Origin of the sequence: Cypionkella sp., from assembly GCF_028290025.1 — a bacterium.
Taxonomy (GTDB): domain Bacteria; phylum Pseudomonadota; class Alphaproteobacteria; order Rhodobacterales; family Rhodobacteraceae; genus Cypionkella.
In genome coordinates this window covers 57,672-153,899 of sequence record NZ_JAQGKQ010000112.1, presented here as the reverse complement: position 1 = coordinate 153,899, position 96,228 = coordinate 57,672, and the positions used below count along the sequence as shown (strand labels likewise).

Here is a 96,228-nt window from a genome sequence, read left to right as displayed (position 1 = left end):
CCCACATCGTGCCAAATGCCATGGTATCGCCATGCGCAAAGTTGGAAAACCGCAGGATACCGAACACCAGGGTCAGTCCCAGCGCGCCCAAGGCGATCTGGCTGCCATAGGCAAAGCCCGGCACCACGACAAAATTCAAAAAAGCCACAAGGGCGTTGAGCATATCCATGGCCTCAGCCCCCCAAGAACGAACGACGGACTTCGGGGTCGGCAAGCAGCGCTTGGCCCGTGTCGGTAAAGCGATTGGCACCCTGCACCAGAACATAGCCTTTGTCTGCGATATCAAGGGCTTGGCGGGCGTTTTGTTCTACCATCAGGATGGAAATTCCAGTGCGAGCGACCTCGATGATGCGGTCAAACAGCTCATCCATCACGATGGGGGACACCCCGGCAGTCGGCTCATCCAGCATCAAAACCTTCGGCTGCGTCATAAGCGCCCGCCCCACCGCAACCTGCTGGCGCTGCCCGCCCGAAAGCTCACCCGCCGCCTGAAGCCGCTTTTGCTTCAAAATCGGGAACAGATCATAGATCTGCGCCATGGTGTCCTTGATGTCATCGGTGCGAATAAACGCACCCATCTCAAGGTTTTCTTCCACCGTCATCGAGGTGAAAATGTTGCTGGTCTGCGGCACAAAACCCATGCCTTTGTGCACCCGGGCCTGAGGGCTAAGCTTGGTGATATCCTCACCATCCAGCAACACGCGACCCCCACGCAGGTTCAGCATCCCAAACACCGCCTTCATCGCGGTCGATTTGCCAGCACCATTCGGCCCGACGATCACCGCGATCTGGCCCCGCTCAACAGCAATCGTGCAGTTGTGCAGAATATCAACCGGGCCATAGCCGCCCGTCATATTCTCACCGATCAGGAAGGGTTCAGCCATGCGCGGCCTCCTTCACTTTATTCTTCAATCCGGTGCCCAAATAAGCCTCAATGACCTTTTCGTTGTTCTTCACTTCTTCAACCGTCCCCTGCGCCAGCACTTTGCCCTCGGCCATGCAGATCACCGGGTCGCACAGGCGGCCAATGAAATCCATGTCATGCTCGATGACGCAGAACGTATAGCCGCGCTCTTTGTTCAAACGGATGATCGCATCGCCGATGGTGTTCAGCAGGGTGCGGTTCACGCCTGCGCCAACCTCATCCAGAAACACGATCTTGGCGTCCACCATCATGGTGCGCCCCAATTCCAGCAACTTCTTCTGCCCGCCCGAGATATTGGCGGCGCGTTGATCGGCGAGATGGGTGATGGTCAGAAACTCCAACACCTCATCGGCCTTCTCGCGAATGCGGCGTTCTTCGGCAGCCACAGCGCCACGCCGGAAACAGGCGTTCCACAACGACTCGCCCGATTGCGCGCCCGGCACCATCATCAGATTTTCGCGCACCGTCATGCTGCCAAACTCATGCGCAATCTGGAACGTGCGCAGCAGGCCCTTGGCGAACAATTCATGCGGTGGCAGGCCGGTGATATCTTCGCCCGCCATCAAAACCCGGCCACTCGTCGGCGGCAACCGCCCGGCGATCACGTTAAACAGCGTGGTCTTTCCCGCGCCATTCGGACCGATAAGCCCAGTGATCGAGCCAGATTTGATTTCCAACGAAGCGCCATCAACGGCCCTAAAGCCGCCGAAATGCCTGTGAAGGTCTTCGACAACGATCATACGTCCCCCTGTCCGCCGCCTCTTGTCATGGAACCCCATGCGAGCGTGCTTTACTTGCATGGAAATCCATGCGGGCTTGCTTCCTACAGCAACGGCCCGAGGCGTAACCCCGGGCCGTGCAAGATTATCTCAGACCGAAATCAACGGAATTTGACGGTTTCGTATTTGCCGTCCTTGATGACGAACTCTTTGTAACGACCAGCAGACTCGCCCGGTCCGATCAGCTCCACGCCCGACGCGCCATCATAGTCGATGTCTTTGCCAGCAGCGAGAAGCTCCAAAGCTTTGCCGATTTCGCCGGGAAGGATTTTCTCACCCGGAGCGTTGGCAATTTCCATCATCTTGTCTTTGTAGACTTTGGAATCGGTGGAATTTGCTGCCTGCATCGCTAAAATGATCATGGCAGCCGCGTCGTAGGATTCCATCGAATAGGGCGATGTTGCGTCGAACGGCGCGGAGTTGGTTTTGCCCATTTCGGTCAGAATAGCCGCACCGGGACTGTCCGACTGTGCCACTTGGCCGTAGGAACCATCCAACGCAGGACCGATTTGTTTTGGCAGGTTGTCACCCACCATACCGCCCGGAAGACCGAATTTGGTGAAAGCGCCTGCATCGAGCGAACCTTGGACAATGCCCTTGCCACCTTGATCGAGGTAACCTGCAACGACCAGCAGATCGCCACCAGCAGCCGCCAACGAAGCCACCTCAGCCGAGTAATCAGCCTTGCCGTCTTCATGCGGGATGTTGATGGTGACGGTGCCGCCCTTAGCGATAAAGGCTGCCGAGATAGCCTCTGCCAGACCCTTGCCGTAGTCGGTGTTGGAATAGGTCAGTGCGATCGACTTCACGCCATGCTCAACCAAAATATCGCCCATGACTTCGCCTTCGCGTGCATCCGAAGGTGCGGTGCGAAAGAACAAGCCATCGTCTTCAGCGGTCGAAAGCGCAGGCGAGGTCGCCGAAGGCGAAACCATTACGATGCCGTTCGGACGCGCCACGTTTTGCAAGATTGCGCCGGTCACACCCGAGCAATCGCCGCCCATGATGCCCTTGACGCCATCAGCGGTAACGATCCGCTCTGCCGCCGCAGTACCCGCTGCCGAGTCGCCGCAGGTGTCATCTGCGCGCACTGAAACAAAGTTCCAGCCGTTCAGCGCTTTGCCCGAAGCGTTGGCTTCCGACATTGCGAGTTCCGCCGCATTGGCCATATGGCCGGTCAGCGATTCGATAGGCCCGGTAAAGCCGATCAGCACGCCAATTTTCACATCTTCCGCCGAAGCAGCGCCAGCCATAAGGGCGGTTGCCGCCGAGGCCAAAAGCAGTTTTTTCATTGTTAGCTCCCATGTTGGATCGTAATCCTGCCGTCGAGCCTAGAGCGACGTCTTGCAAAAGAAAAGCATCTTGAAGGACAGGTTTCTCATGCATGAAGTCATCGTGGAACGCGACAGGTTGCAAGCTGGGTAATGCTGGATCAATTTCATTTCAAGTTTGAAGTAGTGGTCAAGGCGGAAACTATGGCGAAATCTAGGGCAACTGCTCGAAAATACGGCGGCACAGCGATCTGCGCTGCATTTTCTGGACATTGATGCGGGCAGGGTGCAGCGTCGCCGCATTCATCAGCCGATTAATCAGCCAATAGGTCTCAAATGAATTTTGTCGAAGCCGTGAAGTCTGCTTATGCCAATTACGTCAATTTTTCCGGTCGCTCGCAACGCTCCGCCTATTGGTGGTTTACCCTGTTCAACGTGGCCGTGGGCCTCGTCATAGCACTGCTTGAGGGCGGCGGTTCCTACAGTGCGGGCGGCGGCTCGATGCACTTTGCGGTGGTCGGCGGTTTGTACTCGACGATTTGGATGCTGGTCAATCTGCTGCCCGGCCTGGCACTCGCGGTGCGCAGGCTGCATGACGTGGATAAATCCGGCTGGTGGCTGTTCATCGCTTTGATCCCGCTCGTTGGCGCGATCATCTTGCTGGTCTGGTTCTGCACGCGTGGCACCGTCGGCAGCAACCGTTTCAGCGCTGATCCGCAGGGCGGCGCCAACGCCAGCGTGTTCTAGCTTAAATCGACAACCGCACACCAATACCCGGGCTGGGCATCCCTTGGGTGCCCCGCTCGCGGTAAGGCGTGGTATTGTAATGGCTGCGATAGCATTTTGAGAAATGCGACGGGCTGGCAAAGCCGCAAGCCAAAGCCACGTTGATCACGCTCATATCGGTCTGCATCAACAGGTTACGCGCCTTTTGCAACCTGAGTTCCATGTAATAACGCTTGGGTGAGCGGTTCAGATAGCGCCGGAACAACCGCTCCAACTGCCGCGTAGACATCCCCACATCTTCCGCCAGATCCGCCGGGCTCAACGGGTCTTCGATGGCGTTTTCCATCATCTGAATAACCTGAGACAGCTTCGGATGCCGCACCCCGATCCGCGTCGGAATGGACAGCCGCTGGGTGTCCTGATCGGTGCGGATCGTGGAATAGATCATCAGATCGGCTACATTGTTCGCCAAATCCTCACCATGATCCGAAGCGATGATCCGCAGCATCAGGTCAATCGACGAAATCCCCCCCGCCGTTGACCAACGATTGCCATCCATCACGAACACCGATTTGGTCAGCTTGACGTCCTCAAACTCCTCGGCAAATCCGTCTTGGTTCTCCCAATGGATCGTCGCTTTCTTGCCATCCAGCAACCCGGCCTTCGCCAAAGCATAAGCCCCGGTGCAAAGCCCGCCAATCGCCACGCCGCGCCGCGCTTCACGCCGCAGCCAACCGATCACCGGCTTGGTGGTGGTCTTCTGAATCTCAATGCCGCCGCAAACCAAAATGGTGTCTTCGCGGTCCACCTCATCCAGACCGAAATCCAGCTTGAAGGTCGCACCGCTGGAGCAGGTCTTCTCCACCCCGCCTTCGCCACACAATGCCCAAGTGTAAACCGGGTAGCCCGTGACATGATTTGCCAGCCGCAAAGGCTCTATCGCGCCTGCGAAATTGATCATGGTGAACTTGTCCAAAAGCAAGAAGACGAAGCGACGCGGCGCCTCGGCTTTTTCAACTTGCGTGGCTTTGCGGGCAGGGGAGGACATGTTGCGACCCATTTATGTCGGTTTCGTGCAAGGAAACAGGAAAAACCGCCCGCCGCAAGGGCGAACCATACACAATAACGGCCTTTCGCTCTTTGCTTTCGCGCATAATTTTCCTATACCGCCCCGGTATCGCTAACGGAGGGGGAACTTCCATGACCAAAGGTTGGACAAAGTCGGATTGGCGCGCAAAGCCGCGTGTGCAAATGCCCGATTATCCAGACACCGCTGCGCTCAATTCGGTAGAGGCGCAGCTGGCAAAATATCCCCCGCTGGTGTTTGCAGGCGAGGCGCGCAAGCTGAAAAAGCAACTCGCTCTGGCGGGCGAGGGTAAGGCGTTCCTGCTGCAAGGTGGCGATTGCGCTGAAAGTTTCGCTGAATTCTCGGCGGACAACATCCGCGACACCTTCCGCGTCATGCTGCAAATGGCGGTCGTGCTGACCTATGGTGCGAAAGTTCCGGTGATCAAAGTTGGTCGCATGGCGGGCCAATTCGCCAAGCCGCGCTCGGCTGGCACCGAAATCATCGGCGGCGTCGAATACCCATCCTACCGTGGCGATATCATCAACGGCTTTGAGGCGACGGTGGACAGCCGCCGCCCCGATCCTCAACGGATGTTGCAAGCCTATACCCAAGCCGCTGCCAGCCTGAACCTGCTGCGCGCCTTCTCGACTGGCGGTTTCGCCGATATCCACCGCGTCCACTCATGGACCCTTGGCTTCGCGGAACATGACAAAGCCGAACGCTACCGCGAAATCTCCAACCGAATTTCCGACGCGCTCGACTTCATGTCAGCTGCTGGCATCAATTCCGATTCAGCCCCGTCGCTTGCCACCGTCGATTTCTACACCAGCCACGAATCGCTGTTGTTGGAATACGAAGAGGCGCTCTGCCGCGTTGACAGCATCACTGGCCAGAATGTGGCAGGCTCGGGTCATATGATCTGGATCGGCGACCGCACCCGTCAGCCCGATGGCGCGCATGTTGAGTTTGCGCGCGGCGTGCTGAACCCGATCGGCCTGAAATGCGGACCGACGACCACGGCGGACGATCTGAAAGTGCTGATGGCGAAACTGAACCCGGCCAATGAAGCGGGCCGCTTGACCCTGATCGCGCGCTTTGGTGCAGGCAAAGTCGGTGAAAACCTGCCGCGCCTGATCAAAGCTGTGCAGGAAGAGGGTGCCAACGTGGTCTGGTCTTGCGATCCGATGCACGGCAACACCATCAAGGCGGCGTCGGGCTACAAAACCCGCCCCTTTGAATCGGTGCTGCGCGAGGTTCGCGAGTTCTTTCAGATCCATAAAGCCGAAGGCACCATTCCCGCTGGCGTGCATTTTGAGATGACCGGCCAGGACGTCACCGAATGCACTGGCGGTTTGCGCGCCGTGACCGATGAAAATCTGTCCGACCGCTACCACACCGCCTGCGATCCGCGCCTGAACGCTTCGCAATCACTGGAACTGGCGTTTTTGGTTTCGGAAGAACTCTCGGCTCAACGCGACTCCGACCGTCGCATCGCGCTGTAAGCTATTCAGTCTCCTGACTAAAGGGCGGGGAATAAACTCCCCGCCCTTATCCATTTCACATTGGTCCAAATATCCTCGGGGGAGAGGCGAAGCCGAGGGGGCAGACAGCCCCCTTCTTGCTTCCCCGCCTGCTGCTACAGACGCGAACTCACCAACCGCAACTCCGCCCGCCCGGAACTCCGCGGCAGCGCAGGCTCGACAAACGCTGCATCCGGCACCACTCGTAATCCCGATCCCGCGACCAATTCCCGCACCAGACCCGAGATCGCAAACCGGCGCGGCTGCCGACCCAAGACGCCTTCGGTCACCAAACACCCCAAAGCCAGCTTCGGCGCGCCCGCAACAACGGCCAGCGGCAACAGCAACATCCGCCCCGACAAGGCTGGCCGCCCCACTGAACGCTCCGCCTCCAGCCCAACCTCCATGATCGCGGCAGAGGCAAACATCCGCTCCAAATCCTGCCCAATCCGCGCCCGCGCCACTGGCTCAAACAACGATGACAGCGGCATCCCGCGCGCATCCATCCCCAATAGGTCGTTCAGCGCCATCCCCGCCAACCGAAACCGCGCCAGACCGGGTGCTATCTGTTCGATCAAAAACACCTTGTCCAAACAATCAGCCATCCCGCGCGGATCAATCTGCGCTCGCGAAGGTAAGCCACCCGCCACCCGCAAAGCCTCCCAGTAGCCGCGCACCTGCTGCAAAACCGCCAAAGTCTCGGCCGACGACCCGACATGCTGACCGCCCTTGCCATTCGGCCCCTTACCAAAGAAAGTTAACATCGCACGCCCTCCAGCAGGCTTTGAGTTTTTGCAATCTGACCGTGCAGATTCTGCAACCGAAGATTGATTACTGATAAGTTAAGATACACACTTTGACGCTTGTTTTGTTGACGATCTGGACAACTGGTAAACACCGCGCCACGCAGAATGCGGCGCAAAAGGAACGCAGAATGACAGTTTCCATGACAGGTTTCGCCGCGCGCAAGGGGCAGGGGGCGGGGCATAACTGGTCTTGGGACATCCGTTCGGTTAACGGTAAGGGCCTCGATTTGCGCCTGCGTCTGCCCGATTGGATCGACGGTTTGGAAATCGCTCTGCGCGCGGAACTCAGCCGCGCCCTGCAACGCGGCAATGTCAGCCTGTCGCTGAAAGTCGCCCGTGATGGCGCGGCTGAGGGTGCCGAGACGCTCCGCCTCAACCCCGCCACGCTGTCCGCCGTGCTGTCGGCACTGGCGCAAATCGAAGATGCCGCGATGGCCGCAGGCGTCACCCTCGGCCAGCCCACCAGCGCCGACGTGCTCGCCGCGCGCGGTGTCATCGACGCCAACAGCGCCGACACCGACCCCGCCCCAATCCGCACCGCCATCCTCGCCGATCTGCCCGCATTGCTAAGCGATTTCCAAGCGATGCGTGCCGCCGAGGGTGCCGCCCTGAACAGCGTGATCGCAGCCCAACTCGACAAAATCGCCGACCTCACCGCAGCAGCCGACACCGAAGCCACCGCGCGCCGAGATGCTGCCCCCACCACCCTGCGCGACGCGCTTGCCAAAGTGCTGGCCAATGCCGAAGGCGTCGATGAGACCCGTCTTGCCCAAGAACTCGCCCTGATCGCAGTGAAAAACGATGTCACCGAAGAACTCGACCGCCTGCGCGCCCACATCGACGCCGCCCGTGCCTTGCTAATTGATCCGGCCCAAGTCGGTCGCAAATTCGATTTTCTGACGCAGGAATTCATGCGCGAGGCCAACACGCTCTGTTCCAAATCGCAAAGCCTCGCGCTGACCCGCATCGGGCTTGACCTGAAGACCGTGATAGATCAGATGCGCGAACAGGTTCAAAACGTGGAATAATCATGGCCCAAACCCTTACCCGTCGCGGCCTTCTGCTGATCCTGTCCTCGCCTTCCGGGGCCGGAAAATCCACGCTCGCCCGCAAACTGATGCAATGGGATCCGACCTTACGCTTCTCAATCTCAGCCACCACCCGCCAACCTCGCCCCGGTGAACAAGATGGCCGCGAATACTATTTCCACCCGCGCGCAGCCTTTGAAGCCCTCGTGCAATCGGGTGAAACGCTGGAACACGCCGAAGTGTTCGGCAATTTCTACGGCTCACCGAAAGCCCCGGTCGAAGCGGCGATGCGCGAGGGCCGTGACACGCTTTTTGACATCGACTGGCAGGGCGGCCAGCAAATCCGCAACTCATCTTTAGGCCGCGATGTGGTGTCGATCTTCATCCTGCCACCCTCGATTGCCGAGTTGGAATCCCGCCTGCGCGCCCGCGCCCAAGACTCGGATGAGACGATCGCTGCCCGAATGGAGAAATCCCGCGATGAAATCAGCCATTGGGCCGAATATGATTACGTCATCATCAATCGCGATATCGACGTTTCTTTCAATGAGTTGACGGCCATTCTTCAAGCAGAACGTTTGAAGCGCGACCGCCAACCCGGCCTCTCCGATTTCGTCCGCAACCTCAACCGAGAGTTTGAATCCCGATGATCTACGCGCTTGACGGCATTGCCCCGCAGATCGACCCTACGGCTTGGGTCGCAGATACCGCCGTATTGATCGGCAAGATAACCTTAGAAGCCGATGCGAACATATGGTTCGGCGCGGTGCTGCGCGGCGACAATGAAGAAATCCGTGTCGGACGCGGCTCGAATATTCAGGAAAACTCGGTCCTGCACACCGACATGGGCCATCCCTTGACCATCGGTGCGAACTGCACAATCGGCCATAAAGCCATGCTACACGGTTGCACGATTGGCGAGGGCACACTGATCGGCATGGGCGCGACCATTCTCAACGGTGCCAAAATTGGCGAAGGCTGCCTGATCGGGGCAGGGGCGCTGATCACCGAAGGCAAAGAAATCCCGGATGGCAGTCTGGTGATGGGCGCGCCCGGGAAAGTTGTGCGTCAGTTGGATGCCGAGGCACAGGCGCGGCTGCTGAAGTCGGCGACCGGCTATCAAGCCAACGCACGCCGCTTCGCCAAAGGGCTGGAATTACTTAAATAAAAAGGGGGCCGACTGGCCCCCGAACGTCGTAGATGACTGATTTAGCAGCAAAGCCGAGGGCTTAGCCCCAGACAGCCTTGCGTGCGATGATCTCCGCATCCTCAGGGAAGATACCCAGATCAAGCGCAACCCGGCGTGGCATGCCCGCAATTTCGTCACGAGTGCGACGGTACATTGCACGTTTTGCGGCGGCGTTGCGCAGTTGAGCGATAAGCGATTTCATAGTGTTTCCTTTTCCTCTGCGATGACTTGCCCGGATGGCTTCGTCCTTTCGCATGTCCTGAATATAAGAAAACTGTTAGCGCCAACAACCGACAACGCTGCGGTGCCGCATTGCGTTCAGCGCATAGCTGGTGCAGAAATGCCGTGGCTGAGATCGAGTGCTAACAATGCAAAAGGGGCGCCCAAAGGCACCCCTCAATAAATCTTGGAAGAATTAGCTCCGGAACTCGCGCGAACTCCGCCCTACCGAAGCCTCAGATCAGCTTACCCATCGCCACAGCGGTATCCGCCATCCGGTTTGAAAAGCCCCATTCGTTATCATACCACGACAAGATCGAGCAGAACGTACCGTCCATCACCTTGGTCTGATCCATATGGAACACGCTGGAATGCGGGTCATGGTTGAAGTCCGACGAGACGTTCTTGAACTCGGTATAGCCCAAAATCCCCTTCAGCGGCCCAGAAGTCGCAGCATCTTTGATTGCCGAATTGATCTCCTCAACGCTCGTCGCCCGCTTGGCGATGAACTTCAGATCAACCACCGAGACGTTCGGCGTCGGCACCCGAATGGCAAAACCATCCAGTCGACCCTTCAACTCTGGCAGCACCAGCCCAACAGCCTTGGCAGCCCCGGTCGAGGTCGGGATCATGCTCAAAGCCGCAGCACGGCCGCGATACAGATCCTTGTGCATCGTATCCAGCGTTGGCTGATCGCCAGTATAACTGTGGATCGTCGTCATCATGCCTTTTTCGATGCCGATCAATTTGTTCAGCACATAAGCCACAGGCGACAGGCAGTTCGTGGTGCAAGACGCGTTCGATACAACCAGATCGCTGGAGGTCAGCGTGTCATGGTTCACCCCGAAAACAATCGTCTTATCAGCATCTTCGCCGGGCGCAGAGATCAGCACGCGCTTGGCACCATTCTCCAGATGCGCTTGGCACTTCTCTTTGCTGGTGAAAATCCCGGTGCATTCCATGACGATATCAACGTCGCTCCACGGCAATTCTGCCGGGTTGCGCAACGCCGTCACCCGCATCGGCCCACGGCCCACGTCAATCGTATCAGCAGTCGTCGTCACAACATGCGGAAAGCGGCCATGCACCGAATCAAACCGCAGCAAATGTGCGTTAGTCTCCACTGGGCCAAGGTCGTTGATCGCAATCACTTCGATATCGGTGCGACCCGATTCGATGATCGCGCGCAGCACGTTGCGGCCAATCCGACCGAAACCATTAATGGCGACTTTTACGGCCATGAGATAACCTCCTGAAAAAGCGCGACTCACGCGCGCAATGCTTGCGCTAACATCACGAAACTGCCGCGACAATCAACGGCAAGTTCAAAGCTTAGCGCCAGACCATCACATATTGAACCAGATCACCCAGTTTTCGTAGCAAAAACACCGAAGCGTGACCATGGTTGAACGCGACATCTGCGCCAATCGCGGCGGCAATCAGCAGGGCGAGCCCTAAAGCAATACGGTCGGTCACAGCGTCTCCGGTCTATTGCAACAGACGTCCCATAACCCCAGCCACATCGGCCATCCGGCAGGAAAACCCCCATTCGTTATCATACCAAGCCAGCACCCGCACCGAACGGCCCACCACCTTGGTCTGGTCTGGCGCGAAGATAGACGAATGCGGCGTGTGATTGAAGTCGATTGATACCTTGGGTTCAGGATCATACGCCAGCACCATGCCCATATAGCCCGCCGTTGCCTCGCGCACGATCGCGTTGACCTCATCCACCGTCACCGATTTCTGCGCGATAAACGTCAGATCTACAGCCGAGACGTTCGGCGTCGGCACCCGGATCGACGAGCCATCGAGCCGCCCCGCCAATTCCGGCAACACCTCTCCCAACGCCCGCGCCGCCCCGGTAGAGGTCGGTATCATCGCCATCGACGCCGCCCGCGCCCGATATAAATCCTTGTGGCGGCGGTCCAACGTCGGCTGATCGCCGGTATAGCTGTGGATCGTCGTCATAATCCCGCTCTCAATGCCAATCGCGTCATTCAAGACCTTCGCGAGCGGAGCCAGACAGTTCGTCGTGCAAGACGCGTTCGACACCACATGATGATCCGCCGTCAGTGCCCGATGGTTCACCCCATACACCACCGTCATGTCCGCCCGCTTCGCCGGAGCCGAGATCAAAACCCGCTTCGCCCCGCGCCCCAGATGCACCGCTGCCTTTTCCCGCGCGTTAAATTGCCCGGTGCATTCCAGCACGACATCCACCCCGTCCCAGTCCAGTTCTTCAGGATTATAGGTGCTCATCACTCGCATCGGTCCGCGCCCAAGGTCCAGCTCATTGCCGGAAACCTTCACCACACCCGGAAACCGTCCATGCACCGAATCATATTTCAACAGATGCGCATTGGTCTCAATCGGCCCGGTCGCATTGATCGCGACCACCTGCACATCGTTGCGCGCGGACTCCGCAATATGCGCCAAAGTGCAGCGGCCAATCCGGCCAAATCCGTTGATACCAATGGTGATCATCTGTGCGCGCCTTCTTTCCAAACCAATACCTATTTTCGCTATAGGCAAGGCGTGCACAGCATAAAAGCCGAAAAGAGTCGTTAATTCAAAGTGTTAGCGCAAACTTCTCATGTTCGCGCTAACAAGTCACAGGCTTTGCCTTTTGCTGAGGCAGACCCTAAATACCACTGCGAAGCAAACGGTGAGGCGGGTATGAGCAGGTTATTGGTATGAGCGGATTACTGGCACTCTTAGACGACGTCGCGGCGATTGCCAAAGTTGCAGCGGCCTCGGTCGATGACATTGTGGGTGCCGCCGCCAAAGCCGGTGCCAAGGCTGCAGGCGTGGTGATTGACGATACCGCTGTGACGCCAAAATATGTCCACGGTTTTGAAGCCAAGCGCGAGTTGCCAATCATCTGGCGCATTGCCAAAGGCTCGCTGAAAAATAAGCTGATCATCCTGTTGCCGGTGGCCTTGGCGCTCACCAGTTTTCTGCCGCAAGCGATCACACCCTTGCTGATGCTTGGCGGCGCCTATCTGTGCTTTGAGGGTGCCGAGAAGGTGTTCCACACTTTGTTTCCACATGGCGATGCCGAGGTTGATCAGGATTTCGACACCAAAGACCCGGCCCGTCTTGAGGAAGAAAAAGTCGCAGGCGCGATCAAAACAGATTTCATCCTGTCAGCCGAGATTATGACCATCGCCCTCGCTGCCATCCCCGAAGCCGCAATCTGGATAGAGGCGATCACATTGGCCCTTGTCGGCACCTTGATCACCGTTGGCGTCTACGGTTCGGTGGCGCTGATCGTGAAAATGGATGACATTGGCCTTTTCATGGCGCGGCGCGGCAATTTGTCGATTACCCGCGCCTTAGGTCGCGGTCTGGTTTTAGCGATGCCCAAGCTGATGAGCGTTCTGTCCACCGTTGGCACCCTCGCGATGCTGTGGGTGGGCGGGCAAATCCTGACGCACGGCCTCGATACGCTTGGCCAGCACGAACCCTATGCCACCATCCACCACTGGGCCGTCGCCGCCAGCGAAGCAGTTCCGCAAGCCGCTGGACTGGTGGAATGGAGCGTCACCGCCGCCTGCGATGGTATTATTGGTCTGGTTTTGGGTATGATTCTAATCCCGCTCGCCACCAAAATCATCATCCCGGCATGGTCCGCGATCACCGGAAAGAAAAAGGCCGCGCACTAAGCACCGCCCAATCAAACCTTAAAAGCTCAGTAAAAGCGACAGGGCAGGGTGAGGGCTAACCCCACCCCGCCCGCCGAACTCAAAGCATTGCCTTGACCTTCGCCACCGCATTCTCCGCCGTGATGCCGAACTCTTGGTACAACCGCTCCATCGGAGCAGATGCCCCAAACGACGACATACCGACGAAATCAGCCTTGCCATCGCGGCCACGCTCACCGAGCAGCCAGCGATCCCAGCCCTGACGCACCCCAGCTTCAATCGCCACCCGCACCGGACCCGGAGGCAGCACGCGACGACGATAAGCCTCATCCTGCGCCGCAAACAACTCCATCGACGGCATCGACACAACCCGCGTGCCAATCCCGTCAGCTTGCAACAAATCGCGCGCCTTGAGCGCAATCTCGACTTCCGAGCCTGTCGCCATCAGAATGACCTGACGCTTGCCGACAGCCTCCTCGAGCACATAAGCGCCCTTGGCAGTCATGTTGGTGTTGGTATGCACCTTGCGCACCGTTGGCAGGTTCTGACGGCTCAATGCCATCACCGAAGGGGTTTTCTTCGAGGTAAACGCGATCTCCCAAGCCTCAGCCGTCTCAACCAAATCCGCCGGACGGAACACGTAAGTGTTCGGCGTCGCCCGCGAAATCGCCAGATGCTCAACCGGCTGGTGCGTCGGGCCATCTTCGCCCAAGCCAATGCTGTCATGCGTCATCACATAGACCACTGGCACGCCCATCAGCGCCGACAACCGCATCGCAGGCCGCGCATAGTCCGTAAAGCACATGAAGGTGCCTGAATACGGACGCACCCCGCCATGCAGCACCAAGCCGTTCATCGCCGAAGCCATGCCATGCTCGCGGATGCCGTAGTAGATATAACGACCCTTGCGATCTTCCGCGCTAAACACGCCAAGATCAGCGGTCTTGGTGTTGTTCGACCCGGTCAAATCCGCCGAGCCGCCAATGGTTTCCGGCAACACAGGGTTCACCGCTTGCAGCACCTTTTCCGAAGCCGAACGCGTCGCAATCTTTGCACCCGCCTCGGTAGCCGCCTTCTTCACGCCCCGAATGATCGCAGGCAATTTCGCGGGCACTTCAAGCGAGAATATCCGCTTAAACTCCGCCTGCTTGGCTGGCGACAAAGCCGCAAACCGAGCCTCCCATGCTGCATGAGCCTCACCGCCACGCACCCCAAAGGCTTCCCACTGGGCTTTGATCGCCGCCGGGATAACGAAAGGCTCCGACGTCCAGCCGTAAAGCTCTTTCACTGCCTTCAGCTGCGCCGGATCAGTCAAAGCGCCGTGACCCTTTGAGGTGTCCTGCGCCGCATGACCCAAAGCGATATGCGTCTTGCAGGCGATCATCGCCGGGCGGGGCGAAGCCTTAGCCGCTACCAACGCCTGATCAATCGCCACTGGATCGTGGCCGTCGCATTCAAACACATCCCAACCGCTCGCCGCAAACCGCGCCTTCTGATCGGTCACATCCGACATCGACACTTTGCCATCAATGGTGATGCCGTTGTTGTCCCACATCACGATCAGGCGGCTTAGCTGCAATTTGCCCGCCAAACCAATGGCTTCCTGAGAAACCCCTTCCATCAAGCAACCGTCACCAACGATCACATACGTATGGTGATCCTGCACCTTGGAACCCCAACGCGCGCGCAGGTTTTCCTCGGCAATCGCAAAGCCCACCGAATTGGCAATGCCCTGACCCAGCGGTCCAGTGGTGGTCTCAACCCCCGAGACATGGCCGTATTCCGGATGGCCCGCCGTAATCGCGCCCCATTGGCGGAAATTCTTGATCTGCTCAATCGTCACGTCGGCGTAGCCTGTCAGATACAGCAGGCTGTAAATCAGCATCGAGCCATGCCCCGCCGACAGGATAAATCGATCGCGGTCGGCCCAGCGTGGCGCTTTGGGATCAAACTTCAGGTGCTTTTCAAACAACACGGTTGCCACATCCGCCATGCCCATCGGCATTCCGGAATGGCCAGAATTGGCGGCGGCAACAGCGTCTAACGTGAGCGTGCGAATGGCGGCAGCGCGCATCCAATGGTCGGGATGGCTGGTACGAAGCGTCTGGATATCCAAGGTTGATGTCCTGTTCCTGAAACTGGGGTGGGCTAAAAGCTGCATAACACCCATTGCAGCAAGATCAAGCAGGCCGCGCAAGGCATTGGGCGCAAAAGACAAGACGGCCCCCCGCGCAACGGCTAAGATCAGCCTACGCAGCCGCTGCCGATTCGCTCCACACCGGGCGGGCATGTTATGTGTTAAGAAAATGGAAAGGGTGCCAAGACCCATGCAGGACATAACCGAACTAGAGCGCCGCATTACAGCAGCCCTCGAACGTATTGGCCGCGGGGTTGAAAGCCTAAGCGCCGCTGTGACGATGCCAACCGATAATCCCACCGCAATGTTGCCAGAAAGCGATTTCGCGGTCCTGAACGAAAAGCTTGACGAAGAGCGGATGCTGAACGCCCAGTTGCAGGAACGCCTGCGCGTGGTGCGTCAGAAGGATGATGCGGAAAAGACCGCGCTGACCGATCAAGTCTCGGCCCTGAACGCCCAGCTTGCCGCCCAGTCGGATGAACTCGCCCGCTTGCGTGCCACCTCGAATGCGCTCAGCCAAGAACTCGCCGCCTTGCGTGACGTGGCTGAATTGGGCGTGACCGAACCCGAACATATCAACAAAGCGATGCTGGCCGAGCTTGACGCCCTGCGCGCCGCCCGTGCCTCCGAAGCAGAAGAACTCTCGGAAATTATCGCCGCCCTGAACCCGCTGATTGAAGAGGCCGCAGCCCATGCCTGATCTGGAAATCACCATCGGTGGCCGCAGTTTCACCGTCTCGTGCCAACCCGGCGAGGAACATTTCTTGCGCGGTGCAGCCACCATGCTGGACACCGAGGCCGCACCCTTGGTCGCCCAAATGGGGCGCTTGCCCGAAGCCCGTATGTTGCTGATGGCAGGTTTGATGCTGGCCGACAAAACTGCGGCCGTAGAAGATGAGAACCGCCAGTTGAAGCTGAAATTGGCCGCGATTGAATCCCGCCCGCAGCCCGAACGCGAGAAACTCGAGGTGCCAGTCGTGCCGCCGGGCCTGCGCGAGGCACTTGCCGAAATAGCCGCCCGCGCCGAAGCGATGGCCGCTTCAGTCGAGGAACGTCTGCAATGATCCGTAAACTCGCTTTGCTCGGCCTGCTCGCCGCCTGCACCTCCGAGAATGCACCGCCGCCTACCGTATCCGACCCCAACACCACGCAATACCTCTGCGCCGACGGCACCAAAATCGCCACAGTGTTGGGCACCGACGGCAACCTCAAACTCACCGTCAAGGGCGAAACCTTCAACCTGCTGGCCGAGGAAGCAGCCTCCGGCGCACGCTACGGCTGGCCATCCGACGGCTCCAACTACGTCTGGCTGATCAAAGCCGACACCGGCACTCTGCTCTGGAAGGACGGCACCAAAGGCGGCGCAGAATCCATACTCCACGACGCGTGCAAACCTCAGTAACCAAACGCCAAACTTCACGGCATTTGATTAACTTTTCTTTCAGACTGGGGAAAATATCCCACGGGGGCGCGGGGGTGTGAAACCCCCGCTCGCCAATTCAACCCGCGTTAGCTTCGCGGATTTTATCCGCCGCCGTCTTGTCAAACGCCACGCCATTGGCCTCCAACAACGCATCCAACTCGCCCGACAAAGCCATCTCAATGGCGATATCGCAGCCGCCAACAAACTCGCCCTTAACGTAAAGCTGCGGAATCGTTGGCCAATCCGAGAATTCCTTGATGCCCTGCCGGATTTCTGCGTCCGCCAGCACGTTGACGTCAGCATATTCGACGCCCAAGTAATTCAAAATCCCCGCCACCTTCGACGAGAACCCACATTGCGGCATCAACTTGTTGCCCTTCATAAACAACACCACGTCATTCTTCGTCACGGTGTCTTTGATTTGGTCAAGAGCGGTCATTCTGCGCTTCCTTTTCTGTCTTTCGTCGGAACGAAAATCTTTGCATATTCTTCGGGATCTTTCGGCACGGTGTAAGTTCGCTTCACCAAATACCGCAAAAATGCTCCGTCTCTCTGAGGATACTCACTGCCCAAAACATGCACGTCAGCAGGTAACTCTAAATCAGGCTGCCAATCAAACTTGCTGCGTTTAGGTTTAATGGGGAGGTGGCCCAGTATCGACCAAAAAACCAAGCCGACGAAAAGCAGTCCCGTGCCGACCCCGACATATACCCAATCAAGCCATGTCAGCGGTTGTTCCATCTCACTCCGGCGCTTTCGTCGTCAGGGCCAGCGCATGCAGCGCGCCGCTTGGCCCGTCCATCTTGCCCTTCAAACTCGCATAAACCGCGCGCTGTTGTTGCACCCGGTTCATACCTTTGAAGCTGGCATCAATCACCTCAGCCGAGAAATGCGCGCCGTCGTCGCCCTGCACGGTGATAACGGCATTCGGGAACGCCGCGCGGATCAACGCTTCGATATCATGGGCTTCAATCGCCATTGCGCACTCCTGGACAGTTCTCGCCAAATGTAAGCCCGGGGCAGGGACGCCGCAAGGGGTCAGCGTAAGCTAGCCGACCGCCTTCTCAAACGCCCCACGATAAAGGTTCGACAATTCCGCCAAGCTGGCCTGATCGCCGCCGAAATCCACTACGTCACCGCCAAAGCGACCAACACGGATCACCTCAACACTGCCTAGCAATGCCGCAGCCTCCAACTTAGCCGCTCCAGCCTCATCGACTGCCACCAGATACCGCGCCTGATCCTCGCCAAACAGCGTCGCAATATCGCCATGGGTCAAAGCAATCCCAAGCCCCGCGCCCTCTGCCATCTCAAACGCCGCCAACCCAAGCCCACCATCCGCCAGATCGGTGCAAGCCCGGATGGCCTTCCGGTTCGCCAGAATGAAATCGCCATGCGCCTTCTCGGCAGCCAGATCAACCGACGGAGCATCCCCGGCTTCAATCCCAAACGCCTCAGCCAGCAGCGCCGACTGCCCGAGATGCCCAAACGTCTCACCAACCACCAGTGCCACATCACCCGCCACAGGCCGCCCCGAGATCAGATCGTCGAGCGAGGCCAAAATCCCCACCGCGCCAATCGTCGGCGTCGGCAGAATCCCCGAGCCATCCGTCTCATTATAAAGACTGACGTTGCCCGACACGATCGGCATGTCCAGCGCCAGCACAGCCGCGCCAATGCCCTTGATCGCCCCCACCAACTGCCCCATAATCTCGGGCTTTTCCGGGTTGCCGAAGTTCAGATTGTCTGTCGTCGCCAACGGCTTAGCACCCACCGCGATCAGGTTGCGATAGGCTTCCGCCACCGCCTGCTTACCCCCCTCAAATGGGTTCGCCTTGACATAGCGCGGCGTCACATCAGAGGTAAACGCCAGCGCCTTGCCCGTGCCATGCACCCGAACCACCCCCGCACCAGCCCCCGGAGCCACCACCGTATCCGCCCCCACCATGCTGTCATACTGCTCGTAAACCCAAGCCTTCTGCGCATAGTTAGGTGAGCCGATCAAAGCCCGCAGCCCCGCAATGGCTCCTATCACAGGCACCTCACCCAACGGCAAAGCTGCCGGAGTCTCCACCCAAGGCCGATCATATTCCGGCGCACTTGACGACAACTTAGACAGCGGCAGATCCGCCTTCACCTCATTGCCGTGCAGGATCAGGAAGCGATCCTCAGGAATAGTCTCGCCAACAATCGCGAAATCCAGATCCCATTTCACGAAAATCGCCCGCGCCACGTCTTCCAGTTCCGGCTTCAGAACCATCAGCATCCGCTCTTGGCTCTCCGACAGCATCATCTCATACGCCGTCATATTGGTCTCACGCTGAGGCACCGCATCCAGCTGCAACTTGATCCCCAAGCCGCCCTTATCGCCCATCTCGACCGCTGAACAGGTCAGCCCCGCAGCCCCCATATCTTGTATCGAAATCACCGCGCCCGAAGCCATTAACTCCAGACAAGCCTCGAGCAGGCGCTTTTCGGTGAAGGGGTCGCCAACCTGCACGGTAGGGCGCTTATCCTCAATCGTATCGTCAAACTCGGCGCTGGCCATCGTCGCCCCGCCAACCCCGTCGCGCCCGGTTTTAGCGCCCAGATACACCACCGGCATCCCCACACCAGACGCCACCGAGTAGAAAATCTTGTCCGCATCCGCCAAGCCCGCCGCGAACGCGTTCACCAGACAGTTGCCGTTATAGCTTTTGTGAAACCGCACCTCGCCCGCAACCGTCGGAACCCCAAACGCATTGCCATAAGACCCGACGCCCTCAACCACGCCCTTCACCAGATAGCTGGTTTTCGGATGCGACGGCACGCCAAACGACAGCGAGTTCATCGCCGCAATCGGCCGCGCTCCCATGGTGAACACATCGCGCAAAATCCCGCCAACGCCCGTGGCAGCGCCCTGATGCGGCTCGATATATGATGGGTGGTTATGCGACTCCATCTTGAAGATCACCGCCTGCCCATCGCCAATGTCGACAACGCCGGCGTTCTCGCCCGGCCCGCAAATCACCTGTGGCCCGGTGGTCGGCAACGTCCGCAGCCACTTCTTCGACGACTTATAGCTGCAATGCTCATTCCACATCGCCGAGAAAATCCCCAACTCGGTGAACGAAGGCTCTCGCCCGATGATCTCCAGCAGCCGCTGATATTCGTCGGGCTTCATCCCGTGCTTGGCAATCAGGTCCGGGGTGATTTCGGGCTCGGTCACGGGCGTTCTCCTAAAGCGGGGTTGGCCGGGTATTAGGACAAGCGAGCGGTCAGTGAAAGGGGCGGCTTGTCATAGCCGCGATGCAAAGCCAAAAATTATGCCAACGTCGCGAATAATCATCCAGCAAACGCGTTTTGGTGCGTGTCCAGCGTCTTTTGAGAGCGATAAATCGGAGCCGGATGACCTTCGCCACCCGCATAGTTCTTTCTCGGATGGGCCGGGGGCACTACCAAGTGCCCCCGGCTTCCTGCAGCCTTAGACCAGCATAATGTCCGCGAAGCCCATCACTGCATTCGCTTGCAAATCGGCCACCATCGTAAGCCCACCGGCAGCCTTACCATTGGCGTCAAACCACAGCGTCGTATCGGCGGTGTCAAAAATGAACCGGATGCTGTTATTCGCTGCGACGTGACCGTTGCTTACCTGAAACTCCAAATGGTCCAGAGCGCCCACCGTAAGACCGCCGCCAAAGGCCGAAGCCTTGATCTGAAAAAAGTCGTTGTTGCCGGTGGCTGCCGAAAAGTCGGTTATCTTGTCGCCGGACTCCGCCGTGGAATTGAATACAAAAGAATCGTCGCCCATTCCACCGGTCAGCGCATCGGTGCCCACGCCGCCAACCAGCCTGTCCTTGCCAGCACCACCGCTCAAGACATCATTGCCGCCTTGACCATAAAGCGCGTTCGCTCCAGCGTCGCCGTAAATCTTGTCATCGCCGTACAGCGAGCCTTTGACATTTTCGATGCCCGTATAGGTGTCGCCATCAGCCGCGCCGGTGTTTTGTATGCCGTTGGCAAGACTTACCGTAAGCTTGCCGGACTTAGAGAAGTCCAGAACGTCAGTGCCAGCGCCGCCGTCGAAGGTTTCCTCGGAGAGCCCCGCGATGAAAGTGTCGCTGCCGCCGCCGCCATAAACCGTGCCATCAATGGTGCCGCCACGTCCGTCATAGGTATCATCGCCCAGTGCGAACATAATGTCGCCGGTCATAGAACCACGGTTCAGAATGATGTCTTGGGATGTGCTGTTGTCAGATGACGCGAAAGAGTGCCCACTACCAGCAAAGATCGAACCGGTGTTTGTTATCACCACCTTCGATGAAAAGCTGTTATAAATCGCATTCGCTCCACCGAACATGGTGCCGTCGTTCAATATTGTGACTGCGTTGCCTGCGTTTGCAGCGACATAGATCGCGGCATAATCACCAGTAATTTCACCCAGATTGGTGACATGTGTCCCGGCGTTGAAAATTGTGACGCCGCCCGTGCCGCCAGCAGTAATCGAACCGCTGCGACCGATGAAAACTTCGTCTCCACTGGATTTCTGATCGCCGACCGTAATGCCGGAGTTGGCAGCAAATACCGAACCGTTAACAGTAACCCTCATCGCGTTGCCATTGAGCTCGATCGCGTCGCCTGATGTAGCGCCAATCGTGACGCCGTTCAAAACGATCAGAGATTCGCCTGATTGTGACAGTGTGGCACGAGTGTCAGCACCGATATCGTTTGCGTATAAAATTTTAGTCAAAATGACCTCCAAGGTCGTTTAGTGAAAATGGGTAGAAGTACATGGCCGTAATGCCATGACAGCACCCCTAGGCAGTTGCTGCCCGAAATGCCAACAAAATCTTGCGGTAATCGTTTAATTTTTGTTGTGAAATTTCCGCGTCCGTGAATTAATGCGCGCCCGCCAAAAAAAATGGCCGAGCTTTCGCTCGGCCGAGTCCAACAGGGAGGTATGAAGCAACCAGAGCGAACTCAACGGCTGCTTCAAGGCGGTGTGTATACTGATGCGCGATGTGCCTCAATATTGATCACACTGAAAACGGGCAATGCCGTTATGCGTCCCGCGCATAGCTTTGATCATCTGGTCAATTTATAACCAAGCGAAACCAAGCCACTACCGAAAAAGCCCCACCCAACCGGGGAGGGGCTTAGTCCGCTCAGAGCCGAACAGCAATGTTGCAACCGCTTACTGTTACAGTTGCTGACGCTTGCGAAATGCGAAAATCTCCTCGGTTACGAAATCCCGAAATGCCGACACGCGCTTGGAATGCCGCAACTCCTCAGGATAGGCCAGAAACACCGGCACTTCCGTCGATTCCGTCTCGGGCAACACCCGCACCAAATGCGGGAAATCTTCGGTCAAATAATCCGGCAGCACGCCGATGCCGAGATGGTTCAACACCCCCTGCAACACGCCAAAATAGTTATTCACCGTCAGCGTTGACGGGATGTCGTGCGCCATCAACTCCGCCACCAAATTTGCCCCCGCCGCGACCTGCGCCGTCCCCGCGTGCTGACAGATCAGCCGATGCTGGGTGAAATCATCCATCGTCAACGGCGTGCTGTGTTCCGCCAGATATTCCGGCGTCGCATAAAGCCGCATCCGAATGTTCATCAACCGCTTGCGGATCAGATCGGCTTGGCTTGGCTCTTTCATCCGAATAGCCACATCCGCCTCACGCATAGGCAGATCGAGCACCCGCTCCTCCAGCATCAGATCAATCTTCAGGCTGGGATACTTCTTATACAAAGCAGGCAATCTCGGAGCCAACCACAACGTGCCAAACCCCGTCGTCGTCGTCACCCTAAGTTCGCCAAACACCTCATCCTCGGAATCCCGTATCCGCGCTGCAGTAGCGTCCAGCCGCTTAACCATGGCTTGCGTCGCATCATACAGCAACTCGCCCTGTTCAGTCAGGATCAACCCGCGCGCATGGCGGTGGAACAGCGTCACCGAAAGGCTTTCCTCCAGCGCCCGAATTTGCCGACTGACCGCCGATTGCGACAGATGCAGCACATCACCCGCATGTGTAAGGCTGCCCTTTTCGGCAACCGCATGAAATATGCGCAGCTTATCCCAGTCCATCAGTCCCCTCAGACATTTCCGCCAATTAACATAAGCCTGCTTATCTATGCACAATTTTGGCTCTGTAAACTGGGTAATTCCGCTAAACTTCCCCCTAATTCTTAGCCTCGTGCCGCGATGCGTGTCATTTCAGCGTCACGCACAGCCATTACGCTGCGGCAATCCGGCTATGTCGCGGGCGCAAACCCCGAGGTTTACATGCTGCAAACCAACATCAGCCGCGACATCTCTTACGCAACCTCTGCCCGCACCCGCTCCGGCCGCGCCCTGATCCGCGTGCTGGAAAATGTCTCAGGCCGCCGCCACCTGATCGACCGCGCCTCCGGCTATGAAAATGAAGTAGCCCAAGGCCGCTCGTTCTGGCAGGTCATCCCCGAGCGCTACGGCCTTTCGCTCGACCTGATTGCAGGCGCGCTTGACAATATCCCGACCACAGGCCCGCTAGTGCTGATCGCCAACCACCCCTACGGCATCCTCGACGGCCTGATGATGGGCCACCTGCTAGATGCCGTCCGGGGCGATTTCCGCATTCTGTCCAACGCCGTGTTCCGCCGCGCCGAAGCGCTGAACAAAGTCCTGCTGCCGATCTCGTTTGACGAAACCAAAGAGGCCGTCAAACTCAACCTGGAAACCCGCGCCACCGCCCTAAGCTACCTCTCCCAAGGTGGTGCCATCGGCATCTTCCCCGGCGGCACCGTCTCGACCTCTCTGAAACCGTTCTCCCGCCCGATGGACCCATCTTGGCGCAACTTCACCGCCAAAATGATCGCCAAATCAGGCGCTACCGTGGTGCCGATTTACTTTGAGGGCCACAATTCCCGCCTGTTCCAACTCGCCTCGCGCATTCACAGCAACCTGCGCCTCGCGATGTTGTTGAAAGAGTTCAAATCCCGCACCGACACCCCCGTCCGCCTTGTGATTGGCCAACCGATCCCCTCCACCACCATCCAATCGCTAAAATCCGACCCCACTGCGATGATGGAAACCCTGCGCCAAGCCACCTACGCCCTTTCGCCGCACCCCATTCCCTCATATGCTCACGGCTACGAATTCGAGGCAAAATACAAATCCCGCTAAACCGCAGCCCAAAGACTGCGAAAGTGGGCAGGGGGCAAAGATGGCAGTAGGCGTATTCGACAGCGGCATTGGCGGGCTGACAGTGCTGGACGCGCTGCAAAAACGCCTCCCCGACACTTCCTTCATCTATTTCGGCGACAACGCCCACGCGCCTTATGGCGTGCGCACCCATGACGACATTTTCAACCTGACCTGCGCCGCAGTCGAACGCCTGTGGGCCGAAGGCTGCGATCTGGTGATCCTCGCCTGCAACACCGCCTCGGCAGCCGCCCTGAAACGGATGCAGGAAACTTGGCTGCCGCCCGAAAAACGCGTCCTCGGAGTCTTCGTCCCCCTCATCGAAGCCCTCACCGAACGCCAATGGGGTGACAACTCCCCGCCGCGCGAAGTCTCCGTCAAACACGTCGCCCTGTTCGCCACCCCCGCCACCGTAGCAAGCCGCGCCTTCCAACGCGAACTCGCCTTCCGCGCCATCGGCGTCGATGTCGAAGCCCAACCCTGCGGCGGAGTGGTGGACGCCATCGAGCAAGGCGACGAAATCCTCGCCGAAGCCCTCGTGCGCAGCCATGTCGAAGCCCTGAAACGTCGCATGCCTCACCCCCAAGCCGCCGTCCTAGGCTGCACCCACTACCCCCTGATGGAAAAAGCCTTCGCGGAAGCCCTGGGTCCAGATGTCAAAGTCTACAGCCAAGCCAACCTAGTAGCCGAAAGCCTCGCCGACTACCTGACCCGCCGCCCCGAAATGCTAGGGCAGGGCACGCAGAGCAAGTTCATCACCACCGGAGACGCCGCCTCCGTCTCCAACAAAGCCACGCAATTCCTGCGCAAAAAAGTGGTGTTCGAGGCCGCGTAAGCTCGACCGTGTGGGCTGAGTTTACGCGCCACCACTCACATCACCCACCAACTCGCTTTTTTTGCTTTCATAGATAATAGGTGGCGCAGGACTGTTCGCATTCGTCTGAAAGCACCATTGCGCGATCTTTATCATCACCCCCCGGCCTTCACCGTTGACATGGCGCGCAATCCTAGCGCCCCATGCAGCCAAGTCATTTTCGATTAAGACCCTCTTTTTGATCCTGCCCGCTTATTGCAGATGCTTTGAAAGGCCCGCCATGCCACGACAACCCCGTGATCACCCAGAGCGTGACAACAGCGCGGACGGCCTTTCGAACCGGATCGAGGCGCATATGCTCAGCCACTATCCGGCGTTCTGGAACTTCGTCATGACCGTGCCGTTCCTGCGTAAGATCGCCAACAAGGCCATCATAAATCGGGCGGTGATGCGCGCCCGCACCCGGCCCTCGCCCTATGGGTCTATGGCCGTGCAGGGTGACAGCGCGAAGGAAATGGCGGGCTATACCTCGTGGGAGATGATGACGGACACGGCTTGGTTCGGTCGTCACCTGCCTGCAACCACGCCCGATGCTTTGCCAGCGTTGGAGGACGTTCGCGCTCTGTTTGTCGTGCCGAAAGGCCAGCAGACCGAGTCCGAGAATTCCAGTGTGCTGTTCCTGTCGTTTGCCCAGTGGTTCACCGACGGCTTCTTGATGACGGACGCCCGCGACACCCGCAAAACCAACACCTCGCATCACATCGACTTCAACCCGCTTTACGGCCTGAACCGTGCTGAAAGTGACGCCATCCGGGAGAAATCGGAAGCGCGGGGTCAGAAGGGGCGGCTGAAGTTTGAGACTGACCCGATCAGCGGCGAAGTCTTCGCACCCAAGCTTTACGATGCGAGCGGCGCGATCAAACCCGAGTTTGCGGCTCTACGCCCGCCCTTGAAGTTCGAGCGATACCTAAGCCGGGTGCCCCCCGCACGGGGCGAGGCGGTCAAGCAGACCTTGTTTGCCTTTGCGGGCGACCGGGCCAATACCACGCCCTATACGGCGATGCTCAACACCCTGTTTTTACGGGAACATAACCGGCTGTGCGGGCTGTTGGAGGCTGATAACCCGGCCTGGGACGACGAGCGAGTGTTCCAGACCGCGCGCAACGTCAACATCGCCCTTCTCATCAAGATCGTGGTTGAGGAATATATCAACCACATCTCACCCTATTATTTCCAGATTTCCGCCGATCCTTCCGTCTGCTGGCACGCCCAGTGGAACAAGCCCAACTGGATACCGATTGAGTTCAACCTGCTGTATCGCTGGCATTCCTTGACGCCAGATCATTTCGAGATTGCCGACACTGCGGTTCCACCCGATGCGTTCATCTTCGATCAGTGGCTGCTGACCGCCGTGGGCTTAGGTCCAGCGATGGCCCGCGCCTGCGGTCAGCGCGCGTGGAACATGGGGCTGATGAACACGCCCGACTTCCTGATTGAAGTAGAGATGGCTTCGGTGGTGCAGGGGAGGCTGAACCAGCTCGCCTCCTATAATGACTACCGCGCAGCGATGGGCTTCGGGCGGGTCCGCGCCTTCAACCAGATCACTGGCGACCCCGCCCGGCAGGACATCCTCAAGCGGCTGTACGGCGATGTAGACAAGGTGGAGTTCTTCGTCGGCCTGTTCGCCGAGGATGTAGCCCCCCGCGCCGCCGTCCCCCCTCTGATCGGCCGCATGGTGGCGCTGGATGCGTTCAGTCAGGCGCTGACCAATCCGCTGCTGTCAGAGCATATCTTCAACGCGCAGACCTTCGGGCAGGCCGGGTGGCAGGCCATCCAATCAACAAGCAAGCTTCAGGATGTGCTGAACCGCAATCTGGGCAGCGACACCAAAAGCTATGTCGCTACCATGACAATTTGAAAGGCGCCGAGGCACGGCAGATTGGCATCTCGGTCTTTGATCCAATCGTCAGGGACGCCATCGTTCCAAGTCCAAGCAATCACCTTAATCTCGCTTCGAAAACGTTGGAGACTTTCTGGGACGCCTCGTCATCATCGCTGAAGAAGGAATAGGGTCTGCATGTCCCCATTCTTGGCCACGTAGCGTTCGATCATGGCGGGGCCTTTGTTCTGCGCTTGTTATGAGAAAGACTCTCTTGCCTGAAACGGTCTAGTTTGCGGGGATTGAGGCAAAACGTCCTTAACATAATGTTAACATCATTTCTAACCTATTGATATTTAGAGCATCATATTGCGTCCACACGTGGACAGCGCCCTTGCCGCTATACTCAGCCCGGTTCATTGTTTGGCCATTCCAAACCAAAGGCCCGCAAATGCTCCCCCTAACCGAACACCGCGCCGCCCGCCTAGAAGCCCTGCAAGCCGAGGACGGCTGGCTCAACCTCACCGACCGGGTCGAGCTAAATCCCGGCCCACAATCCGTAGGCCAAGCCCCCGATAATCAAATCCAACTCTCCACCGGCCCCGCCCATCTCGGCCTGATCGACCCCACCACCGAAACCGTGACCCCTCCCGACGCCGCCCCAATCCCGTTCCTCCCCACCACCTCCGGCTTCCCCCAACTCCGCATCGAAACCCTCCTCCTAGAACTCCACACCGCAGACGGCACCCCCGCCCTCCGCGTCCGCGACCTGACCCTGCCACGCGAGGCAATCCTCCACTACTTTCCCACCAACCCATCCCTGATCATCCGCGCCCGCTGGCAAACCCTGCCCACCCCGATCCAACAATCCATCAACCAAAAAGGCGGCGCGCCCACCACCGTCAGCCTCACTCACACCGCTCATTTCACCTACCAAAACCACGCCATCACCCTGCTTGCCACCCACTGGAAAGACGGCAAGCCGATGTTCGTGATCCGCGACCAAACCAGCGGCGTCGAGACCTACCCCGCCTCACGTTTCCTGATCGGCGAGGACGCCTCTGACACCGAAATCACCCTCGATTTCAACCGCGCCTTCACCCCTCCCTGCGGCTTCACCGATTTCGCAATCTGCCCGCTTCCGCCGCGCGAAAATATCCTCCCCTTCCGGGTTGAGGCTGGCGAGCGCCTGACACCATAATTTCGCTTGCATCCGCACCCCCCAGACGCCACATCTGCCCCAACAAACGGAGGCTGACATGACACATCGCATCGCCATTCTGGGGGCCTCGGGCTACACAGGCGCTGAACTCGTCCGCCTGATCGCCACGCATCCGTCGATGCAGATCGTGGCGCTTTCGGCGGATCGTAAAGCCGGGATGGAAATGGCCGAGGTCTTCCCGTTCCTGCGTCATCTATCGCTGCCACGCTTGCAGAAGATTGATGAGATTGACTTTTCCAAAGTTGATCTGTGCTTCTGTGCGCTGCCACATGCCACCACTCAGGTCGTGGTTTCAAGCCTGCCGCGCGATTTGAAGATCGTTGATTTGTCGGCGGATTTCCGGCTGAGCGACCCTGCGGAATATGAGAAATGGTATGGCCAAGCCCACACCGCCACCGATCTGCAAAAAGAAGCCGTCTACGGGCTGACCGAGTTTTACCGCGACGAAATCCGCCAAGCGCGCCTTGTGGCTGGCACTGGCTGCAATGCCGCGACTGGGCAATATGCCTTGCGGCCGCTGATTTCGGCGGGGGTAATTGACCTTGATAACATCTTGATTGACCTCAAGGCGGGTGTGTCCGGGGCAGGGCGCAGCCTCAAGGAAAACCTGCTGCATGCCGAGCTTTCCGGCGGCACCCATACCTATTCGATGGGCGGCAAACACCGGCATTTGGGCGAGTTTGATCAGGAGTTTTCTAAACTGGCTGGCCGGCCCGTTCACATCCAATTTTCGCCCCACCTCTTGCCGATGAATCGCGGAATTTTGGCGACGACCTATGTCGAGGGCGATGCCAAGACTATTCACCAAACGCTGACCGACGCCTATGCGTCCGAGCCATTCATTCATGTGCTACCGTTTGGCGCACTCCCCTCGACGCGCGACATTGCGGGTTCTAACTATTGCCATATCGGCGTGGTGGGTGATCGGATTGCAGGCCGCGCCGTGGTGGTGGCGTGTTTGGATAACCTGACCAAGGGTTCGTCGGGGCAAGCTATTCAAAACGCCAATCTGATGCTGGGAAGTGAGGAAACGGCGGGGCTGACCTTAGCGCCAATGTTCCCGTAAGAGGCTGATATGGCTGGGTTAAAGGGGCTAAAAAAACGTGGGCGCGTGCAGTTGATCCTGTTCGCGTTTGTGCTGCTTGCGGCCTCAACCGCGCTGGTCGGCTATGCCATGCGCGACGGCATTAACTTCTTTCGCTCTCCCAGCCAAGTTCTGACCGATCCGCCGCGCGCGGGTGAGGTGTTTCGCATTGGCGGGCTGGTGCAAAAGGGCACATTGATGCGGGGGCAGGGTGAGACAATCACCTTCAGCGTCACCGACACCAACAAGACGGTTCCGGTGAAATTTACCGGAGTGCTGCCCGATCTTTTCGCCGAAGGTGCAGGCATGGTCGGCACCGGAGAGATGCAGGACGGCACCTTCATAGCCTCCGAAATTCTTGCCAAGCATGATGAAAATTACATGCCGAAAGAAGTTGTTGACGCTTTGAAAGCGCAAGGCGTTTACGTAGCACCGCAAAAGTAATGCGCTAGCTGGTTTTGCGCGCGTAAGCATTGCCAATTTCAGTTTTTTGGCGGCTAGTGCCGTGCGGTTGCATAGCGGCAGATTAACCCTTTGGCCCCAGCATCTCCCCCGACAATTCAAGGGGAGATGCGATGAAATCTGTGCAAGATTTGGCGGTTGAGATTGTCGCTCGCGAGGGCGGCTTTGTGAACGACCCGGATGATCCGGGAGGCGCTACCAATCACGGCGTCACCCTCAATACGCTGCGCCGACTGGGGATTGATATCACCCGCGACACCCGCATCGACGTGGCCGACGTGCGGGCGCTCACACCCACCCAAGCCGTTGATATATATGTAGAACATTACTACCGCCGCACTGGCATTGGCGCTCTGCCCGAAAGCTTGCAGGCTTCGGTCTTCGATATGTATGTCAATGCCGGGACGAATGCGGTGAAGGTGTTGCAACGATTGTTGACCAGCATGGGTTTTCCCTGCGACGCCGATGGTCAGATCGGCCCGCTGACCATTCGCGCAGCACAAATGGCCGCCGAAGCCGCCCCGAGCCATATAGCCGATGCCTACGCAATTTCGCGGCGCAATTACTATTATGCGCTCGCCGATATGCGTCCGGCCAGCCGGAAATATGCCCGCAAACGCGATGGCGGCAAGGGTGGCTGGATCACTCGGGCGGAGGAATTTATGGCACCGAAGTATCGGCTCACCGATGCGCAACATCATGCGAGGGTGGCGACATGGGGTTGATTGGCACAGTTTTGAACGCTCCGGGTGCGGTCGCGGCGTTGGGCGATGCAGCAAAGGGGCTGGCGGAGGTCTTCACTCCGTCTGCCACCAAGCGGATGGAATTGTCAGCACAAGCTCAGGCGGCAGCTTTAGAGCAATTTGGCGATGAGTTCAGCAATGCCTCGGGCAGTTGGTTTGATCGCTTGGTCAACGGGTTAAACCGCCTGCCGCGCCCATTGCTGGCCTTTGGCACCATTGGCCTGTTTGTCTATGCGATGGTTGATCCCCCAGATTTCGCGCTGCGCATGGTGGGGCTGAATGCGGTGCCGGAGCCGTTGTGGTGGCTTCTTGGCGCCGTGGTCGCGTTCTATTTCGGCGCGCGCGAGACACATTACTTTCGCAATCGACCTGTAGGCGTGCCAGCAGGGTTGAACCCCCCGACCGCAGCCTCTGACTCCAATCCCGCCTTGGACGATTGGCGTTCCGAGCAAAACTAGCCTGCTAAACCGGTCCAATTCCGGGGCTGTCCTTGACCTGTCTTGCTTGCTCTGGCATGCCCGCACCAACGAGACAGGAATTGATCAAATGAACCTCTTTGCCGAAATCCGCACCTTGGTGACCGATAGCCTGACGGCGTTGGCCGCTGAGGGCGTGTTGCCCGCTGGCCTTGAACTTGCCCAAGTAGCAGTCGAGCCGCCGCGCGATCCGGCGCATGGCGATATGGCAACCAATGCGGCTATGGTGCTGGCGAAACCCGCCGGAATGCAGCCGCGCGCGATTGCAACCGCGCTGGCCGAGAAGCTGAGCCTCGACCCCCGCGTAACGGCTGTCGAAGTGGCAGGGCCGGGGTTCTTGAACCTGCGGTTGGCGGCGAATGTCTGGCAGGGCGTGGTGAAAGCTGCCCTCACCGAAGGCTTGGATTTTGGCAAATCCAGCGCCGGGGCGGGGCGTAAAGTCAACGTCGAGTTTGTCTCGGCCAACCCCACCGGACCGATGCATGTCGGCCATGTGAGGGGTGCCGTGGTAGGTGATGCTCTGGCGCGCCTGCTCGCCTATACTGGCTGGAATGTGACGCGCGAGTATTACATCAACGACGGTGGCGCGCAGGTCGATGTCCTGGCGCGCTCGGCCTATGAACGCTACCGCGAGGCGAATGGGCTGGAGCCTGAAATCCGCGAGGGGCTTTATCCCGGCGATTACTTGATCCCGGTCGGTGAGGCTTTGAAGGCGAAATTCGGCACGACCTTGCTGGATAAAGGCGAGGAAGTCTGGCTCGCCGATATCCGCGAGATCGCCTCTGAGATGATGATGGAAGAAATTCGCGGCGATCTGGCGGCCTTGGGCGTCAAGATGGACGTGTATTCATCCGAGAAGGCGCTTTACGGCACTGGCCAGATTGAGGCTGCCATTCAAGCCCTGCGCGATATGGACCTGATCTATGAAGGCACGCTAGAGCCGCCAAAAGGCAAGACCCTCGACGATTGGGAACCCCGCATCCAAACCCTGTTCCGCTCGACCGCGCATGGCGATGATGTAGACCGCCCGGTGATGAAATCGGATGGTTCATGGACCTATTTCGCCCCCGATATCGCCTACCACTACAACAAAGTGCAGCGCGGCTTTGATGAGCTGATCGACATTTTCGGCGCCGACCACGGTGGCTATGTCAAGCGGATGAAGGCTGCGGTTTCGGCGTTGTCGAATGGCAAAGTTCCGTTGGATATCAAACTGGTGCAGCTGGTGAAGCTGTATAAAAACGGCGAGCCGTTCAAGATGTCAAAGCGGGCGGGGACGTTTGTGACCTTGCGCGATGTGGTCGAACAAGCGGGCGCGGATGTGACCCGCTTTATGATGCTGACCCGCAAGAACGACGTGACCTTGGATTTCGACTTTGCCAAGGTGTTGGAGCAATCCAAAGACAACCCGGTGTTCTACGTGCAATACGCCAATGCCCGCATCAACTCGGTGCTTCGCAAATCGCGTGAGGCTGGGATTGATTGCAGCGATGCGGCTTTGGCAAACGCTGATCTCGCGATCCTTGGCCATCCTGCCGAGATCGAAATGGCGAAAAAACTCGCCGAATGGCCGCGCTTGGTTGAGATCGCTGCAAAGGCCAACGAGCCACATCGTATCGCGTTTTACCTCTATGAACTCGCCTCGGAGTTCCACAGTTTGTGGAACAAAGGCAACGATGACACCAGCCTGCGCTTCATCCAGGACGGCAATGCGGCAACATCTTCGGCGAAAATCGCCCTAGCGCGTGCCACGGGCGTTGTGATTTCGGCTGGGCTTGGTATCCTTGGCGTCACTCCGGTTGAGGAAATGCGCTGACGTGCCTATGTCAAACCAGCCTGACCGGAATGGGCAAAATAACAAGCAGGGGTGGCATGTATCGCCCTTGCACGCGAGGCAAGACATGGCGGATGTGGATTTCGATGAGTTCGACGGTGGTTATGCCGAACGTAGCACAGGGCCGCTTACGGGTCGGACGCTGGCGTTTGTCAACATTGGCGGCGCGGTATGCTCGCTGGCTTTGGTGATCGGGCTTGGCGTTTGGGGTTACAAACTGGCGGTGCGCGATGTGTCAGGCATACCGGTGGTGCGCGCGCTGGAAGGCCCGCTGCGGATCGCGCCCGACAATCCCGGTGGCGATGTGGCGATGCACCAAGGTCTGTCGGTGAACGCCGTTGCCGCCGCTGGCACCGCTTTGCCGTTGCCCGATAAGCTGACCCTTGCACCCAAAGAAGTCACGTTGACGGATGAAGATCAGGCCGGAATGGCAGAGCTATCTGCTTTGCCGAAAGACGCTCCGGCGGCCAGCGATACCGCCGCCGCGCCTGCTCCCGTGGGTGAAGTTGATCTTACGCCGATTGAGATCGCTCCGGTTGCGACAGCAGAGGCTATGCCTGCGAAAACTTCGATTGATAACAATAGTCTAGCGGTCACCGCTCCTTTGCCGAAAACGCAGGAAGATGCTGTTGCGGCAGCATTAGCAGCAGCTTTGGCCGAAGGCGATGAGGCCGATCCTGCCGCGACTGAACTTGCCGCACTGCCTGCAGCGATGTCGATGCGCCCCAAGACGCGTCCTGCCGCCGCCAGTGCCGCTCCGGTGGGCGCTGTTGAACCCGTCGCTGCCAATGCGGAAGCTCCGGTCGAAGTGCCGGCCGAAGCAGCCGCCGATGCTGCGGTAACTGCCGCTACGGCCGTCGCCGAAATCGACCCTGCGACCATTCCAGCTGGTACCCGTCTCGTCCAACTCGGTGCTTTCGACGATGAGGCAAGCGCCCGCGCCGAATGGACCCGGTTGCAAACCGATTTCCCCGATCTGATCCCTTCGAAAGCCATGGTCGTGCAATCGGCGCAAAGCGGTGGTCGCACCTTCTACCGCCTGCGCGCGCATGGTTTTGCCGATGAAGACGTCGCGCGCCAATTCTGCGCCGCGATGCTGGCGCAAAACGCCTCCTGCATCCCGGTTGCGCAAAAATGATCGGCTCTGGAGCGGCAATTTTCGGCTGCGAAGGGCTAAGCCTGACCGCCGCCGAACGAGATTTCTTTCGCGATTATGACCCACTAGGCTTCATCATCTTCGCCAGAAACGTTGCTAATCCTCAACAGCTCAGCCGTTTGACCGCTGAATTGCGCGACTCGGTGGGCCGCTATGCGCCGATCTTAGTCGATCAAGAGGGCGGTCGTGTGCAACGTCTGCGCGCTCCCTATTGGAGCGAATGGGCTGCCCCGCTCGATACCGTCGAGCAGGCAGGCGCGAACGCCGCACATGCGATGGCGCTGCGTTCAATGGTCATAGCCGCTGAACTGCGCGCGGTCGGCATTGATGCCAACTGCGCCCCCGTCGCCGATATCGGCGGGCCACGCACGCATCCGTTTCTACGCAATCGCTGCTACGGCCAAGACGCCGCGACCGTGACCAAAATCGCCCGCGCCGTTGCCGATGCACATCTTGAAATGGGCGTGCTGCCCGTCGTCAAACACATGCCCGGCCACGGCCGATCTATCAACGACACCCACCTAGATTTGCCCACCGTTACGACCGACCGCGCCACGCTGAACGCCACCGATTTCGCGCCATTCCGCGCGCTTGCCGACCTGCCAATGGCGATGACCGCGCATATCATTTTCTCGGCCTATGACAGCCTGCCCGCCACACAATCGCCCGCGATGATCCAAGCCATCCGCGACGAGATCGGCTTCAAAGGGCTGCTGATGACCGACGATCTGAACATGCAGGCGCTGGAAGGCACCTTGGGCCAACGCACAGCGCGTTCCATCGCCGCTGGCTGCGATATTGCGCTGCATTGCAAGGGCGATATGGCGGAAATGCTAGAGGTCGCGACCGCCGCAGGCACGATGACCGAAGCCGCCCGCGCCCGTGCCACAGCGGCGCTCGCCCAACGCCGCCCGGCAAAATCCGTTGACATCGTCGCCCTGAAAGCCGAATTTTCAAGCTTGCTGGGCGAAGGCGCACATGGCTGAACAAGATCGCGACGATTGGAATGCACCCGAGCGTATTCCGGCTGCTGAAAGGCTGGCCTCGGAAGCCTTGATCATTGATGTCGATGGTTTTGAAGGCCCGCTCGACCTGCTTTTGATGCTGTCGCGCACCCAAAAGGTCGATCTGCGCAAGATTTCCGTGCTGCAACTGGCCGAGCAATACCTGATTTTCGTGCAGCGTGCGGTCACTCTGCGCATCGAACTCGCCGCTGATTATCTGGTAATGGCCGCTTGGCTCGCCTTTCTGAAATCGCGCCTGCTGCTGCCGCCCGAACCCGGCGAGGCTGGGCCGTCTGCCGAAGATCTCGCCATGCATTTGGCCTTCCAGCTTGAACGCCTGTCAGCGATGCGAGAGGCCGCCGCCCGCCTGATGGGCCGCGATCAGTTGGGTCGCGATTTCTTCGCGCGCGGTGTGCCTGAAGACGTCACGCGTAAGGTCACCGTCAGCTACACCGCCACTCTGCTCGATCTGATGCGCGCCTACGCCCGCACCCGCACCCGGGACGAGTTTCGTCCCTACGCCTTTGATCGCAAAGACGTCTATACCATGGAGGACGCGCTGGAACGGATGCGCAGCCTGCTCGGATATGCCGGTGAATGGTCAGACCTGACCAGCTTTATGCCTGACGGCTGGGAAGTCTCACCAGCGCGGCGGCGTTCGGCCACAGCCGCCCATTTCGCCGCGATTTTAGAGATGGCAAAGCGCGGCCAAGTGCAGATCAAACAAGGCGAGGTCTTTGCCCCCCTGATGATCCGGCGCGTCGAACAATGACCCATCCCATCGAGAAAAGTCTGTTCGAAGCGCCACCGATGGGCGAACAGGAACGCATGGTTGAGGCCATTCTGTTCGCCTCAATCGAGCCCGTGACCTTGGCCGAACTGGTCAAGCGAATGCCACATGGCTGCGATCCCGCCGAAGCCCTACTGACCCTGCGCCGCCGCTACGAGGGGCGGGGGGTGAATATGGTCAAGGTTGGCGATGCCTATGCCTTCCGCACCGCCGCCGACCTTGGGCATCTGATGCAAAAGGAAACCGCCGAGCAGCGCAAGCTGTCGCGCGCCGCGATTGAGACGCTGGCGATTGTCGCCTACCACCAACCAGTTACTCGGGCCGAGATTGAAGAAATTCGCGGTGTCGCGGTCAGCCGTGGCACAGTCGATCAACTGCTGGAACTCGATTGGATCAGGCTGGGCCGCCGTCGTATGACCCCCGGCAGGCCGGTGACCTTCGTGGTGACCGACCATTTCCTCGACCACTTTGGTCTTGAATCCGCCCGCGATCTGCCGGGCCTTAAAGAGTTGCGCGCGGCTGGGTTGCTTGACAGCCGCCCCTTGCCGGGTGGACTATCGACCCCATCTGAGGATGAAGAACAGCCCACCACCGGGCAGAGCGAGTTGTTTGAGGATTGAGTTGATGGACCGGATTATTCAGATGATCTTGAACAAACTGTTGGGACGGTTGGTCAATACCGCCGTCAACAAGGGTGTCGATTATGCCGCTCGCCGAGGGAAATCGCCGCAAGATATGAGTCCCGAAGAACTCCAGCAGGCCCGCGCTGGCAAAGATATGGCGAATCGCGCGCGGCAAGCTGCGAAATTAACCCGCCGCATCCGCTAAAAAAACGGCCCGCAGATTGCGGGCCCTTTCCTTTAATTCCAACGGTTTAACGCGCGCGACGCCCACCGCGACGGCCCGAAGTCGCCGCCGTTGCCGCAGCAGAAGCCTCGGCAAACGTCGCGCCAGCCTCAACAGCCTCCAGCACCTTGGCAAACCTGATCCACTCGCCACCATTGGCATCGTGGTTCATCAGGAAATTGGCGGCGCGAATGGCCTCCATCTCAACCTGCCGCACCGGGTTCATAATGGCGCTCGTCATCCCCGCGCCAATCGCCATCGGCAGGAACGCCGCGTTGATGCCGTGGCGGTGCGGCAGCCCGAACGAGATGTTCGACGCGCCGCAAGTGGTGTTGACGCCAAGTTCTTCGCGCAGACGCCGCACCAAGGCGAACACCTGTTGACCAGCCGTGCCCATAGCACCCACGGGCATCACCAGCGGATCAACCACGATATCATGCGCCGGGATGCCGAAATCCGCCGCGCGCTGCACAATTTTGCGCGCCACTTCAAACCGCACGTCCGGGTCTTGCGAAATGCCGGTATCGTCGTTGGAAATAGCGACAACTGGAACGTTGTATTTCTTCACCAGCGGCAGAACCAACTCCATCCGGTCTTCTTCGCCCGTCACCGAGTTCAAAAGCGGACGGCCCTCGCAGGCCATTAAACCAGCCTCCAACGCGCCCGGGACCGAGCTGTCGATGCATAAGGGCACATCCACAATCGCCTGAATGCGCAAGATTAATTCGCGCATCAACGGCGGCTCGACGAAATTGTTGTCAGCGTAGCGCGGATCTTCGGCCATTTTGTTGGTAAATACCGCGCCCGAATTCACGTCGAGAACGTTGGCACCGCAGGCGACCTGCTCTAGCGCGTCGCGCAGAACGGTTTCAAAATTGCCAGCTTCCATCTCGGCTGCGAGCTTTTTGCGACCCGTTGGGTTGATACGTTCACCGATCACGCAGAAGGGTTCGTCAAAACCGATGATCACGGTTTTTGTCTTAGATTCTATGACGGTCCGGGTCATTCTTAAACCTTCTCTTTAGCGTTTGCGGGAACGCCAGCGGCGCCGCCATTTTCAGTAACCCAAGCCGCATTGGTCTTAATGCCGCCCAGCGGGAAGAAGTGAACTTGCTCAATCCCAAACGCCGGGTTCGCCGCTTTATGCGCGGCAAGGCCAGAGACAAATTCAGTCGGCTCGTAGGGCAAAAGCAGTTTCGTCACGTCCATAGCACGTTTCTGCAACACGCGCAGAGATGCCCCAACGCCGCAGGAGATCGCGAATTTGATCAGCGTTTGCAGCTTGGCAGGGCCAGCCACGCCGATATGGATCGGCAGATGCACACCCGCTGCGGCCAAACGGTTGGCCCAAGCGATCACGGGCTCAGCCTCGAAGCAAAACTGCGTCGCAATCGCCATCTTAGCATCGGAACGCTCGGCAAACCCCTGCTTCCACTTCAGCGCCTGCATGACGATGGCATCGCCGCCGTCCTTGTCGATGTCCTTGTTGCCCTCAGGATGGCCAGCCACGTGCAGACGCTCAAAGCCATCGAACAACCCAGTTTCGATCAACTGCATAGAGCTGTCAAAATCCCCCGCAGGAGTATTCACGCCGCCCCCAAGCAGCAAAGCTTGCTTGACTCCAGCCTCGGCTTGATAGCGCGCGATCCAATCGGCCAAGGTTGCTTTGTCATGGATGATGCGGGCCGGGAAATGTGGCATCACGTCAAAGCCTTCGCCCGCGATACGCTTGGCGGTGGCGACCATATCCTCAATCGGCGTGCCCTCAATATGGGCGATGTAAACGCGGGTGCCTTTTGGCAGTAACGCGCGGAAGTCTTCCACCTTTTCGGCGGTGCGCGGCATCACCTCAATGGAATAGCCTTTCAAAAAAGCTTCATTCGCGTCGGTGTTGGTAACAGGTTTGGTTTCTTTGCGGAAAAAACTAAGTGCCATTCGGGCCTCCCTTGAATACGGTCAGGCTTGCGCCCAGCCCTCGGCATTGATCAGCGCCTTCAGACGCTCGGTGTCATAGGTGGCATCCAACCGGGCAGCCTCGGCAGCGGCCACCTCAGCGGCTTCGCCCTCAACCGGATAGGGATCAGCTTTGCGCCATTCGGCCAGATACGCATCGGCATCCTTGGCACCGATTTTCATCGCGCAACGGTCAATCGCTTGCTCAAACCGCTCAGGCAACTGCACTTTTGACGCAGACCGCCCTTTGCCGACAATCACCTGAGCCGGAATGTCGCGCCAAAATACCACTGTCACGTCCGGCATAGTTGATTCCTCCCACCTATTTTGACACCTGTTCTATGCGCTCATACGCGACACATAGGGTCGGTTTTCGACATGGCACACGCTCGCAGCGACCACGCCTGTTGCTATCCGCAAAGCAGCCGTGCGGCTATAGCCCGCAACTGGAGAATTTTTCATCATCTCTATGAACGCCCCGATCACGTTAATGTAGATCACGTTTGCGCAGGTCGGGGTGAGGCGCTTGCCACTTGCCTGCAACGGGGCTACGTTTGAGGTAACAACCAATGGAGGGCGATTATGGCGCCCGAGCGTCCCCTGGGGGCGGACGCAATTATCTCAGCGGTCGAGGCACCCAGTGCTTTCCGCGAAACTGACCCGTCGGCCCCCCCCGGCCTGTGGTCCAAGGGGCTTTATGCTGCCGTGGATCTGGGCACCAATGCGTGCCGCATGTTGATTGCCCAACCAAAGGGCAGTCAGTTTGTGGTTGTGGACAGCTTTTCTAAGACTGTCCAACTGGGCGCGGGGCTGGAAGCCTCGGGCCGTTTAGGTCGTGCCTCAATGGGGCGTACCATGCAGGCTTTGCGGATTTGTCAGAAGAAGATCGAACAGCACGGCGTCACCCGGATGCGGTTTGTGGCGACAGAAGCCTGTCGTCGCGCCCGCAATTCCAAGGAGTTCATGCGGCAAGTTCGGCGTGAAACCGGGCTGATTGTCGAGATAATTCCCGCCGAGGAAGAAGCCCGTCTCGCGGTGATTTCCTGCGCACCATTGGTCAATCGCTCAACCGAGCAGTTGCTGGTGGTCGATATCGGCGGCGGCTCTACTGAGTTGGTCTGGATTGATCTGTCAGGCGTTGCCCCCGAAGATCGCCCACATTCGATCATGCGGCTGCATCGCGGCTTTCAACCCGAACCCGCCGGCGCGCGGGTCGTGGATTGGATTTCGGTGCCTTTAGGTGTGGCAACGTTGAAAGATCAGTTTCAGGATGTCGAAGACGACAGCGCCCGCTTCGCCCTGATGAGCTGGTTTTTTGAAGAAAACCTCGCTTCGTTCAGCCCCTATGCCTCGGCGCAAAAGCGTGAGGGATTTCAGATCATCGGCACCTCTGGCACGGTCACGACGGTGGCGGCGAGCTACCTTGGCCTGCGCCGCTACGATCGGACCAAAGTTGATGGCTTGCAGATGACCAGCGACCAGATCGACCTGGTGATCCGCGAATATCTGATGCTTGGTCCAGAAGGCCGCCGCAATGACCCGAGGATAGGCCGCGACAGACATACGCTGATCATGTCCGGCGCGGCTATCCTTCAGGCGCTGATGCGGATATGGCCAACGGATCGCCTTTCGGTGGCCGACCGCGGCCTGCGAGAAGGACTGTTATATGCACAGATGAGCGCCGATGGCGTTCTAGAGGACGGACCGTTCGAATGACTGAGAAAACCACATCAGGCCGGGGCCAGCGCGAGCTGCGCGTGCGGGTCAAGACTGCCAAGGGCCGCAAGCTGTCGTCAACGCTGTGGCTCGAGCGGCAGTTGAACGACCCCTACGTCATTCGCGCCAAGAAGGAAGGTTTCCGGGGCAGGGCGGCGTATAAGATTTCCGAACTCGACGACAAATATGGCTTCCTCGTGCCGGGTGCGCGGGTGGTTGACCTTGGCTGTGCGCCGGGGGGCTGGTGTCAGGTCGCGGTCAAGCGGGTGAATGCCTTGGGCGACAATCCGAAAAAGCCGATTGGCACCGTGCTTGGGATTGATTTGCAAGAGATCGAAAGCATCGCAGGCGCGCAAATCCATCAGCTGGATTTCCTGTCGGATGAAGCCGATGGGCTGGTCAAAGGCTGGCTCGGTGGGAAGGCCGACGTTGTGATGTCCGATATGGCCGCCTCGGCGTCGGGGCATAAAGGCACCGATCACTTGCGCATCATCGCGCTGATTGAAGCCGCCTTGGCCTTCGCGTTTGACGTGCTGGAAGACGGTGGCACTTTTATCGCCAAAGTTCTGGCGGGTGGTGCCGAAAATGAGATGCAGGTGCAATTGAAGAAGTCGTTCAACAAGGTAGCAAACGTAAAACCGCCGGCGAGTCGCTCTGACAGTTCCGAGAAATTCGTCGTGGCGCAGGGCTTCCGCGGCAAAGCCACCCTGACCGGATCGTTCGCGCCGCGCTCAGAAGACAATCAATAGTTGAGCTGAGTTAAGTCAACTCAAGAAACAATCATGAAACCCATTCAAAACAAAAGGCGCCCGATCAGGCGCCTTTTTGCTTAAACTTCGATCAATTCTAGGCTGGCCGGCGTTAGCCGCCCCAAGAGCGGACCGGGCCGCAGTCCATGTGCACAAAGTTGGAGCCGTAGTAGTGGCCCACCCCACCGCCCGAACACGCCTCAGCCGCTTTGGCCATCTGGCGGACCGAACGCGACTTCAAACGTAGATCAGCCGCCATGCCCTTCATGTGCAAAGAGTGCTTTGCAACGCCGCCTGAACGCGATCGCAGCATCGCGTTGGTGGCTGGGCTGCGATAGCCCGACAACAGCATGTAAGGCTCGCGCACGTCCAGCAAACGGTGCGCTGCAGCTATGATGTCATAGTTGCGCGGGTCCATCTTGACGATATCGTCAGACCGCCAGTCACGCATGAAGTGGTTGATTTCTTTGGTAACTTCCGGGATGTATTCACCTTCGACCCAATAAATCGTGTCGATGCTTTCCCCGGTGCGACCCGAATACATTCGGATCCGTCGGATATCGCCTGCGCCCCTGAGAAGGCCGAAAGCATTGGAATAAGTGGGGGCTGCAACCACGGCTGTTGCCGCAAAAACACCCAGCAGCCCACGCCGCGTGATCACGTTCGAGTTCATATTCGCCATTCTTTGCGCCTGTCCCGTCACTGGTCTCTGACCGCCTGAAGTTGCGGTTCTGTTCGTCACTTCATCCCCAAGTGCTGAGCACGTTATGGCACAGCTTGTGATGAAGCCAAAGAGCAGATTGGCCGCCTCAACTCAGTCTGACAGCAATAGGCAAAAAATTGCTGAATATCTCGGAACCAGGTGGGGATTTCCGCATCTGCCTTATTCGTGGCGAATATGCGACAATCAACGGGTAACTAGCGAGTTCTGTACAAGCCGATACCGTATCACGAGTTTACAGTGCCAGCGATTTCACCCAAGCTTTTTTGAAGATAAATCAACTTTCAGACGCGACTGGGCAGTTGCCAGTTTATAGGAATCATCGTGCGCCTCAATCGTTCAGTCCCTAGTCTTACCTCTGCTGTCCCCGGGCTTATCCGCAGCTTAACCGCAACAACCGCACTCACGATGTTGTTCGCTTGGGCCTCGCCGGTTTTTGCACAAACCGACGCGTTCACTCGGTCCTTGGCGGAAGCATCCGCGCAAGACGAACCGACGGCCGCTTTCTACCGCGCCCATCAGTATCAGCCGCTCTGGACTGGCCCCAACGATCAACAGCGCCGACATGCATTGATCATGGCGCTTTCTACCGCGCAAGCGCAGGGTCTTCCAGCAAACCGCTACGATCCGGCTGATTTGATCGCGCAAGCGAAAGCCGCAGTGACCGAAGGCGACCGGGGCCGTCTGGAAATGGCGATGACTGCCGCGTTTCTGTCCTATGCGCGCGATGTAAGTTCCGGCGCACTCACGCCGAAAAAGATTGATCCGACGATCCTGCGCGAGATTATTCGGCCCGACCCCGCGGTATTGTTGGCGGCTATGGCCACCACCCCCGTACCCGAGGCTTATTTGGCGGCTTTGCTGCCAGTGGCCCCCGAATATGCGCGGCTGGTGAAAGAGAAGTTGCGATTGCAGGCTGAAGCGCCATCGCTGATCGGCGTTTCGGCCGCCAAGCTGTCGCCGGGTGATACGGATGATGCGGTGATTGCCCTGCGTGATCGGCTGATCGAACTCGGCTATATGAGCCGTTCAGCGACGGCTGTATATGACGCGCAGATGCAACGCGCCGTTCAACGCTATCAACTCGATCAGGGCTTGGCGGCGGATGGTGTGGCAGGGGCCTCAACCATTGAGGCATTGAACACCCCCCCGGCAGAGCGATTGAAATCGGTGGTCGTGGCGTTGGAGCGGATGCGTTGGATGGCGCATACCGATCTCGGCAAACGTCATATCTGGGTCAATCAGGCGGATTTTTCCGCCCAAATTGTCGATGATGGCCGCGTGACGTTTGAAACGCGCGCCGTGGTGGGCAAAAGCTCGCCCGAGATGCGCACGCCCGAGTTTTCCGACGAGATGGAATATATGGTGATCAACCCCAGCTGGGGGGTGCCGCGCTCGATCACCGTCAAGGAATACCTGCCGATGTTGCAGCGCAACCCCAACGCGGTTGGGCATTTGCAGGTGATTGATGGCCGGGGCAGGGTAGTGCCGCGTGGAGCCGTGAATTTCGCAGCCTATTCGGCGTCCAGCTTCCCGTTTGGCCTGCGCCAACCGCCCTCGGATGGTAACGCCTTGGGCAAGGTGAAGTTCATGTTCCCGAACAAATACAACATCTACCTGCATGACACCCCCGCCAAAGCCCTGTTTGCCAATGAGGTGCGGGCCTTCAGTCACGGTTGCATCCGTCTTGGCGACCCCTTTGACTTTGCCTATACGCTGCTCGCAAAGCAAACCAGCGATCCGAAGGGGCTGTTCCAAGGGCATCTGGATACCGACAACGAAAGCTCGGTTTCACTGGATATCCCGGTGCCAGTGCATTTGGTGTATTACACCGCTTGGCCGACCAAAGATGGCATGGCCTACCGTCGTGACGTCTACGGTCGCGACGGTTTGCTGTTTGACGCCTTGACCAAGGCTGGGGTGACTTTGCCTGACGTGCAAGGCTAACGCGGGCGAGATATAGTGGTTCAAATCGGGGCGAAACCGCGCTAAATCATCCGCAAACCGCCGGAGGATACCATGGCCCATTCGATCCGCGATATTGCACTGGCGTTGGGGGCAGAGGCCGACGGCGATCTTGACCTGACAGTGCTGCGGGCTTCCGAACCCGCAAGCGCAGGCCCGCAGGACTTGGCGCTGGCGATGGACCCGCGTTATGCTGATGGAATTCCAAAGGGTCAGGCGCAGGCAGCGATGCTGTGGCCCGGTGCCGATTGGCGGGCCTTGGGGCTGAAAGCCGTGATCTTTGCACCGCGTGGCCGTCTGGCGATGGCGGGGCTGTCGGTGCTGCTTGATCCCGGCCCTACCATTGCCCGCGGTGTGCATCCGATGGCGCTTATTGATGCCTCAGCGCAGATCGGTGAAAACGCTGCGATTGGCCCCTTCGTAGTCATCGGCCCAGACGTTAAAATCGGCGCACGCGCGCGGATTGCGAGCCACGTCTCGGTGGCCGAGGGCGCTGTGATCGGTGATGATGCCCTGATCCTGCAAGGTGCGCGGATTGGTGCGCGGGTGAAGATCGGGCATCGCTTTATCTGTCAGCCGGGTGCTGTGGTCGGTGCGGATGGATTTTCCTTCGTCACGCCCGAGAAATCGGGGGTTGAAGAAATCCGCGCAAGCCTCGGAAAACGCGATGAAATTCGCGCGCAGCGTTGGGTGAGGATACATTCCCTGGGGTCCGTCACCCTGGGCGATGATGTTGAGATTGGCGCGAATGTTACGATTGATCGTGGCACCGTTCGCGATACGGTAATCGGCTCGGGCAGCAAACTCGATAACCTCGTCCACATCGGCCACAACGTGCAGGTCGGTCGCGATTGCCTGCTCTGCGGGCAGGTCGGCATTGCGGGCTCGGCAAAGATTGGCGACCGGGTGGTGCTGGGCGGCCAAGTGGGCGTCAGCGATAATATCTTTGTCGGTGATGACGTGATTGCCGGCGGTGCGACGAAAATCCTGACCAATGCGCCTGCGGGCCGCGTGCTTTTGGGCTATCCTGCGGTGAAGATGGAAACCCATGTCGAGATGCAAAAGGCGCTGCGGCGGCTGCCTCGGCTGGCGGTTAAAGTGGCTCAACTGGAGAAGGCCATATCCCTGTTACCTGACGTTGATTAAACAGTGTGAACGGATAGCTAAGGAAAACCGATGAACATGCAAAGCCAAGTGATCAGCGTGCAAACGCAAGTCATCGCGATCATTGCCGAGCAAGCGGTGCTGGACATGGCCGATGTAACCCCGGGGCAGTCGCTGCAAAGTCTGGGCATTGACAGCTTGGGGCTGGTCGAAACCATCTTTGCGATTGAAGAAGCCTTTGATATCTCGGTGCCTTTCAATGCAAATGAGCCGTCGAAAAGCGGTTTTGATCTCAGTTCAGTGGCCTCGATTGTCGCCGCTGTCGAAAACCTGATCGCTCAGAAAGCCACATGACGCGGGTTGTTATCACCGGCGCGGGCACGGTTAACGCACTCGCCCGCGATGTCGCGGGAACATACGCCGCCTTTGCCGAGGGGCGCTGCGGCATTGCCGAATTAGACATCCGCGACAAGGATCGCCTCAGCATCAAGATCGGCGGTCAAATCCGCGATTGGGATGGCGACGCGCTGTTCACCCGGCAACAAATCACGCTTTACGACAAATTCACCCAGTTTGCCTTGGTTGCCGCCGCTGAAGCGATTGCGCAATCTGGTCTGGTCTTCGACGCCGATTTGGGCGACGAAACCGGTGTTGTGCTAGGCACGGCGGCGGGCGGCGTTAATACGTCTGACGACAATTACCGCGCAGTCTACGCCGAAGAAAAAAACCGCGTGCATCCGTTCGTCGTTCCACGGCTGATGAACAGTGCCGCCGCCAGCCATGTGGCGATGCAGTTCGGGCTGCGCGGCCCAAGTTTCAGCGTCTCCACCGCTTGCGCCAGTTCCAATCACGCGATGGGTCTGGCGTTTCAGGCAATCCGGGGCGGTGGTGCGAAAGTGATGGTCACCGGGGGCTCGGAATCCATGCTGTGCTTCGGCGGCATCAAGGCTTGGGAAGGTCTGCGCGTCATGTCGCAAACCGCTTGCCGTCCGTTCAGCCTGAACCGCAGCGGCATGGTCCAAGGCGAGGGTGCCGCAATCTTCGTGTTTGAAGACTACGAACATGCCCGCGCCCGCGGTGCCGAGATTTTGGCCGAGGTGATCGGCTTTGCGATGACCTCCGATGCCTCTGACATTGTGATGCCCTCGCAAGCCGGAGCCGCGCGGGCGATCCGTTTGGCGCTGCGCGATGCCAAAGTCGCACCAGATGCAGTTGGATACATCAACGCGCATGGCACCGGCACTGCGGCAAATGACAAAACCGAATGCGCCGCGATTGCTGAAGTTTTCGGGGCGGCGGCGCAGAACGTCATGCTGTCCTCCACCAAATCCATGCACGGCCATCTGATCGGCGGCACGGGCGCGGTAGAGCTGTTGGCTTGCCTGATGGCTTTGCGGCAAGACGTTATCGCGCCGACGATTGGCTATGATCAACCCGACCCGGAATGTCCGCTGGACGTCGTGCCAAATACGGCGCGTCAGGCCAATGTTGACGTCGTAATGTCGAACGCGTTTGCGTTTGGCGGATTGAATGCTGTGCTGGTGTTGCGCAAAGCACCGTAGAGCTTCGACAATTTACGCATGAAAAAAACCCGCCCAGAACTGGACGGGTTTTCTTAAATCTAACTCTAAAGCCTGCTTTGGCCGAAAAGGCTTACTTAGGCATCGTCAAAGCAACAGCGTCGTAACCCGCTGTGAAGCCTTTCAGCGACACATCAAGATCGACTTTCTGATCGGGCGCAGCAGCTGGCACGATAGTGATCGTCGCCTTGCTGCCCTTTTTGAACTGCGCGATTTCCTCTGCGGTGAAGCCGACACGCGCCACGCAACCAAGTTGGGCGCAGAAGGTGAACGGGTAAACCTTTGGTTTCGATGTATCGACAGCCACCACCAAATTAGCCGTCAACAAGGTTTCCAGCGGCGCGATAATCGTGGCGCCCGAGGCGGCTTTGGCACCAGCAGGCAGCGGGAACATGCTGATCTCGGCAACATTGGTGCCTTCTTTGTCTTTCAGCAGTTGATAAAGCTCGCACGGATCAGAACCGTCTTTCATCTTGGTGCAGCGCTGCGACCAGCTATCAAAAGCCGCCAACTGATAAATCTGGCCTTCTGCAGCCGTTTCTTGGGTCAGCGGCGCGGGCGGCGTATTGTTCTCAACGCCCATGCTAAGATCGTCAGCCGCAGGTGCGGTCGTATCGACCGTAGTTGTAGGCGCAGGTGCGGCAGGTGCGGCAGGGGTCGCTTCTTGTGCGAAGGCCGCAAAGGTCGAGCCAGCAAACGCCAGAGCGAACGAAAAGGCGAGGGTGCGGGGCAGGGCAGTCATCGACATCGCTGTCACTTCCTTGATTGGTTGCTCGACGCGAGCGCAGAGCAAGTTTCTTGATATTTGCTGGGCCAAACCATGGCTGGGCGGATGAATTGTTGGCCCTGCGCATAACATGGCAAACTGAGGAAGTCAGCGGAAAAAAACATCACGTCTTCGCGCGCAGATCAAAAATCCCACCGCTATACTCCTGAGAACATATTGCCTGTGAGACTGGCTACAAAAAGGAAAAAGGGCCGGAAAACCGACCCTCTTTCAACTTTTTTTATTCTCCCTGTCGGACTGGCCGACTTGTGAGGCAGACGCTACGGCGGTTTATTGGCCCCGTCAATACAATTGTGACACAATGTGACAGCCGCCCAAGCACAGCAAATGCTGCATCGCTTGCCCCCCTCGGCGCAGGGACGCTTCGGTGGACAAATCTTAACAAAGTCCTAATTGGCACCTGCTAAGTCATTGATTTATATCAAATGGAAGCTTGCCCACGCGTGGACATCCTGAAATCACCCGCAAACCCCAGCGCGACCTCGGATAATATCAAGCTGGCACTGACAAGCTAACAATGTAATTTGCAAACAAATGCTCCCCAAAGCGGGGAGGCGGCAGCGCAAAGGGTGCAACGATGGGCGAGACGATCTTTGTCGGCGGCGGTGGCGAAGCCTACGGCGTGCCGCAGAATATGCTGCTAAAATACGGCAACCGCCACGGCCTGATCGCCGGCGCGACTGGCACCGGCAAGACCGTGACGCTGCAAGTGCTGGCGGAAGGTTTCTCAGCCGAAGGTGTGCCGGTTTTCATGGCAGACGTGAAGGGAGATCTTGCGGGGCTGGCAGTCGCAGGCTCGACCAGCCACAAGCTGCACGAAGGCTTCATGACACGAGCCGCCACCATCGGGCTCGATCTGCAATACCGCGCCTTTCCGGTCACCTTCTGGGATCTGTTTGGCGAAAAAGGCCACCCGATCCGCGCCACCGTCGCCGAAATGGGGCCGCTGTTGCTGTCGCGCCTTCTGGAACTCACCGAACCGCAAGAAGGTGTGCTGAACGTCGCTTTCCGGCTGGCGGATGAGGAACAATTGCCTCTGCTCGATCTGAAAGACCTGCAAGCTCTGCTAAGCTTTGTCGCCGATCATGCCAGCGATATTTCGGCGCGTTTTGGTCTGGTTTCTCCCACCTCAGTCGGTGCGATCCAGCGCCGTTTGCTGGTTCTGGAAAATCAGGGCGCAATTCAGATGTTTGGCGAACCCGCGCTCGATCTTGCCGATCTGATGCGCACCGATGCCAATGGGGCAGGGATGATTAACATTCTTGCCGCGGAAAAGCTGATGAACGCGCCGAGGCTGTATGCGACGTTCCTGCTGTGGCTGCTATCAGAACTGTTCGAAAATCTGCCCGAAGTTGGCGATCCCGATAAGCCCAAACTCGTGTTCTTCTTCGATGAGGCCCATTTGCTGTTTACCGACGCGCCCAAAGCACTCGTGGCTAAGGTAGAGCAGGTGGCGCGTCTGATCCGCTCGAAAGGTGTTGGTGTCTATTTCATCACGCAAAATCCCGCGGATGTCCCCGATCTCATCCTAGGGCAGCTTGGCAACCGTGTTCAGCACGCTTTGCGCGCCTTTACAGCCAAAGATCAAAAAGACCTCAAACTCGCCTCCGAAACCTATCGGCCGAACCCACGCTTTGCCACCGAAGATGCGATCCGAGACGTCGGCACCGGTGAGGCTGTGACTTCATTTTTAGAGACAAAAGGTATTCCCGGTATCGTCGAACGTACACTCGTACGCCCGCCATCGTCGCAAGTTGGGCCAATTGAGCCTGCGCTGCGAGCGCAGCTTATGGCGTCTTCGCCGATGGGCGCGAAATACGATGCGGTGGTCGACCGCGACAGCGCTTATGAACGCTTACGAGCCCGTGCCGACCATGCTGCCCAAGAAGCGAATGCGGCCGAGCCGACGTCGCAGCACGACGAAGTTGACACGCGAGGATTTCGCAACGCCCGCCGCTACGACGGCGGCAGTCAGACCAGTAACGCGGCGCCAAAGAAGACAATCACCAGCCGCTCCGATTCGATTGGCGAGACCTTTGCCAAAAGTTTCGCAAGGAGTTTAGGATCAAAAACTGGGCAAGCGGTGATCCGCGGGGTGCTGGGGTCACTATTTCGCAGTCGTTGACAATGTTGCCTTAATCGCGTCTAGGTTGTGCCATATTCATCAGCAAGAGTGTTGAGCGAATGCGAATGAAATGGAGGCCGCGATGGCTCTGACGGCTGCTGAACAGTACTCATTGGAACTGATAAACCGCGCCCGGCTTGATCCGGCGGCAGAGGCCGCACGATACGGCATCAATCTTAATGCGGGTCTCGCTGCGGGTACGATATCGACTGCCTCGAAGCAGGTGGTGGCCCCCAATGCTCAGCTTGAGAATTCGGCGATTGGTCACTCGAAGTGGATGTTGGCTGAGGATGTATTCTCGCACACTGGCAGCGGCGGCTCTACGTCAGGGCAACGCGCTACCGCAGCCCATTATACGTGGTCTAATGTCGGTGAGAACCTAGCGGTTCGCTATACGTCGGGCAAAATGGACACCAACAGTGCGTCGCCGGCTCAGCATCAGGATTTATTTCTCAGCGCTGGTCATCGGTCAAATATGATGAAAAGCGTCTATCAAGAGATCGGCATTGCGCAAGAACGCGGCAACTTCACGCTTTCGGGCCACACTTACGATGCTTCGATGCTGACCGAAGTTTATGGTCGACCTAAAGCGGCGAACGTATTTCTGACAGGGGTTACTTACAACGATACCGACAAGAACAGTTTTTACAACATCGGTGAGGCGGCGGGAGGCGTCAGCTTTTCCTCGCAAGGGAAGACAACGACGAGTGCTGACTCAGGGGGCTACGCGTTAGGTTTGAAAGCTGGCGGTGCGGTGGGTGTTACCGGCAGCGTGGCTGGTCATGCGTTCTCGGCGACGGTCAATCTGGATGCGGGCAACGTCAAGCTGGACGTGGTGAATAGCAATTTGTTTCTGACCTCGGGAAGCCTGACGTTGGGTTCTGGCATCGACGCCGCTACGTTGCTCGGCTTGTCCGACCTAAGGCTTACTGGCAATGCACGGGCCAATTCACTTAACGGCAATAATGGCAGCAATGTGATTGCCGGCGGAGGCGGGGCCGATACGATGCACGGCAGCGGCGGCAACGACATCCTGACCGGGTCGGACGGCAGTGATCGGATGTACGGCGACCGTGGCAATGATCGGCTCTATGGCGGCTCAGGCAATGATAACATCATGGGCGCCACAGGCACGGACCTCTTGGATGGTGGTTCGGGTGCGGATCGCCTGACAGGAGATGCCAGCGCCGACTCGTTTGTTTTCAGAGCTGGGTTCGGCAAAGATGTTGTGACGGACTTTACTGCCGGTGACGGCGATAAGCTGCTGCTGGATGATACGCTTTGGGCCGGCAAGTCTTTGTCAGCCGCGCAGGTCGTATCACAGTTTGCGCATGTGGTTGCGGGGAATGTGGTGTTTGAGTTCAACCATGACACCACCTTAACGCTGAACGGACTGACATCGACCGCCAAACTCGCCGCTGCGATTGATATCATCTGACCAGTCGGCGGACTAAGACATCGCAAATGTGGCGCTAGACAACCCGTCGCAACTTCAACTTTGTGATGCGGTTCTCGCGCCGTTGCGCGATTTCAATCCGAAAGCCGTGGAAGTGAAAAACTTGCCCCTCGGCGGGAATCATCTGCGCCTCGTGGATCACGAGGCCCGCAATGGTGTTGGCTTCGGCATCAGGCAGTTGCCAATCCGTCGCGCGGTTTAGGTCACGGATCGTCATCGCGCCCTCTACCAGATATTCGCCGTTAGCTCCCGGTTTGAGCCCAGAATCGCGCGACACTACATCAAATTCGTCGGTGATATCGCCGACGATTTCTTCCAGAATGTCTTCAAGCGTGATCAGCCCCTGCAGCGCCCCATATTCATCAACGACCAGCGCGAAATGCGTACGGCGTTTGAGAAACTCGCGCATCTGCTCGTCAAGACTGGTAGTGTTTGGAATGAAGTAGGGCTTCTTTGCGACCTTGAGAATATCGAGGCTTTCCAGCCCCTCTGGCGATTCGCCCCGCAGCAGACGGTCCAGTTCGCGAAGCAGGTCTTTGGTGTGGATAACGCCGAGAATATTCTCGGTCTCATCCCGGTAAACTGGCAAGCGCGAATGTGGTGAGGCGAGCATTTGGCTGACAATATCTCCCGGCGCATCATCGACGTTGATCATCTCGATCTGGCGGCGGTGGCGCATGATTTCTTCGACCGCCCGGTCGGACAGATCGAGCGCGCCCAAAAGACGGTCGCGGTCTTCCTTTTGCATGGCACCGCCGGAGTGACCCAAAGCAATGGCCCCTGCGATGTCATCTCGCAGAGCATCGTGCTGTTCAGACAGATCAAACGTCAGCCCAAAACTGCGCAATGCGGCAAGTTTAAGCATCTGCATCACCGCTGCGAGAGGCGCAAATAAGATCGCTGCGACAAGCCCAAAATAACCCAGTCGGCTAAGCGTCGCCTCGGGTACCGCTGCCCCAACGCCCGACGGGATAATTCGACCTATCAGCGCCAGCGTCATGCCAGCCGCAAAACTTAATAAAGCGAAATCTACCCCCGGCCATGCCCGCGCTTGCCAGAATGTTGTCGCCAAAGCCGCCAATGCCATTAGGTTATGGGCCAGCCGCAGCGCCATCAAACCGGGCTTACGTCGTGCGACAAGCCGAGATGCCACCACCTCAACCGGACGGCCATGCGCCAGATGTTGCAGTGCCGCGATGATCGCAGCCAGCAACGCCGCTGCCGTAAGCAGAACGAGGATCAGCGCAGAAATCCAAAACTGCTGCATCACGCCTCAGACTTGCCAAGGGTTGCCAGCGGATGATGCGTCAGCACCAACCGTCGCAAATCCTCATCGAGCACATGCGTGTATATCTCTGTCGTCGCGACATCCGCGTGACCAAGCAAAGTTTGTATCACCCGCAAATCTGCACCGCCTGCAAGCAGATGCGTCGCGAAAGCGTGGCGCAGAGTGTGAGGCGTCACCGTGCTTGGATCAACTCCACCCTGCGCCGCTATGTCCTTTATCAGCAAATAAAAATGCTGGCGGGTCAGATGGCCATCAACTCCGGGGCCGGGGAACAGCTGTTTTGAGGCGGGCTTGCCGAGTTTGCGCGCCGCTTCATCTTGTGCATCACGCTCGGTCAACCACGCCCGTACGGCTGCGCGTGCGGGCGTAGACAGCGGCACCATGCGTTCTTTGTCGCCCTTGCCTTTGACCAGAATCATCTTCGGATCACCGCGCACCGCCGCGATGGGCAAGCCGACCAATTCGGACACACGCATGCCGGTGGCGTACAAAAGCTCGACCAGAGCGCAGTTGCGCAGGCGCTCGGATGGTGATCGCCCAGTGATCCGAGCCGCCTCCAACAGGCGCTCAACCTCTGGCAGAGACAGAGTGCCCGGCAGACGCTGACTGGCCCCCGGACCCTTGATGCGCACGGCGGGATTGTCGTCTCGCCAGCCTTCTTCATGTGCGAAGCGGTAAAGCTGCCGTATCGCCGACAACCGCCGCGCCCTTGTGGCCTTCGACAAGCCTTGGGCATCGCAAAACACCAGATAACTTTCCACCTGATCACGGCCAGCCAACATAAAGCTGCTACCGCGCTTGGAAAGCCACTCTGAAAAATCTTGCAGATCGCGGCCATAGGCCAGTTGAGTGTTGCGTGCAGCACCCAGATCGGCTGCCTGCGCCGCAAGGAAACTCGATATCCAACTGTCCTGATGAGCGGGCGCGGCCATTTAGCCCCGCCGTTCCAGAAGCATCAACTGCAATGCGGTGCGGCGGGCAATATCTTCCAGCCCAAGCTTGCGCAGCACGCTCAAACCCTCGGTGACCTTGACCAACTCGCCGCGAACGCCGCTCTCGATGCGGATCATCGCCTGCAACATTGCCTCACCCACCCGTTTCTGCGCGATCAGTTCCGCAATATCGTCGGGAAGTTGCGGATCGGTAAACGCAGGCGCAATCGCCCGCGCCATGCTGTCCGGGGCGAGCAGGCCCTTGACCGAACCCGCAGCCAATCCGGCGAGAAATAGGCTGCGCGCGTCGGTTGCTGCATCTGGCGACTTTGCCAATCGCTCATATTCCGGCGATAACAGGCCCATCTCATAGCTGATGCGAGCCGCATCTCCGGTAAGGTGCAGTTTTGCCAACGGTCCAGCGAACAAGGTGGCAAATGGCACTTCCACCTCAACATCGCGCATCCGAGCATAAGCGAGCGGCAGACGTTGCTCTATTGCCGCAACATCGCCTTTGCTTAAGGCGGTATCGAAGCGCTGAAACGCATCGGCGCGGTCCCATACGCCGCCCGAGGCCGCCGGGGCGCGATCAGTGTAAAGCCCAAGCAGAACGTTGGGCGTGATTGCCCCCGCGCGAGACAACCGCTCGGCGGCTTCGATCTGCGCCTTCCAGCCTGCATGTTCTGAAAGATCAGCATGGGCAAACGCCGGAGGCAGAGTAGCTGTCGGCAAAGGCTCTCCCAGCGCATCGTAAATCCGCCAGACCAGCGGCGTTATCGGTTTTGGCGCAGGTGGCATATCCTCACCGTCGAATTGCTCGGGGTCGAGGAAACGCGACAGCAACAGATCTTCATCGGCCGTAATATTGCCCAAGGCTTGCGCCGTGCGCAGCGTCAGGGCTGCGGCATTCCAATCACCCGCACGGGCCAAGCAGAACACCCGCGTGGTCAACGTCGGGGCCAAACCGGGCGCGGCTTTCAGCACCTCGCAGGCGTGATCCTCATTACCGGTCAGCAGTGCGACGTCAAAGCTGCGGCGGAACAGGTCGGGCGAACTCGCAGCACCTGCCGCATCAATTAGCGCCTGCGCTTGATCAAGTGCTCCCATCGTCAGCAGCTTGTCGACGCGCGCAATCAGCAGATCGCCGGAGCCTTCGGAATCCGCCGGTGCTTCGGCCTCAGCCAACAACAATGTCATTAGTAACGATTGCAGCGCAGGCACGTCGCCTTGACCGGCTTCGGCAATATCCGCGGCAATTTCAGCGCTGTGCCCGATGCCCCAAAGATCATGCGGAAACCCGGTTACCATTGGCGGCAGCAGCCCGACGGCATCCAGCGATGTGCCACCCAACACAGTCGTCGCCACCGCATCCGGCAGAGCATCGGTGGTCACCTTCGGCTCGTTAGCGACTGGAGGCAGATTTGCCTGCGTGCCATTCAGCGCAGTAGGCGCACTCACGGACTTCGGAGGCGCAAGCGGAGCCTTGGCCACGCTGCCTTTCGGCGTAGGGGTCTTCACCGATTGCGACAACCAGCTGATCGCAGACAGCGGCTTACGCTCTGCCAAACCCATCTGCGGCAGGCAAAACAGAGCCGCCGCCAGCATAAAGCGCGCAGCGGGATTAATAAGCATGATCAGTCGGCATGCAGGGTCACCGGCAGTTTTACCTCTGAAGCGGTCGGAGAAAGATCCGCCAGATAGGCGTAACCTGTCAGCCCAATGAAGCCAAGCATCGCCAAAACAACCAAAACCTTGATAATACGCACCATGCCCACTTCGCCCTTACTGCTACATCGGTTCGCCCGACGTCTTTGTTGTGTGTGTCACTGATCAGCGTTCTGCCCCCTGCGTAGGCGCTTCGCAACATGGGCCAGATTATATATGGCATTTGCGCCGAGTTCACGCCATTCAGGGAAGAAAGATTTGCCTTGGGCGGCGATGCGCCGCCGATATATCACAAATCGAGGCAGACAGGGAAAAACAACGTGCTGCTGAAAAAAACCGTGGTGATGGTTGGGATGATGGGCGCGGGTAAAACTGCGGTAGGCACGGCACTTGCGCGCCTGCTTCAGGTGCCGTTCCGTGATTCGGACGAAGAGATCGTGCGCGCGGCCGACCGTAGCATTGCCGAAATCTTTGAGCGCGATGGCGAGGCGTTCTTCCGCGCCCGTGAAACCGAGGTCATTGCGCGCCTGCTGCGTGGTGCGCCTTGCATTCTTTCGACCGGGGGCGGGGCGTTTCTGTCGCAGCCCAATCGCAGCTTGATCCACGAGGCTGGGGTGTCGGTTTGGCTGCGCGCCGATCTCGAACTGCTGTGGCAGCGCGTGCGTCATAAAGCCACCCGCCCGCTCTTGCGCACCTCTAATCCACGCGAAACCCTGCGCGGGCTTTACGATTCCCGGCTTCCCTTCTACCAGATGGCTGATCTGACGGTTGATTCCTCGGCGGAATTGTCGGTTGAAGATATGGCGCAACGGGTGGTCAATGCGTTGGCGATCCGTGCTGACGTACTCGAAAGGATCTAAGATGAGCCTGAATGTCGTCAACGTGGACTTAGGCTCGCGCAGTTATGAAGTACGGATCGGCCGCGGCCTGATCTCGCAAGCCGGTCAACAGATTGCGCCCTTGCTCAGGCGCAAGAAAGTCGCCGTCATCACCGATGATACCGTCGCCGCGCGTCATTTGATGGATCTCGCGAAGGCGTTTGAAAACGAAGGCATTACCATGACCGCGTTGACAATTCCCCCCGGCGAAAGCTCGAAGGGGTGGGAGCAGTTTGCGCGTTGTGTCGAATGGCTGCTGGAACAGAAGATAGAGCGTCGCGACGTTGTTGTGGCGTTTGGTGGTGGCGTGGTCGGTGATCTTGTCGGGTTTGCCTCGGCCGTACTGCGCCGGGGCGTGCGGTTCGTGCAAATCCCCACGACGCTGCTGGCGCAGGTCGATAGTTCGGTCGGTGGCAAAACCGGTATCAACACCACGCAGGGCAAAAATCTCGTCGGTGCCTTCCATCAACCAAGCTTGGTGCTGGCCGACATTGACGTGCTCGCCACGCTGCAGCCCCGCGACTTCCTTGCGGGCTACGGCGAAGTGGTGAAATACGGCCTGCTCGGCGACGCTGATTTCTACGATTGGCTTGAGGTCAATGCCCCGGCAATGGCGCAGGGCCATGCGAGCTTGCAGCAATACGCCGTCACCCGCTCGGTCGAGATGAAAGCAGGCATCGTCAGCCGTGACGAAACCGAAGAAGGTGAACGCGCGCTGCTTAACCTTGGCCACACCTTCTGCCATGCACTTGAAAAAGCTACCGGATTTTCAGATCGCCTGCTACACGGCGAGGGTGTCGCCATCGGCTGCGCTTTGGCATTTGAACTTAGCCAACGTCTTGGCCTCTGCGCCCAAGAAGTTCCAAGCCGCGTCCGCGCTCACCTCAGAACCATGGGCATGAAGACCGATGTTGCCGATATACAAGGCGATCTGCCAAGTGCCGAGGCTTTGCTGGCGCTGATGGGGCAGGACAAGAAAGTCATCGACGGCAAGCTGCGATTTGTGTTGGCGCGTGGCATCGGACAGGCTTTTGTCGCCGAAGATGTGCCACATGACTTGGTGCTTGGTCTGCTCGGCGACGCCCTAGCTGCGCGGCGCCAGGGTTCGATAAGCTGAATAAACACGCATCCGCCCAGTTTCCGGGCGTTCTCGCGCATGTTTTGCCGCCTGCGTCCCGCTAAGCTCGAATTATTCGCTTGCACAATTAGGGGTCGGCGCATTTGATGGCTGAAATCATAACGGCTGGAAACACATGCCGATTCAGGGAACTACGGCTGAAAAGCCCACAGCAATTCGTGTAGCCGGTCTGCACAAGTCATTTGGCACCCATGAGGTGTTGAAAGGTGTGTCGCTAACTGCGCGCGAAGGCGATGTGGTGGCGATCATTGGCGGCTCGGGCTCGGGCAAATCGACCATGCTGCGCTGCATCAACTTTTTGGAAACCCCGTCGGCAGGCACGATTGAGATCGGCTCTGAGGCGGTTTCAATGCGCCCAGATGGCAGCCCGTCTGATCGCCGACAGCTAGAGCGGTTGCGGCAAAGTCTGGGCATGGTGTTTCAGAATTTTAACCTCTGGACCCATAAAACCGTGCTGGAAAACCTGATTGAGGTGCCAGTGCATGTGCTGAAATTGCCAAGGGCAGAGGCCGAAGCGCGGGCGCATAAGCTGCTCGCTCGGGTGGGTTTGGCGGAAAAAGCTGGCGCATACCCGGCGTACATGTCGGGCGGTCAGCAACAACGTGCCGCCATCGCGCGGGCCTTGTGCATGGAACCACGTGCGATGCTGTTCGACGAGCCGACCTCGGCCTTAGATCCCGAATTGGTTGGTGAGGTGTTGCAAGTCATCAAGGGCTTGGCTGACGAAGGCCGCACTATGGTGCTGGTTACGCATGAGATGAAATTCGCACGTGAGGTCGCAAGTCATGTGATCTACTTGCACAACGGACTGATCGAAGAAGAAGGCCCGCCGGCCGAAGTGTTCGGTGCGCCAAGATCGGAAAGACTAAAACAGTTCTTGAAAACCGTGGGTTAGCGCGGAGACTTAAACCAACTTGTAAGGATTAACTATGAAGAAAATAGCTATTGCGGCAGCGGTGTCTCTGCTGTTTGGAACAGCCGCGTTTGCAGCACCTTTGAAAATTGGTGTCGCCGCAGAACCATATCCACCGTTCACGTCGCCCGATGCCAGTGGCAACTGGACAGGTTGGGAAATTGATTTCCTTAGCGCAGTCTGCAAAAAAGCAGCACTTGATTGCGTGATCACCCCGACAGCTTGGGATGGCATCATCCCCGCGCTGAACGCCGGGCAGATTGACGTGATCATGTCCTCGATGTCGATCAACGAAGAACGGCAAAAAAGCATCGATTTCACCGACAAATACTACAACACGCCGACCGCCGTTATGGCCACCAAAGACGCGGGCATTCTGCCGACCGCAGAGGGCCTGAGCGGCAAGATTATCGGTGTGCAGGTTTCAACCATCCAAGAGGCTTATGTGCAGGCGCATTTCCCTGACGCTGAGCTGAAAAGCTATCAAACTTCGGACGAATCCTATCAGGATCTGGCAGCAGGCCGGATTGATGCGGTTGTCGCGGATTCGATCGTGGTGGCCGATTTTCTGAAAACCGCACCCGGCGCTTGCTGCGAAAACGTCGGAAACGTTGCCGATGATCCAGCTATATTGGGACGCGGCGTCGGCTTTGGTTTGCGCAAGGGTGATCCGCTTAATGCGACGCTGAACAAGGCAATTGCCGATGTTCGGGCTGATGGCGAATATGATGCCATCACCAAGAAATACTTCACCATCGACATCTACGGTCCCGCAAACTGATGGTTTGCCCTCCACCCGCAGAGCTTTCGAGCCTGACTTTACTTGGCTTCGGCGATTGCGGCTGGGGGGCGACCCTGCTTTGGGGCTTTGGCAACTCGCTGATGATCGCGCTTGGCGCCTATGCGATTGGATTTTGCATTGGCGTCTCCGGCGCGTTTGGCAAACTTTACGGCGGCCCGGTCGCGAAAGACCTGCTCGCCGTTTACACGACTATTGTGCGGGCGGTGCCGGAGTTGGTACTGATCCTGATCCTGTATTACGCGGTGCCCGCGCTGATCAATCAGGTACTGCTGGGGTTAGGCTACGAGCGTATCAATCTTCCCCAATTCATCACCGGCGTGGTTGTGCTGGCGGTGGTGCAGGGCGCTTATCAGATTGAAGTGTTGCGGGGTTCGATTCTCGCGGTGCCGCAGGGTCAGATTGAGGCTGCCCGCGCGATGGGGATGTCGCCGGTGATGCTGGCGCGGCGGATTACGTTGCCGCTGATGACCTCGAATGCGATTCCGGGATTGGGAAATCTTTGGCTGAACGCAACTAAGGATACAGCTTTGCTGGCGGTGATTGGATTTACCGAACTGACCAAAGCGACGTTCCAGGCTTCGGCCACCACAAAGGCATTTTTCACGTTTTACGGCGCAGCGATGGCGCTTTATATGGCGGTTTCGCTGGTCTCAATTCTGCTGTTCGGGCGGCTCGAAAAAGTCTCACGCCGCGGCCAACGCGATTCGAGGGGCTGATGCGCGACTTTCTCAATTTGCGCCGGGTGATTATGATCGCGATTGCAGCGGGGCTGGTGTTGTGGTGCGCGTATTCTTTGCGCTGGGATTGGCTGGCGAACCCGAAGTATCAGTCAATGATGCTGCGCGGGTTGTGGCAGACGATCTGGATGCTGGTGGTGACCATGGTAATCGGGTTTGCGCTGGCGATCCCGATTGGGTTCGTACAGGCGGCGGGGCCGCGGTGGCTCGCTTGGCCGGCGCGGGTGTTTTGCTCGGTGATCCGGGGCACGCCGCTTTTGATGCAGATTTGGCTGCTGTATTACGGCATAGGGTCGTTGTTTCCGTCGATCCCGTGGATCAGAGACAGTATGTTCTGGCCGATCTTGCGGCAGGCTTGGCCGTATGCGGTGGTGGCGCTTTCGCTGTCCGTGGCGGGGTATGAGGGTGAGGTTTTACGCGGCGCTTTCAAATCTGTACCGCATGGCCAGTTAGAGGCTGCTCGGGCGATGGGGATGCCTCGGTTCACCATCTTTCGGCGGATCTGGTTGCCGCAGGCGATCCAGCGGGTTTTGCCGACGATTGGCGGCGAGACGGTTTTGCAGTTGAAATCGACGCCGCTGATCTCGACGATTACGATCATGGAAATTTATGATGTCGCTGGCCGGGTGCGGCGCGATACTTTGGTGGTTTATGAGCCGCTGTTGTTGCTGGCACTGACTTATATGGCGATCACGGCGCTGATTGTTCTGCTGTTCAAATGGTTTGAAAGTCGGTTCCCGAGCAAAGTGGCTTGAGGCGGTGTCCACACGTGGACAGGATTGCGATTACGTAGAATCAATGGGTTACGAAGTGAGATTCAGGGTTTATTAATGGTTTGCTATTTTGGGTCGAGGTTTTGGGTGCATTTTGGATGCCTTCGGCGCGGATATCTAAACCCGTCTGAAAGCAAATTTAGCTAAGTTTTGGCGCGTTTCTCGGCACGGTCAGCTGCCGCCCAGCCGTAGCCGCGCGAACAACACGCAGCCGTCAAGGCCGTTTTTGACCGCTTGCTCGTCGCCTCGGCGCAGCCAATCCAGCCATAATCCGTCCAGCGTTGCCATGATCAGGTCGGCGACGGCTGGGATGCGTTCATAAGCATAGCCTGCGGCCATGTGGTCGAGCAGGCGTTCCAGCGCGTCGCGATGGCTGTCGTAAAGCGCGCGCTCAATTGAGGCTATTTCGCTGTGGGTCAGGGCTGCCGACCACAGATCAATCCGCAGCCGCAAATGCGCGGGGGTCATCAGGTCGGTGCTGAAGCCTGCGCGCAAAAAGCGGTCCAGCCGTTCTGAGGGCGTGCCACCGGGTCTTATCAAGGCGCGACGACCAGCCTGTTGCACCTGATCGGCGGCGAGACGAAAGGCGGCTGCCAACACTTCGGCCATATCTTTGTAGTGATATGTCAAATGCCCCAGCGACAGGCCAGCCTCGGCTGCCACCTTGCGGGCAGTCAGACCGGAATGGCCGTGATTTTGCAGGCTGCGCAGAGCGGCTTCGGCAATTTGTTTGCGGCGGGCTTCGGAGGTCAGGCGCGTTTGGGCAGGACGGCTGGACTTTTCGGGCATGTGTACTTTCCACGGGTAGGCAAAAGCAGGGTGCGCATACCCCTTCACTTTCTGCCCTTATTCCCGCAGAAGGGCAACGCTAGAGGCAGGGGTTATGGCGGAAATTATGGCAAAATTCGGCTTCGATTTACAGGCGACCGATGGCGCGGCACGCACTGGCGTGATCCACACGCCGCGCGGAGCTATCCGCACGCCAGCCTTCATGCCGGTGGGCACGGCGGCAACGGTGAAGGCGATGTTGCCGGAATCCGTGCGCGCCACCGGTGCCGATATTTTGTTGGGCAATACCTATCATCTGATGCTGCGGCCCACTGCCGAGCGCATCGCGCGCCTAGGCGGTTTGCACAAGTTTATGAACTGGGAGCGGCCTATTCTGACCGATTCGGGCGGCTTTCAGGTGATGAGCCTCGCCGCTTTGCGTAAGTTGACCGAAGAAGGCGTGCGGTTTTCCAGCCATATTGATGGCTCAAAGCATATGCTTTCGCCAGAGCGCAGCATGGAAATCCAAAAGCTGCTCGGGTCGGACATTGTGATGTGCTTTGATGAATGTCCCGCCTTGCCTGCAACGGATGCTGAGGTGGCAAAATCAATGGCACTGTCGATGCGTTGGGCGCAACGCTCGCGTGATGCGTTTGGCGATCGGCCGGGACATGCGTTGTTTGGCATCATGCAAGGCGGTGTCACGCGGGATTTGCGCGAGGAATCCGCCAAGGCGCTGACCGCAATTGGCTTTGACGGCTATGCGGTGGGCGGTTTGGCTGTCGGCGAAGGGCAGGAGGCGATGCTCGGCGTTCTGGATTACGCGCCGGGGATGCTGCCCGCCGATAAGCCACGTTATCTGATGGGCGTCGGCAAGCCCGATGATATTGTCGGCGCGGTAGAGCGCGGCATTGACATGATGGATTGCGTGCTGCCGTCACGCTCGGGCCGCACCGGGCAAGCATGGACGCATCGCGGTCAGGTCAATATCAAGAACGCGCGGCATATGGATGATCCGAGGCCGCTGGATGAAAGCTGTAGCTGTCCGTGCTGCGCCAATTACTCGCGAGCTTATTTGCATCATGTGTTCAAGTCGGGCGAGATAATCGCCTCAATGCTGCTGACATGGCATAACCTGCATTATTATCAGGTGCTGATGCAGGGTCTGCGCGACGCGATCGGGGCAGGGCGCTTGGCCGGGTTTGTCGCCGACTTCCATGCGCAACGCGCGTTAAGCGATATTGAACCGGTTTAACGCGATTCAATCTGCCTTTCTTCGGTTTCCTTTGAATCAGCGATTGCAATGCTGCTCGCGCGTGCGACTCGGTCGGACTGCGGCGGAATTGTGTTGACCTAAACCCTTTGGTCCTTACTGTTCGGTACGCTGGCGGCAAGGTGCGGGGCCCGTCACGCTTTCGTCTTTTGATATTCAGGAGGTCGATTTGAACGTAAAAAGTTTGGAAGCGAGCACGGCTGGCTATTATGATTTGGTCCGTCACGAAATAATGCCGCTTGTGCCGAAGGGCGGGAAACGCCTTTTGGATGTGGGTGGCGGCGAGGGCGCTACGGTAGTTTGGCTGAAGGAGCATGGCTACGTTGAGCAGGCCGGGGTAGTAGACCTCATTAGTCCTGAACGACCGGACGCCCGGCTCGATTTTCATGTCGCGGGCAATCTTGAGGATGACGCGTTTGTGCGCCGACTGTTAGAGCAGCACGGGCCTTTTGACGTTATTCTGTGTCTTGATGTGCTCGAACATCTTGCAGATCCGTGGTCAGTTGTGCGTCGGCTGCATGAAGCGCTGGCGCCGGACGGGGTGATCGTGGCCAGCATCCCCAACATCCGGTATTTTGAAGCCTCATTTCCGTTGTTCTTCCGGGGCAAATGGACCTTGCGAGACTCGGGGGTGCTTGATCGCACGCATCTGCGCTGGTTCGTCAAGCAGACCGCCTGTGAGCTTATGACATCAAGTGGGCTGGTGCTTGAAAGGGCTATTTCCAAGCCCGGACGCGGTCGCAAGATGAAATGGGTGATGCGCGCGACGTTGGGCCTGTTGAATGATTTCTTCACGGTGCAGTTTTTGATCCGCGTGCGAAACCGGTCGGCTCGGTTCTGACGCTGCGTGATGATAGGGTTTGCTTAAGGTTGATGGGCGAACCTGCTTGCCCCCGCTGGATCGGCAGCGCATGATTACACAAGATGCGGTGGTTGACAGGCAGGCTTGCCACACCCAAATACATAATCCGAAGGGGAAAGCCTTACTGCTGCCGATAATCGGGGCCAAGGCTTTCCTGCCAGATAAGGAACGCGATATGACTGATACTCTCGCCACGAGCTACCCGGTTCTGCCGCTGCGTGACATCGTGGTCTTCCCGCATATGATCGTGCCGCTGTTTGTGGGCCGCGAAAAATCCGTGCGGGCGTTGGAAGAAGTGATGGCGGATGACAAACAGATTTTGCTGTCGAGCCAGATTGATCCTTCCGTAGACGATCCCGCAACTGACGGGATTTACCAGATTGGCGTTCTCGCCAATGTGCTGCAACTTTTGAAATTGCCTGATGGCACTGTGAAAGTGCTGGTTGAAGGCAAGGCACGGGTGAAAATCACCGAATTTGTTGAAAACCCCAGCTTCTTTGAGGCGCGGGCAGAGCGTTTGGCTGAGTCTCCCGGCGATAAGGACAGCGCCGACGCCATGGTGCGCGTCGTTGCCGAAGAATTTGAGCGTTACGCCAAGATCAAGAAAAACATCCCCGAGGAAGCTTTGTCGGCTGTCTCGGAAACCCGTGAGCCTGCGCGCTTGGCGGATTTGGTTGCCGGACATTTGGGGGTTGATGTTGGTCTGAAGCAAGACCTGCTGGAGACGTTGGACGTCGCTGTGCGGCTGGAGAAGGTCTACGGCCAAATGCAGGGCGAAATGTCGGTCTTGCAAGTTGAGAAGAAGATCAAGACCCGGGTGAAGTCTCAGATGGAGCGCACTCAGCGCGAGTATTATCTGAATGAGCAGATGAAGGCCATTCAGAAGGAACTCGGCGACGGTGAGGAAGGTCAGAACGAACTGGCCGAGCTTGAGGCGCGGATCAAGGCCACCAAGTTCTCGAAAGAGGCGCGTGATAAGGCTGAGGGCGAGCTGAAAAAGCTGAAGAATATGTCGCCGATGTCTGCGGAAGCGACCGTCGTGCGCAACTATATCGACTGGCTGTTGTCGGTGCCGTGGGGCGTGTCTTCGCGCGTTAAGAAAGATCTCGGTGCGGCGCAAAAGGTGCTGGATGCTGATCACTACGGGCTGGAAAAGGTCAAAGAGCGCATCGTTGAATATCTGGCGGTGCAAGCGCGTTCGACCAAGCTGAAGGGGCCGATCCTGTGCCTTGTTGGCCCTCCGGGTGTGGGTAAAACCTCGCTGGGGCGCTCGGTGGCGAAGGCTACCGGGCGTGAGTTCATCCGGATTTCTCTAGGTGGCGTGCGTGACGAGTCTGAAATCCGCGGTCACCGTCGGACCTATATCGGCTCTATGCCCGGTAAGATCATTCAGGCGCTGAAAAAGGCCAAGACCACAAACCCGTTGATTTTGCTCGATGAGATCGACAAGATGGGGCAGGATTTCCGCGGGGATCCGGCGTCGGCTATGTTGGAGGTGTTGGACCCGGAACAAAACTCGACCTTCGTCGATCACTATATGGAGGTCGAATACGACCTGTCGAACGTGATGTTCATCACCACGGCGAACTCTTACAACATGCCGGGGCCGCTGCTTGATCGGATGGAGATCATTCCGTTGTCGGGCTACACCGAGGACGAAAAGCGCGAGATCGCCAAGGGCCATTTGGTGCCGAAACAGATCGCGGGCCATGCTTTGAAGAAGGGTGAGTTTTCGATCACCGATGCCGCGCTGACCGAGATGATCCGCACCTATACGCGGGAAGCGGGGGTGCGGAATCTTGAGCGGGAAATCGCCAAACTGGCGCGGAAGGCTGTGACCGAGATCGTCAAGAAAACCGCGAAAGTGGTTGAAGTGACCGAGGATAAGCTGGAAGGCTACCTTGGCGTCAAACGCTATCACTATGGTCTGGCCGAGCAAACCGATCAGGTTGGCGTGGTGACGGGTCTGGCTTGGACAAGCGTGGGCGGCGATCTGTTGCAGATCGAAGCATTGCGGTTGCCCGGTAAGGGCCGGATGAAAACCACCGGTAAGCTGGGCGATGTGATGAAGGAGTCCATCGAAGCGGCTGCCAGCTTCGTGCGCTCGATCAGCCCAGAACTCGGGGTGAAACCGCCGAAATTTGAGACGATGGACATTCACGTCCACGTTCCAGAAGGGGCGACGCCGAAAGACGGGCCGTCCGCTGGTCTGGCGATGGTAACCTCGATCGTGTCGGTGATCACTGGTATTCCGGTGCGCAAAGATATTGCAATGACGGGCGAAGTCACCCTGCGCGGCAATGCTTTGCCAATCGGCGGGCTGAAAGAGAAACTGCTGGCGGCGTTGCGCGGCGGGATCAAGACGGTGTTCATTCCGGCTGAGAATGAAAAAGACCTGATTGAGATCCCGGATAACGTGAAGCAAGGCTTGCAGATCATTCCGGTCAGCAACGTGCGTGAAGTGTTGAAATTGGCGTTGGTGCGTCAACCGGAGCCGGTGGAATGGGACGAAGCTGCCGAAGAAGCCGCCGCTGCTGCGCGGGCTTTGGCGGCGGGGCCACACTCGCCATCTCTGGCGCATTAAAGCGCAAAATCTCGTCTAAAATATCAGCAAGGGCGCGAGTGCAAACTCGCGCCCTTGTGTTTTTTCGCTTTGACAGCTTGGTTTTAGAATAAAATGCAAGTATTGGTTTCTCGTTAAGCGATAATCTTCTATGTCTGTTTCTAAGTAAGCCCCAATGGGAGAGTTTTGAATGGTTACGAAATCCGCGAGCGCCGAACCTGCGCCAAAAACATTGAAATCGAAAACCGCAGCAGGCAGCGTCACTGCGAAATCTGCCGCAGCGAAAACAGCCCGCGTTGCGAAAAAGTCCGAAGCCGCCGCAGTCGCGGTAAAGTCACAAGTTGCAGGGAAAAACATGAACGAGATCGCCGAAATCGCTGACACGGATGCCAAAGCTGTGGCGCAAATGAAGGTAAAAGACCTGATAGAGCGGGTTGCGGGATCGGTTGAGCACAACAAAAAAGACGTGCGCACTATCGTCGAAGCAACGCTGGTCGAACTTGGCAAAGCCATGGAAGCGGGCGAAAGCCTGAACCTGCCGCCGTTCGGCCGGGTGCGGATTGCCAATCAAAAAGCCGATGCTACCGGGCAGTTGCTGACGCTGAAACTGCGCCGCGGCGGCGAGAAGAAACCGGCCAAAAATGCTGGTAAAGAGGCTCTTGCAGGGGCCGGCGAAGCCAGCTAAATACCCCGCAACGGGAGATTAGCTCAGTGGTAGAGCGCGTCGTTCACATCGACGATGTCAGGGGTTCAAATCCCTTATCTCCCACCATTACAAGCTATTGATCTTAAAAAACCCCTTGTAACCGAGGGGTTTTTTACGTTTTGGGTTACACCTCAGGTTACGAGATTGAAGCTACCTTAAGGCAAAAACAGATCACACGCCGATAAGGCTTGATTTCCGACTGCGCGCTGCGAATAGTCAACCAAAGCGGCGGGCGCGTTGTAGCCACTCATCCGATTTTATAGATGGTTTTCAAACATTTGGCTTTCCGATTTATCCACACTGCGGATTTGCATCTGGACTCGCCTTTGGTGTCGCTGGCGCTGCGCAACGCTGATCTTGCCGATCAGGTGGGGGTCGCAAGCCGATCAGCGCTGACGAAGATTGTAGACCTGTCCTTGGCCGAGGCCGTTGACGCGGTGCTGATCGCGGGGGATCTTTGGGATGGCGGGTTGAGTTCTGCCAAAACCGCACGGTTTTTGAAGCAAGAACTGCTGCGGCTGGAGGAGGCTGGCATCCGCTGCTTTATCATTCGCGGCAATCACGATGCGATCTCAAAGGTTACGCGTGAACTTGATCCGCCTGCAGGGACGCTGGTATTTGGGCCGAAGGCAAAAACCGTAACCTTCGAGGTAGCCGGCCATTTGGTTGCCGTGCACGGCGTCAGCTTTGCAGAGCCGATTGCGGTCGGCAGCCTGTTGCCGCTGTATCCTGTCGCGGTGGCGGGGGCGTTTAACATCGGCATGATGCACACCAGCCTTAACGGCAGCGCACGGCATGATGTTTATGCACCCTGTAGTGTCGCGGATTTGGATGCACATGGTTACGATTACTGGGCGCTTGGCCATATTCATCGCAGGTCAGAGCATCGCGGTCGGGCGACGGTGGTAATGCCCGGTATTGCGCAGGGACGTGATATTGGTGAGGCCGGGGCCTGTTCGGTGACGCTTGTGGCAGTGGATGATCAGGGAAATGCGGTGACTGAAGAGCGCAGTGTTGCTGCGCTGCGGTTTGATCGGCTGCGGATTGATCTTACTGATATTTCGGAGTGGGCAGAGGTGATCTCGGCTGTCGACAGCGCACTGCGTGACGTGGCATGCGCGCCGCGCGCCGAGCCGCATCTGGTGTTGCGCCCGATGCTGGTAGGCTCGACGCCGCTTGCGTGGCGGCTGGCCCGCGATCTGGACCGGCTGTGCGAGGAAGCCCATACTGTCGCCGCATCGGTTGGGGGCATCTGGATCGACAAGCTAGAGAATGGCACCACTTCGCTGGGAGCAGGCATCTCCAGCCAGTTGCCTGCCGATCTGGTCGGTATCGTTATGGCTGAGTTGCCGAATGATCCGGCGCTGCTGGCGGCATTGGCCGAGGCGGCGCGCGTGTTGATGCTCGATTTACCGCCGGAATTGCGTGATTTATTAGGCGACGATGCAGACGTTGTTGCTGCCGCGCGAGGCTTGTTGCTGGCGGATGGCAGCGCGCAGATCGTGGCTCGGCTTAGCGCGGGTGCAGACGTCTGATGCGCTTGGAAGGCTTGGATCTGACCCGTTACGGCCGCTTTACCGAGGCAAAGCTGGCGTTTCCCGCGCCCGCAGTCGGTGGCGCTGATCTGCATGTGATCTTCGGGCCGAACGAGGCTGGCAAATCGACGCTGTTCTCGGCTTGGCTGGATTTCCTTTACGGCATCCCGTCACGCAGCCGCTACGATTTCAAACATGCCGGACCCACGATGTGGATCGGGGCTCAGATCAGCCATGCCGGTGGTATGCTGAATCTATCACGGCAAAAACGCACCGCTTCCAGTCTTCTTGACGCGCATGGCGCTGCGGTGCCGGATGCTTTGCTGCAATCGGCGCTGGGTGGGCTTTCGCGCGAAGGCTATATGGCGATGTTTTCGCTGGATGATGAGACGCTGGAAAAAGGCGGTGAAGGCATTCTCGCAAGCCGGGGTGATCTGGGTGAGATGTTGTTTTCGGCCAGTGCCGGGCTTGCCGGGCTTGGCCCGCAGCTGGCTGCGATCCGGGTCGAGTTGGACGGATTTCACCGTGCCGGCGGCCGCAAGGGCATGGTTTCCGAGGCAAAGACCCGGTTGGCCGAGTTGGATCGCCAGCGTCGCGCGCTTGACACCTCGGCTGCGACTTATCAGCGGTTGGGCCGCGAAGCTACTGTGGCCGAACGCAACTGGCACATCGCGCGCGACGCCGAAGCTGCCAACACCCAGACCCTGCGCGATCTGCAAGGTGCGTTGGCAGTCTTGCCTTTGCGTGAGCGTCTGGCGCGGCTAGAGGCCGATCATGCCGAATATGCACATTTGCCCGACGCCGACGACGTGGTGGTGCAGAACCATCAGGCGTTGGACGAGGCTCGCAGTGTCTTGGCAAGCCGGATTGGTGAGCGTGCCGAGCGGATCGAGATGCTGGAATCTCGCACTGCCAGAATGACGCCGGACCCCGCGATCTTGGGCGTACGAGATGCGATTCTGTCGGCCGATGCGCTGCGTTCGGCACATGACACCGCCGTGCAGGACTTGCCGCGCCGCAGAGATGAGGCGGCACACGTCGAGACGGCATTGCGGGAAAGCCTTGTGCGTTTGGGTCGGCCCGGTGTAGCGGTTGACGCATTGTTGCTGGACCCGGCGCGCTTGGGCGCGCTGCGCGGCTTGCTGGCCGAACGCTCGGGTGTCTTCACCGCTGTCGAGCGTGCGACAGGCGAGGCTACGAAGGCCAGTGCCAAACTGAAAACCGCGCAAAATCGGCTTGGCGATCCCGGCACGCCGGAAGATCTTGCCGGCTTGCAGGTGTTGCTGACGCGGTTTCGCACGGCAGACCCGAGTGGTGTTTTGCGTATGGTATTGCGCGAGCGAGACGCATTTGCGGCGCAGATGCAAGCCGCGCTGCAAACGCTTGCGCCGTGGAGCGGCGATGCCGACGCGCTGGCAGCGCTTGGGGTTCCGGCCAGCTGGCAGGTTGAGGCTTGGGTTGGTGATGCTGAACGCTGCCAACAAGCCGTTGCAGATACCGAGCGCGCGCTGCAACAGGCGCAATCCGCTTATGACAGTGCCGAGGCGCTGGCAGGTCAGGCGACAGAGGTGGCAGCGGGTGTCACTTTGGCCGATGCGGCTGCGGCGCGCAGCCGACGCGAAGCCCGTTGGGCCAGCCATCGCGCTGATTTGAAGTCTGCAAGTGCGGATGCTTTTGAGGCGTCACTGCGGCAGGATGATCAGATTTCGGCATTGTTGGCAGATACGATGGCGCGGGCGCGGTTGGCTGTGGTTGACGCCGCGCGCCGCGCCGAGCTGGTGGCAGAGGTGGTTTCGGCGCAAAATCAATGTGCGCAAGCCCGCGCTGAACGCGATGCACTTGCGGTTACGCTCGACGCCACCTGTGCTACGCTTGGCCTGACGGGGGCCGCTTTGCCGGATCTACGCGTTTGGCTTGACCTGCGGATTGCAGCCTTGGGGGTTCGTGCGGCGCTGCGGCAGTCCGACGATGCGCTCGGCCGCGCTGATGCCGATTTGCGAACTGCCACAGCGGCGCTTCAGGCCACGCTTGGGCTTGGCCCGGATCATGGCGGTTTTGATGCGCTTTGGGCGACGGCAACCGCACGGCTGGACGCCTCGGATAAGCACCGCGACGCCCGCCGTCAACTCGGCGAATTGCATACCGAACTGCAAGAGCGCATCAACGATCACACCGCAGCCGAGGTCAATGCGGCGGCATGGCTGACCGCTTGGCAGACTGCCAGCGCCAACACTGCGCTTGCAGGCTTACCCGCCGACAACGCAGGTCTGGGCGATATGCTTGAGCTTCTGGATGCGCTGGGGCGCGATGCGGCCCTGCTCGCTGGGTTGTCGGACCGTATTGGCAAGATGGAGCAAAACCGCGCAGGCTTTCGCGACGCCGTGGCGCTGATCCTGTTGGCAATCCAACTGCCGCTTGAGACATCTTGGGCAGAATTGCCTGCGCGCCTGCGTCAGGCCGAAGATGCCAGCACCAAGCTGGCTGAATTGACGCGCAATCTGACCGAAGACAATGCGGCGCAGACAGAGGATAAGCGGCGGGCTGAAACCAATGCAGCGGCGTTAAGCGAGTTTGGCGCAGCACTCGGCTGGACAGAAGGCGGTGCCAAGCTTGGCAGTCATGTGGTGGACTGCCAGCGCGTGACCCAGTTGCGGCGTGAAATCCGTGGCCTGCGCGTTGATCTTGCCAACCACCCCCAGCAAACCGAGTCGGGTGACGATGCCGCGTTGACTGCACAAGAGGCCGCGACACAGGCCGCATTGGAGCTTTGTCACAGCGAAACGCAGGCGGCCTTTGCAATTCTACTGGAGGCGAAGCGTCAGCTAAGCGCCGTCGGCGGCGATGATGCCGTGGCGCGCCTTGAAGCTGAACGTGCCAATCTGCTGAACGCTCTGCGGGACGGCGCACAGACACATCTGGCGCGGCGCTTCGGTCTGATCGCGGTGGAGCAAGGTCTGCGCCGCTACCGCGACAGCCACCGCAGCGCCATGCTCGATCGCGCCTCGGCAGAGTTTCACAGCCTAAGCCGGGGGGCGTATACTGGCCTTGCCGCACAGCCCGATGGCGGATCCGAGGTGCTGGTGGCTTTGTCGGCGACAGGTGCCGCGAAACTGGCCGCCGATCTCTCAAAGGGCACGCGGTTTCAGCTATACCTCGCGCTGCGTATCGCAGGCTATCACGAACTCGCGCAAAGTCGCCCCACCGTGCCATTCATTGCCGATGACATCATGGAAACCTTTGATGATGACCGCGCCGCTGCGGCGTTTACTTTGCTTGCCGACATGTCGCGCTCGGGTCAGGTGATTTACCTTACCCACCATCGCCACCTTTGCGACATTGCTCGTGCCGCTTGTCCCGACGTTCGGGTGACCGATTTGCAATCGCTTTGATTTGCCCTGAACGCTATCAGTCGGGTGATCCGATGCGGGTCTGGATGATCGCAGGGGCGATATGGTCGGCGGCGACTGGACTGGGGCTGACCTATGCCGTGCCGCCTGCTTCGTTTGAGCGGACGGGTCAAAAGGTGCGAGACCCCGAGCGGATCGTCGGCGAGGGTTTGGCCACCTGTCTGGACAGCACATTGTTGCTGGCGGCTGCGTTCGAGGCAGCGGGGCTGAACACTGCGATTTTGTTCTCGCAAGGTCACGCTTGGGTCGGCGTCTGGCTGGTGGCGCGCAATTTTGGCCGACTGGTAGAGCCCGACGTGGTTGCAGTGCGCAAAGCTGCTGCGGCGCGTGATTTCGTGCCGCTGGAAACCACGCTGCTGACCAAGCGCCCCGGTATAGGATTTGAAGCTGCGGTGGATGCGGGCCGGGATCGGCTGTCTGAAGCGCGCGAGACAGAGTTTATACAGGTCGTCGATATCAACCGCGCCCGGGCGGCGCGTATTCGCCCGTTGGCAAGTCACCGGGTGGCGCAAGAGGCCGGTGTTGAGGATGAAACGGTCGCCGCTGCCGCGCTGCCACGTCCGCTTGATCTGGGCCATCTGCCGGGTGAGTTGATCGAAATTGCGCCCACCCCACAGCCATGGGCCGGATTGAGCGTTGGCAGCGCAAGTTGCTCGAACTGTCGCTGGCCAATCGTTTGCTGAACTTCAAGGATACCAAGCTGGCAATCCCGATGGTCTGCCCGGACGTGTCTGGGTTGGAAGATCAGCTTGCAGATGGCACGGTGTTTCGTCTGCTGGCGCTAAAGGATGAACATGCGGTGTCTGGCCGCGATTTGGCTGCCGAAGAAGCGCGTCAGATTGAGGTCGGGTTGGCGCGCGACGCTATGGTGCGTGGTCAGGTTGCCGTGCCCCTGACCAGCCGCGACATGACCAACCGTCTGACCGAGCTTTACCGCAAGGCCCGCAGCGATGCAGCCGAAGGTGGCACCAATACGCTGTTTTTGGCGGTGGGTTTTCTGCGCTGGAAGCGCACCGACAGCGACCCACGCCATTACCGCGCGCCGTTGCTGCTGCTGCCTGTCAAGCTGGAGCGTCGCTCGGCGCAATCAGAGTTTCGACTGTCGCAGCTTGAAGACGAGGTGCGCATCAACGCGACGCTGCTGGAATTCCTGAAACGCGACTTTGAGTTGCGGATGCCTGAGTTGGAAGGTGAATTGCCACGCGATGAAAGCGGCCTGGATATTCCGCGCATTTTGCAGATTTTGCGGCATAAAGTCCGGGATGTAGCCGGGTTCGAGGTGCTGGAGGATTGCGCGCTTTCGACATTTTCCTTCGCGAAATACTTAATGTGGAAGGATTTGGTCGACCGCACCGACAATTTACGAGAAAGCCGTTTGGTGCGGCATTTGGTGGATAGTCCGACCGAAAGTTTTGAAGGCAGCACGCGGGCGATGCCGCAGCCTGCTGATATTGACCGCAAACATGCTCCTGCGGATTTGCTGGCACCGTTGCCCGTCGACAGCTCGCAACTCGCAGCGGTGATGGCAGCGGCGCAGCAGCGAGATTTTGTGCTGATTGGCCCACCCGGAACTGGCAAAAGCCAGACAATCACCAATATCATCGCTGATCAACTGGGCCGGGGCCGCACCGTGTTGTTCGTGGCCGAGAAGGCCGCCGCATTGGACGTGGTGCATCGGCGGCTTGAGCGGCATGGCTTGGGCACGGCGGTTTTGGAACTGCACTCCAACAAAGCCGACCGCAAAGCGGTTTTAACGCAACTTGACCGCTCATGGGATCGTGCCAGCGGACATAGCACGGCGGACTGGGTCCGCGTCACCGATGATCTGCGGGTGACACGCGATCAGTTGAACGGCTATGTCGCGGCGCTGCATTTACCCGGCACTCAGGGTTTCAGCGTTTATCAGGCGATTGGGCGCGTGGCTAAGCAGCCTGCGGGGGTACTATCTTTGGCGTTCCCAACAAGGATTGCCACGATCAGCATACTTGGCTGCGGTTGTGCGGGCTCGCGGCGGAGTTGGGGCAACGGTATCGCATCGTCGCCGATCTGGGCACGGGTGGCCCGCTGTTGTTGGTTGCTCCTGGGGAATGGTCATTTGGCTGGCAGGATGCGTTCCTTGCGGCAGCGGCCCGACTGCGCATTACATTGCACGAGGCGCAAGCGGCAAGGCGCGGGTTGGCGGAACTGCTCGGATACCCTGCCACCATCGTCGGCTTGCCGGAAGTTGTGGCCGCGCTAGGCATGGTGCCTCCCGCTCGTTTGGGTCGCCCCGCGGTGTCCGAGGTCGCTTTGAACGGGGGCCAGGCTTTGCGCGCAGAGCTGGCCTCATTCGCCGAAGCAATCCGGACTTGCCGTGATCAACGGCAGGCGTTGGCTGCCAGTTACCCGGATGATGTGATTGCCGAAATGCCATTAGAATCGCTGGATATTCAATGGCGAGAAGCGCAGACCAAGATGTGGCCGCTGGCCGGTATCGCGAAGACCAAGCTGCAAAAACTTCTTCAATCCTATGCGAATGGCGGCACTGCCGATCCTGCCACAGATATTGCGGCGCTTAAGCGACTGCTCAGGGCGCAAGGGCTTGTTGCCCAGTCTCCGCTATCCGCATTGCCCGGATTTGTGGGTGAGCGTCCTGATATAGCTGCGCTATCCGCTGTGCTGGATGAGGCCGACGGCTTTGCCAAACTTGAAGCAAGACTGACCGATGCAGGCGTGCCGTGCGCGCGCTTGATGGAACAACGCGCAAGTCTGATACAGCGCGACGGTGGCGGGTTTGAACCGCTGTTGCGGCGTCTGGCAGCCGCAGAAACCGCTCTGGCCGCCGATATGTTGGCCTCGCAGCCAGGGGCGGCGACGCAAATGTGCCTGTTGATCAGCTTATGCCGCATCTTGCCGCCATCGAAGCGGTGCAAGCGCGGCTGCCCGATTGGATGAAATGGCTGGCGACGCGGGGGCAGGCGGCGGCGCTGGGATTGCAGTTGCGGAGACTTCATCCAAGATCGACGGCATATCCTTTTCGTATTCGGCAAGGTCATCGCCGTCGCCATCATTGCTACGGCCAAAGAAGTTCGTCGGCGGCAACTGACGCGGATCACCCACGATGATCGCTTGTTTGCCGCCGCAATCGCGCCAATCGCATCCCATGTCGAAATCTGCGAGGCTTCGTCAAAGATCACCAGATCGAATTGCGCTTGGCCCGCCGGCAGATATTGCGCGACTGACAACGGCGACATCAGCACACATGGGGCGAGTTTGCCAAACGGCTGATCGGGTGGATGGGCTGTTGCGTGAGGTGTTAGTGAAAGATCGCCAGCGCAGGTTGGCATTGGTCGAGCTTGAAGTGCCCGAAGTTGACAGCGTAGACGACGCTGCACTGACAACGCTTGATGCGTTGCCTGATGACATTTCCACTGAAACGCCCACCGCATTCCCGCAATCCAAACCAATCCTGACGTCTACGACAGTGCTCAACCATCTGCCGGAAACGGCAGCTGCGGTTCAGTTTGCATCGGCTGATCTAATCGAGGCACAGTCGGAAGCACAGCCGCTGAGCGAGCATACGCTGCAACCAGATAAGTTTTTCGACGAGGATTATTCTGACACGCTGGAGGCACTGGTGCTCCAGCTTATCCAGACGCAGGGTGCCATGACCGCCGCCGCGTTGGCGCGCAGCGTGGCCCAGTTGCATGGTTGGCAGCGCACAGGTGGCCGCATCCAGGCGAGGGTGACGACATTCCATGGCTTACTCGATCAGCAGGATGAAAACGGCACCATCTTCTTCTGGCCCAAGCAGGGTGTCGTGCCGCGCGCTACCTTCACGGAGCTTGGCGGGCGAAGCCTGAGAGAGGTATCCCGGACTGAAATCGCTTGGATGGAAGACCAGCACACGGCGCGCATTTCGGCGTCAGTCGATCCGGTTTTGGAACTGTCGCGGCTGCTCGGGATCGCGCGGCTGAGCCAGGACGCGCGCAGCTATCTTGATCAATGCAGATGCTGGAGAGCTGAAGATAGCGCCACTCCGCGATGAAAGCTGCGTTGTTTTTTGAGTATTCCCAACCTGTCTGCTCCGCGTTTGATACGGGTGCAGGTGGGCGCGACACTGCGGCCCGCCTCCATCATGCTGCGCAAAAGCGCAAGGACACTGGGCATCTTATTGCCGCTTCATAACCTTAAAATTGACGAAGTGGCAGGCTACAAGCGTCCCTGTGGTGGTGAACTTTGTAATGGTAGTGTCGCCGCGCTGGCAGGCGCGGCGGCAAACTCCGCAGATCGGGCGCTTGAGCTGCGTTGTCTCGCTTAATAATCAAAAAAACGTGGCCAGCGATCCGAAAATGCGGTTTGCGGATCGCGCTTTTGTTGCGCTTCGGGGTTGTACTGGGGCAAAGCATTGGCTATAGCGGCGGCGCGGGTTGTTAGCTCAGTTGGTAGAGCGTCTCGTTTACACCGAGAATGTCGGCGGTTCGAGCCCGTCACGACCCACCATTTTTCATCAGCTTAGCGGTTTGCTGCGATCTGCGTTCCCAACCCTAAGCAGGATTGGTTTTAGGATGTTGGTGTAGCGGCATCATTATGGCCGTAGTGTCGCTTTAGGGCAGGGTGCAGAACTCTGCGCAACTGCGCACAGAAGCCGCGCGCAGAGTGGCCTATGGTGCGCCATTGTTTCGACCTATCTTAGACATCAAAGATGGAGGCGAATATGAGCTGGAATCCTTTGCTGGATGCGTCGATCCCGATGGGTGACGAAGTCGATGCGATTGAGGCGGTGATCATTCCGCGTGCCCGCGATTTGGGCGGGTTTGAGGTGCGCCGGGCGCTGCCGTCGGCGCAGCGGCAGATGGTCGGGCCGTTTATTTTCTTTGATCAGATGGGACCGGCCGAGTTTATCACTGGCAAGGGCGTCGATGTGCGGCCGCATCCGCATATCGGACTGTCGACGGTGACTTACCTGATGCAAGGTCGGATGCACCACCGCGATTCGCTTGGCACCGATGCTTGGATCACCCCTGGTGAGGTCAATTTAATGCAATCCGGTCATGGCATTACCCATTCGGAGCGTTCCGATGGAGCTTTGCCGCAGACGTTGTTTGGCTTGCAGACTTGGCTCGCGTTAACCAAGGCGCAGGAAGATGCTCCACCAGCGTTTCACAATCTCGGCGTCGATGCGCTGCCGTTTCTGGAGGCTGAGGGCAAGCAGGTGCGGTTGATTTTGGGCTCGGCCTGGGGCGCGAAGGTGCCTTTGGAGCTGTCGTCCGAGACATTCTATGCCGATGCGATTTTGGCTGCGGGCGCATCATTGCCATTGCCGGATGAGCATGAGGACCGTGGGGTTTATGTGCTTTCGGGCGAGGTCAGCCAAGCGGGGCAGGTGCATGGCGTGGGGTCGATGCTGGTGTTCCGTCCGGGCGATGGCATTTCGGTCAAGGCGGGGCCGCAGGGGGCGCGGATCATGGTGCTGGGTGGGGCTACGATGGACGGGCCGCGGCATATCTGGTGGAACTTTGTGGCGTCCAGCAAAGAGCGCATCGAGGCCGCGAAAGAGGCTTGGCGGGCGGGCGATTGGGCGCATGGGCGGTTTCAACTGCCACCTGCGGACAATGACGAATTCATCCCAGCACCGGATCATTGAAAGCCGGATGGTTCAAAAACCGAGATCGTTCAAAAACATCGGTGAACCTGCTTGACGCCGCTTGGCCGCTTGCGTAATACCCCGGCACGCCCAAGCGATTGGGCGCCTCGGGCAACCGGGGGCAAGGCGGCGGTGGTAGCTCAGTTGGTTAGAGTACCGGCCTGTCACGCCGGGGGTCGCGGGTTCGAGTCCCGTCCACCGCGCCATTTCACGAAAACTTCCTGAGATTGTGTCTGGCTACACGTTTCGGCGTTTGCTTGCTCCTTTGATGTGCGCGGGGTTTTGCACCCCACACCCCGCAGAGTATTTTACCCGCGTGAAAGCGAGTTTAAATAAGTTTTAAGTTACAGTTTGAGACGGTAACGGATGTGGCCGTCGCTGGGGGTGAAGCTGTCATATAGGCTGCGGGCGGTTTTGTTGGCCTCGTCGGTGTGCCAATACAAGCGGTGCCAGCCGCGTGCGCGTGCGAGGCTTTGCAGGTCATCGATCAGCGCGCGGGCGACACCTTGCTTGCGGGCGGTGGGGCTGACGAACAAATCCTCAAGATAGCAGTCGTCGCCGATCACCCAGCTGGAGCAATGGTGATGGTGGATCGCGAAGCCTACAATCTCGCCGTTCAGGCTGGCGAGTCGGGCGTTCATCGGGCTTTGCGGGTCCATCAGGCGCGCCCAGGTTTTGGCGGTGACCTCGTCGGGCAGATCGACTTTGTAATAGGCCAGATATTGCGCCCAAAGATCGCGCCATGCGGCTTCATGCTCCGGGGTGGCACTCAGGATTTGAACAGTCATATCATGGCCTTCCGCTGCTGCGATCACGCTGAAATCTCGCAGCTTTCACGGGGTTACACAAGGCGGTGCCCCCGGATATCCTTTTTTTAGCGTGGGTATATAACCCTCGTTGAAGCCGGGATCTGCCGGACGGAAAACTTCTCCGCCGACGCGACAGACCAAGACGGTTTCAATGCTAGGCCGAAGGGGTGCGCCCCCGGTCCAAAATTCGGAGTTACGCAGATGCGTGCTTTTATGCTTCCCGCAGCGATCATTCTGTCTATCGGTTCGGCGTCATTGGCGATGGCCGCTGGCACCACCACGGCTGGGGTGATCAAGACGCTTGATATGAAAACCCACACCATCACGCTTGCCGATGGCACCGCATATATGTTGCCGCAGGGTTTCAAAGATCCCGGGCTGAAGGTCGGTGAGAAAGTCTCGGTGATTTGGGATATGAAGGGCAAGGTGCATGAGGCGAGCGCGGTGAGTGTTTTGAAAGGCTGAAAATCAGCTTGGCGGTAATGGAACGGGGGCCAGTTGGCCCCCGTTTTTATGTCGATATTAGATGAGTTTTTCCAAAATCCGCGCCCATGAGCGGATGCCTTTGTGGAAACATTCGAGATCGTATTTCTCGTTCGGTGAATGGATTTGGTCATCATCGCGGCCAAAGCCGATCAGCATCGCGTCCATATTCAGATAAGTCTTGAAGTAACCCGCGATGGGGATGGAGCCGCCGCAGCCGATATAGGCCGCAGGAACGCGCCATTCGTCGGTCAGGGCTTGGCGGGCGGATTCGAAAGCCGGGTTGCCAATCGCCATCACGCCTGCGGGCGAATTGCCGTGGCCTTTCCATTCAACGCTGCAATCGGCGGGCAGTTGTGCTTCAAACCACGCGCGGAAATTGTCGCGGATGGCGTCAGGGTTTTGACCAGCCACAAGGCGGAACGAGATTTTGGCATGGGCCTGCGCCGGAAGCACGGTTTTGAAGCCGTCGCCGGTATATCCTCCCCACATGCCGTTAATCTCGGCGGTTGGGCGCGACCAGATCATTTCCAACGGCGTGCGATCTTGTTCGCCTACGGGGATGCTGAGGCCAACATCACCAAGGAATTTCGCGTGATCGAAGGCCAAGGATTGCCACTGGGCGCGGATGTTGTCGGGCAGTTCGGTCACGCCATCGTAGAAGGTCGGGATGGTGATGTGGCCTTGATCATCGGTCATGTTGCCGAGGATTTTCGCGAGGATGCGGATCGGGTTCGCCGCAGCGCCACCGTAGGAACCCGAATGCAGGTCTTTTTTGGCGGCATGGACGGTCAGTTCCTCGCCCAAAAGCCCGCGCAGCATGGTGGTGATCGCAGGGGTGTTGTCGCCGAACAGGCCAGTGTCACAGATCAGCGCGATATCGGCTTTCAGCTCGGCGGCGTTTTCCTGCATGAACGGGATCAGCGACGGCGAACCGGATTCCTCCTCTCCTTCAAGGAAGATCGTCAGTTTGCCGGGCAGGGTGCCGTGGATGGCTTTCCACGCGCGACACGCCTCTAGGAACGTCATCAACTGTCCCTTGTCGTCGGACGAGCCACGACCGCGGATGACGCGGCCTTTGGCGGTGTCTTGGATTTCGGGATCGAACGGGTCACGCTCCCATAAGTTCAGCGGATCAACGGGTTGCACATCGTAGTGGCCGTAAAACAGCAGGTGTTTGTCGCCCGAACCGCCATGTGCGACCACCATCGGATGACCGGGGGTAGGGCGCGAGGCGGCTTCAAAGCCGAGCGATTTCAAATCCTCAACCAGCCGGTCGGCGGCTTTTGCGCAATCGGCTTTATAAGCCGGGTCGGTAGAGATCGACGGGATACGCAGCAATTCCAACAGGCGATCTAACGCTTGCGGCAGATCGGTGTCGATGCGGGACAGGACGGCATCCAGACTCATCGGGCTCTCCTTAAAGTTATCGGCAATTTATTGTCAGGCGGAGCCTAACACGCGAGGGGGGACTGTCCAGAGCCGGCAGGCTGCGATAAAGCTTGGGAAATTCTGGCAGCCAAAGGTGTGGTATGAAGAAGATGATGTTTGGTGCGGCATTGGTCATGGGTTTGGCCTCGGTCGCGAGCGCACAACAGGTCAAAACCGAAGTGGCGGAACTTGACGGGTTCAGCATAACGCTGCATCAGCACGCGTTCCTGACCCAATCCGAACTCGCGACACTGCGCGTGGTGATGAGCAACCGGGATGCGCTGGCGTTGTTTGTGCCCGATAGCAGCAAGGGCTTTGCGGCGCTCGCGGTATCGCCCGATGATGGCTTCCTGCCGGAAGGTGCGCCGGCGAAATCGGCGCAGGCTATTGGCGGTTTGCCAGACGCGGCGACTGCAGCACAGGCTGCTTTGGCGGCCTGTGACGGTTTGCGCAAGGGTGCCGCATCATGTGTGCTGGTGCTCGAGATCTCGCCGAAGGGCTGATGCTTGGCTCCGGCCTCGGGTTGCGGTAATCTGGGGTGGGGCAAATTGACGTATTTAACTCAGGCACGATTTGACGCACATCAAGGTAGCTAGCTGCCCAATGTTTATGCAGGGCTGCAAGCGATGGAGAATATTATGAACTACGATGCAGCCCTCGATACCGCCATTGGCCGCCTGCACGACGAGGGGCGCTATCGGACGTTCATCGATATTGAACGCCGCAAGGGTGCCTACCCACATGCGATCTGGCGCAAACCCGACGGGACTGAGGCTGATATCACCGTCTGGTGCGGCAATGATTATCTCGGCATGGGGCAGCATCCGGTTGTGCTGAAAGCGATGCACGAGGCGTTGGATGCGACCGGGGCAGGCTCGGGCGGCACACGCAATATCTCGGGCACCACGGTTTACCACAACCAGCTTGAGGCGGAACTGGCCGATCTGCATGGCAAGCAGGCGGCTTTGGTGTTCACCAGCGCCTATATTGCCAATGACGCCACCCTAAGCACGTTGCCGCGCCTGTTCCCCGGCTTGATTATCTATTCCGACGCGCTGAACCATGCCTCGATGATCGAAGGTGTGCGGCGCAATGGTGGGGCGAAACGCGTGTTTCGGCACAATGACGTGGCGCATCTGCGCGAATTGTTGGCGGCCGATGATCCGAACATCCCAAAGCTGATCGCGTTTGAGTCGATCTATTCGATGGATGGCGATTTCGGCCCGATCAAGGCGATCTGCGATCTCGCGGATGAGTTCAAAGCACTTACTTACCTCGATGAAGTCCACGCCGTTGGCATGTATGGCCCGCGCGGCGCCGGGGTGGCGGAGCGTGACGGTTTGATGGCGCGGATCGACATAATCAACGGCACTTTGGCGAAGGCTTACGGGGTGTTCGGCGGCTATATTGCTGCAACTGCGAAGATGGTCGATGCGGTGCGTTCTTATGCTCCGGGCTTCATATTTACCACCTCATTGCCACCTGCTGTAGCGGCAGGGGCTGCGGCCTCTGTGCGGTATCTGAAGACCGCCCAACACCTGCGCGATGCCCAGCAGAGCGCAGCCCGGATTTTGAAGATGCGGCTGCGCGGTTTGGGGCTGCCGATCATCGACAACGGCTCACATATTGTGCCCGTTCACGTTGGCAACCCCATCCATTGCAAGCTGCTGTCCGACATGCTGCTAGAGCAGTTTGGCATTTACGTGCAGCCGATCAACTTCCCAACCGTGCCGCGCGGCACCGAAAGGCTGCGTTTTACACCGTCTCCAGTGCATGATTCGGTGGCAATTGACGCAGTTGTGAAGGCAATGGACGCGCTTTGGGGGCAGTGTGCGCTAAATCGTGCCGAAGCTGTGGCGTAAATGTCTTTCTGCGCATGCAGAATCGCTTGCCCTGTGCTAGGTTTTGCCCAATAGACAAAATATGAGTCGCCCTAAGGGTGACAGGATTATTGAGGCAGATATGGGGCTCAGCGCATGATCGGGCGGAGAGTGAAAACTCCGGCAGCCGAAGCTGATAAGCCGAAAGGCTTTGACGATTTTGAGTTGCGCTTAGGTGATTTGATGCGGGGCGAACGCGCCACGCTCGGCAAATCGCTGCTGGATATCCAGCGCGAGTTGAAGATCAAGGCCACCTATATCGCCGCGATTGAAAATGCCGATGTCTCGGCGTTTGAAACCCCGGGTTTCATCGCGGGCAATGTGCGCTCTTATGCACGGTATCTCGGCATGGACCCGGATTGGGCTTTCGCCAAATTCTGCCGCGAGGCGAATTTTGAGGTGGCGCATGGCATGTCGGCTGCGGCCTCGTCGGTTTCGATGACGGCTTTGCGGGCGCGGCAAGTGGCGCAAGAAGGCCGCGAAGGTTTTGGCGATCTGAATACCGCGTTCATTCCGCGCAGCGAAAGCATTTTCGCGCGGGTTGAACCGGGTGCGGTAGGCTCGCTGGCGGTTTTGGTCGCTTTGATCGGTGCGCTTGGCTATGGCGGTTGGTCGGTGTTGCAAGAAGTGCAGCGTGTCCAGCTTTCGCCGATAGAGCAAGCCCCGGTTGTGGTCGCCGAGTTGGACCCGCTCGCAGGTGTGCAAACCGCAGCGCCGCAAGCCGAAGTGGCTGATCAGGTTGCCGATGCGACAGATGCTTCGGGCGGCAGCGATCAGTTGGATCGGCTCTATCAGCCCGAAGCTTTGGATGCGCCGGTGTTGACCGCGCGTGATGGCCCGATTGGCACGATCAATCCTCGGGTCGCTGGGGTGTTGACAGCGGATGCCGCAGCGGTGGAAGCGCCGCTCGATCCGATGCAGCAAGCGATTGACGATACCGTGCAGGTTGTGGCTGATGCCAAGCCCGGTGTCGAAGTGCTGGCCGTGCGCCCGTCGTGGGTGCGGGTGTCGGCAGCCGATGGCACGGTGTTGTTTGAGAAGATCCTCGATGCGGGCGAGCGTTATGCAGTGCCACCGTTGCAGCAGGCGGCTTTGCTGCGCTCGGGTAACTCGGGTTCGATCTATTTCGTGGTGAATGGCAAGACCTATGGCCCGGCAGCGCCCGGCGCTCAGGTGATCAAGAATGTCGCGCTGTCGGCAGAGGCGCTTACCACGGGCTATCAGACCGCTGACCTGACCGGTGATTCTGATTTGGCGCAGTTTATCAATGTGGCGGATGCCAGCGTGCCCACAGCGCCGCCGGTTCCGTCAGAATAAGCAAAGTTGATGCTGGCTTTGGCCCCGGGCAGTTGCTCCGGGGCTTTTGCATGTCTATCTAGGGGCAACAGAAGGAGCCCGCCATGACCCATAATCCGATCCGCCCTTGGCGCAATATCGAACGGCGGGTTTCGCGGCAAATCCGGGTTGGCAAAGTGCTGGTGGGTGGCGACGCGCCAATCTCGGTGCAGACTATGACCAACACGCTGACCACCGATGTTGCGGCCACCATTGAGCAAATCCAGCGCTGTGCGGTGGCGGGCGCTGATATCGTGCGAGTTTCAACCCCGGATGAGGGCAGCACCTTCGCGTTGCGGGAGATCGTGCGCGAAAGCCCGGTGCCGATCGTGGCAGATATCCACTTCCACTACAAACGCGCGATTGAGGCGGCAGAGGCTGGCGCTGCTTGTCTGCGGATCAACCCAGGCAACATCGGCAATGCGCAAAGGGTGCGCGATGTGGTGCAGGCGGCGAAAGATCACGGCTGTTCGATCCGTATCGGGGTGAATGCCGGATCGCTGGAGCGGCATCTGCTTGAAAAATATGGCGAACCTTGCCCGGATGCGATGGTGGAAAGCGGCATGGATCATATCCGGATGCTGCTCGACAACGACTTTCATGAGTTCAAGATCAGCGTTAAAGCGTCGGATGTGTTCATGGCGGCGGCGGCCTATCAGCAGTTGGCAACGGCAACCGACGCACCGATTCATCTCGGGATTACCGAGGCCGGGGGGCTGGTGTCTGGCACGGTGAAATCGGCGATTGGCTTGGGCAATCTGCTGTGGTCAGGCATCGGCGATACCATTCGGGTTAGTCTGTCGGCTGATCCGGTAGAAGAAGTCAAAGTCGGTTTTGAGATTTTGAAATCGCTCGGCCTGCGGCATCGCGGTGTGACGATCATCTCTTGCCCGTCTTGCGCTCGGCAGGGGTTTGACGTGATCAAGACCGTGTCCGCGCTGGAAGACCGCTTGGCGCATATCACCACCAGCCTCAGCCTGTCGATCATCGGCTGCGTGGTGAACGGCCCGGGTGAGGCTTTGATGACCGACATCGGCTTTACCGGCGGTGGGGCGGGGTCGGGCATGGTGTATCTTGCAGGTAAACAGCATCACAAGCTGGGCAACGAAGGTATGGTCGATCACATCGTTGAACTGGTTGAGAAAAAAGCGGCAGAGATCGAAGCTGCGGAGATCGAGGTCGCAGAGCTTGAGGCCGCGAAACTCGCGGCTTTTGCACCGATTTACGGCTAAAGCCGCTTGTCATCGGGCGAGCGGGGGTTTCACATCCCCGCGCCGCATTGCTAAAGCAGCAATGCAGCTTCCCCCGTGGGATATTTATGCACAGAGTATGACAATTTTAGATAAGATTTAGGGGTTTAACCGCGCGGCTCAGCTTTTGCGCTCTGCCGCGACGATTTGCTGCATACCGTCCAACGGCACGTAGCCGCGCAGCATTTGGCTGTCGATTATAAAAGTCGGGGTGCCGCTGATCGACATTTTGCTGCCCAAATCTTGGTTTTGGGCGATCACGGCGGTGACTTCGGGCGAGGCCATTTTATCCAGCACGGACTTAGCGTCAAAACCGAGATCGCTGGCAAGTCGGCTGAGCGTGTCGGCATCAGGCTCGCCGCGCAGGGTGATCAGCGCGTCATGGGATTTCTTGTAAGCGTCATCACCGTGCAACTGCCGCACCGCGATAGCAAAGCGCGCCGACGCTACCGAGGCATCGCCTAAAATCGGATATTCTTTCAGAATCAAGCGGATATTGCCGTCAGCTTTCACCAGATCTTCGACCTCTTGATAGGCTTTGCGGCAATAGCCGCAGCGGTAATCCATAAACTCAACCACGGTGACATCGCCGTCCGGGTTGCCGCCCACCCAAGACGCAGCATCCGCAAACAGGTCGGCCTTGTGGTCGATCACCAACTGCTTATCCGTCGCAACTTCGGCTTTGGCTTGCCGATTTTGCAAAACGTCCATCGCTTCCATCAGCACTTCTGGATTTTCCAGCAGATAGGCTTTCACCTCGGCGCGGAACGCTGTGCGCTCGGCGTCGGTCATCGCATCAACGCCACCCGCAAGCATAGGGGCAGCAAAAGCGCAGGTCAGCAGGGCAGCAAGTACGGGCAGGCGCATCGGGAAACCTCGGTCTGGGCCGAGCAATCGGCCGGGGTTGACGAACGCCTTCTAGGCGGGACTATTGGCCGCAACAATAGGGGCAGGGTGATGGATAGATCAAGCCGGGGTCAGGTTGATCCCTTCATTGTGATGGATATGGTGCGCGATCTGGTGGCTTTTCTTGCGATCAACCATAGCAACAAGGCAGAGGCAGGGGCCTCCGGCGGGGATATTTAAGCCAATATGAAAGCATTCTTTAGTCTTGTTTTATTGATTTGCAGCTTGGCTTTGCCGGGTGATGCGCAGGTATTGTCGGGGCTGGCGAAATTCGATGCTGCGGCCTCCGAGATCGTCGATGCGGGCGCCGATGTGCAGATTGATCTTGCGATTTCTCAAGCGGTGCCGTGGCGGGTGCGGGTTTTGGATGATCCAGCACGGTTGGTGGTGGATTTCCGCGAGGTTGATTGGACGGGGCTCGCGGATATGCCGCTACGCAGCGCCCAGATCAAGGCGATGCGGGCCGGGGTGTTTCGCCCCGGCTGGTCGCGGTTGGTGCTGGAATTGGCCGCACCGATGCAGGTGACTTCTGCCGAGATGCGCACTAACGGCCCGGTTGGTGTGCACCTGCAGTTAGCGCCTGCGACAAAAGCCGACTTTGCGGCACTGGCGGCGTTGCCAGAGCCTGCCGATTGGACCTTGCCGCAAGCCGTGGTCTTGGCCAAGCCGCTGGTCAAATCCGGTAAGCTTGTGGTGGTGCTGGACCCCGGTCACGGCGGCATTGATCCGGGGGCCGAGCGCGGTGGTGAAAATGAGAAGACGCTGGTTCTGAAATTTGCCCGCGAGTTGAAAGAAGCCCTGCTGCGCGACGGCGGCTTTGCGGTGGTGATGACGCGGGACGAGGACGTGTTCGTGCCGCTTGAAACCCGGATTTCGATTGCGCATCAAGCGGGTGCTGACGTGTTTCTCTCGCTGCACGCAGATGCGATTGCTGAGGGCGATGCGGTGGGGGCGACGATCTATAGCCTGTCAGCGGACGCCAGCGATGAGGCGTCGGCGGCTCTGGCAGAACGCCATGATCGCGATGATCTGCTCGCCGGAGTAGATTTGACCGAGCAAGACGATCTGGTGGCCGAGGTATTGATGGACATGGCGCGCACCGATACCTTGCCTAGAACCGAGCGGTTGGCACTGGCGCTGGAAACCGCGATCAAGGCGCAGGGCTTGAAAATGCACCGCCACCCCCGGCAACAGGCCAGCTTTTCCGTGTTGAAATCGGCAGATATCCCCTCTGTGTTGTTGGAGTTGGGGTTCTTGTCGTCGGATCGCGATCTGAAACGGCTGAACGACCCCGATTGGCGGGCGAAAATGGCGCTGTCCGTTGCCTTGGCGCTGAAGGCGTGGGCAAAGCAAGATGCGGGGTTGCGGACGCTGCCGCTAAAATAACGGCAGCACTTCGCTTGGCGCCATGAATAGCGTCAGAGTGTTTTGACCTTTGCCGGCGCCCGCGTGTATAAGCGCGCGTGCGGGGGCAGGGTGCCATTCGCAATGGCGGGAATGACAAGCGTGCTCAGGTTTATCGGCTCTTTCTTCGGGGGCATCTTCACGACGATCACGCTTGGTCTGTTGTTCGGCGCACTTACGCTTGGCGCGGTGTTCTGGATGTATTCGGCCGACCTTCCGAGCCACGACAGCTTGGCTCGTTATTCGCCGCCCACCATCAGCCGGATATACTCGGGTGAGGGCCGGATTATCGACGAGTTTGCCAAAGAACGCCGTCTGTTCGTGCCGATTGAAGATATTCCGGTGCTGGTGCGCGATGCGTTCATCTCGGCCGAGGATAAGCATTTTTACACCCATCGCGGCTATGATGTGCAGGGCATGATCTCGGCGGCTTGGGATGCGATCAAATCGCGCGGCAAGAACGCGCGCGGGGCGTCTACGATCACCCAGCAGGTGATGAAGAACTTCCTGCTCGATGGCTCGCGGTCGGTTGAACGCAAGGTCAAGGAACTGATTCTGGCGTCGCGACTGGAGCAGACGCTTTCGAAGGACAAGATCCTTGAGCTGTATATGAACGAGATTTTTCTCGGGCAGAACTCGTATGGCGTGGCCGCCGCGGCGCAAACTTATTTCAACAAATCACTGGATCAGCTTAGCCCGGCAGAGGCTGCGACCTTGGCCTCGATGCCAAAAGCGCCCAGCGATTACAACCCGGTGACGCAAAAGGAACGCCTGACCAACCGGCGGAACTATGTGCTGAACGAAATGTTTCAGAACGGCTATATCGACGAGGCGGCCTATAAAGCTGGGCGCGAAGAACCGTTGAAATCGGTGCAAAACGGCGATTACCCGGCGTTCCGCGAGGCTTTACCGCCGCGCGATTACTTCACCGACGAGATCCGCCGTCAGTTGTCGGGAACGTTTGGCGAAGAAGAATTCTTCGGTGGTGGTCTGTCGATCCGTGCCACCGCTGACCCGGAGTTGCAGGAAATCGCCGCCGTCGCGTTGCGCCGGGGCTTAGAGAAATACGACCGCAATCAGGGCGTTTGGCGTGGCAGCGGCAAGACCATTACCGCCGATGTTTTGGGCGACGAGGCCGCTTGGCGCAAAGCCTTGTCCGAGGTTAAAGACATGCCGCGCGACGTGACGGGCTGGCATGTCGCTGTGGTGCTTTCGCTCGGCGATAAGACCGCCGAGGTTGGTATCGAGGGCGTTGACGGTGTGCAGGAAATCCCTGCGACCGATGTCACTTGGGCGCGTAAGCGGCTCGAGGGCGGCAAGCTGGGCAAGAAAGCCCGCGTGCCTGCCGATCTGGTCGATGTTGGCGATGTGGTGATGGTGCGCCAAATTACCGACGACAAAACCGGCGAGTTTGTGCGCTGGTCGCTGCGCCAAGTGCCGGAAGTGCAGGGCGGCTTCATGGCGATGGACGTCAACACTGGCCGCGTCATGGCGATGCAGGGTGGTTTCAGCTATCAGTCTTCGGTGTTCAACCGCGCAACTCAAGCGACGCGTCAGCCGGGCTCCAGCTTCAAGCCGTTCGTCTATGCGGCGGCGTTGGATTCGGGTTTCACCCCGGCGACCATCATCGTTGACGCTCCAATTGAGGTGGAAACCCCGCAAGGGCTGTGGACACCGAAGAATTCCACCAACAAATTCTACGGGCCAACCCCGATGCGGACTGGGATTGAGCAATCGCGGAACCTGATGACGGTACGGATCGCGCAGGAAATTGGGATGCCGCTGGTGGCAACCTACGCCGAAAAGTTTGGCGTTTACAAACCGATGCAGCCCTTCCTCGCTAACGCTTTGGGCGCGCAGGAAACCACGCTTTACAAGATGGTCGCCGCCTATGCGATGTTCGCCAACGGTGGCGAGCGGGTGGAGCCAACGCTGGTTGACCGGGTGCAAGACCGCTACGGCAAGACGATTTATCGCCACGATCAGCGCAAATGCGAGGATTGCAACTCGCCGCGTCTGCCGAAAGGCGATGGCGTGACAATCGACAGCAACCGTGAACGAGTGATGGATGCGATCACCGCCTATCAGCTGACCTCGATGATGCAGGGCGTTATTCAGCGCGGCTCGGGCACGGGCGTCAAGCTGCCGGTTCCGGTGGCGGGCAAGACTGGCACCACCAATGACGCGAAAGACGTGTGGTTCATTGGCTATACATCCAACACGGTGGCAGGTTGCTACATGGGGTTTGATCAGCCGCGCACCTTGGGGCCGGGAGCGTTTGGTGGCACCTTGTGCGTGCCGATCTTTCAGGAATTTATGAAAGAAGTGGTTAAGCGCCGGGGTGGCACCACGTTCAAAGTCCCTCCGGGTGGCTATTTCCAGAATATCGACCGCTTCACCGGCGCGCTGCTTGGCCCCGATGCCTCGGGTGCGAATGTGGTTGCCGAATATTTCCGCGAGGGCGAGGAGCCTTTGTTCGCCTTGGGTGAGATCATTGACGGCGGCTTTGCGATGGGTTCGAACCTGCCGCTGTTTGCCAATGGCGAAAGCGATCTGGGCGGCAGCGACACCATAACCACTTCGGACGGTCAGACGAAATCGGTGCCGAAAAAGGCCAATTTCGGTACGCTTTCCTCGGGCGGGCTGTATTAGAGTGGTTTACGTTTCATCCAGTGCAAGAACATCAGAATTCGACCACTCTTAGGGTGAATTCTGATTCAGGATAAACGCAAACCACTTTTGCGACGCTTGCCGCGCCGAGCCCATCACGCTATCACGCCCGCTACATACGATCTGTTAGGAAGTCCCAATCATGCGCACCGAGACGCAATATAATGTCGATGCCATCACCAAATCTCTGCGCCTGTTAGGGCAGCGGATGGATTGGGAGACGGCGGCGCATCGGTTGGAAGAATTCGACGCGATGATTGAGGCGCCCGACCTGTGGAACGACCCCGCTAAGGCGCAGAAACTGATGCGCGAACGGCAGGGTTTGATCGAGCAAATCTCAACCTATCGGCTGATCGAAAGCGGCTTGCGCGACAATGTCGAGCTTATCGAACTGGGCGAGTCCGAGGGCGATGAGGAAATCATCACCGAGGCCGAGGAGGCTTTGAAGGCGCTGGTCGATCTGGCGGGCACCAAAGAGCTAGAAGCTTTGCTGAATGGCGAGGCTGACGGCAACGACACGTTCTTGGAGATTAACGCAGGCGCGGGCGGCACTGAATCTTGCGATTGGGCAAGTATGCTGGCGCGGATGTATGTGCGTTGGGCCGAGAAAAAGGGCTACAAGGTTGAGTTGCAGTCGGAAAGTGCAGGCGATGAGACCGGCATTAAATCCGCTGGTTACAAGATTACCGGCCTGAACGCCTACGGCTGGCTGAAATCGGAATCCGGTGTGCATCGTCTGGTGCGGATCAGCCCTTATGGCTCTGCCGACAAACGTCAGACCTCATTCGCCTCGGTCTGGGTTTACCCTGTGGTCGATGACAATATCGAAATCGACATTCCCGACCGCGATATTCGCATCGACACATACCGATCTTCCGGCGCTGGTGGGCAGCACGTCAACACCACCGACTCGGCGGTGCGGATCACCCACTTGCCGACCAATATCGTGGTGACCAGCTCGATGAAATCGCAGCACCAAAACCGCGAAGCCTGCATGAACGCTTTGCGCTCGCGGCTGTATCAGGTGGAGCTTGATAAGCGCAACGCATCCATCAACGCGCAGCACGATGCCAAGGGCGATGCGGGCTGGGGCAACCAGATCCGGTCTTACGTTTTGCAGCCCTATCAGATGGTGAAAGACCTACGCACCGGGCATGAGACCAGCGACACCGGCGGCGTTCTGGACGGTGACCTCGATAAGTTCATGGCGGCGACTTTGGCGATGGACGTGGCGGGCAAATCGCGCGCTGAGGCCAATTACGAGGATTAAGTCAGCGCGGCTTACGAAGACCCCAAGCCGATACCAGCGCCGACGCAAGCGACGCAATAGCCGCCAAGCCTGCGATATGTGAGAAGCCCGCACCTGTCGCTGCGATATGCGCGGGTGTGGCGGCGATCACGCCAAACCCCGGCATGTCCGCCCCGATGGCACCATAACCAGACGCCGCCATCCGCCCCATCAGCGCAATCGCCAGCAAACTCGCCGCCCGCGCCACGGCGTTGTTAATCCCAGACGCGGCCCCTTGATCGGCGTCGGTAGCAGAAGTCATCACGACCGTCGTCAGCGGTGCCACCAGCAGCGCCATGCCAAACCCCGACAGCCACATCAGCGGCACGGCGCGGGTCCAATAAAGCGCCTCATGCGCGGTCATCGCCAAGCCTGCTTGCGACAAAGCCACCAACACAGCGCCGCAGACCAAAAACCGCGCCGGGCCAAGCCGATCCGCCAGCTTGCCCATTCGGGTCGAGAGCGTAGCGATCATCAGCGCGCCCGGCAGGAAGGCCGCTACCATCGCCAAAGCATCCGCGCCCCAAGCCGAAACAGCGGTCATCGGCAGGTAGAACCCGATGCCCGTCACCGCGAAATACAACAGGAACGTCGCGAGGTTGATGGCTGAGAATCTGCGCACCCGGAACATGCTGAGCCGGATCATTGGCGCAGGGCAGCGCGCTTCCCATACGATGAACGCCGCCAGAACCGCAAAGCCTACCGCCATCAGCGCCAGCGATTCTCCGGTTTCGGCGCTCAGACCATAGGCGACCAGACCGAAGCCTAAAGTCGCCAAGGCTGCACCGATGTAGTCAATCGGAACACCGGGGCGGCCCTGATCGGCCAACGCAAATCGCGCCAGCAGCCACAGCGAAATCCCGCCCAGCGGCAGGTTCAGCGCGAAAATCCAGCGCCAGCCAGACACCGGATCGACCATCAAGCACAGCCCCGCCAAGATCGGTCCTGCCGAAGCCGTGGCAATAGATGCCGCAGCCCACAGCCCCAAGGCGGCACCGCGTTCTTCGCGTGGGAAGGCCCGGCCAATAATCGCCATCGACCCCGGCACCATCAGCGCAGCCGCGACACCTTGCAAACCGCGCGCCACGATCATCGTCGCAGGACTGATCGCCAGCGCGCAACCTAACGAGCTGACCACGAACAGAATAATGCCCATGCCAAAGCCGCGCGCCGTGCCAAAGCGATCCCCCAACGCGCCACCGACCAAGATCAGCGAGGTTAGCGCCAACAGGTAAATCCCGCTGAACCATTGCGCTTGCGGCAGGCTCGCCGCCAGCGACGCGCGCATTGCTGGCAAAGCGTTCGCCGTCACTGACGAGTCTATAAACCCCATCGACGAGGCCAATATCGCCGCCCACAGAATCGCTTGCCGATGTTCGGGCGCACAAATAGCAACGGGCACCAAGGTTGCCCCCGATACCCGTGCGGTCATCTCAATCTCGGTCACTTGTCTGAGGCTTAGGATTCTTCGCTAGACGCCGGAGCTTGCACAATCCGGCTAACCGGTGCTGGCGTGCGACCCGTCGATAACGGATCATCCTGACGCTGCACCGAGCCTTCAAAATGCGCGCCGCTCTCAATGGCGATGGTCTTGTGAATGATGTCGCCTTCGACCTTCGCGGTCGAGGTCAGCCGCACTTTCAAGCCGCGTACCCGGCCAATAACCCGGCCATTGACCACGATATCATCGGCTACAATCTCGCCACGGATGGTGGCGGTTTCGCCTACGGTTAGCAGATGCGCGCGGATATCGCCCTCAACTGTGCCTTCGACCTGAATATCGCCAGTGGTGCGCAGATTGCCCACCACGGTCAGATCTGCGGATAGCACCGAAGCCGCAACTTTGCCCTTGGGCGCCGAGGGGCTGAATTCGGTTGAAGGTTTCGTCACAGGTGCCTCCGGCGCTTTGGGCTTATCAGTTTCGCCCGCTTTTGGGCCCGGTTCGTTGATGCGGCTTTTAGAAAACATTGTTCGCTGCCTTTATAAAGGTCATCGGATTTATAGCTGATCCGCCGATACGGATCTCATAGTGAAGATGCGTGCCAGTCGAGCGGCCCGAGTTGCCCATATCACCGATACGGTCGCCGCGCGATACCTTTTGACCAACTTCTACCCTGATCTGCGAAAGATGGCCGTAACGGGTTTCGATACCGAAGGCATGTTTCACTTTTATCAGCCGACCATAACCGTTTTCCCATCCCGCGTAGGTCACAACCCCGTCAGCGGTGGTATAAATTGGCGAGCCGTAATCGCCTGCCATATCTTGACCCTCGTGCCGACGATAGCCGCGCCCCAGCGGGTCGTTGCGGCCGCCAAAGCCCGAGGTATAGCGGATCGCGGTTTTCACTGGCATCCCGAACGGCGCTTTGAAGGCGGCGATGCGGTACATATTCATATTGTCGAGGCTTTTCAGAATCGCGTTCGCCCGGGTCTCATCCATCGAGGCCGCCTGGCCCGAGGTGGAAAGCGAGATCGGCGTCAGCGGGCCGCCCTGGCCGCTATAACCCTTGCGCACGGCTGACAGCAGATCGTCTGGCGACAGACCCGCATCGCGGAACATTTTGTCCAACGGTTCCACCGAGACAGTCAGCGCCTCTTCAAGTTGCGCAAAAATCGCGTCATTACGAGTTTCAAGCTGTTGTTTTTCTTGATTGACCTTGGCGGTGCGTTCATCGGCTTTAGCTGCCTGCGCCTCCATTGTGTCACGCTCGCTTGCGGTTGCCCCCAAACTTGCGGTCATCATTTCCAGCGTGGCATCGGCATCGGCAAGCTTTTCAGCTTCAGTCCGGCCCGCCGTAGGTGCGGTCGATAGCGAGGCCACCTGCTCGCGCGCAGCATCGCGTTCCTTGATCACGCCGCGCAGGGTGTTCTGAATGACATCAATGCCGGTTTCCAATTCGCGCCGACGATCTTCCGAGGCCAAAAGGCGGGCCTGCATCTGGGATACTTGTGCAAGCGCAAGGTTGAACCGCCCCTGCGCAGAGGCCGCTTCATCGGCGCGCAGATCACGGTCGGCAGACAGATCGTTCAAACGTTGTTCATAGAGCGCCTGTTGCCGCGCGACCTGCTGGCGCGAAGTGCCCGCCGAGATCGAATCCATCAGCAAAATTGCGGTCGCCAGAATCGTCCACGCCAGCGCCAGAGAGCCGAACACCACCGCAATCGCTTGCGTGCTTGGCCGCAGCCGGATGAAGCGCGTCTCGGTTTCAGACTTCAGGAACAACCGCTGTTCCGGCAGATACCGTTCCAGCGTAGTGTGTATCCGATAAGAGAGGCGTGTCAGCACAGGGGCATGTTCCGGTTCTTTTTTCGCACAAAGCGGCGGCAGATAGCCCCGCATTTTGAGCCTATCGGGCTAGGCAGACTAGGCGGCTGCGGCTAGATCAGGCTCCGACTGATTAGCCAGCGGTAGCCAATCCCGCAAGAAATTTGGCAAATGCTGCCGTGAGAGGGGCGGAATCTCGCCAATATCGGCGGCAATCCGCCGAAAACTACGAAGCTGGGCCTCCCATGGCGTCCACCAGCGGCCAGTAAAAGTCCAGTGGCATACCAGCCTCGGCGCGCTTCTCGTCGTTGAAGGGTGGCTTCAGGTTGCCGTGGAAATAACGCCGCACCAGCGTATGGAATACCTCTTTCGGATCATCCCCGGCGCGCCCACACAGCCAATTGAACCATTTCGAGCCATAGGCCACATGGGCTACTTCCTCGGTGTAGATGATATTCAACGCGGCCAACGCCTGCGTTTCTTTGGCTTGCGTGAACAGCGCGATCATTCCCGGCGTCACATCAAGCCCGCGCGCTTCCAGCACCATCGGCACCACGGCCAAGCGCCCGAGCAAGTCTGTCGCGGTATCCTCGGCGGCTTGCCACATGAAGGCATGGGCGGGCAAAGCGCCATAATGGCTGCCCATCGCTTCAAGGCAATCGCAGAGCAGGTTGAAGTGCTTTGATTCGTCATCCGCCGCCTGCACCCAATCGTCGTAAAACCCGAGCGGCATCGGTGTGTCGGTAAACCGCGCGATGATATCCCAGTGCAGATCGACGGCGTTGAGTTCAATATGCGCAACAGCATGGAGCAAAGCGATGCGGCCTTGCGGTGTTCCGGGGCCACGACGCGGCACATCGCGCGGGTCGAGCAATTCGGGCTTTTCCGGCCGGGCAGGGCGCTGGGGCGGCGTCGCGTGACCGATTTCCAACGGCGCAGCCGCAGTGCGCGCCGCGCGCCAGCTTGCTGCGTGTTGGTGCGATAATGCGGTTTTTGCGCGACCATCGGCGGTGGTCAAAACCTCAACCGCCATCTGAGCCAGTGACAGCATCAAAGCGCCTGCACGCTTGCCAAAACCTGTGCGGCATGACCCTTCACCTTATCGACCTTCCAGGTCTTCGCCACAGTGCCATCGCCATTGATCAGAAAGGTCGATCGCAGCACACCCTGCACCAGCTTGCCGAAAAACAGCTTTTCACCGAATGCGCCCCAATCCTGCATCACATGTCCGCCATCATCCGAGGCGAGCGGCAGGGTGATGCCCATTTTGGCGATGAACTTATCGTGTTTTTTGGCGCTATCTTTCGACAGTCCCAGCACCACACAACCCGCCTTGGCGAACTCCGCCTGTAAGGCGTTGAAATCCATCACTTCATTGGTGCAAGTCGGCGTGCCGTCACCGCCGTAGGTGAACAACACAACGCGGTTCGGCCGCAATTCTGACAGCGTAACCGTGCCACCACCGTCGCGGGGCAGGGTAAAATCTGGGGCGATTTGACCTATCTCAATCATGGGCGGCTCCTTGCCTTGAAGGGATCGACCCTTTGCGATCTAGTTGCCTTCAGGCAAAGATAAAGGCAAGTGCCCTGCAACGGTTAGCGTCGGTGATCCCGGCCGAGTTTTTGGCCGGGTTACGGGCCGAGTTATGGCCAGATTTGGCTGTGGAAAGGCGTGAGATCAATGGTGAGCGAAGGGCAGAGCGAGGGTGGGTTCAAGCCGAACAATGCCGACCTTGCTGTGACCAGAACTTCGCAGCCTACCGAAGCCGTTGCAAAGCCCATCGCCGCCTCCGAGGCCGAAGCCGAGAACGCATCCAATGCCGCACCCAAGATTGCGCAACCGCCAACCTTTGAAGCGATAGTTTCCGCAAGCCTCGCTTCCAAACCTCAGCCCTCCGATCTAGGGGCTACGCTTGAGCCGCAAATCAGCAATACTCCGACCGCCGCCAAGCCTCCCAAACGCCATCGCACCGGCCTTGCGTGGCGGTTGTTCTTCTTGCTGTTGTTCTTCGGGGTGATCTTTGCTGGCCTCGGGCTATCGGGCAAACCGATCCCGATGCCGGTTTGGGTGGTGGCCGAGATCGAACAGCGCGCCAACGCAGCGCTCGCGAAGTCGCTTCCCGAGTCGGCTTTGGCGGTGGGCGGCGTAGAGATTACCGTCGAAGATTGGGTGCCGCGCCTGCGCCTCGACGATCTTCGGCTGCTGAAATCCAGCGGGCAGGCGCTGCTGACGCTACCTGACCTGCGGATGACGCTCGATCCCGGCGCATTGTTGCACGGTCAGTTTCGCGCCCGCAGCCTGAAATTGGTCGGCGCGCATCTGCAAGTCAGTCGCGACCGCGACGGCAATTTTGACTTGTCTTTGGGCGGCACCGGAATGCAGCCGAAAATCCGCAATCTGCCCGAGTTGTTCGACGCGATAGACCGGGCTTTTGCCAGCCCCGGTGCCGCCAGCCTGAAGACGATTGAGGCCGAGGCGTTGACGATGACCCTGCAAGACCAACGCTCGGGTCGGCAGTTTGATTTCGGCGATGGCCGTTTGCTGTTGGACAATCGCGCGACTGAAGTGGCGGCCGAAGTCAGCCTGTCGCTGATCAGCGGTGCCGCCTCCGCCCGGGCAGTGCTGACCATCGTCTCGCAAAAGACCGACGATCAGGCGCGGATTTCGGCGCAGATCGAAGGCATTGCCGCCAAAGATGTCGCAGCCCTCGCCGCCCCCTTCGCTTGGGCCGGGCTGGTGGATGCGCCAATATCGGGTGAGATCCACACCACCCTCAGCGCCACTGGAATCGCGGAGCTTGATGCGTCGCTTAGTTTCGGCGCGGGTGCCTTGCAGCCCAGTCCCGAGGCACAGCCGATCGCCTTTGACAGTGTCAGCATGGCGCTGCATTTCGACCCAGCCCAAGGCCGCATTGATCTGACTGGCTTGTCGGTGCAAGGCGCTACGTTGCGGGTGGCAGCCAAGGGTCACAGTTACTTGGTGCGCGCCGATGGCAGCCGTATCACCGGCGCGCTTGCCGGCGAAGTGCCGGATGCCTACCTCACCCAGTTAGAGTTCAGCCAGGTGATGATTGATCCCGAAGGCTTGTTTGAGGAACCTGTGGAGTTCAGTCACGGCGCGTTGGACATGCGGATGCGCCTGCAACCGTTCACGCTAGAGATGGGGCAACTCGCGTTGACCGAAGCTGGTCGGCGGCTGACGGCCTCGGGCAAGGTCGGTGCCGATCAGTTGGGCTGGCGCGCCTCGGTTGATCTGGCGTTGAACGAGA

At 58.7% G+C, this 96,228-nt stretch carries 93 protein-coding genes, 3 tRNA genes and 1 pseudogene (1 of these 97 cut by a window edge); 61 read left to right on the top strand and 36 right to left on the bottom strand.

Going from position 1 to position 96,228, the window contains the following annotated elements:
- The 4 genes and pseudogenes from JWS10_RS20330 to JWS10_RS20315 all read right to left on the bottom strand — a co-directional run.
- Positions 1 to 169 (bottom strand): annotated as a pseudogene (locus JWS10_RS20330) (branched-chain amino acid ABC transporter permease); the annotation flags it as partial.
- Between the two features lie 4 nt (positions 170 to 173).
- Positions 174 to 884 (bottom strand): ABC transporter ATP-binding protein, encoded by a 711-nt coding sequence (locus JWS10_RS20325; RefSeq protein ID WP_299474260.1) that lies wholly within the window; start codon positions 882 to 884, stop codon positions 174 to 176.
- A complete protein-coding gene (locus JWS10_RS20320) occupies positions 877 to 1,665 on the bottom strand; it encodes an ABC transporter ATP-binding protein (protein WP_299509607.1) in 789 nt (262 codons plus the stop codon). The genes JWS10_RS20325 and JWS10_RS20320 overlap by 8 nt, the downstream gene beginning before the upstream one ends.
- Before the next feature lie 140 nt (positions 1,666 to 1,805).
- Positions 1,806 to 2,996, bottom strand: a complete 1,191-nt coding sequence (locus JWS10_RS20315; RefSeq protein WP_299474266.1) for an ABC transporter substrate-binding protein — start codon at positions 2,994 to 2,996, stop codon at positions 1,806 to 1,808.
- A gap of 315 nt (positions 2,997 to 3,311) precedes the next feature.
- On the opposite strand from JWS10_RS20315, the gene JWS10_RS20310 reads away from it, so the two are divergent.
- Positions 3,312 to 3,722 (top strand): DUF805 domain-containing protein, encoded by a 411-nt coding sequence (locus tag JWS10_RS20310; protein ID WP_299509606.1) that lies wholly within the window; start codon positions 3,312 to 3,314, stop codon positions 3,720 to 3,722.
- Position 3,723: 1 nt separating this feature from the next.
- Here JWS10_RS20310 and JWS10_RS20305 read toward each other — a convergent pair whose 3' ends face one another.
- On the bottom strand, positions 3,724 to 4,749 hold the full coding sequence (locus tag JWS10_RS20305) for a GlxA family transcriptional regulator (protein WP_299474272.1): 1,026 nt from the start codon (positions 4,747 to 4,749) through the stop codon (positions 3,724 to 3,726).
- 152 nt (positions 4,750 to 4,901) lie between these two features.
- Between JWS10_RS20305 and JWS10_RS20300 the strand changes: the two genes are divergently transcribed.
- On the top strand, positions 4,902 to 6,272 hold the full coding sequence (locus JWS10_RS20300; RefSeq protein WP_299474275.1) for a class II 3-deoxy-7-phosphoheptulonate synthase: 1,371 nt from the start codon (positions 4,902 to 4,904) through the stop codon (positions 6,270 to 6,272).
- A 134-nt stretch (positions 6,273 to 6,406) separates the two neighbouring features.
- Here the strand turns inward: JWS10_RS20300 and JWS10_RS20295 are convergent, their stop codons facing one another.
- Positions 6,407 to 7,054 carry a PAS domain-containing protein gene (locus tag JWS10_RS20295; protein ID WP_299509605.1) on the bottom strand — a complete coding sequence of 216 codons (648 nt, stop codon included), beginning with the start codon at positions 7,052 to 7,054 and terminating at the stop codon, positions 6,407 to 6,409.
- A gap of 170 nt (positions 7,055 to 7,224) precedes the next feature.
- Here JWS10_RS20295 and JWS10_RS20290 point away from each other — a divergent pair, with 170 nt between their 5' ends.
- Genes JWS10_RS20290 through JWS10_RS20280 form a run of 3 tightly spaced genes read left to right on the top strand, consistent with a single transcriptional unit; the run spans position 7,225 to position 9,292 of the window.
- Positions 7,225 to 8,124 carry a YicC/YloC family endoribonuclease gene (locus tag JWS10_RS20290; protein ID WP_299509603.1) on the top strand — a complete coding sequence of 300 codons (900 nt, stop codon included), beginning with the start codon at positions 7,225 to 7,227 and terminating at the stop codon, positions 8,122 to 8,124.
- Between the two features lie 2 nt (positions 8,125 to 8,126).
- Positions 8,127 to 8,774 (top strand): guanylate kinase, encoded by a 648-nt coding sequence (gene gmk, locus JWS10_RS20285; protein ID WP_299509597.1) that lies wholly within the window; start codon positions 8,127 to 8,129, stop codon positions 8,772 to 8,774.
- Positions 8,771 to 9,292: a gamma carbonic anhydrase family protein gene (locus tag JWS10_RS20280; RefSeq protein ID WP_299509596.1), complete on the top strand. Its 522-nt coding sequence runs from the start codon at positions 8,771 to 8,773 to the stop codon at positions 9,290 to 9,292. The genes gmk and JWS10_RS20280 overlap by 4 nt, the downstream gene beginning before the upstream one ends.
- 61 nt (positions 9,293 to 9,353) lie before the next feature.
- On the opposite strand, the gene JWS10_RS20275 is transcribed toward JWS10_RS20280, so the two are convergent.
- The 4 genes from JWS10_RS20275 to gap (JWS10_RS20260) all read right to left on the bottom strand — a co-directional run bounded on the left by JWS10_RS20275 (position 9,354) and on the right by gap (JWS10_RS20260) (position 12,019).
- Positions 9,354 to 9,515 (bottom strand): hypothetical protein, encoded by a 162-nt coding sequence (locus JWS10_RS20275; RefSeq protein ID WP_299474290.1) that lies wholly within the window; start codon positions 9,513 to 9,515, stop codon positions 9,354 to 9,356.
- 253 nt (positions 9,516 to 9,768) lie between these two features.
- Positions 9,769 to 10,773 (bottom strand): type I glyceraldehyde-3-phosphate dehydrogenase, encoded by a 1,005-nt coding sequence (gene gap, locus JWS10_RS20270; RefSeq protein ID WP_299474293.1) that lies wholly within the window; start codon positions 10,771 to 10,773, stop codon positions 9,769 to 9,771.
- Positions 10,774 to 10,864: 91 nt separating this feature from the next.
- Positions 10,865 to 11,008 carry a hypothetical protein gene (locus JWS10_RS20265; RefSeq protein ID WP_299509595.1) on the bottom strand — a complete coding sequence of 48 codons (144 nt, stop codon included), beginning with the start codon at positions 11,006 to 11,008 and terminating at the stop codon, positions 10,865 to 10,867.
- 12 nt (positions 11,009 to 11,020) lie between these two features.
- Positions 11,021 to 12,019, bottom strand: coding sequence for a type I glyceraldehyde-3-phosphate dehydrogenase (gene gap, locus JWS10_RS20260; protein WP_299509594.1), 999 nt, complete (start codon positions 12,017 to 12,019; stop codon positions 11,021 to 11,023).
- Between the two features lie 209 nt (positions 12,020 to 12,228).
- On the opposite strand from gap (JWS10_RS20260), the gene JWS10_RS20255 reads away from it, so the two are divergent.
- Positions 12,229 to 13,200, top strand: a complete 972-nt coding sequence (locus JWS10_RS20255; RefSeq protein WP_299474303.1) for a DUF808 domain-containing protein — start codon at positions 12,229 to 12,231, stop codon at positions 13,198 to 13,200.
- A gap of 79 nt (positions 13,201 to 13,279) precedes the next feature.
- Here JWS10_RS20255 and tkt read toward each other — a convergent pair whose 3' ends face one another.
- The gene (tkt, locus tag JWS10_RS20250; protein ID WP_299509593.1) at positions 13,280 to 15,295 is read right to left on the bottom strand and encodes a transketolase; all 2,016 of its coding nucleotides are present in this window, start codon (positions 15,293 to 15,295) and stop codon (positions 13,280 to 13,282) included.
- A 211-nt stretch (positions 15,296 to 15,506) separates the two neighbouring features.
- Between tkt and JWS10_RS20245 the strand changes: the two genes are divergently transcribed.
- Genes JWS10_RS20245 through JWS10_RS20235 form a run of 3 tightly spaced genes read left to right on the top strand, consistent with a single transcriptional unit; the run spans position 15,507 to position 16,718 of the window.
- Positions 15,507 to 16,016 carry a hypothetical protein gene (locus tag JWS10_RS20245; RefSeq protein WP_299509592.1) on the top strand — a complete coding sequence of 170 codons (510 nt, stop codon included), beginning with the start codon at positions 15,507 to 15,509 and terminating at the stop codon, positions 16,014 to 16,016.
- The gene (locus JWS10_RS20240; RefSeq protein ID WP_299474312.1) at positions 16,009 to 16,380 is read left to right on the top strand and encodes a cell division protein ZapA; all 372 of its coding nucleotides are present in this window, start codon (positions 16,009 to 16,011) and stop codon (positions 16,378 to 16,380) included. Before JWS10_RS20245 ends, JWS10_RS20240 begins: the two co-directional genes overlap by 8 nt.
- Positions 16,377 to 16,718, top strand: coding sequence for an MliC family protein (locus JWS10_RS20235; protein WP_299509591.1), 342 nt, complete (start codon positions 16,377 to 16,379; stop codon positions 16,716 to 16,718). The genes JWS10_RS20240 and JWS10_RS20235 overlap by 4 nt, the downstream gene beginning before the upstream one ends.
- 97 nt (positions 16,719 to 16,815) lie before the next feature.
- On the opposite strand, the gene grxD is transcribed toward JWS10_RS20235, so the two are convergent.
- From grxD to JWS10_RS20205, 6 genes are all read right to left on the bottom strand, one after another.
- Complete coding sequence (gene grxD, locus JWS10_RS20230) at positions 16,816 to 17,178, bottom strand: Grx4 family monothiol glutaredoxin (protein WP_299509589.1); 363 nt, start codon at positions 17,176 to 17,178, stop codon at positions 16,816 to 16,818.
- On the bottom strand, positions 17,175 to 17,480 hold the full coding sequence (locus JWS10_RS20225) for a hypothetical protein (RefSeq protein WP_299509588.1): 306 nt from the start codon (positions 17,478 to 17,480) through the stop codon (positions 17,175 to 17,177). The genes grxD and JWS10_RS20225 overlap by 4 nt, the downstream gene beginning before the upstream one ends.
- A 1-nt stretch (position 17,481) precedes the next feature.
- Positions 17,482 to 17,718 carry a BolA/IbaG family iron-sulfur metabolism protein gene (locus JWS10_RS20220; RefSeq protein ID WP_299474323.1) on the bottom strand — a complete coding sequence of 79 codons (237 nt, stop codon included), beginning with the start codon at positions 17,716 to 17,718 and terminating at the stop codon, positions 17,482 to 17,484.
- Positions 17,719 to 17,787: 69 nt separating this feature from the next.
- Positions 17,788 to 19,947, bottom strand: coding sequence for a phosphoribosylformylglycinamidine synthase subunit PurL (gene purL / locus JWS10_RS20215; RefSeq protein WP_299509587.1), 2,160 nt, complete (start codon positions 19,945 to 19,947; stop codon positions 17,788 to 17,790).
- 255 nt (positions 19,948 to 20,202) lie between these two features.
- Positions 20,203 to 21,480 (bottom strand): calcium-binding protein, encoded by a 1,278-nt coding sequence (locus JWS10_RS20210; protein ID WP_299509586.1) that lies wholly within the window; start codon positions 21,478 to 21,480, stop codon positions 20,203 to 20,205.
- A gap of 438 nt (positions 21,481 to 21,918) precedes the next feature.
- Positions 21,919 to 22,812 (bottom strand): LysR family transcriptional regulator, encoded by an 894-nt coding sequence (locus JWS10_RS20205; protein ID WP_299474331.1) that lies wholly within the window; start codon positions 22,810 to 22,812, stop codon positions 21,919 to 21,921.
- Positions 22,813 to 23,010: 198 nt separating this feature from the next.
- On the opposite strand from JWS10_RS20205, the gene JWS10_RS20200 reads away from it, so the two are divergent.
- The 14 genes from JWS10_RS20200 to JWS10_RS20135 all read left to right on the top strand — a co-directional run bounded on the left by JWS10_RS20200 (position 23,011) and on the right by JWS10_RS20135 (position 36,199).
- Positions 23,011 to 23,889 carry a lysophospholipid acyltransferase family protein gene (locus JWS10_RS20200; protein WP_299509612.1) on the top strand — a complete coding sequence of 293 codons (879 nt, stop codon included), beginning with the start codon at positions 23,011 to 23,013 and terminating at the stop codon, positions 23,887 to 23,889.
- 40 nt (positions 23,890 to 23,929) lie between these two features.
- Positions 23,930 to 24,742 (top strand): glutamate racemase, encoded by an 813-nt coding sequence (gene murI, locus JWS10_RS20195; protein ID WP_299509585.1) that lies wholly within the window; start codon positions 23,930 to 23,932, stop codon positions 24,740 to 24,742.
- A gap of 259 nt (positions 24,743 to 25,001) precedes the next feature.
- On the top strand, positions 25,002 to 26,639 hold the full coding sequence (locus tag JWS10_RS20190; protein ID WP_299509584.1) for a peroxidase family protein: 1,638 nt from the start codon (positions 25,002 to 25,004) through the stop codon (positions 26,637 to 26,639).
- A 412-nt stretch (positions 26,640 to 27,051) separates the two neighbouring features.
- Positions 27,052 to 27,801, top strand: a complete 750-nt coding sequence (locus JWS10_RS20185; protein ID WP_299509583.1) for a DUF1684 domain-containing protein — start codon at positions 27,052 to 27,054, stop codon at positions 27,799 to 27,801.
- 58 nt (positions 27,802 to 27,859) lie between these two features.
- Positions 27,860 to 28,888: an N-acetyl-gamma-glutamyl-phosphate reductase gene (argC, locus tag JWS10_RS20180; protein ID WP_299509581.1), complete on the top strand. Its 1,029-nt coding sequence runs from the start codon at positions 27,860 to 27,862 to the stop codon at positions 28,886 to 28,888.
- A 9-nt stretch (positions 28,889 to 28,897) separates the two neighbouring features.
- Entirely contained in the window at positions 28,898 to 29,350 is a 453-nt protein-coding gene (ccmE, locus tag JWS10_RS20175; RefSeq protein WP_299509580.1) for a cytochrome c maturation protein CcmE, read from the top strand.
- Positions 29,351 to 29,481: 131 nt separating this feature from the next.
- Positions 29,482 to 30,093, top strand: coding sequence for a holin-associated N-acetylmuramidase (locus JWS10_RS20170; RefSeq protein WP_299509579.1), 612 nt, complete (start codon positions 29,482 to 29,484; stop codon positions 30,091 to 30,093).
- Entirely contained in the window at positions 30,084 to 30,569 is a 486-nt protein-coding gene (locus tag JWS10_RS20165) for a holin family protein (protein WP_299509578.1), read from the top strand. The genes JWS10_RS20170 and JWS10_RS20165 overlap by 10 nt, the downstream gene beginning before the upstream one ends.
- Positions 30,570 to 30,657: 88 nt before the next feature.
- Positions 30,658 to 32,403 carry an arginine--tRNA ligase gene (argS, locus tag JWS10_RS20160; protein WP_299509577.1) on the top strand — a complete coding sequence of 582 codons (1,746 nt, stop codon included), beginning with the start codon at positions 30,658 to 30,660 and terminating at the stop codon, positions 32,401 to 32,403.
- Between the two features lie 85 nt (positions 32,404 to 32,488).
- Positions 32,489 to 33,559 (top strand): SPOR domain-containing protein, encoded by a 1,071-nt coding sequence (locus JWS10_RS20155; RefSeq protein WP_299509576.1) that lies wholly within the window; start codon positions 32,489 to 32,491, stop codon positions 33,557 to 33,559.
- Positions 33,556 to 34,563: a beta-N-acetylhexosaminidase gene (nagZ, locus tag JWS10_RS20150; protein ID WP_299509575.1), complete on the top strand. Its 1,008-nt coding sequence runs from the start codon at positions 33,556 to 33,558 to the stop codon at positions 34,561 to 34,563. Before JWS10_RS20155 ends, nagZ begins: the two co-directional genes overlap by 4 nt.
- Positions 34,556 to 35,353 (top strand): ScpA family protein, encoded by a 798-nt coding sequence (locus JWS10_RS20145; RefSeq protein WP_299509574.1) that lies wholly within the window; start codon positions 34,556 to 34,558, stop codon positions 35,351 to 35,353. The genes nagZ and JWS10_RS20145 overlap by 8 nt, the downstream gene beginning before the upstream one ends.
- A complete protein-coding gene (gene scpB / locus JWS10_RS20140) occupies positions 35,350 to 35,991 on the top strand; it encodes an SMC-Scp complex subunit ScpB (protein WP_299509573.1) in 642 nt (213 codons plus the stop codon). Before JWS10_RS20145 ends, scpB begins: the two co-directional genes overlap by 4 nt.
- Before the next feature lie 4 nt (positions 35,992 to 35,995).
- Positions 35,996 to 36,199: a hypothetical protein gene (locus JWS10_RS20135; RefSeq protein ID WP_299509572.1), complete on the top strand. Its 204-nt coding sequence runs from the start codon at positions 35,996 to 35,998 to the stop codon at positions 36,197 to 36,199.
- 46 nt (positions 36,200 to 36,245) lie between these two features.
- Here JWS10_RS20135 and JWS10_RS20130 read toward each other — a convergent pair whose 3' ends face one another.
- From JWS10_RS20130 to JWS10_RS20120, 3 genes are read right to left on the bottom strand one after another with little or no spacing between them, the layout of a single operon-like run.
- Positions 36,246 to 37,223 carry a methyltetrahydrofolate cobalamin methyltransferase gene (locus tag JWS10_RS20130; RefSeq protein ID WP_299509571.1) on the bottom strand — a complete coding sequence of 326 codons (978 nt, stop codon included), beginning with the start codon at positions 37,221 to 37,223 and terminating at the stop codon, positions 36,246 to 36,248.
- 2 nt (positions 37,224 to 37,225) lie between these two features.
- Complete coding sequence (locus tag JWS10_RS20125; protein WP_299509570.1) at positions 37,226 to 38,152, bottom strand: methylenetetrahydrofolate reductase; 927 nt, start codon at positions 38,150 to 38,152, stop codon at positions 37,226 to 37,228.
- 21 nt (positions 38,153 to 38,173) lie between these two features.
- On the bottom strand, positions 38,174 to 38,476 hold the full coding sequence (locus JWS10_RS20120; protein WP_299481114.1) for a virulence factor: 303 nt from the start codon (positions 38,474 to 38,476) through the stop codon (positions 38,174 to 38,176).
- 276 nt (positions 38,477 to 38,752) lie between these two features.
- Here JWS10_RS20120 and JWS10_RS20115 point away from each other — a divergent pair, with 276 nt between their 5' ends.
- Together JWS10_RS20115 and JWS10_RS20110 are read left to right on the top strand one after the other, a co-directional pair.
- On the top strand, positions 38,753 to 39,886 hold the full coding sequence (locus JWS10_RS20115; RefSeq protein ID WP_299509568.1) for a Ppx/GppA phosphatase family protein: 1,134 nt from the start codon (positions 38,753 to 38,755) through the stop codon (positions 39,884 to 39,886).
- Positions 39,883 to 40,635: an RlmE family RNA methyltransferase gene (locus JWS10_RS20110; protein WP_299509566.1), complete on the top strand. Its 753-nt coding sequence runs from the start codon at positions 39,883 to 39,885 to the stop codon at positions 40,633 to 40,635. The genes JWS10_RS20115 and JWS10_RS20110 overlap by 4 nt, the downstream gene beginning before the upstream one ends.
- Positions 40,636 to 40,747: 112 nt before the next feature.
- Here the strand turns inward: JWS10_RS20110 and JWS10_RS20105 are convergent, their stop codons facing one another.
- Complete coding sequence (locus tag JWS10_RS20105) at positions 40,748 to 41,317, bottom strand: DUF882 domain-containing protein (RefSeq protein ID WP_299481122.1); 570 nt, start codon at positions 41,315 to 41,317, stop codon at positions 40,748 to 40,750.
- Between the two features lie 447 nt (positions 41,318 to 41,764).
- Here JWS10_RS20105 and JWS10_RS20100 point away from each other — a divergent pair, with 447 nt between their 5' ends.
- The 4 genes from JWS10_RS20100 to JWS10_RS20085 all read left to right on the top strand — a co-directional run bounded on the left by JWS10_RS20100 (position 41,765) and on the right by JWS10_RS20085 (position 45,987).
- The gene (locus JWS10_RS20100; RefSeq protein ID WP_299509565.1) at positions 41,765 to 43,303 is read left to right on the top strand and encodes a L,D-transpeptidase family protein; all 1,539 of its coding nucleotides are present in this window, start codon (positions 41,765 to 41,767) and stop codon (positions 43,301 to 43,303) included.
- 72 nt (positions 43,304 to 43,375) lie between these two features.
- Entirely contained in the window at positions 43,376 to 44,467 is a 1,092-nt protein-coding gene (locus tag JWS10_RS20095) for a UDP-3-O-(3-hydroxymyristoyl)glucosamine N-acyltransferase (protein ID WP_299509564.1), read from the top strand.
- Positions 44,468 to 44,503: 36 nt separating this feature from the next.
- Positions 44,504 to 44,779, top strand: a complete 276-nt coding sequence (locus JWS10_RS20090) for an acyl carrier protein (protein ID WP_299509611.1) — start codon at positions 44,504 to 44,506, stop codon at positions 44,777 to 44,779.
- Complete coding sequence (locus JWS10_RS20085; protein WP_299509563.1) at positions 44,776 to 45,987, top strand: beta-ketoacyl synthase; 1,212 nt, start codon at positions 44,776 to 44,778, stop codon at positions 45,985 to 45,987. Before JWS10_RS20090 ends, JWS10_RS20085 begins: the two co-directional genes overlap by 4 nt.
- A gap of 91 nt (positions 45,988 to 46,078) precedes the next feature.
- Here JWS10_RS20085 and JWS10_RS20080 read toward each other — a convergent pair whose 3' ends face one another.
- Positions 46,079 to 46,753 (bottom strand): invasion associated locus B family protein, encoded by a 675-nt coding sequence (locus JWS10_RS20080; RefSeq protein ID WP_299509562.1) that lies wholly within the window; start codon positions 46,751 to 46,753, stop codon positions 46,079 to 46,081.
- A gap of 616 nt (positions 46,754 to 47,369) precedes the next feature.
- Here JWS10_RS20080 and JWS10_RS20075 point away from each other — a divergent pair.
- A complete protein-coding gene (locus tag JWS10_RS20075) occupies positions 47,370 to 48,917 on the top strand; it encodes a helicase HerA-like domain-containing protein (RefSeq protein WP_299509561.1) in 1,548 nt (515 codons plus the stop codon).
- 82 nt (positions 48,918 to 48,999) lie between these two features.
- Positions 49,000 to 50,355 (top strand): CAP domain-containing protein, encoded by a 1,356-nt coding sequence (locus tag JWS10_RS20070; RefSeq protein WP_299509559.1) that lies wholly within the window; start codon positions 49,000 to 49,002, stop codon positions 50,353 to 50,355.
- Between the two features lie 34 nt (positions 50,356 to 50,389).
- Here JWS10_RS20070 and JWS10_RS20065 read toward each other — a convergent pair whose 3' ends face one another.
- Genes JWS10_RS20065 through JWS10_RS20050 form a run of 4 tightly spaced genes read right to left on the bottom strand, consistent with a single transcriptional unit; the run spans position 50,390 to position 54,362 of the window.
- A complete protein-coding gene (locus JWS10_RS20065; protein WP_299509558.1) occupies positions 50,390 to 51,640 on the bottom strand; it encodes a transporter associated domain-containing protein in 1,251 nt (416 codons plus the stop codon).
- Positions 51,640 to 52,593: a site-specific tyrosine recombinase XerD gene (locus JWS10_RS20060; protein WP_299509557.1), complete on the bottom strand. Its 954-nt coding sequence runs from the start codon at positions 52,591 to 52,593 to the stop codon at positions 51,640 to 51,642. The genes JWS10_RS20065 and JWS10_RS20060 overlap by 1 nt, the downstream gene beginning before the upstream one ends.
- Positions 52,594 to 54,225, bottom strand: coding sequence for a hypothetical protein (locus tag JWS10_RS20055; RefSeq protein WP_299509556.1), 1,632 nt, complete (start codon positions 54,223 to 54,225; stop codon positions 52,594 to 52,596).
- 2 nt (positions 54,226 to 54,227) lie between these two features.
- On the bottom strand, positions 54,228 to 54,362 hold the full coding sequence (locus tag JWS10_RS20050) for a hypothetical protein (RefSeq protein WP_299481192.1): 135 nt from the start codon (positions 54,360 to 54,362) through the stop codon (positions 54,228 to 54,230).
- A gap of 180 nt (positions 54,363 to 54,542) precedes the next feature.
- Between JWS10_RS20050 and JWS10_RS20045 the strand changes: the two genes are divergently transcribed.
- The 6 genes from JWS10_RS20045 to JWS10_RS20020 all read left to right on the top strand — a co-directional run bounded on the left by JWS10_RS20045 (position 54,543) and on the right by JWS10_RS20020 (position 59,481).
- On the top strand, positions 54,543 to 55,118 hold the full coding sequence (locus JWS10_RS20045) for a shikimate kinase (protein WP_299481218.1): 576 nt from the start codon (positions 54,543 to 54,545) through the stop codon (positions 55,116 to 55,118).
- A gap of 1 nt (position 55,119) precedes the next feature.
- The gene (aroB, locus tag JWS10_RS20040; protein WP_299509555.1) at positions 55,120 to 56,253 is read left to right on the top strand and encodes a 3-dehydroquinate synthase; all 1,134 of its coding nucleotides are present in this window, start codon (positions 55,120 to 55,122) and stop codon (positions 56,251 to 56,253) included.
- 136 nt (positions 56,254 to 56,389) lie between these two features.
- A complete protein-coding gene (locus JWS10_RS20035) occupies positions 56,390 to 57,169 on the top strand; it encodes an ATP-binding cassette domain-containing protein (protein ID WP_299481198.1) in 780 nt (259 codons plus the stop codon).
- Positions 57,170 to 57,203: 34 nt separating this feature from the next.
- Complete coding sequence (locus JWS10_RS20030) at positions 57,204 to 57,968, top strand: transporter substrate-binding domain-containing protein (RefSeq protein WP_299509554.1); 765 nt, start codon at positions 57,204 to 57,206, stop codon at positions 57,966 to 57,968.
- Positions 57,968 to 58,705, top strand: coding sequence for an ABC transporter permease subunit (locus JWS10_RS20025; protein WP_299509553.1), 738 nt, complete (start codon positions 57,968 to 57,970; stop codon positions 58,703 to 58,705). The genes JWS10_RS20030 and JWS10_RS20025 overlap by 1 nt, the downstream gene beginning before the upstream one ends.
- On the top strand, positions 58,705 to 59,481 hold the full coding sequence (locus JWS10_RS20020; protein ID WP_299509552.1) for an ABC transporter permease: 777 nt from the start codon (positions 58,705 to 58,707) through the stop codon (positions 59,479 to 59,481). The genes JWS10_RS20025 and JWS10_RS20020 overlap by 1 nt, the downstream gene beginning before the upstream one ends.
- Positions 59,482 to 59,670: 189 nt before the next feature.
- Here JWS10_RS20020 and JWS10_RS20015 read toward each other — a convergent pair whose 3' ends face one another.
- Entirely contained in the window at positions 59,671 to 60,288 is a 618-nt protein-coding gene (locus tag JWS10_RS20015) for a TetR/AcrR family transcriptional regulator (protein ID WP_299509551.1), read from the bottom strand.
- 103 nt (positions 60,289 to 60,391) lie between these two features.
- Between JWS10_RS20015 and tgt the strand changes: the two genes are divergently transcribed.
- From tgt to lon, 3 genes are all read left to right on the top strand, one after another.
- Positions 60,392 to 61,522 carry a tRNA guanosine(34) transglycosylase Tgt gene (gene tgt, locus JWS10_RS20010; protein WP_299509609.1) on the top strand — a complete coding sequence of 377 codons (1,131 nt, stop codon included), beginning with the start codon at positions 60,392 to 60,394 and terminating at the stop codon, positions 61,520 to 61,522.
- A 187-nt stretch (positions 61,523 to 61,709) separates the two neighbouring features.
- Positions 61,710 to 62,381 (top strand): class I SAM-dependent methyltransferase, encoded by a 672-nt coding sequence (locus JWS10_RS20005; RefSeq protein WP_299509550.1) that lies wholly within the window; start codon positions 61,710 to 61,712, stop codon positions 62,379 to 62,381.
- A 196-nt stretch (positions 62,382 to 62,577) separates the two neighbouring features.
- Positions 62,578 to 64,986 (top strand): endopeptidase La, encoded by a 2,409-nt coding sequence (gene lon, locus JWS10_RS20000; RefSeq protein ID WP_299509548.1) that lies wholly within the window; start codon positions 62,578 to 62,580, stop codon positions 64,984 to 64,986.
- A gap of 15 nt (positions 64,987 to 65,001) precedes the next feature.
- Here lon and JWS10_RS19995 read toward each other — a convergent pair whose 3' ends face one another.
- Positions 65,002 to 65,322, bottom strand: coding sequence for a hypothetical protein (locus JWS10_RS19995; RefSeq protein WP_299509547.1), 321 nt, complete (start codon positions 65,320 to 65,322; stop codon positions 65,002 to 65,004).
- On the opposite strand from JWS10_RS19995, the gene JWS10_RS19990 reads away from it, so the two are divergent.
- The 11 genes from JWS10_RS19990 to JWS10_RS19940 all read left to right on the top strand — a co-directional run bounded on the left by JWS10_RS19990 (position 65,321) and on the right by JWS10_RS19940 (position 76,445).
- Complete coding sequence (locus tag JWS10_RS19990; protein ID WP_299509546.1) at positions 65,321 to 65,650, top strand: HU family DNA-binding protein; 330 nt, start codon at positions 65,321 to 65,323, stop codon at positions 65,648 to 65,650. The two genes, JWS10_RS19995 and JWS10_RS19990, sit on opposite strands and share 2 nt — an antisense overlap.
- 12 nt (positions 65,651 to 65,662) lie before the next feature.
- Positions 65,663 to 65,737: transfer RNA gene (locus JWS10_RS19985), tRNA-Val, on the top strand.
- A 197-nt stretch (positions 65,738 to 65,934) separates the two neighbouring features.
- The gene (locus JWS10_RS19980) at positions 65,935 to 67,206 is read left to right on the top strand and encodes a DNA repair exonuclease (protein WP_299509545.1); all 1,272 of its coding nucleotides are present in this window, start codon (positions 65,935 to 65,937) and stop codon (positions 67,204 to 67,206) included.
- Positions 67,206 to 70,595, top strand: a complete 3,390-nt coding sequence (locus tag JWS10_RS19975; RefSeq protein WP_299509544.1) for a YhaN family protein — start codon at positions 67,206 to 67,208, stop codon at positions 70,593 to 70,595. The genes JWS10_RS19980 and JWS10_RS19975 overlap by 1 nt, the downstream gene beginning before the upstream one ends.
- Positions 70,596 to 70,627: 32 nt before the next feature.
- A complete protein-coding gene (locus JWS10_RS19970; RefSeq protein ID WP_299509543.1) occupies positions 70,628 to 71,296 on the top strand; it encodes a hypothetical protein in 669 nt (222 codons plus the stop codon).
- Positions 71,263 to 72,852 carry a DUF4011 domain-containing protein gene (locus JWS10_RS19965; RefSeq protein ID WP_299509542.1) on the top strand — a complete coding sequence of 530 codons (1,590 nt, stop codon included), beginning with the start codon at positions 71,263 to 71,265 and terminating at the stop codon, positions 72,850 to 72,852. Before JWS10_RS19970 ends, JWS10_RS19965 begins: the two co-directional genes overlap by 34 nt.
- Entirely contained in the window at positions 72,789 to 73,547 is a 759-nt protein-coding gene (locus JWS10_RS19960) for a hypothetical protein (RefSeq protein WP_299509540.1), read from the top strand. The genes JWS10_RS19965 and JWS10_RS19960 overlap by 64 nt, the downstream gene beginning before the upstream one ends.
- 358 nt (positions 73,548 to 73,905) lie before the next feature.
- Entirely contained in the window at positions 73,906 to 74,640 is a 735-nt protein-coding gene (locus tag JWS10_RS19955; protein WP_299509608.1) for a DUF3320 domain-containing protein, read from the top strand.
- Between the two features lie 379 nt (positions 74,641 to 75,019).
- Positions 75,020 to 75,095 (top strand) — tRNA-Val (locus JWS10_RS19950).
- 214 nt (positions 75,096 to 75,309) lie between these two features.
- Positions 75,310 to 76,239 (top strand): pirin family protein, encoded by a 930-nt coding sequence (locus tag JWS10_RS19945; RefSeq protein WP_299482031.1) that lies wholly within the window; start codon positions 75,310 to 75,312, stop codon positions 76,237 to 76,239.
- Between the two features lie 129 nt (positions 76,240 to 76,368).
- Positions 76,369 to 76,445: transfer RNA gene (locus JWS10_RS19940), tRNA-Asp, on the top strand.
- Between the two features lie 138 nt (positions 76,446 to 76,583).
- Here the strand turns inward: JWS10_RS19940 and JWS10_RS19935 are convergent.
- Positions 76,584 to 77,027 carry a GNAT family N-acetyltransferase gene (locus JWS10_RS19935; protein ID WP_299509539.1) on the bottom strand — a complete coding sequence of 148 codons (444 nt, stop codon included), beginning with the start codon at positions 77,025 to 77,027 and terminating at the stop codon, positions 76,584 to 76,586.
- Between the two features lie 222 nt (positions 77,028 to 77,249).
- On the opposite strand from JWS10_RS19935, the gene JWS10_RS19930 reads away from it, so the two are divergent.
- Complete coding sequence (locus JWS10_RS19930) at positions 77,250 to 77,513, top strand: DUF1344 domain-containing protein (protein WP_299509538.1); 264 nt, start codon at positions 77,250 to 77,252, stop codon at positions 77,511 to 77,513.
- A gap of 57 nt (positions 77,514 to 77,570) precedes the next feature.
- Here the strand turns inward: JWS10_RS19930 and JWS10_RS19925 are convergent, their stop codons facing one another.
- Positions 77,571 to 78,941: a M20/M25/M40 family metallo-hydrolase gene (locus tag JWS10_RS19925; protein ID WP_299509536.1), complete on the bottom strand. Its 1,371-nt coding sequence runs from the start codon at positions 78,939 to 78,941 to the stop codon at positions 77,571 to 77,573.
- A gap of 122 nt (positions 78,942 to 79,063) precedes the next feature.
- Between JWS10_RS19925 and JWS10_RS19920 the strand changes: the two genes are divergently transcribed.
- From JWS10_RS19920 to ispG, 4 genes are all read left to right on the top strand, one after another.
- Positions 79,064 to 79,465 (top strand): hypothetical protein, encoded by a 402-nt coding sequence (locus tag JWS10_RS19920; RefSeq protein ID WP_299509534.1) that lies wholly within the window; start codon positions 79,064 to 79,066, stop codon positions 79,463 to 79,465.
- Positions 79,466 to 79,600: 135 nt separating this feature from the next.
- The gene (hemA, locus tag JWS10_RS19915; protein ID WP_299509533.1) at positions 79,601 to 80,824 is read left to right on the top strand and encodes a 5-aminolevulinate synthase; all 1,224 of its coding nucleotides are present in this window, start codon (positions 79,601 to 79,603) and stop codon (positions 80,822 to 80,824) included.
- 114 nt (positions 80,825 to 80,938) lie between these two features.
- A complete protein-coding gene (locus tag JWS10_RS19910) occupies positions 80,939 to 82,159 on the top strand; it encodes a helix-turn-helix domain-containing protein (protein ID WP_299509532.1) in 1,221 nt (406 codons plus the stop codon).
- A gap of 83 nt (positions 82,160 to 82,242) precedes the next feature.
- Positions 82,243 to 83,409, top strand: a complete 1,167-nt coding sequence (gene ispG, locus JWS10_RS19905; RefSeq protein WP_299509531.1) for a flavodoxin-dependent (E)-4-hydroxy-3-methylbut-2-enyl-diphosphate synthase — start codon at positions 82,243 to 82,245, stop codon at positions 83,407 to 83,409.
- A gap of 138 nt (positions 83,410 to 83,547) precedes the next feature.
- Here ispG and JWS10_RS19900 read toward each other — a convergent pair whose 3' ends face one another.
- Positions 83,548 to 84,294, bottom strand: coding sequence for a DsbA family protein (locus JWS10_RS19900; RefSeq protein ID WP_299509530.1), 747 nt, complete (start codon positions 84,292 to 84,294; stop codon positions 83,548 to 83,550).
- A gap of 90 nt (positions 84,295 to 84,384) precedes the next feature.
- Between JWS10_RS19900 and JWS10_RS19895 the strand changes: the two genes are divergently transcribed.
- The 4 genes from JWS10_RS19895 to prfB all read left to right on the top strand — a co-directional run bounded on the left by JWS10_RS19895 (position 84,385) and on the right by prfB (position 89,677).
- Positions 84,385 to 84,513: a hypothetical protein gene (locus tag JWS10_RS19895; protein WP_299509529.1), complete on the top strand. Its 129-nt coding sequence runs from the start codon at positions 84,385 to 84,387 to the stop codon at positions 84,511 to 84,513.
- A 6-nt stretch (positions 84,514 to 84,519) separates the two neighbouring features.
- Complete coding sequence (locus JWS10_RS19890; protein WP_299509528.1) at positions 84,520 to 85,719, top strand: N-acetylmuramoyl-L-alanine amidase; 1,200 nt, start codon at positions 84,520 to 84,522, stop codon at positions 85,717 to 85,719.
- 120 nt (positions 85,720 to 85,839) lie between these two features.
- Positions 85,840 to 88,389, top strand: coding sequence for a penicillin-binding protein 1A (locus JWS10_RS19885; RefSeq protein WP_299509527.1), 2,550 nt, complete (start codon positions 85,840 to 85,842; stop codon positions 88,387 to 88,389).
- 160 nt (positions 88,390 to 88,549) lie between these two features.
- Entirely contained in the window at positions 88,550 to 89,677 is a 1,128-nt protein-coding gene (gene prfB / locus JWS10_RS19880; RefSeq protein WP_299509526.1) for a peptide chain release factor 2, read from the top strand.
- Position 89,678: 1 nt separating this feature from the next.
- On the opposite strand, the gene JWS10_RS19875 is transcribed toward prfB, so the two are convergent.
- From JWS10_RS19875 to JWS10_RS19855, 5 genes are all read right to left on the bottom strand, one after another.
- Entirely contained in the window at positions 89,679 to 91,127 is a 1,449-nt protein-coding gene (locus JWS10_RS19875; RefSeq protein WP_299509524.1) for an MFS transporter, read from the bottom strand.
- Positions 91,128 to 91,153: 26 nt separating this feature from the next.
- The gene (locus JWS10_RS19870) at positions 91,154 to 91,663 is read right to left on the bottom strand and encodes a polymer-forming cytoskeletal protein (protein WP_299475733.1); all 510 of its coding nucleotides are present in this window, start codon (positions 91,661 to 91,663) and stop codon (positions 91,154 to 91,156) included.
- Positions 91,653 to 92,981, bottom strand: coding sequence for a M23 family metallopeptidase (locus tag JWS10_RS19865; RefSeq protein ID WP_299475730.1), 1,329 nt, complete (start codon positions 92,979 to 92,981; stop codon positions 91,653 to 91,655). Before JWS10_RS19865 ends, JWS10_RS19870 begins: the two co-directional genes overlap by 11 nt.
- Before the next feature lie 205 nt (positions 92,982 to 93,186).
- On the bottom strand, positions 93,187 to 94,011 hold the full coding sequence (locus JWS10_RS19860) for a ferritin-like domain-containing protein (RefSeq protein ID WP_299509523.1): 825 nt from the start codon (positions 94,009 to 94,011) through the stop codon (positions 93,187 to 93,189).
- Positions 94,011 to 94,472, bottom strand: a complete 462-nt coding sequence (locus tag JWS10_RS19855) for a peroxiredoxin (protein WP_299509522.1) — start codon at positions 94,470 to 94,472, stop codon at positions 94,011 to 94,013. The genes JWS10_RS19860 and JWS10_RS19855 overlap by 1 nt, the downstream gene beginning before the upstream one ends.
- Positions 94,473 to 94,643: 171 nt before the next feature.
- On the opposite strand from JWS10_RS19855, the gene JWS10_RS19850 reads away from it, so the two are divergent.
- Positions 94,644 to 96,228 carry the 5' portion of a DUF3971 domain-containing protein gene (locus JWS10_RS19850; protein ID WP_299509520.1) on the top strand. 1,982 nt of this gene lie beyond the right edge of the window, so the window shows 1,585 of its 3,567 coding nt (coding positions 1-1,585); its start codon is at positions 94,644 to 94,646; its stop codon lies off the right edge, out of view.

Bases quoted from the DNA above. Each gene is read 5' to 3' on its own strand.
- JWS10_RS20325 (WP_299474260.1), bottom strand. From the start codon at position 884: ATGGCTGAACCCTTCCTGATCGGTGAGAATATGACGGGCGGCTATGGC.
- JWS10_RS20320 (WP_299509607.1), bottom strand. From the start codon at position 1,665: ATGATCGTTGTCGAAGACCTTCACAGGCATTTCGGCGGCTTTAGGGCC.
- JWS10_RS20315 (WP_299474266.1), bottom strand. From the start codon at position 2,996: ATGAAAAAACTGCTTTTGGCCTCGGCGGCAACCGCCCTTATGGCTGGC.
- JWS10_RS20310 (WP_299509606.1), top strand. From the start codon at position 3,312: ATGAATTTTGTCGAAGCCGTGAAGTCTGCTTATGCCAATTACGTCAAT.
- JWS10_RS20305 (WP_299474272.1), bottom strand. From the start codon at position 4,749: ATGTCCTCCCCTGCCCGCAAAGCCACGCAAGTTGAAAAAGCCGAGGCG.
- JWS10_RS20300 (WP_299474275.1), top strand. From the start codon at position 4,902: ATGACCAAAGGTTGGACAAAGTCGGATTGGCGCGCAAAGCCGCGTGTG.
- JWS10_RS20295 (WP_299509605.1), bottom strand. From the start codon at position 7,054: ATGTTAACTTTCTTTGGTAAGGGGCCGAATGGCAAGGGCGGTCAGCAT.
- JWS10_RS20290 (WP_299509603.1), top strand. From the start codon at position 7,225: ATGACAGTTTCCATGACAGGTTTCGCCGCGCGCAAGGGGCAGGGGGCG.
- gmk (WP_299509597.1), top strand. From the start codon at position 8,127: ATGGCCCAAACCCTTACCCGTCGCGGCCTTCTGCTGATCCTGTCCTCG.
- JWS10_RS20280 (WP_299509596.1), top strand. From the start codon at position 8,771: ATGATCTACGCGCTTGACGGCATTGCCCCGCAGATCGACCCTACGGCT.
- JWS10_RS20275 (WP_299474290.1), bottom strand. From the start codon at position 9,515: ATGAAATCGCTTATCGCTCAACTGCGCAACGCCGCCGCAAAACGTGCA.
- gap (WP_299474293.1), bottom strand. From the start codon at position 10,773: ATGGCCGTAAAAGTCGCCATTAATGGTTTCGGTCGGATTGGCCGCAAC.
- gap (WP_299509594.1), bottom strand. From the start codon at position 12,019: ATGATCACCATTGGTATCAACGGATTTGGCCGGATTGGCCGCTGCACT.
- JWS10_RS20255 (WP_299474303.1), top strand. From the start codon at position 12,229: ATGAGCGGATTACTGGCACTCTTAGACGACGTCGCGGCGATTGCCAAA.
- JWS10_RS20245 (WP_299509592.1), top strand. From the start codon at position 15,507: ATGCAGGACATAACCGAACTAGAGCGCCGCATTACAGCAGCCCTCGAA.
- JWS10_RS20240 (WP_299474312.1), top strand. From the start codon at position 16,009: ATGCCTGATCTGGAAATCACCATCGGTGGCCGCAGTTTCACCGTCTCG.
- JWS10_RS20235 (WP_299509591.1), top strand. From the start codon at position 16,377: ATGATCCGTAAACTCGCTTTGCTCGGCCTGCTCGCCGCCTGCACCTCC.
- grxD (WP_299509589.1), bottom strand. From the start codon at position 17,178: ATGACCGCTCTTGACCAAATCAAAGACACCGTGACGAAGAATGACGTG.
- JWS10_RS20225 (WP_299509588.1), bottom strand. From the start codon at position 17,480: ATGGAACAACCGCTGACATGGCTTGATTGGGTATATGTCGGGGTCGGC.
- JWS10_RS20220 (WP_299474323.1), bottom strand. From the start codon at position 17,718: ATGGCGATTGAAGCCCATGATATCGAAGCGTTGATCCGCGCGGCGTTC.
- JWS10_RS20205 (WP_299474331.1), bottom strand. From the start codon at position 22,812: ATGGACTGGGATAAGCTGCGCATATTTCATGCGGTTGCCGAAAAGGGC.
- JWS10_RS20200 (WP_299509612.1), top strand. From the start codon at position 23,011: ATGCTGCAAACCAACATCAGCCGCGACATCTCTTACGCAACCTCTGCC.
- murI (WP_299509585.1), top strand. From the start codon at position 23,930: ATGGCAGTAGGCGTATTCGACAGCGGCATTGGCGGGCTGACAGTGCTG.
- JWS10_RS20190 (WP_299509584.1), top strand. From the start codon at position 25,002: ATGCCACGACAACCCCGTGATCACCCAGAGCGTGACAACAGCGCGGAC.
- JWS10_RS20185 (WP_299509583.1), top strand. From the start codon at position 27,052: ATGCTCCCCCTAACCGAACACCGCGCCGCCCGCCTAGAAGCCCTGCAA.
- argC (WP_299509581.1), top strand. From the start codon at position 27,860: ATGACACATCGCATCGCCATTCTGGGGGCCTCGGGCTACACAGGCGCT.
- ccmE (WP_299509580.1), top strand. From the start codon at position 28,898: ATGGCTGGGTTAAAGGGGCTAAAAAAACGTGGGCGCGTGCAGTTGATC.
- JWS10_RS20170 (WP_299509579.1), top strand. From the start codon at position 29,482: ATGAAATCTGTGCAAGATTTGGCGGTTGAGATTGTCGCTCGCGAGGGC.
- JWS10_RS20165 (WP_299509578.1), top strand. From the start codon at position 30,084: ATGGGGTTGATTGGCACAGTTTTGAACGCTCCGGGTGCGGTCGCGGCG.
- argS (WP_299509577.1), top strand. From the start codon at position 30,658: ATGAACCTCTTTGCCGAAATCCGCACCTTGGTGACCGATAGCCTGACG.
- JWS10_RS20155 (WP_299509576.1), top strand. From the start codon at position 32,489: ATGGCGGATGTGGATTTCGATGAGTTCGACGGTGGTTATGCCGAACGT.
- nagZ (WP_299509575.1), top strand. From the start codon at position 33,556: ATGATCGGCTCTGGAGCGGCAATTTTCGGCTGCGAAGGGCTAAGCCTG.
- JWS10_RS20145 (WP_299509574.1), top strand. From the start codon at position 34,556: ATGGCTGAACAAGATCGCGACGATTGGAATGCACCCGAGCGTATTCCG.
- scpB (WP_299509573.1), top strand. From the start codon at position 35,350: ATGACCCATCCCATCGAGAAAAGTCTGTTCGAAGCGCCACCGATGGGC.
- JWS10_RS20135 (WP_299509572.1), top strand. From the start codon at position 35,996: ATGGACCGGATTATTCAGATGATCTTGAACAAACTGTTGGGACGGTTG.
- JWS10_RS20130 (WP_299509571.1), bottom strand. From the start codon at position 37,223: ATGACCCGGACCGTCATAGAATCTAAGACAAAAACCGTGATCATCGGT.
- JWS10_RS20125 (WP_299509570.1), bottom strand. From the start codon at position 38,152: ATGGCACTTAGTTTTTTCCGCAAAGAAACCAAACCTGTTACCAACACC.
- JWS10_RS20120 (WP_299481114.1), bottom strand. From the start codon at position 38,476: ATGCCGGACGTGACAGTGGTATTTTGGCGCGACATTCCGGCTCAGGTG.
- JWS10_RS20115 (WP_299509568.1), top strand. From the start codon at position 38,753: ATGGCGCCCGAGCGTCCCCTGGGGGCGGACGCAATTATCTCAGCGGTC.
- JWS10_RS20110 (WP_299509566.1), top strand. From the start codon at position 39,883: ATGACTGAGAAAACCACATCAGGCCGGGGCCAGCGCGAGCTGCGCGTG.
- JWS10_RS20105 (WP_299481122.1), bottom strand. From the start codon at position 41,317: ATGGCGAATATGAACTCGAACGTGATCACGCGGCGTGGGCTGCTGGGT.
- JWS10_RS20100 (WP_299509565.1), top strand. From the start codon at position 41,765: ATGTTGTTCGCTTGGGCCTCGCCGGTTTTTGCACAAACCGACGCGTTC.
- JWS10_RS20095 (WP_299509564.1), top strand. From the start codon at position 43,376: ATGGCCCATTCGATCCGCGATATTGCACTGGCGTTGGGGGCAGAGGCC.
- JWS10_RS20090 (WP_299509611.1), top strand. From the start codon at position 44,504: ATGCAAAGCCAAGTGATCAGCGTGCAAACGCAAGTCATCGCGATCATT.
- JWS10_RS20085 (WP_299509563.1), top strand. From the start codon at position 44,776: ATGACGCGGGTTGTTATCACCGGCGCGGGCACGGTTAACGCACTCGCC.
- JWS10_RS20080 (WP_299509562.1), bottom strand. From the start codon at position 46,753: ATGTCGATGACTGCCCTGCCCCGCACCCTCGCCTTTTCGTTCGCTCTG.
- JWS10_RS20075 (WP_299509561.1), top strand. From the start codon at position 47,370: ATGGGCGAGACGATCTTTGTCGGCGGCGGTGGCGAAGCCTACGGCGTG.
- JWS10_RS20070 (WP_299509559.1), top strand. From the start codon at position 49,000: ATGGCTCTGACGGCTGCTGAACAGTACTCATTGGAACTGATAAACCGC.
- JWS10_RS20065 (WP_299509558.1), bottom strand. From the start codon at position 51,640: ATGCAGCAGTTTTGGATTTCTGCGCTGATCCTCGTTCTGCTTACGGCA.
- JWS10_RS20060 (WP_299509557.1), bottom strand. From the start codon at position 52,593: ATGGCCGCGCCCGCTCATCAGGACAGTTGGATATCGAGTTTCCTTGCG.
- JWS10_RS20055 (WP_299509556.1), bottom strand. From the start codon at position 54,225: ATGCTTATTAATCCCGCTGCGCGCTTTATGCTGGCGGCGGCTCTGTTT.
- JWS10_RS20050 (WP_299481192.1), bottom strand. From the start codon at position 54,362: ATGGTGCGTATTATCAAGGTTTTGGTTGTTTTGGCGATGCTTGGCTTC.
- aroB (WP_299509555.1), top strand. From the start codon at position 55,120: ATGAGCCTGAATGTCGTCAACGTGGACTTAGGCTCGCGCAGTTATGAA.
- JWS10_RS20035 (WP_299481198.1), top strand. From the start codon at position 56,390: ATGCCGATTCAGGGAACTACGGCTGAAAAGCCCACAGCAATTCGTGTA.
- JWS10_RS20030 (WP_299509554.1), top strand. From the start codon at position 57,204: ATGAAGAAAATAGCTATTGCGGCAGCGGTGTCTCTGCTGTTTGGAACA.
- JWS10_RS20025 (WP_299509553.1), top strand. From the start codon at position 57,968: ATGGTTTGCCCTCCACCCGCAGAGCTTTCGAGCCTGACTTTACTTGGC.
- JWS10_RS20020 (WP_299509552.1), top strand. From the start codon at position 58,705: ATGCGCGACTTTCTCAATTTGCGCCGGGTGATTATGATCGCGATTGCA.
- JWS10_RS20015 (WP_299509551.1), bottom strand. From the start codon at position 60,288: ATGCCCGAAAAGTCCAGCCGTCCTGCCCAAACGCGCCTGACCTCCGAA.
- lon (WP_299509548.1), top strand. From the start codon at position 62,578: ATGACTGATACTCTCGCCACGAGCTACCCGGTTCTGCCGCTGCGTGAC.
- JWS10_RS19990 (WP_299509546.1), top strand. From the start codon at position 65,321: ATGAACGAGATCGCCGAAATCGCTGACACGGATGCCAAAGCTGTGGCG.
- JWS10_RS19995 (WP_299509547.1), bottom strand. From the start codon at position 65,322: ATGTTTTTCCCTGCAACTTGTGACTTTACCGCGACTGCGGCGGCTTCG.
- JWS10_RS19980 (WP_299509545.1), top strand. From the start codon at position 65,935: ATGGTTTTCAAACATTTGGCTTTCCGATTTATCCACACTGCGGATTTG.
- JWS10_RS19975 (WP_299509544.1), top strand. From the start codon at position 67,206: ATGCGCTTGGAAGGCTTGGATCTGACCCGTTACGGCCGCTTTACCGAG.
- JWS10_RS19970 (WP_299509543.1), top strand. From the start codon at position 70,628: ATGCGGGTCTGGATGATCGCAGGGGCGATATGGTCGGCGGCGACTGGA.
- JWS10_RS19945 (WP_299482031.1), top strand. From the start codon at position 75,310: ATGAGCTGGAATCCTTTGCTGGATGCGTCGATCCCGATGGGTGACGAA.
- JWS10_RS19935 (WP_299509539.1), bottom strand. From the start codon at position 77,027: ATGACTGTTCAAATCCTGAGTGCCACCCCGGAGCATGAAGCCGCATGG.
- JWS10_RS19930 (WP_299509538.1), top strand. From the start codon at position 77,250: ATGCGTGCTTTTATGCTTCCCGCAGCGATCATTCTGTCTATCGGTTCG.
- JWS10_RS19925 (WP_299509536.1), bottom strand. From the start codon at position 78,941: ATGAGTCTGGATGCCGTCCTGTCCCGCATCGACACCGATCTGCCGCAA.
- JWS10_RS19920 (WP_299509534.1), top strand. From the start codon at position 79,064: ATGAAGAAGATGATGTTTGGTGCGGCATTGGTCATGGGTTTGGCCTCG.
- hemA (WP_299509533.1), top strand. From the start codon at position 79,601: ATGAACTACGATGCAGCCCTCGATACCGCCATTGGCCGCCTGCACGAC.
- JWS10_RS19910 (WP_299509532.1), top strand. From the start codon at position 80,939: ATGATCGGGCGGAGAGTGAAAACTCCGGCAGCCGAAGCTGATAAGCCG.
- ispG (WP_299509531.1), top strand. From the start codon at position 82,243: ATGACCCATAATCCGATCCGCCCTTGGCGCAATATCGAACGGCGGGTT.
- JWS10_RS19900 (WP_299509530.1), bottom strand. From the start codon at position 84,294: ATGCGCCTGCCCGTACTTGCTGCCCTGCTGACCTGCGCTTTTGCTGCC.
- JWS10_RS19895 (WP_299509529.1), top strand. From the start codon at position 84,385: ATGGATAGATCAAGCCGGGGTCAGGTTGATCCCTTCATTGTGATGGAT.
- JWS10_RS19890 (WP_299509528.1), top strand. From the start codon at position 84,520: ATGAAAGCATTCTTTAGTCTTGTTTTATTGATTTGCAGCTTGGCTTTG.
- prfB (WP_299509526.1), top strand. From the start codon at position 88,550: ATGCGCACCGAGACGCAATATAATGTCGATGCCATCACCAAATCTCTG.
- JWS10_RS19875 (WP_299509524.1), bottom strand. From the start codon at position 91,127: ATGACCGCACGGGTATCGGGGGCAACCTTGGTGCCCGTTGCTATTTGT.
- JWS10_RS19870 (WP_299475733.1), bottom strand. From the start codon at position 91,663: ATGTTTTCTAAAAGCCGCATCAACGAACCGGGCCCAAAAGCGGGCGAA.
- JWS10_RS19860 (WP_299509523.1), bottom strand. From the start codon at position 94,011: ATGCTGTCACTGGCTCAGATGGCGGTTGAGGTTTTGACCACCGCCGAT.
- JWS10_RS19855 (WP_299509522.1), bottom strand. From the start codon at position 94,472: ATGATTGAGATAGGTCAAATCGCCCCAGATTTTACCCTGCCCCGCGAC.